Raw genomic sequence first — 86,117 nt, 5'->3', positions numbered from 1 at the left:
GAGGCTGGAAAGGCTACCGTTCACAACAACCACCGGGCATGACAACGATATGGCGAGGACTACAACGTTTCTATGATGTCTTAGACGGCTGGAACCTATTCAAAGATATAGGTACACCGTAGTCCCTAGGGAGGGCAGGGAGGGGTTTCTCAAAGCGAATCACCAGTCATGCGTGTCAAACCCCTCCCTGCTACCGCACTATCCAGCCGCACCCCTCCCCAGGGAGGGAATTATAAAAACAAAAGTTTCAATTCCCTCCTTGGGGAGGGTAGGGAGGGGTTTCTCGAAGCGTTCGAAATCATACGTGTCAAACCCCTCCCTGCCAACACACTATCCAACCGCACCCCTTCCAGGGAGGGAATTATAAAACAAAAGTATTCAGTTCTCTCCCTCGGGAGGGTAGGGAGGGGTTTAATGAAGCGTTCGAAATTCATGTCTGCCACCATATAGAGCGCAATGGACGACCTCTTGTTAACATAAATTTCACAAATATTAGGATATATCGCCGAGTAAAAATATATTTGTCTACTTAATCGGTAGACTATGTATATTATTTACTCAAAGCTTACTATAATCTCAAAGATCTCTATGCAGTTTCCTGCTGCCTGTTGTTGCTGTTGATCATTTTCGCAAGCGTAAAGTCACGCTTTAAATCTCTCTAAAATTCATTTTTACGTATACCGGCTTGGCCAGTTCATGGCTACGCTATGTTCAATTCAATCTCAACCTTAAAAATATTATGAAAAAGAAGTTCCTTATACTTTTCCTGTTCCTGCTCACAACGGGCTTAGCGTTTGCCCAGCATACCATTAAAGGGGTAATAAAGCGTACCGATGGTACCTCGGTACCCCATGCCACAGTAATTATACGCGGCACTAAAACCGGAACCAGCGCCAATGACAATGGCGAATTTAGCATCGAGACTAAACAAGAACCACTATTTTACCTGCAGGTAAGTTCTGTAGGGTTTAAACCGCAGGATTTCCAGGTATTTAAGTTTCAAAGCGAACCCCTGGAATTGGTATTGGTAGAAAATGCCATGCTCGATCAAATTGTGGTAACCTCACGCAGGCGGATAGAAAGGAATCAGGATGTACCTATCCCCATTTCAGTAATTGGCGGTGCGCAGATTGACCAGGCGGGTGCTTTTAACGTAAACCGCGTTAAAGAACTCATCCCTTCGGTACAGTTGTATACTTCCAATCCCCGCAACACGGGTATCAACATCCGTGGTATAGGTTCACCGTTTGGCCTTACTAATGATGGTTTGGATCCGGGTGTGGGCTTTTATGTGGATGGTGTTTACTATGCCCGTCCGGCGGCTGCCACGCTCGATTTTCTTGACCTGGAACGTATAGAGGTTTTACGCGGACCGCAGGGTACTTTGTTTGGTAAAAACGCAAGTGCCGGTTCTATAAGCATTACTACCCGCAAAGCCAGTTTTACACCCGAAGCCACTTTCGAAACCAGCTTTGGCAACTACGGTTATATACAGGCCAAAGCCTCGGTATCGGGTCCGTTGAGTAAAACGCTTGCAGCACGGGTATCATTTTCGGGCACGCAGCGTAATGGTTTGGTAGATAATATACGCACCGGCCGCGCCACCAACGATTTAAATAATTTGGGCGGACGCGCACAGTTTCTTTACAAACCCTCTGATAAAGTAGCCATAACCCTTGCCGGCGATATAACCGATCAAAAACCTGACGGTTATGCCCAGGTAGTTGCCGGTGTGGTGCCTACCAAGCGTGCCGCTTATCGCCAGTTTAACGCCATAACGGCCGATTTGGGTTACACCTTACCCAGCCTTAACGCGTTTGACCGGGTAATTGACCATGATACACCATGGCGATCGGGCAACCAGTTGGGTGGCGTTTCGTTAAACGGCGATATTAAGATTGGCCCGGGTACCCTAACCTCTACCGCCGCTTGGCGCTATTGGAACTGGGACCCATCAAACGACCGCGATTTTACCGGCTTGCCTGTTTTGGCTAAGTCGCAAAACCCGGCCAAGCATAAAAACTGGTCGCAGGAGGTACGTTATGCGGGTCAGTTTTTTGAGAAATTAAGTGGTGTGGTGGGCTTGTTCTACATTAACCAGGATGTTAAAATTACCGGCACCGAGGAGTCTGGCTCGGCACAGGCCAGGTTTGCTAAAAGCTCTACCGGCAACAACGCCAACACGCCGGGTGTAACCAACGATCAGTTGTGGGCTACACCAGGTTTATTAGAGGGTTACGGTATCTACACCAATGCCTCTATTAAATCGCAAAGCGCCGCCGCTTTTGCCAGCGCCGATTGGGAAGTGATTAAAAGCTTCCACCTTTTACCCGGTGTGCGTATCAATTACGATAATAAAGATGTTTATTATAACCGTGTGGCCCGCGGAGGTATAGATATTGCAGCCAGCAGCTACAGTACCGCAGTAAAAGCCGAACTGCAAAAAATTAAGAACGGTGTTTACAGCAGCCAGCAATACGCAGCCGATGCCGACGAAAAGAATTTTACCTATTCACTAACGGCAGCATATCGCCCAGGTAAACGCATTAACGCTTTTGCCACCTACTCAACCAGTTTTAAACCGGTAGGCGTTAACGTGGCCGGGCTGCCCAGTGTAGTTGGCGGTACTGCCCCCGATTTGAGCTTGGCGGTTATTAAACCCGAAAAAACCAAGCATTACGAGTTTGGTGTTAAAACCACGCCTTTAGATAATCTTATACTTAACCTTAACTACCATAACTCTGATATCAAGAATTATCAAACCAACGTGCAATCGCCCGAGTTAGGTGTTAACCGTGGTTACATAGCCAATGCCGATAAGGTAAACGTAAAAGGTTTGGAGTTTGATGGTAACTACAGGGCCAGCCAAAGCTTTACCTTTAATGCAGCTACAGCCTATACCAATGCCAAGTACGTAAAGTTTACCAATGCGCCGTTACCGCTTGAAGAAACCGGTTTAACCGTGAATGGTCAGCAGGTAGCCTTCAAAGATATTTCGGGAAGTGCGCTACCTGGCATTTCAAAATGGGCCGGCTCTTTTGGCGGCGAGTTTAGTACCGCCGCTAAATACATCAGCAACGATACCAAGTTTTTCTTCGCCGTTGATGAATATTTCCGTTCGTCATTCTCGTCAAGCCCGTCGCCATCGGCCTACCTGAACATTGACGGTTATGCGCTTACCAATGCGCGTACCGGTTTCCGTACGGCTCATGGTGTATCGGCCTATATATGGAGCCGCAACCTGTTTAACAAAAACTATTTTGAGCAACTACTGCCTGCGGGTGGCAATGCCGGCCAATATGCTGCCGTGTTAGGTGACCAGCGTACGTTTGGAATTACGCTGCGGTACGCATTGTAACGCTGATAAAATTTTGCTTTAATAATCTTTGTAGGGAAGATTTATTACTAAAGGGAAGCTGTTTGGCTTCCCTTTTTTGTCAAATAATCTCGTTGTTCCTTTGGGGCGATAGCACAAGATTTGGTGTTATTTTTAATTTGGTTCAATGCGTTTAAACTTACTTTGTCCCCTCATTGCCGGGGATGGGTTAATACGTTTGATTAGTGAGCGCTTCGTGAAACCCCTCCCTGCCCTCCCGAGGGAGGGAATTGAAAAAACCAAGTCATTTGAAAGCCAATCTATATGTTTTAAGGAGGAGATGGTAAAAGAAGCATGGGCCCGCCACGGCACCCGGCCGGGTGTTGGCCTTTAGCGAGGGTAGGGATTGCCGTGGCTTGGCCTTTTTGCTTCTTTTGTGGCTAAGACGAAAGAAGTAGCCTCTCGCGGCAATGAGCGAGACGATGTGAGTTCTCCAACACAAACCGAAGTTCAAACGCACACACTTTATATAACTGAATAGAAAGCAGAATCGCAAAACAAGTTTCTCCTAAATCAGCTTTTATCAACACATGTTTGTCAAAGAAGAATTCGTCCTCGAAGTACACCACCGCCTTTACAAAATATACGGCGCCGCTATAACCTACTTCCATGACCTCGACCCGCTGAGCGAACTGGTAACCACCCTGCTATCGCACCGCACCAAGAACCGGGATTCGGCACAGGCGTTTCAAAATCTGCGTAATAGATTCGGCTCATGGGAAAACGTTCGTGATGCTGAAGTAGATGATATTAAGGCGCAACTCGGACCCTGCACCTGGCCCGAACAAAAAGCGCCGCGGGTTAAAGAAGTATTGCGTTTGATCAGCGAAAAGCTGGGCAAGCTCGATCTGGATTTTATCGGCGGTATGGAAGTAACCGCCGCCCGCCAATGGCTGGAAGAGTTGCCCGGCGTGGGGCCTAAGTCGAGCGCTGCTGTGATCTCGTTCAGTACCCTGCGTGGTAAAGCCTTGCCGGTAGATTCGCATCATTTCAGGGTGGCTGTTCGGTTAGGCATCATCGAAAACAAAATAGGAGAGGGCAAGGCCAACCGTGTACTGGAAAATTTACTGCCGCCCGATTTCACCGCCAGAGAGGTGTTCGACCATCACCAGGTGATGATGCGGCACGGACAAAAACTATGCTTTCATTACAAGCCTAATTGCCGCGAGTGCGTGTTATTAGACCTTTGCGTCACCGGCCAAAGCCTGATTGCCGCAAAAAGTAATTAAATGTACTTTTTTAAAGTTTTTATGAAATTATATGGGGTTGCATGAACTTTTATGAATCAAAAAAGCAGGCTTTTTGCCTGCTTTAATCTCTTAAACTTATAGTCGAAATTATTACTCGGCCGACGCACGGAGCATCAAAGCACCTACTGTAACGTTGGTCCGGCTGTCGATCAGGATGGCACCGCCGTTAGCTTTATTGTCCTGGTAGAGGTCAAAAGCCAGCGGATCCGCGGTTTTGATGATGATGCGACCAATATCGTTCAGCTTAAAATCTTCCTCGTAAACTTTGTCTAAGGTGTTGATATTGAACTTGTAAAGAATTTCCTGCACACGGCAGCGGGTAACCTTGCTGTTATGCTGAATGAGGTAGGTGAGCGAGGTGTCCAGCACACGTGTATCCATCCAGCACAGATCGGCCTCAATTTGTTGCGACACCTGAGGGTGGGCGGCGCTGTTTACCAATATATCACCACGGCTCAGGTCAATATTATCTGCCAGATGTACGGTTACGGATTGGCCTGCCACCGCCTCAGTGTATTGTTTATCAAGGAGTTCTATCTTGGTAATGGTAGAGCTGAAGCCTGATGGCAACACCGTAACCTGGTCATTAACCTTAAAACTGCCGCTGGAAATACGGCCGGCATAACCGCGGTAATCGTGCAGTTCTTCGGTTTGTGGGCGTACCACCCATTGTATGGGCAGGCGGGCATGGGCGCTACTGTCATCCACCGGTATTTCTACCGTTTCCAGGTGTTCTAACAGGCTTTTGCCATTGTACCAGGTCATATTATACGACTCATGCACAATGTTATCGCCCTTCAACGCACTCACCGGAATATAGGTTACATTTTGCAGGTTAAGCTTGAGAGCCAACGCTTTATATTGGTCAACTATCTGGGTAAAAGTAGTCTCAGCATAATCCACCATGTCCATTTTATTGATACAGACCACTACCTGCGGTAAAGACAGTAACGATACCAAAAATGAATGCCTGATGGTTTGTTCAACAACCCCTTTGCGGGCATCAATGAGAATGATAGCCAAATTAGAGTTCGACGCACCGGTAACCATGTTACGGGTATACTGAATATGCCCCGGAGCATCGGCAATGATAAACTTCCGTTTATCGGTTTGAAAGTACTTGTAGGCTACATCAATGGTGATGCCCTGCTCGCGTTCGGCCTTAAGGCCATCGGTTAAAATAGCCAGGTCAATAGTGCCATCGTCGTTTTTACGGTTAGAGCGTTGCAGGGCTTCCAACTGGTCGGCCAGGATAGATTCGCTGTCGTATAACAGCCTGCCTATTAGCGTACTTTTACCGTCGTCTACACTGCCGGCGGTAATGAATTTTAATATTTCCATACTCTTTTATGAGTGATTATATTCTTTTAATTTTAGCAGGAGCCTGTGTCATGCTGAGCTTGTCGAAGCGTTAACCGCTTTGCTAAGTCTTCGACAGGCTCAGACTGACAAGGTTATTAATGAGTTTTACAACTCCCTCCCTACTGGGGAGGGCCGGGGAGGGGTTTAAAAATAGCCGCCCTTCTTGCGGTCTTCCATAGCTGCTTCCGAAACTTTGTCGTCCATACGGGCACCGCGTTCACTTATTTTGGAGGCGCTTATCTCATTGATGATGTCATCGATCAAAAAAGCATCCGACTCTACAGCTGCAGTACAGGTCATGTCGCCTACAGTGCGGAAACGTACATTTTTACGGTTAATTACGTCCTCTTCATCCATATTTAAGAACTCAGCAGCAGCCATCAACTGGCCGTTGCGGGTAATACAATCACGTTCGTGCGCAAAGTAAATGGACGGAAGGGCAATATTTTCACGACGGATGTAGTTCCAAACGTCAAGTTCTGTCCAGTTACTGATCGGGAACACGCGTACGTTTTCGCCTTTGTGTATTTTACCGTTATACAGGTTCCACAACTCGGGGCGCTGTCGTTTAGGATCCCATTGGCCAAATTCGTCACGTACCGAAAAGATGCGTTCCTTGGCGCGGGCTTTTTCCTCATCTCTACGAGCACCGCCTATACACGCATCAAATCCATGTTGGGCAATGGTATCTAACAGGGTAACGGTTTGCAGCGCGTTTCGGCTGGCGTTTTTGCCTTTTTGCTCTATGGCCTTGCCCTGGTCTATAGAATCCTGTACATGGCCAATGATCAATTTTTCGCCTAAGCGGGCTACCATGTCATCGCGGTACTGGATAGTTTCGGGGAAGTTATGGCCGGTATCGATATGCACTAGCGGGAAGGGGAACTTACCGGGACGAAATGCTTTTTCGGCCAAACGTACCAGCGTTATAGAATCTTTTCCACCCGAAAAAAGCAGGGCAGGTTTCTCAAACTGACCGGCTACTTCGCGTAATATATAAATGGCTTCTGCCTCCAGTTCGTCGAGGTAATCCAATGATTGTTTACTCATTTTGCTGTAATGATCTCTTGTGCCGAATGTAACCCGCACTCTTTTTTAGATTGGTCTTCCCACCACCAGCGCCCGGCCCTAAAATCTTCGCCCGGCTGTACGGCGCGGGTGCAGGGCTGACAGCCAATGCTTGGAAAGCCACGGTCGTGCAGGGTATTATAAGGTATGTTATTATTCTTAATATATGTCTTAACTTCTTCCAGGCTCCACTCAAATATGGGGTGGAATTTAACCAACTGGTTACCTTCGTCCCATTCAATATGGTTCATATCCTCGCGGTTGGGCGATTGCTCGGCACGGATGCCCGTGATCCAGATCTTATTGCCTTTCAACGCGCGTTTTAAGGGCTCTATTTTACGAATGCCGCAACACTCCTTACGGTTATCAACCGATTCGTAAAAACTGCTTGGACCTTTGGCGTTCACCATTTTTTCTAACGGCTCGTTGTTAGGGTAGTAAGCATGAATGGGCTTGCCGTATATTTCCATGGTACGGTTCCAAACATAGTAAGTTTCGGGGAACAGCCTGCCGGTTTCCAGCGTGAAAACTTTAATGGGCAAGTTCATACAAAAGATCATGTGGGTAATCACCTGGTCTTCCCATCCAAAACTGGTCGAAAACACGATCTCACCCTTAAATGCATCAGCCAGCCAGGCCAGTGCACTGCCAGGGGCCATGGCGGTGGTTTGTTGCTTTATATCTTCAATTATTGTACTATTCATTTTATAACACCTTCATTAAAAAACCGGCAATGCTTTTTACACTTACCAGTATTACAATTATGCCTACCGCCACCATAATTACCTTGACCGATATACGGTTGGAGATACGTGCTGCAATAGGCGCTGCCAGTGCACTGCCTATAATTAATCCGGCAATAGCACTCCAGGGGGCACCGTTAAGCATGGTCAGGAATACCAACGAGCCAATCATGGCTATAAAAAACCGGGTTAATTTAACCGTACCTAATGAAAAACGTGGGTGACGGCCGCCTGCAATTAATGACGACAACACGATTGAACCCCAACCGCCTCCGCCTACAGCGTCAATGAAACCTCCGCCTAAACCCAATAAGGAGATTCGCTTAATTTTATCGGCCGATTTCTTTTTAGCTGTTTTAAAAGCTTTGGATAGGATAACCGACCCCAATATAAGCGTATAAACCGATACCAGGGGCTTGGTATACATGGCATAATGCTCCAAAGAGGAGATAAGCGCCGCACCTACTGCCGCACCTATAATGCCCGGGATGATGAGTAACTTAAACATCTTCCAGTTCACATTACCCATGCGGTAGTGCATCCAGCCGGCAATGCCGTTGCTCATAATTTCGGACAAATGCACCGCCATACTTGCCGAAGCGGGAGAAATACCCATAGACAAAGAAAACGCTGTTGAGGTAACGCCGTACGACATGCCAATAGCACCATCAACCATGGCAAATACGAACCCTGCACCTAAGAAATAGTAGAAGGTAGGGTGAATGTTTTCCGCATACATTCTAAACCCCGGCTCGTTATACCATAGGGCGGTTAGGGCTACGGCTAATGCAAATATGATGCTGCCCCATATAAGCCATTTGAAATTTTTCTTTTTTACCGGCTTGGGGTCAACCAGGCTGGCGGTAACCTTATTTAAAGCTATTACCTTACTGGCAAAATCGCCGGTGAGGGTATTGCGCAGGGCGCTTATCTGCTGTAGGGTGGTATCTAACTCGTTGGGCAGGTTTTCGGCCAGTACCTGTTTAAGTCTTTTAGCCACCGTGGGCGATTTGCCGTTGGTGGAAATAGCAATTTTAAGATCGCCTTTCTTGACGATGGAACCTAAATAGAAATCACAAAGGGCTGGCTTATCGGCTACGTTAATTAATAGCTTGCGTGCATGGGCAGCTTGCCTGATCTGCTCATTCAATACGTTATTGGCCGTAGCTGCAATTACGATATCTGCATTGTCCAGATCATTTTCTGAAAAAGATTTTTGAGTGATCTTGATCTGCGGGTGATTGGCGGTTAGTTCATAAATTTCGGGCAATATTTGTTCGGCCACAATGCTTACGGTGGCTTGCTCACTGTTTTGGAGCAGGGCGGTAAGTTTTTCTAAACCTACGTTACCCCCGCCAATCAGCACCGTATGCAGTTGGTTCAGTTTCAAAAATACCGGGAACAACTGGTTCCCTTGTGGTATTTCTGCCTCTGCTATGGGCGTTATATGATTATTCCTGGGCAAGGATGTCATAAAATTCGCGGATGGGTTGAAACTTCGGATGCAGCGAAACCACATCGCCAAAAACCATCATGGCCGGTGCTTTTACCTTATTTTCTTCGGCCAGTTCAACAATGGTATTTACAATGCCCACTACTACTTTTTCGTTGACGGTAGAGCCACTTTGTATTAAGGCAACCGGCAGGCGGTGTTTGCCTTGGGCTTTAAATATTTCGGCAATTTCGGCCAGTTTATGCAGGCCCATTAATATCACAACGGTGGCTTTGCTTTGTGCTGCGGCATATATATCATTAGATATTTTACCGTTGGTAGTAGTACCGGTAATTACCCAAAAGCTTTCACTTAAACCCCGGTGGGTTACGGGTATTTGCTGCAGGCCCGGTACACCAATAGAGCTGGATATACCTGGAATAACCTCGGCCGGTATGCTGTAAGAGGCTGCATGATCCAATTCTTCAAAACCACGACCGAACACAAAGGGGTCACCGCCTTTCAGGCGTACCACATGGCCATAGTTAATAGCATAATCCACCATCAACTGGTTCACCGCTTCTTGCGAGTAAGAATGATCGCCGGAGCGTTTGCCTACATATACTTTATGTGCGTGTGCAGGGGCAAAGCTTAACAAGTCCTCATTAATTAAGGCATCGTACAATACCACATCGGCAGTTTGCAGGGCCTTCATCCCTTTAATGGTAATGAGTTCGGCATCGCCGGGACCTGCACCAACTAAGGTGATCTTTGGTTCCTTAACGGTTTGTTTTGTTTCTGTGGTTACGATCATTATACGTTAAGCGCCTCTCTGTTCGCTTTCATTTCGTTTAAAAATTCTTCGGCACTTTGCAAGTAAGTTGTAGCAAAAGCTTCTGAGGGTTCGTTTTGATTGATCTGCAAAACCAGATCGTTAAATGATGTAGGCAGATTGACCAGCCCGGTATTTACATAGTTTAAATCAAACTCTTTAATTACGCCGGTTTGGGTGCTGCTGTTAATGCCTTTATCGAGCAATAAAGCTTTGGCGCTGCTCACCAAGGTGTTATAGCTATGGTAAATAGCATCGGCCCATCGGCCATCTGCATAAGCCTCTTTGGCCCAGCCCAGCTTTTCTTCCGATTCAAACAATAACGTAGCTACCAGGTCAATAACCACACCGGCACATTCGCCCACACCAATGGCGGTAGCAAAAGTTTCCTGGTGGCCCCAGTCTACAAATTCATCCTCGGTAAGGGTGGTTAAATCGGCCAGTGGTTTCAGTAATTGGTAAAAATAGTCTTTGCCTTTGCTATCATAATAACTGTGGAAGGTTTCCTCGCTTACAGCATTGACTTTATAATCGTCGAGCACTGCACGTAATACATGAGTAGCACGCTTGGCCGGTACTTTAATTACCTTATCGGCTGCGCGGCCTGCGCCATCGCCAACAGTGCCACCGCCTAAAAGTACCTGTACCGATGGCAATACGCGTTTATCGGCCTTTAGGCTGCTGCCATGGAAACCAATATGCGCCAGCCCGTGCTGGCCGCAACTGTTCATACAGCCGCTTATTTTGATCTTGATATCGCGGTTGTAAATAAAATCTTCGTATTCGTTATAGATTACATCCTCCAGCACTTTTGATAAGGTCATGCTGTTGGAAATACCCAGGTTACAGGTGTCGGTACCGGGGCAGGTAGTTACATCGGCCACGCTGTCGAAACCCGGCTCGGCCAGTTGTAGTTCGTTAAGCGTATTAAATAAGGCAGGTAGCGCTTCTTTACGGGCATACTTTAATAATAATCCCTGGTTTTGGGTAATGCGAATCTCATCAGCTACTAAGCCACGGATGCCTTCAACCAGTTTTCTTGCTTCGGGAGTATGAATATCGCCTACGGGCACTTTTACATATACGCCATAAAAGCCGGTTTGCTTTTGTTCAAATACGTTGGTGGCTAACCATTGCTCGTATTTTAAAGGATTAGCAATTTCAGGAGCGGGGAAGCTGCCGGATGCTGGTGGCACAGGTTGTGGCACGGCATCGCGGTTAATTTTGTAAGTTTTAACCTTGTTGGCTGTCTTTTCAATGGCGACCAAACGCAAAACTTCTTCCAATCCAATTTTTTGTACCAGGAATTTAAGGCGCGCCTTGTTGCGGTTGTTACGCTCGCCATGGCGGTCGAACACGCGGATGATGGTTTCTATGTAGGGAATTACCTCGTCTTCGGGTAAAAATTCTTCTACCACATGCGCTATGGCAGGCTGTGCACCCAGGCCACCGGCCATCAATACTTTAAAGCCGCGCTCTTCGCCGCGCAGCTTAGGTATAAAGCCTAAATCATGGATATACGAAAATGCCGTGTCAGCCTCGCTCGATGAAAAGGAGATCTTGAACTTACGGCCCATTTCCTGGCAAATAGGATTACGTAAAAAGTACTCGAAAGTAGCATGCGCATAGGGCGACACATCGAAGGGCTCCTGCGGATCGATGCCTGAAGCAGGGGAGGAGGTTACATTACGTACGGTGTTACCGCAGGCTTCACGCAGTGTAATATCATCCTGCTCCAGTTTAGCCCAAAGCTCGGGTGTGCGGTCAAGGCTTACATAATGGATCTGTATGTCCTGGCGGGTGGTTAAGTGCAGGTTGCCGCTGCCGTACTCGTCGGCTATATCGGCAATGCGCAGTATTTGTTTAAAGGTTACCTTACCAAAGGGCAGCTTAATGCGTACCATTTGTACACCCGGCTGGCGCTGGCCATAAACGCCACGTGCCAGGCGCAGGCTCCGGAATTTTTCGTCGTGTATTTTACCCTCACGGAAAGCCCTGATCTTTTTCTCCAGGTCAATAATGTCTTTCTCCACTATCGGGTTCTCCAGTTCGGTTCTGAAACTTTGCATGTGCTGTGGTTATTCAAAAAAGCCTCTTACAGTTAGTACCGAAGAGGCGTATAAATTATGTTTGATAAATTATAATAGCCTCGTTTTGCTGTTGTTGTAGCAGCAACAAATGCACATCGTGCCGGTGGTGTGGGCTAATTGTTCGTTCATTATATTTCAAATATATATAATGTACATAGAAGTAGTAGACTTTATTTTAAATTTATGTTTTCATTTGACAAAAGCTCCCCCAAACCCTCCCCGGTAGAAGCCCACTCTAAATCTCCCCCGGGAGGGGAGACTTATAATAAATATACATTTTGAACCCCTCCCTCCCGGGGAGGGTTGGGAGGGGCTTTTATACAAAATTGTTGCACTTGTCCTTTCAATAATTAACTAAGTTTGTTATGCCTTACGAATTAGTTACAGTCCGCATTATTTAAATATACATTGATGCTTCACATTCATACCGAATCTGTTGATTCAGCCACGCATACCGAAACCTTATTCACTCACCTGGAATGCCCTGCCTGCGGGTTAACCTATAGTGCCGATGTGGTACGTACGGTTTGCGAAGATGTGAATTGCTTGTCGTCGTTATTTGCAAGGTACGATTTGAGCAGTGGGTTTTCAAAGGAAAGCCTGAAGGGCCGGGCAGCTACCATGTGGCGCTACAAAGAATTTTTGCCGGTAGTGGAAACCGAGAATATTGTAACGCTTGGCGAAGGCTTTACACCTATTATTCCGCTGCTTAACCTAAAGCACATGGCAGGTAGTAACGAGGTGCTGTGGAAAGATGAAGCAGGCAACCCAACAGGCTCGTTTAAAGCGCGTGGTATTGGCGCGGCGGTATCCAAAGCAAAAGAATTAGGCATTACTACCATAGTTACGCCAACTGCCGGCAATGCAGGTGGCGCATTGGCGGCTTTTGCGGCACGTGCAGGCATTAAAGCAGTAGTGTATATGCCAAAGCTGACCCCGCAGGTATTTAAAGATGAGTGCCGGCTGTATGGTGCTGAACTGATAGAGGTAGACGGCAACATTAGCGACTGCGGCAAACTGGCTAACGAGCAGGCCACGGCCAATGGCTGGTTCCAGGTATCTACCTTGAAAGAACCTTACCGTTTGGAAGGCAAAAAAACCATGGGTTACGAAATTGCCGAGCAACTGAACTGGCAACTGCCCGATGTGATCTTATACCCAACTGGTGGCGGCACAGGCTTAATAGGCATTTGGAAAGCCTTTGACGAAATGGAACAACTGGGTTGGATTGGCAACGAGCGCCCACGCATGGTAGCCGTGCAATCTGAAAGCTGCAACGGCATTGTGCAGGCATTTCATGGTGAGCAAGTTTCTTCGGCGTTTGTAGATGGAGGCTTTACCATAGCAAACGGACTTAGGGTACCTAAGCCTTACGCCGATAAAATTATTTTGAAGGTACTGCGCGACAGTGAGGGTACGGCACTGTCTGTCCCCGATGCACAAATGAGCGAAGCTCTTAAAGAAATAGCCCGTAACGAGGGTATGCTCATAGCCCCCGAAGGCGCCGCCCTTTGGCAGGCCTTTAAATATTTAAAAGCTACCGGCTGGATCAAAGAACAAGAGCAGGTTCTGTTATTGAACACGGGCAGCGGTTACAAGTATTTAGAAAACATTGAAATCTCTTAAATAAGTACTCAAAGCCCTCCCTTCCCGGGGAGGGTTGTGAGGGGCTACTCCGGTAACGGTGCTATATCTTCCTTGTTAAACATTTCGCGGTGATCGTCGCCATCTATCAGGTCAACAATTACCTGGTCGTCTATAATATCGTTAATGTAACCGTTGCCCCTTGGGGTACTTACGGCATCGCCTACCTGGTATTCCATAGCTCTTGTAAATTAATTATTGATGTAAATGCCGCCACATGCTTGGGTTGTCGCGGTAATGGCTTATCTGTTCAATGATCTCTTCTACCTGGTCCGAACTAAGTTCCTGTTTACCATCGGCCGTATAAGTGAATAGCTTGCCCGGGTCTTCGAAGGTAATATAGCCCATATAGTTAGGGTCAGTATGTTTTTGTAAGTGCAGCTCGCTTTCTTTGCTGCGTTCCAGCGCCGGGTTGCTTGCGCTGGTATCTCTATAAACACTATACGTATAAGTTATTACATCATGTCCGTTGGCATGAGCCTGTGTATCGGGTATTACCATAATAGGCATATCCGTATCAATAGAAAAAAATATAGCCGACATTAGTGTTTTAATTCCCTCATATTATCAACTCTATTGTTTAAAGAAAGTTTGTAGATAAACGGGGCAATTTTGCACGCACTTCTCTTCCCGGTTTAAAATAAATCCCGGCGCTCTAAAAGTGTTTTAATAACTTTAATTTCTGAATGGTTATATGAAGATCACATACAGAAATAGCAACGCATGAAGCAGTTTATTGCCCTGGTAACCCTGGTTGTTCATGATTATGATGAAGCCATTGATTTTTATACAAATAAGCTATGCTTTACGCTGGTGGAAGATACCGCGCTTACCGATACCAAACGGTGGGTACGTGTAGCCCCGCCGGGTTCGGCCCAAACCTGCTTACTGCTGGCCAAGGCGGCTACAGCTGCGCAGCGCCGGAGTGTGGGTAAACAAACCGGCGGTCGCGTGGCGTTGTTTTTATACACTGATAACTTTAAGCGCGATTATGCGCACATGCAGCAACAGGGCATTGTATTTACCGGCCCTGTACGCAAAGAGTCCTACGGCACCGTAGCCGTATTTGCAGATCTGTATGGTAACTTGTGGGATTTAATTGAACCGGCTTACGGTTAATTTAAATTAATAACCAGTTCTTTAAGTTGATTTACAGTTACAGGTTTTACCAAAAAGTCTGATACCTGTTCTATAGAGGCCGCCCGGCTATAATCACTTTCATCTATTGATGAACTTACGATGTACACCGTGATCTGTTTTTGCAATACGGGTTTCAACTCAATAAACTTATCTAAAAACTGCCATCCATCAAGCACGGGCATGTTCAGGTCGAGCAGGATAAGTTCAGGTAAAAGTGCTGCGTCGTGCTTACGCTCGTTGAAGTAATCGATGGCTGTTTTACCATTCTCAAAAAAAATGGTGTTGTGGGTAACGTCGGCAATCTTAATTATTTTCCTGATGGTGAAAGTGTATATATCGTCATCATCAATAACACATAAAGTATCAATTTTATTCATTAAATATTATTTTAAAAGTAGTGCCGTGGTTGGGTTGGCTTTCTGCAATAATTTGCCCTCCCTGAGTTTCTACCTGGTTTTTAACCAAAAATAAACCTACCCCGTTGGCGTTTTTGTTTTGATGGAATGTTTTGTAAAGGCCAAAAATCTTATCTCCGTGTAAGGCTAAATCAATTCCTACGCCGTTGTCTGCGTGTTCCAACACCGTATGCCCGTTTTCGTTTTTATATGTACGAATATTTATTTGCGGAGGTGTGTCTTCTTTGCGGTATTTGATGCTGTTAGATATTAAATTCATTAAAATACTTTCGAGGTAGATACTTGGAAAACTAACCGTTTCTACCTTAAAATCTACATTGACCACAGCACGGTTAATGTTCAAATCAGTGTCAAGTATACTGATAACTTTCTGGGTAACGGCTTTAAAGTGCAGATTTTCGGGTTTCAAAACACTTTCACGTATTTTTATCGCTGCCGAAAGGTCGTTCAGCGTGGTATTCAACCCGTCAGATACTTTTTTGATTTTGTGTATCACATCGGCATCGTCTTCATTCATCAAACTCGTATCTAGCAATTCTGTAAGCAGGGCTATATTACTGGCGTGGTTACGAATATTGTGCGAGAGAATGTGCGTAAAGTTTTTAAGCTGCTGGTTATGCTGCGACAGTAGCTCCAAAGAATTGTTAAGAGCAATTTCATGGGCCTCCAATTTGATCTCTATGGCTTTGCGTTCTTTAATTTCGTGCTCGAGGTCGGCCACGGAGCGAAGCGAAAATATCTCAGGCAGCACTTTATATAAAGCAAATACGGTAACACAAGATACTACAGCGGTTAAAAAACGTAACAAGGCACTTAGCCTGTAAGCCGGCCACCAAAAAATGGCAGCATCAATTAAGTGTGTGGTGCCGCATAAGATAATAAAGGCACCAAACAGCCAAAAAATTTTGAGAAAAGGTACATCTTTACGTTTGGTAACCATCCTGATGAGCAATACCGGGATCAAAAAGTAAGATGCCCAAATGGCTATATCAGATATGATGTAAACCCAGCCATGAAAATCTGTCCAGGTGCCACAGTGCCAGCGCGGGGGCCAGCTGCTGGTATCAAACAGGTTGGTAAAAAAGTCGGCTGCCTGGTTAGCCAGGTTGGCTTTAGGTGCACCGTTTAGGTGCTCATGGGTTTGCAGGCAGTTTGTTCCGCAAATGGGTGCGGGTTTTAAAAGTGTAAAAGGCGTTATCAAGTAAAGTTAGCGTTATGATAATCGGTATAATTAGCAACGAAATTAATCGGCAAAATTATAGGAAAAAAATTTATATTAAGCTATCAAAAATGCCTTAACTTGCAGTTAATTAAGGTTATACATAAAGATTAATTATCAAGTAAAAAATAATGAGATTTATTTCTAAGATGTATTTACTTTAGTAGCTCATTATAATGTTTTGCATTTTCCGCTAAATATCCCGCTCGGTAAGTCCGAAATCTCTATCCATTTCTTGTGCGAAACCATCGCCTATGCCGCAGGCTACAGGTACTACACATATTTGCGCAAAAACGAGAAAGATACCATTAGCGACAATCACCGCATGATCATTTTTGTGGGTGCTGCCATAGGCGCTTTCTTAGGGTCGCACTGTTTGGGTATTTTAGAGCAGCCCCAAAAGCTTAGCCAAATGGACTGGATGTACTTTATGGCCAATACCACTATTATAGGCGGTTTACTTGGCGGCTTATTAGGAGTCGAACTTACCAAAAAGCAAATAGGAGTAACCGTATCTTCCGGCGATTTGATGGTTTATCCCATCATTGTAAGTATGATTATTGGCCGTACAGGTTGTTTTTTAGCAGGATTGACCGACGGCACCTACGGCACCCCCAGCAACCTGCCCTGGGCCATTAACCTGGGCGATGGCGTGCCCCGGCACCCTACCAGTTTATACGAAATGCTGTTTTGGGTGTTGCTTTGGCTGGCACTTGCAGGCTTAGAGAAGAGATACGAACTGGCTAATGGAGCCAGGTTTAAGATCCTGATGGTAGGCTACCTCATCTTTCGCTTTTGTATAGAATTTATAAAGCCCGGCTTTGTGTTTAATTTCGGATTATCGGTATTGCAGTTAGCAAGTTTGGCGGGTTTAGCTTATTATTACAAAGTAATTCTATATCCATCTAAAAACCTGAAAGCTTATGCCTGAGCGTCCGTACGTATATTATGATTTTACTATTAGTTTATGCTCTACCTGCCTCAGGCGTGTTGATGCTAAAATAGTTTTTGAGGATGATAAGGTATACATGCACAAGAACTGCCGTTTTCACGGCTTTGAAAAAGTGCTGATAGCTACCGATATTGAATACTACAAAAACTGCCGCAATTATGCCAAGCGCAGCGAAATGCCGCTCAAGTTTAATACGGCTACCCATTACGGCTGCCCGTACGATTGCGGCCTGTGCCGCGACCATGAACAGCATTCTTGCTTAACCGTTATTGAAGTGACAGACCGCTGCAACCTGGCTTGCCCAACCTGCTATGCCATGTCGTCGCCCCATTATGGTCGCCACCGCACGCTGGGAGAGATTGAGCAAATGCTCGATGTGATTGTAGCCAACGAGGGTGAGCCCGATGTAGTGCAGATAAGCGGTGGCGAGCCCACGGTACACCCGCAATTTTTTGAAATACTGGATATTGCCAAACGCAAACCCATTAAGCACTTGATGGTAAATACAAACGGCATTCGTATAGCTAAAGACGAAGCTTTTGTTGCACGACTGGCCACTTACGCGCCCGATTTTGAGATCTACCTCCAATTTGATTCATTTAAGAAAGAAGCCTTAGAGCAATTACGTGGCGAAGATTTGCGTGAGGTGAGGAGCAAAGCTATTGAAAATCTGAATAAATACAACCTGTCTACCACGCTGGTGGTTACCCTGCAAAAGGGTTTAAACACCGATGAGATAGGTAAAATTATAGAATACGGCTTGCAGCAGCGTTGTGTAAGGGGCGTTACCCTGCAACCCACCCAACAGGCAGGCAGGTTAGAAAACTTTAACCCCGCAACAGACCGTTATACCATGACCGAAGTACGAACGGCCATATTAGAGCAAACCGATATTTTTACCGCAGCCGACTTACTGCCTGTGCCCTGTAACCCCGATGCGCTGGTGATGGGTTATGCCCTTAAACTGGGCGACTGTGTGTTCCCGCTTACGCGGATGATAGACCCGAACGACCTGCTGGATAACTCGCGCAATACTATTGTTTATGAGCAGGACGAGTTGTTGAAAAGCCATTTGCTGCACATGTTCAGTACCGGTAATTCGGTAGATGTTGCTAAAGAGCACTTAAAATCTATCATGTGCTGCCTGCCGGATATTGATGCGCCGGGGTTGAGTTATGACAATTTATTCCGGGTTATTATTATGAACTTTATTGATGCACAGAATTTTGATGTGCGCGCCATCAAAAAATCGTGCGTGCACATCGTAAATAAGGATATGAACATTATCCCCTTCGAAACCATGAACCTCTTTTACCGGGATGATAAAGCAGCTTACCTCGAAACCTTACGAAACGAAATACCGGTAATGTAATGGAGCCTATTCAACCTAAAAAGCAACTGTCAGATATTGCCATCTTAGGCATAAATCTGGGCGTTTTTATATTATATACGTTGATGTGCCTCGCAGTTGAGCCCCAGGAAGGAGGTGTAGTTGCTTTTTTTATTTCCCTGTTTCATGGCCTGGTATCTACTGTAACAGCATTGGTAACTAAGCGTTGGGCCTGGTTTTTGGGCGCTGTTTTAGTGGTAGTCATTGGCTTTGGTACCTGCGTTAACAACTTCCATATGGGGAGCATGAATTAATAACGCTTTAAATTTCAGGATGGTTTGTTTCCGTTCGCTATTTAATAACTCAGTTCTATATCAAGTACAGTTTATTCAGTTAAGATTTAGGAACTGTACTGACAATGATAGCGAGTTTCTATCATTGCCTTGTTAGTATCTTATTTAAACGTTTGATGAAACTTGGTAACCGATGGCAGTTTTGGTGATGAGTGTTAATCGGTTTTATTGCGATTCAAAAAATAGTCAGTTGTTTAGCACAAAAATGTTACTTAAACCTTTGGTTCCGGTTTCTATCTATTCATTAAAATAAACAGAAAATAACATGAAAAAGATAATGAAATCCCTCGCCCTAATTGCCTTACTGGTATCTGCTTTTGTATTTGGCGCTCATGCACAAACCCAAGCCGGCCATGCAAAAGGTAAGTTTAAAGCTATTTTAACCGCCGACCAGCAAGCTATGCTGAAACAAAACAAACAAAAGCACAGAGAAGCGGCAAAGGCTTTCAAAGCTACTTTAACAGCTGAGCAAAAAGCTATCCTGGCCGATAAAGCCGTACCCCGTAAAGAACGTAAAGCCAAACTGGCCGCTACCTTAACCTCTACCCAAAAGGAAGTAATGGCTGCAAACAGAGTACAAAACAAAGCTAACCGCAAAGCTTTTGTAGCCACATTGACCGATGCCCAAAAAGCGCAAATGAAAGAGATATTTAAAGGCCGTCATGCCAAAGGGGAATTAAAACATAATAAACCCAGTAAAGTATAAACAGTAGATTGTTTGATTTGAGGTAAGCCGCTTAGCCCTGTTGGGTTAAGCGGCTTTTTTGGTGGTAATCAAAATCGTTAACTAAGTGGCAGAATTTTACTAAGGCTTCTTTAGCTTTTTTTCGAAATCAGCAATGAAATTTTTGAAGCACAAGCAGCTTTTCTCAATTTTATCAATGTCTAATAGCTTAAATAATTCAGGACAGTGGGCTTCTTTATATTGTTTATTAGTATGAGATGTTATACGCTTAAGTAGCTCTTTAGGCTTGTCTTGAAGCATGGGGTTACTTGAAAACTTATGATTGATTTTATAGATACTATTAAAAGTATCAATATCACCCAGTATTAGCGCTTCTAACTCCCATATATTTAACAGCAATATACCCTTGTTATTGATTACGGAATCTAAGCTTTTGAACCATCTTTTTCGTTCTTGAACTTTGGCGCTTTGTGATTCAAAAGCATCCAAGTCTCTAATGTAAATAACAAAACTGCACTTATTTTCAGTAAATTCTATTGGTAAACTTTTCCTCAATTTAGCACTTTCTAATTGATCTCCTCTTATTCTTCGTGCCAATGGAAGAAATTTTACTTTGTTGGAATACTTCTTCTCTAAAAGGTGTTTTATTGAAGCTGTATCATTTGGATCTTCTCCTACAAGGCCTACTCTTATCATTCTTCTAAATCTGAAAGCATCCAGTAATCGCTAAAAAAGCCAACCTCTTTCATGTACTTTTTTGCTTTTTTAATTTCAGTAGTTGTTAAATGTCTAATTTGAGTTCCCTTTTTCAGGTCGTAACTTGCAATTAATATACTGTCTAATTCATCTTTTGAAAGATGGTCTAAGGCTTTTGGAGAATGAGTGGATATGATTATTTGTTTTGTCTCTGATTGAGTCTTTAAAAAGTCCATTAAAAGATTGAATTGATGAGGATGAACTCCTAACTCAGGTTCTTCAATTAATACCAAACCGTTGGAGTAAGTGGTTTCAGCAATGATATAAAATAATCGTTTTGTGCCATCAGATAACTGAGACCAAGGCATCCAAATATTATTTACTTTAAATTCTATTCGGATATTATCTACGATGAGATTGTTATCATTATGATATAAATTCATGTTAGGACTAAATCTTACATCTTCAACCGGAGAATATAATTGAAGATTTTCTAAGATGGAGCCTTGTACTCTAAATTTATCTAAAATATCATCCACCTTAATTGTATTGAAGTCTATATCATTTTCCTCAAGTGCTTCAAAGTATGATTCTACTTCCAATATAATAGGTGTAAAAAAGTTCATGCTTTCAGGATAATCTAAGAAGCCGACAATTTCATCAAAATCATATTTTAAAGAACCTGGAGCGTTGATGAAATCTAATTTTTCAGGGGAATTAAATTTAATGATTAGAGAATATATTGGTTGATACCCCATTTTAGAAATAAGGATATTTTTGTTGTGCGAGTAGGCAATATTTTTGCCATTAAATTCAATCTTTTTTCTGACAGAGTATTTATTTAGATCATCTATTAAAAGCGTATCATCAATTAGAAACCTTTCTTTTACTCCAATTCTATCATCAATTTCATCATTATTAATAAAGTTGTTCTTTCGCAAAAATCTCTCTAATTCGAAACTGAAAAAGTGGTTATCGGTTGATAACAGTGTTATCTTAGCAAATTCAAATGAAATTTTATCTCTACTTCTGTTAAAATTAATTGCCTTGAATAGCAATTCAATTAAGTTTGATTTTCCAGAGCCATTTTTACCAATTAGTACGTTAAAATTTCTTTTAAAATCGATAGTTACATCTTCTATTGATTTGAACCCTTTAAGATGTACTTTGGAAAGATAAACTTTAGGGCGTTCAGATATTTCTTTTGGCATATCGTATTAAATACTTAATCAAAGGTATGACTTTAGTCTTAATTTAATGCTCTAACAACCAACTGACTCAAAATTGACTTAATCCCCAAAAATACTTTTCTTCAACCACTTGATTATCAAAAATTAAGTGTGTACTTTTGCAGTCCTTAAAATAAGGTTAAAACAGTAATAATTAAAAGGAAGAAATGCCTACTATTCAACAATTAGTTAGAAAAGGTAGAGTAGCTATGGTCGACAAGAGTAAGTCGCCAGCGTTGGACAGCTGTCCACAGCGAAGAGGCGTGTGCACCCGTGTGTACACCACTACCCCTAAAAAACCAAACTCAGCAATGCGTAAAGTGGCCCGTGTGCGCCTTACTAACGGTAAAGAGGTGAATGCCTACATACCGGGTGAAGGTCACAACTTGCAGGAGCACTCTATCGTGTTAATCCGCGGCGGTCGTGTTAAAGATTTACCAGGTGTACGTTACCACATCATCCGTGGTGCACTGGATACTTCGGGCGTAGCCGGTCGTAACCAACGTCGTTCTAAATATGGTACTAAACGTCCTAAACCAGGTCAGGCTGCAGCAGCAACCAAAGGTGCACCTGCTAAAGGCAAAAAGAAATAATTAAAGGAGGATAGTAACAATGAGAAAGTCGAAACCAAAAAAGAGAATCCTTCTTCCTGATCCTCGTTTTAACGATGTGATGGTAACCCGCTTTGTAAACAACATGATGTATGATGGTAAGAAATCTACCGCATACGGCATTTTTTACAACGCTGTTGATATTGTTGAGAAAAAAATTAGCGAAAGCGGTTTAGAAACCTGGAAAAAAGCGTTGAATAACGTTATGCCTGCTGTTGAGGTTAAATCTCGCCGTGTGGGTGGTGCTAACTTCCAGGTACCTACCGAGGTTCGTCCGGAGCGTAAAATTGCTTTGGGTATGAAATGGTTAATCAGCTATGCCCGTCGTCGTGGAGAAAAAACCATGATGGAGAAATTAGCCGGAGAAATCATCTCAGCTGCTAAAGGTGAAGGTGCTGCCGTGAAGAAAAAAGAAGATACGCACAAAATGGCTGAAGCCAACAAAGCGTTCTCTCACTTCCGTTTCTAAAATAATGAGTGAATTTTGAATGAGTGAGTGAGTGAATAGAGGAGTTTAAATACTCGCTCATTCACTCATTTACTCATTCACTCAATAAAACATACATGTCAAGAGATCTTAGATATACAAGAAACATTGGTATTGCCGCTCACATTGATGCCGGTAAAACCACTACTACCGAGCGTATTCTTTACTATTCGGGCGTTAGCCATAAAATAGGCGAGGTACACGAAGGTGCTGCTACAATGGACTGGATGGCTCAGGAGCAGGAGCGTGGTATCACTATCACCTCGGCTGCTACTACCGTAAACTGGAAGTACAGAGACCAAAATTACCACATTAACATTATTGATACCCCTGGTCACGTGGATTTTACCGTTGAGGTAAACCGTTCATTACGTGTACTGGATGGTTTGGTTTTCTTGTTTTCTGCTGTTGATGGTGTTGAGCCACAATCAGAAACCAACTGGAGACTTGCCAACAACTACAACGTTGCCCGTATAGGTTTCGTTAATAAAATGGACCGCTCTGGTGCCGACTTTTTAAATGTTGTAAAACAAGTAAAGAGTATGTTAGGTAGTAACGCCGTGCCTTTGCAGTTACCTATCGGTGCTGAAGAAAGCTTTAAAGGTGTTATCGACTTAATTAACTTCCGTGGTATTGTTTGGAATGAGCATGATAAAGGTATGACCTTTACCGAAGTGCCTATCCCTGATGATATGCTGGAAGAAGCAACTGAGTGGAGAGAAAAATTACTCGAATCGGTAGCTGATTATGATGAGAGCCTGATGGAGAAATTCTTCGATGCTCCTGAAACTATTACTGAGCGTGAAGTATTAGACGCTTTACGTAAAGCAGTTTTAGATGCTAAGATCGTTCCTATGGTTTGCGGTTCATCTTTCAAAAATAAAGGTGTACAAACCATGCTTGATTACGTGATGGAATTATTGCCTTCACCTATGGATGTGGAAGGTATCATTGGTACCAACCCTGAAACCGGCGAAGAAATTCTGCGTAAGCCTGATGTTAAAGAGCCATTTGCAGCGTTAGCGTTTAAAATCGCAACCGATCCTTTCGTAGGTCGTTTATGCTTTATCCGCGTATACTCAGGTAACTTAGATGCAGGTTCGTATGTACACAACATGCGTTCAGACAATAAAGAGCGTATCTCACGTATATTCCAGATGCACGCTAACAAGCAAAACCCGATCCCTAACGTAGGTGCCGGTGATATTGCTGCGGTAGTAGGCTTTAAGGATATTAAAACAGGTGATACCCTGTGCGATGAGAAACACCCGATCATTCTGGAATCTATGAACTTCCCAGAGCCGGTTATCGGTTTAGCTATTGAGCCTAAAACACAGGCCGACGTAGATAAATTAGGTATGGCTTTAGGTAAATTGGCCGAAGAAGATCCAACCTTCCGTGTTAACTCTGATGAAGAAACCGGCCAAACCGTTATTTCGGGTATGGGTGAGCTTCACTTGGATATTATCATGGACCGCTTAAAACGTGAGTTTAAAGTAGAGGTTAACCAGGGTGCGCCACAGGTTGCTTACAAAGAGTCTATCACCGGTACTATACAGCACCGTGAAACTTATAAGAAACAAACCGGTGGTCGTGGTAAATTTGCCGATATCCAGGTTATCTTATCACCAAACGATGAAGGTAAAGAAGGTTTACAGTTTGTGAACGAAATCAGCGGTGGTTCAATCCCTCGTGAGTTTATTCCATCTGTAGAAAAAGGCTTTGCTGCTTCTATGGTGAATGGTGTATTGGCAGGTTACCCGTTAACCAGCTTAAAGGTTCGTTTAATTGATGGTTCATTCCACGCGGTCGATTCAGATGCTTTATCGTTTGAGTTAGCTGCTAAGATGGCTTACCGTGAAGCATTGCCAAGATGTAAACCGGTATTGCTGGAGCCTATCATGAAAATCGAGATCTTAACTCCTGAAGAAAACATGGGTGACGTGATCGGTGATATGAACCGTCGTCGTGGACAACTGTTAGGTATGGATAGCCGCGCAGGTGCACAGGTAATTAAAGCTACCGTGCCTCTTTCTGAAATGTTTGGTTATGTAACTCAGTTACGTACCATTACTTCGGGCCGTGCAACTTCAACCATGGAGTTTGACCACTATGCAGAAGCACCACGCAACGTTCAAGAAGAAGTAGTTGCTAAAGCTAAAGGTAAGAGAAATTCGTAAATGAATTAGTTATTGAGTTATTAGGTTATTGATTGCTCCGGTTGTCCTAACTTAATAACTCAGTAGCAAAATAACTAAATAACCAACCAACTGTAATAAATAGCTCTTACAGAGGTTACCAAACAAATCAGTGAAATCATCTTAATCGGTGAAATCACACAAAAACAAAATAATGAGCCAAAGAATCAGAATTAAACTGAAATCTTACGACTACAACCTGGTTGACAAATCAGCAGAAAAGATCGTTAAGACTGTAAAGCCAACCGGCGCTATCGTTAGCGGACCGCTTCCTTTACCAACTGAAAAGAAAATCTTTACAGTGTTGCGTTCACCGCACGTAAACAAAAAAGCACGTGAGCAATTCCAACTTTGCAGCTACAAGCGCTTATTGGATATCTACAGCTCTAACTCTAAAACTGTTGATGCGTTGATGAAACTTGAATTGCCAAGCGGTGTTGAAGTTGAAATCAAAGTGTGATAGTACCGGAAGATACAAAAACAAAAGGCCGCCTTGTAAAAGGTGGCCTTTTGTTTTTTAAAGGGTTTTGTGTCGCCATTAAGACAGTCTCAAGCGTCAGGAAGCACTTGTGTCATTTCGAGTGATAACGAGAAATTCTGTACGAGCAGCGCGTAGCCAACCTGTCTTCTGTATAGGATATCTCACTATCGTTCGATGACAGGTAAGGTGTTCATTGTCATTCAGCCTAAGGTTGGTGTTATCACCAACCTTGTAAGTGGTGCGGTGATAACACCGACCACAGGCTAAACGAGAAATCCTGTACGAGCAGCGCGTAGCCAACCTATCTACTGTATAGGATATCTCACTATCGTTCGATATGACAGGTAAGGTGTTCCTTGTCATTTCGAGTGATAACGAGAAATCTGGCAACTATTTAAAAGGCTGCAACATGCACACCCGAACAGGATATCTCACTATCGTTCGATATGACAAGTTTTCAGCCTAAGGTTGGTGTTATCACCAACCTTCAAAGCGACAGGTAAACCGTCTAAGTGGTGCGGTGATAACACCGACCACAGGAGACCTATCACCCTTCCACTTTCATTTTCTCCAGTCGTCTATAGTTATGTACGCCCAGGTAGGCAAAGCCAACCCCGCATAAGAATAGTATACCGCTCAATATCCATTTACCGCCTACCTTATACAGAATCCATTCAATGCTGGTTAATGATACCGTGCCGCCCATAACTTCGGCCATGTTAATTTCGTGCCAGCGGTACCAGGCAAAATAGCAAAGGCCTATTCCAAACAATAAGCCCACTACCATAGAAGGCCAGGTGCGCTTTGAGTGCTTTCCGTAATACTCATAATCGGCATAGGGGTTGCCAAATTGCATTTTCCGGTTCTTGTTCTCTTCTAAAGCCATGGTTAATATTTTTTATATAATTGACCGTCACGATATAAACTCCATACAATACCGTACTGTGTCGGCTGCGTATTGTACATAAACATGTCCGACGTTTGTGCCTGTTTAATTGAAAAAGCTATGGGCGTTTTTTCATAGGCATCATCTGCAACCGGAATTTCATCCCATTGCTTCATGTCTTTCATATCGGTTAAGTGAACGGTCGACGGGTACATGTAAATGCTGTCGCCACGGGTGCTGGCCACCTTAAAATAGGTGTAGTTGGTATTCGTCCCATCCGATTGATTGATTTGGAAAATATCGCCCTTACGCGGGTGAGCAATAGCTTCTTTAACCAAAGCCTGGTTACCCTGCTGCTTATTGCCCTTAACTTTAGTAACCAGTATTATAGCACCAACAATTGCAACCATGGCAAGCGGGAAAACAATTAAACCACGGTATAACCTGCGCGGGGTTTTTAATTCTCTTTTGTGAAGCTGAAACACAGTGTCCATCTCATCCGTCCATCTTACTGCGGGGACGTGGTTTTTACAATGGTCGCAAAATGCCATAGCAAATTTACCCGACGGGGCAATTGGCCCAAATACCCAGGCATACTTTTGCATAAAGTTCATTTCCATATGGCCTGCGGTATGGCAAAGCGGGCAGGTAATTTCCGGAACAGCTACCGTTTTGTGAGGATGATTGCGTATCTGGTAATAAAAAAACATATTAAAGAAGCGGTTAAGTTGAATAGCTTCTAACTATCAAAAACAAAATTTGTTTATAGCTAATGAGTAATTATTCAGCTATTGAGCGAAGTTTTAGTAGGCTTTACGTGGCCATATATTGCAATAATTTTTGAAAAATTTACTGCGCCTGATCAGCTTTATGTAGCTTTGATAGCTAAAGCTTAGTGCAATAAAGCTGAAGATATGTTTGTGAAGCAAATGTTAAAATGGGAGGATTAAACAAATGATGAGAATAATATTGACATGCTCGCTATATTTTATGCTGTTATTTGGCTACCAGCATGTTGAAGACAAATTTGTGGGCAAGTGGAAGCCTGCCAACAAGAAACTGTCTTATGAGAAAGATTGGTTTTTGATCCGTAAAAAAGGTAACCAGTATATCGTGAGTAAAGTATCAGATGCAGCCGAAAGGATTATTTTAACCTATAACAAGAAGGGTGAATTCTTGTCCGGAAATGTAAAGGGACTGGACCTTGAACTCAAGTACTTACCAGCAAAAGATCATCTTACACTTCTTGTCGTTGGAGATACCACCGTTCACATAGAACTCAAACGAGTTAATTAAATAATGTTGATTAAGCGCTCATTCAACCTAAGAATGATGTTTCCACACCTTTAAGTACAGAAAAGCATGTTTAAGTAGTGTGGCGATAATGCCGGCCACAGGTTGAAGGATGGATTGATTATTGTTTAGATCTATTATCTGCGTTCCTTTTGCAGCCAGGCTTGATAGGCAGCTTTTCCGCGTTCAAAAGCTGTGGCTGTTGCGTAAAACTTATGAGACTTGTCGTTTTTCTCTACGTTTAAGACGTAGTAAATATAGTTTGTGCTGGCCGGATGAAGAGCCGCTTTAATTGAGCTTTCAGAAATGGACGAAATTGGTCCCGGAGGAAGACCTACAACCTTTCTGGTATTGTAAGGAGAGTCTGACTCCAAATCACTTCTATTAATTACTCCATCCCAGCGGTTTTCCATTTTTGCTATGTATACGGCAGTCTGGTCTATCCCAAGCGGCATGCCTTTTTTAAGGCGGTTATATATTACAGAGGCTATAACAGGTCGTTCTGTGTCCAATCGCGATTCTGTTTCTATAAGCGATGCAATGGTTATCACCTGGTGCGGCGTCATATTGAGTTTTAACGCCCGGGCAGTATACTCCGGCTTCCAAACTTTTTTAAATTCTGCCACCATTTTATCGATTATAGCCTGGGTGGTAACAGAGCGTGGAAATTCGTAAGTGTTTGGATACATGTAGCCTTCCAGATTTTTAGCTTTCGGAGCTATATCTTTAATGAGCGAAACATCATCCATAAGGTTCAGTACCCCGTTTTCGCCCGTGGGTTGGTTTTGCGGAAATTGCTCAGTTATTCGCTTGGCGATATCAAAGCGGGTAAAACCTTCGGGAACGGTAAATTTCACAGTCCGCAGTTTTCCTTTGTTCAGCTCCCCAAGTACTTCAAGCGGTGTAATTGGTGAGTTAAATAAATATTCGCCCGCCTGCATCTTGTTGCCGGTACCGGTAATTTTCAAATATACTTTCAGCGGAATTTCACTGGAAATAATTCCTTCAGAAGTAAGCTTAATGAGTATTTGGCCTGGCGATGAGCCATGTGGAATTTGTATATACTGCTTGTTCTTATTGTGTGCGTGAGGGGAATGCAAAGATCTGTAAATCCAAAATGAAAACATGAGGATCGCAACAATTACAAATGCAACAAGAAATTTTAAAGCTTTCATCGAATGATAATGAATTTAAACGCAACATGAAATTAATATCGGCTCTAAGGTATAATAAGGGCCTTAAACTTCAGCGAAAAATTTAGTGTAGTCACTAACTTTTCAATTGAAAAGCAACCGTTTATGTGTTGATGACAGCGCCAACCACAAGTAAAGCTCACAAATGAAGAGAAAGCTTTCTATTTAATTCTTGGTGCAATGTTGGCAGCCCCATCTTGGTACAAGATCACTTTGGTAACCTTGCCTTTCTCTTTTACAAATTCCAGTTGCGCGTTTACTACCTTAATGTAGAACTTGCGGTCTGTTTCGGCAAAAATGGGGATACTGCTTTGGCCGGTTAGCTGTACCAGCAGTTGGTTAGCCTGCCGGTAAATGTTCAGGATCATGCCCGGCGCAAGCTGGTAGCGGCCAACGTAGCTCTGTAATATAGTTTGGCTTACTATCTTGTTCTTTTCTTCTACCGAGTTATACAGCCCTTTAAAGTTATACACCCGGGCAATGCTGTTCACAATTTCGGGTATAAGGCCATCACTTACCGAGTTTGTCATAATTACTACGCCGTTGCCGCCTTTTAGGCTACCGTAGTACAGGCTCCTGAAACCGTAGGTTAGCCCGTCGTGTCCAAAATAGTCCATCCCTTTTAAGCTATCTATAAAAACACCTAAACCGGCACGTTTATCAATAAAGGGCGTAAGCATTTTAGCGGCGAGGGTTTGTGGTATGATGCCGGGGTCTTTACCTTCAAAAGCCTTTTGTATCGCAAGAATAAACCGAGCCAAATTGGTAGGGGTGGTCCATAAGCCTGCGGCGGCTTGCTCGGGGTAAAAGTGATAGTTGCCGCCTTTAAATTTGCGGCCGCTTTCATCATAGCCCGAAGCTAATACTGCTGCCCTGGGTTTTACAACAGGTTGTTCAAAAGTACTGTTGCTCATCTCTAAAGGTTTCAACACTCTTTCATCCATCAGTTGCTCATAGGACTGGTGGGTAACATCCATGGCTATAAGTTGAGCTACGGTTACGCCGCCGCCTGAGTAGGCAAAGCCGGTGCCAGGCTTTTCTACCATACGCACTGGTGGCGAGTTGGCGGGCTTTTCACCATTCAGTACCTGTTGTACCGACGGTATGGGCTGCCCGGCCGTATAACCGCTAAAGCCCGATACATTGAGCCCGGCCGTGTGGCTTAATAGATTAGCTAAAGTAACTTTTGAACCTCCACTTTGAGCCAGTTTCCACGTGCTTAAGTAGTGGTTTACATCGGTATCTAAAGCAAGCTTGCCATCGCGCACCAGGGTGAGTATGCCCAGCGCATTTACCGATTTACTGATAGAACCTGCCTGGAAACGGGTTTGAAGCGTTACCGGTAAATGCTGCTCCTTATCGGCCCGGCCATAACCCTTTGCCCATGCTATTTTGTAATTACGAATAACGGCAATGCTCAGGCCGTTAATATGGTAATGGGCCATTCGTTCCTTAAGTGCCCACCCTGTAAAGCCCTTAGTATGTGTTGGGCCAATCAGGCTTTTTTCTACCCGTGCAATTTGTGGGTCAACAGCATTTTGTGCATTTGAAACGCAAGGCTGCATACACAAGGCCAGCACCGGAAGAAAAAAGGAGTGTTTCATAAATGAAGGCAAGGGTTTAAGTTTGAGACCTGAGTAAACAGCCTGTTGCTCAAAACTATCGTATTTTAAGCTTTATGTAAATTCATTTAACATCCTTTAACAAAATGCTGAGATGTTCTCTTGATACCGAACATTATGTGCTTTATTTGAATCTGAGAAAACAAGGATAACCATGTGCGGAAGCGCACGTACCTGTATCAAAAGCGGACGCTGTATGCTATGGATTTTGTTGTAAAATATTGATTGTTAGTTATATATATGAAAGGCATTATCTTGGTTACTAACAACATGGTAAAATAATCTTACAACACATGTTCAAAAACTACTTTAAAATTGCCTGGCGCAATTTGCTCAAGAATAAAGTGTATTCTTCTATTAATGTGCTGGGTTTAGCGCTGGGTATGGCCGTAGCCATCCTCATTGGCTTATGGATATGGGATGAGTTATCGTTTGATACCTATCACGATAATTACAAGACGGTAGCCCAGGTAAAAATTACGCAGGTTTTTAGCGGACATAATACTACGCACGATGCAGTTGCCGTTCCGTTGGCAGCCGAGTTGCATACCAAGTATCCTAATGATATAAAAAGGCAGGCATTAACTTCATGGAACGAAACCTTAAGCCTTAAAGCAGGCGATAAAAGCGTAAGCAGCATAGGACTATGGACACAGCCCGACCTTCCCGAAATGCTAACCATTAAGATGCTGAAAGGCAGTCGCAGCGCATTAAAAGATCCATCGTCTACGTTAATTGCGCAGTCGCTTGCGGTAGCTTTGTTTGGCAATGCCGACCCTATTAATAAAACCATACGCATTAATAACAAGGTGGATGTTAAAGTTGCCGGGGTATTTGAAGATATGCCTTACAATACCTCTTTTTATGAGGTGAAAATATTTAATGCCTGGGATAAGTTTGCCGAGATAGAACCCTGGATCAAAGATTTGGCAGGCAACTGGAATAGTCACAGTGTAAAGCTTTATGCTGAAGTGAACCATGCGGGTGATTTTGCAAGTATTAACAAAAAGATCAAAGAGATTGCTACGCCTCATGAGGTAGCGGGGGAGGATAAGGTGCAACTGCAGCCCATGACTAAGTGGCATTTGTATAACGACTTTACCGATGGTAAAGTTACCGGCGGGCGCATCAAGTTTGTATGGCTGTTCGGTATCATAGGTGTTTTTGTATTGTTGTTAGCCTGCATTAACTTTATGAATTTAAGTACCGCCCGGTCAGAGAAACGTGCTAAGGAAGTAGGCATCCGTAAATCAATAGGCTCATTGCGTTACCAGATCATAGCCCAGTTTTTAAGCGAATCGGTAGTGATGGCGCTACTGGCGTTCGTGTTATCCATCATCTTAGTACTGCTATTTTTGCCATACTTCAACCAATTATCAAACAAGCAAATACATTTGCCCTGGTTGAACCCGGTATTTTGGCTGGCGGCTTTAGCATTTACTGCATTAACCGGTTTAGTATCGGGAAGCTATCCGGCGTTATACTTATCAAGTTTTAATCCGGTTAAAGTGCTTAAAGGTACGTTTAAAGCAGGGCGTTTTGCAGCCCTGCCGCGTAAGGTATTGGTGGTTATACAATTTACGGTATCTGTTACCTTAATTATAGGAACCATTATTGTATACCAGCAAATTAACTATGCTAAAAACCGGCCGGTAGGTTACAAGCGCGAAGGTTTGATTGGTGTTGAAATTAACACACCCGAGCTGGTAGGCCATTATGACGCGCTACGTACCGACCTGCTTAAAACGGGTGCGGTGGAAAACATGGCCGAATCCTCAAGTCCGGCAACAACGATAAGCAGCAACCAGATAGGTTTTGAATGGAAAGGCAAAGACCCCGATGCCATACCCGTGTTAGGCACTATAGCCGTTACACATGATTATGGCAGCACCATTGGCTGGTCTATTAAAGAAGGCCGTGATTTTTCGCGCAGTTTTGCTACCGATTCATCGGGCGTGATCTTGAACGAAGCCGCCGTAAAATTAATGGGCTTTAAAAACCCATTGGGGCAAGTTATAAAGTATAACGATAAGCCGCTTACCGTTACGGGTGTGGTGAAAAATATGATCATGGAGTCGCCGTATATACCGGTGCTGCCATCTGTGTTTATGCTCAACTATGACTGGGCTAATGTGATCATCATCAAAATTAAACCGGGTATGCCTGTAAGAACTGCACTCACTAAAATCGAGGCGGCGTTTAAAAAGATCAGTCCCGATAATGCTTTCACCTACAAATTTACCGATACCGAATATGCACTCAAGTTTAACAGCGAAGAGCGCATTGGCAACCTGGCTACCTTTTTTGCCGTGCTGGCTATCCTCATCTCCTCGTTAGGCCTTTTTGGATTAGCGTCTTTCGTAGCCGAGCAGCGCACCAAGGAAATAGGGGTGCGCAAGGTGTTGGGTGCATCGGTGTACAACCTGTGGAGTATGCTCTCTAAAGATTTTGTATCGCTGGTATTAATTTCTTGTTTCATAGCGGGCCCGGTGTCCTGGTATTTTCTAAACCAATGGCTACAGGCCTACGAATACCGTACGGTTATCTCCTGGTGGATCTTCGCCGTGTCGGCCTTTGGAGCATTAAGTATTACCTTGCTTACCGTAAGTTTCCAAGCCATTAAAGCAGCGCTGGCCAACCCGGTTAAGAGTTTACGCACCGAGTAAAAAGCACTACTCATAAAAACAAAAAAGCTGCCCTAAAGCAGCTTTTTTGTTTTTATGAAATCACCGGCAACATCGTGCTACCTAAATAACTCTTTAAAAAGTCCATTTCTATTTAAATGAATAAATATGGAGTTTTTTGAAGTTTTGCCACACTTTAATGCGGTTATTTGCGGCCGAAAATGCTAACTTCTGCCTAAAAGTTCATCAATTTTGTTGCGTTCGGTTTGCAGTTCGCGGGCCAGTTTTTTCTCCTTGTCGTTAGCTTTCACTTTATAGGCTTTGTACTCTTCGTCCAGTTCTTCATATAGTTTAATACGGTATTTGGCTTCGCGCCTTGCACTGCCCGATTGTAGCAGAACAACGGTAGCCACTGCACCAAACACGATCACTAAACCCCACATAATAGTGTTGTATAATGTTTTGGTAACTGGTATGCCCAGTAAGCTAATAGCATCGGCTTTGGCATTAGATTCGGTAAGACTTTGTTCTTTCGCAGTAACGTCAGACTGTAATCCGGCTACGGTCTTGCCTTGAGCCGATAGCTTTTGCTGTAATTCTCTTGACTTCTTTCTTTCGGCTCGTAATGAGTCGGTTACGTTTTTATAAAATGCCGCCAAAGGTGGTTTTTGGTAATTATAAACCTTCGAGGCTACATATTGATATTGACCACTGAGGCTCTTATCTGTATTCACTGGAGCTGCCGGTTGACCGGCAAGGGGTTGTGTTCTGTAATCTGTTGCAGGCCTGGTCCAGGTAGGTTTGGCCCCCGGCTTGGCAATAGCCGGCTTTGCCTTTTTGGCCGAGTCTTGCGCCGATACCATGCCAACAGTGCCTGATAGGGTTATCGCCAATATTAAAGCCTTTAATGCTACGGATTTATTCATACAACAAGTAGTTAGTAATTACAAATAAACGCAACTGTATTTAATATGTCATATTTAGAATGAAAAAACATCGATTAAATTTAGACCTGCCAATTATGCTTAGGGTAAATAAGATTTAATGCTTCCCATTTATTGTTTGGGTATAGTGCAAGTATTACATTTACCACCTTATAATCATGATAACGGCCTTACTTACATAAAGGCGAATAGGGCGGTTATTTTCATATAAAGTTGAATATGCTGATAGGAATTATAGGTTTGGGCGATATGGGCAAGGTTTATGCTAAAGCATTTGCTAAAGCCGGTTACACGGTGCATGGCTGCGACCTGCCTCAAAACCGTGCTGCACTTGAAGAAGAGTTAGATCCATTAGGAATAAAACTTATAGATGATAGCAAGCAAGTGGCACGAATAAGCGACTTGCTCATTTACTCGGTAGAAGCCGATAGGATGGAAGAGGTAGTGGCTCAAAGCAGCGGTTCGGCTAAGTATGGTGCTATTATAGCCGGACAAACCTCCGTTAAGCATCCCGAAATAGCCATATTTGATAAATACCTGCCGGCCGATGCACAGATTGTTACCTTTCATGCCATGCATGGCGGTGGCTTTGAACCTGCGGGACAAAAACTCATCCTCATCCGTTACCGTGCAGATGATGCCGCCTATCAGCGTATGCTCGATCTGTTTACCTCCATTGGGTCAGACATTGTTGAACTGGCCGATTACCAGGAGCATGACCATATCGTAGCCGATACGCAGGCCGTAACGCACGTAGGGTTCGAGAGCATGGGTACCGCCTGGGCCGCTGCAGGTTTCTTTCCCTGGGAAAATGCTTCATACCTGGGTGGGATAGATAATGTTAAGATCTTGATTACACTGCGTATTTTTAGCTACAAGGCTCACGTTTATGCAGGGTTGGCTATACTCAATCCTTACGCCCGGCACCAGGTTAAGCGTTATGCGAAGTCGGAGTCCGAGTTGTTCAAGCTCATGATTCAAGAGGAAGAAAAAGCGTTCAGGGAGCGCCTTTACAAAGCGCGCGACTTTGTTTTTCATGAAAGCCGCAAACCCATTATGCTCAACGATGCCGTAATGGACGAATTTGCTTTTCATGGCAGTGCAGCTGAGCGTCGTCCAAACTCTCACTTAAGTATATTGAGTATGGTTGATGCCTGGTACCATTTAGGTGTTAACCCGTACGATAACCTGATAGGGCAAACTCCGCCATTCCGCTTGCGCCTGGGTATTGCCGAGTATTTATTTAAAAACGAAGATCTGCTCGAGGAATCCATCCAAACAGCATTATATGATAAGTCGATTAGGGGCGACGACCTGGAGTTCCATTCTGCCGTGCGCGAGTGGTCGTCTATCATCAACTATGGCGATATGGAAGGTTATAAAAAGCACTTTAACCAGGTACAAGCCTTTTTTAGCGACAGGTTAGCCGAAGGTCAAAAGCAAAGCGCAGACATGATCAGGCGATTAATGAAGGGATAGCAGTTATTTTGATTTATATATTACCGGATAATCTTTAAACGTTTGGCGCCAGTTTTCGATGGTTTTTGGTAGTTTATTTGCGTATTGTTTATCGTTCGTATAATAATTCACCCGCTCACTGTCCTCAATAACAGCTGCCCAAATATGTTTGGTCGAATCTATCATGATGATATTTTCCATTGATGTAAATAGGCCTCTTACTGCTCCCGAAATTACTTTGGCTTGCAGTTCGGCATCCAGGTTGTCACCGTCATAAGTGAGTTGCGTGCAGCTTACAAACGTCTGATAATCTTTGCCAACCAGTTTCCTGAAAACAGAATCTTCACTGGCGGTCAGCACCACTCTCATTGATGCCAATTCACTTTTTTTACTGGTCTTTGCAAGTGCTTTGGAGTTCGTATACTTCCCGTCAAAGGTTACCCCTATACCAGTGTAAGAATCGCAGCCATTGGCTTTAACAATAACCGAATCGGCCATTAAGGTGAAAGTTGCTTTACATGCCTTATCTTCGGTGGGCTCATAATATGCTACGTTACCTTTAATATAGGCTTTGCCCTCCATCTCGCCGGTATGTCCGCCGCTTTGTGCCCAAAGGTTAAATTCAATAGAATCTTTAATTATACGGGTAACTGTTAGTGATGCGCCGTCAAATCTATCATCTCTTTCCCATGTACCTACCCAGTGGGTATCGGCTGCTTTAACCGGTTCCTTTACAGGAGATGGTACGCTTTGTTTAGTTGTTTTTGAAGAATGGTTGCATGAAATGTATGTTATTGAAAATAATATACTTACAGGGAAATAAAAGTGTTTAATTAAAAGTTTCATGTTTGTAATAGGTTTGATGTTACTGCCAAAATATGATTTTTTAATATGTACAAATGTCAATTTATAAACTCTATAATTATCTCAGACTAATGTTTGCCCGCTTTATAAATTTTTGGTGCATTGCAGCAGTTGGGAAGACGCAGCATGATTCAACAACCCAAGCAGTAAAATCATGTTTGTATAGTGTTAATAATTAATCAGATAAACTTTGAAAAATAATTATGTAACTATTTGACGCATAATTAAAAATTCCTATCTTTGCCCTCCCTTAAACAGGGAAAATGCCTTGAACGAAGCCCTACTGCTTCGATGGGCAAAACAAACAAATTAAGAAAATGTCAGGAATTATTGGTAAAAAAGTAGGAATGACCAGCATTTTCGATGAAGCAGGGAAGAATATTCCTTGTACAGTAATCGAAGCTGGCCCTTGCGTGGTAACTCACGTTAAGTCTGTTGATACAGACGGATATGCAGCTGTTCAGCTGGCATATGATGAGAAGAAAGAGAAAAACACCTCTGCTCCCTTAAAAGGTCATTTCCAAAAAGCCGGTACTACGCCAAAACGTAAACTGGTTGAATTCAAAACTTTCGAAGACGAAAAAGCTCTTGGTGACACTGTTACCGTAGATATTTTCGCTACCGGAGATTTTGTGGATGTGGTTGGTACCTCAAAAGGTAAAGGTTTTCAGGGTGTTGTTAAGCGTCACGGCTTTAGCGGTGTGGGTATGCAAACTCACGGTCAGCATAACCGTTTACGTGCTCCGGGTTCATTAGGAGCCTCATCATGGCCATCACGCGTATTTAAAGGTATGCGCATGGCGGGTCAAACTGGTAACGTACGTGTAAAGGTTCAAAACCTTGAGGTAGTGAAGGTATTTGCAGAGCAAAACCTTATTGTTGTTAAAGGTTCCATCCCAGGAGCTAAGGGTTCATTTGTAATTGTGGATAAATAAGATGGAAATCAACGTATTAAATGTATCAGGACAAGAAACAGGTGCCAAGGTGCAACTGTCTGATACGGTTTTCGCAATCGAACCTAACGATCACGCTATCTACTTAGACGTTAAGCAATATTTAGCTAACCAACGTCAGGGTACACACAAGTCGAAACAACGTAACGAAATTGCAGGTTCAACCCGCAAATTACATAAACAAAAAGGTACTGGTGGCGCCCGTGCGGGTAGCATCAAATCACCTTTGTTTAACGGTGGTGGCCGTGTATTCGGTCCTCAACCGCGCGACTATAGCTTTAAGCTGAACAAAAAGCTTAAACAATTAGCACGTAAATCAGCCCTTAGCTACAAAGCTCAGGACAACAGTATAGTAGTATTAGAAGATTTCACTTTTGAGTCTGTAAAAACCAAAAGCTTCATTAAACTGGTTGCTGATTTAAACCTCACCAACGAGAAAACTTTATTGGTGCTGCCAGCTGCTAACAACAATATTTATTTATCAAGCAGAAACTTGAAAAAAGCCAAGGTAATTACTGCCGATCAGTTAAGCACTTATGATGTGTTGAACGCCGGTAAGTTATTATTAACTACAGGTTCTGTTAAAACTCTGGAGGAAGCATTCGCTAAGTAATCATGGAAGTACTAAGAAAACCCTTACTTACTGAAAAAATTTCTCTGCTTACTGAGAAACTGAACCGTTACGCTTTTAAAGTTGATCCAAGAGCTAATAAAATTCAGATCAAGGCAGCAGTTGAAGCAATGTATGGTGTAACTGTTACGGCAGTAAATACCATGAAATATGCCGGAAAATTGAAAAGTCGTTCTACTAAAGCTGGTGTTGTGTCTGGAAGGGCCGCCACATTTAAGAAAGCGATCATCACTTTGAAGGATGGTGAAACAATAGATTTTTATAGCACAATATAAAGAGAGATGGCAGTTAAAAGATTTAAACCGGTAACACCGGGTACCCGTTTCAGGGTAGGTGCTGATAACTCTGATATTACCACTAATGTTCCTGAAAAATCATTAGTAGTATCTCACAAAAGATCAGGTGGCCGTAACAACACTGGTAAAATGACCATGCGTTATTTAGGTGGTGGTCACAAACAATCATACCGTATAATTGACTTTAAACGCGATAAGTTTGATATACCTGCAACGGTAGCAACTATCGAGTATGATCCAAACCGTTCGGCTCGTATTGCCCTTTTACATTTTGTAGATGGCGAGAAAAGATACATGATAGCTCCAGAAGGCTTGACCGTTGGTCAAACAGTTCTTTCAGGTGCTGGCTCACCTCCAGAGGTGGGTAACACTTTACCTTTAAAGAACATCCCTTTAGGTTCTATCATCCATAACATTGAACTTAACCCAGGCCAAGGCGGTACAATTGCCCGTTCTGCCGGTACATACGCTCAGCTTTCGGCTCGTGATGGTAAATATGCCATCATCAAATTGCCTTCAAGCGAAACCCGTATGATCCTGTCAACTTGTTTAGCTACTATCGGTACCGTATCAAACGGCGAGAAAGCTAACGAAGTGTTAGGTAAAGCTGGTCGCAAGCGCTGGTTAGGTCGTCGTCCACGCGTTCGTGGTGTTGCAATGAACCCTGTCGATCACCCTATGGGTGGTGGTGAAGGCCGTTCATCAGGTGGTCACCCACGCTCACGTAAGGGCTTGTTAGCTAAAGGCTACAAAACCCGCGACAAAAAGAAAACATCTGATCGTTATATCATAGAAAGAAGGAAGAAATAATGGCACGTTCGATTAAAAAAGGACCTTACATTGATCATAACCTGGAAAGAAAAGTTCTGACCTTGAATGAATCAAGCAAGAAATCGGTTGTAAAAACATGGTCAAGACGTTCCATGATCTCTCCTGATTTCGTTGGTCATACATTTGCTGTACACAACGGTAACAAGTTTATCCCTGTGTATGTAACAGAAAACATGGTGGGTCACAAGCTGGGAGAGTTTGCCCCAACCCGTACATTCCGTGGTCACGCAGAAAAGAAAAAATAACAGGCAATGGAAGCAACAACAAAAATCAAAAAGTCTGTCTTAATCAGACAGCGCAAAGAGCAGGAGAAAGCTCAGCAAGGAGGAGCTTCGGTTGCCAAATTACAAAACTGCCCAACCTCGCCGCGTAAGATGCGCCTGGTGGTAGATTTGATTCGAGGTGAGCACGTAGTTAAAGCACTTAGCATTTTAAAGTTTACCAATAAAGAAGCCGCTATCCGCGTTGAGAAATTATTGTTATCAGCTATTAAAAACTGGGAAGCTAAAAACGAAGGTAAAAGCATTGACGATAGCGCATTATATGTAAAAGAAGTTTCAGTGGGTGGTGGCCGTCAGTTAAAAAGACTGCGTCCGGCTCCTCAGGGCCGCGGGTACCGTATCCGTAAACGCTCAAACCACGTTACTTTAATTGTGGATAGTAAAACTGAAATCAACTAATTAACAATGGGACAAAAAGCACATCCAATAGGTAACCGTTTAGGAATCATCCGTGGTTGGGATTCTAACTGGTTCGGTGGCAACAACTACTCCGATAAATTAGTTGAGGACGAAAAAATCCGCAAATATCTTTCGGTACGTATCGCTAAAGGCGGCGTATCTAAAGTAGTAATTGAGCGTACGTTAAAACGCATCACTGTAACTATTCACACTGCCCGTCCGGGTATCGTTATCGGTAAAGGCGGTCAGGAAGTAGATAAGATCAAAGAAGAGTTAAAGAAACTGACTAAGAAAGACGTACAGATCAACATTTTTGAGATCAAACGTCCTGAATTAGATGCTCAGTTAGTAGCCGAAGGTATTGCTAAGCAATTAGAAGCTCGTATCTCTTTCCGTCGTGCAATGAAAACCACGATAGCTTCAACCATGAGAATGGGTGCTGAAGGTATCAAGGTAATGACTTCAGGCCGTTTAGGTGGCGCTGAGATGGCACGTACCGAGCAATACAAAGAAGGAAGAATACCTTTGCATACTTTCCGTGCTGATATTGATTATGCACTGGCCGAAGCCTTAACTACTTATGGTAAAATAGGTGTTAAAGTATGGATTTGTAAAGGTGAGGTTTACGGTAAACGTGACCTGAGCCCTAACATTGGTTCAACCAGCAGCGCAAGCGGCAGAGGTGGACGCCCAGAAGGCGCAGCAGCGTATGGTGATAACCAACGTGGTGGCGACCGTCGCAACAGCGGTGGTGGTGATCGCAGAGGTGGTAATAACCAACGTGGTCCAGGTCAGGGTGGTGGTGCTAACCGTGGTCCAGGCCAGGGTGGTGGTAACCGCGGTGGACAAGGCGGAAGCCGTCCAGGTGGCCAGGGTGGTCAACGCCCAGGTGGAAACAGATAATTAATCAAAGTCGAGACAGACATCGTTTAGATATTAAAAGCTAATAAAATGCTACAGCCAAAAAGAACGAAGTTCAGAAAGATGCAAAAAGGCAGGATGAAAGGAGTAGCTTCTCGCGGAGCTGAGCTTTCATTCGGATCTTTCGGCGTAAAAACCCTTGAAGCGGCCTGGATTACCAGCCGTCAAATCGAGGCTGCACGTATCGCTGTAACACGTTTCATGAAACGTGAAGGCCAAGTGTGGATCAGGATATTTCCTGACAAACCCGTAACTAAGAAACCTGCAGAGGTACGTATGGGTAAAGGTAAAGGTGCTCCGGAATACTGGGTAGCGGTTGTACGCCCCGGACGGATCATTTTCGAAGCAGAAGGTGTGCCTATGGAAGTTGCTAAAGAAGCACTTCGCCTGGCCGCTCAAAAACTGCCGGTACAAACAAAATTTGTAGTACGTAGAGATTACGTAGAAGCATAGTGGATTGCAGGTTGTAAGTTGTGAGTTGCTTGTAAAAGCTTACAACCTGTAACCTCAATAATAATTAATAATAAGAAGATGAGTGACGTAAGCATCCAACTTACCTCTCACCGCTCAAAAACTCACAAACAATGAAAAGCTCAGAAATATCAGCGCTGTCAACTGAAGAGTTGAATGCACGACTTGGCGAGGAGAAAACTAATCTTACCAAACTGAAATTTGCCCATGCAGTTTCGGCCATTGAGAATCCTATCCGTATCAAAAATGTACGTAAGGAGGTTGCTCGTTTAAATACAGAAATAACCAAGCGTAAAGCGGCGTCAGCTTCTGAACAGCAATAATTTAAGCGTCGAAACAATGGAAGAAAGAAATTTAAGAAAAACACGTACCGGACTGGTAGTTAGCAACAAGATGGATAAATCTATCGTGGTTGCAGTAGAGCGGAAAGTAAAACACCCGATCTATGGTAAGTTCGTAAACAAAACTGCCAAGTTCATGGCTCATGACGAAGCTAACACTTGTGGTGTTGGTGATACCGTATTGATTATGGAAACCCGTCCGCTGAGTAAAAATAAAAACTGGAGATTAGTTCAAATTTTAGAAAGGGCTAAATAAGATGGTACAACAGGAATCGAGATTAACCGTAGCCGATAACAGCGGCGCTAAAGAAGTGTTGGTTATCCGCGTATTAGGCGGTACCGCTAAACGCTATGCCTCTGTTGGTGATAAAGTTGTAGTAACTGTGAAAAGCGCTATCCCATCGGGTAACGTAAAAAAAGGTACTGTATCTAAAGCCGTAGTAGTTAGAACTAAAAAAGAAATCCGTCGTAAAGATGGTTCTTATATCCGTTTCGACGATAACGCAGCTGTTTTGTTAAATAACCAGGATGAGCCAAGAGGTACACGTATCTTCGGCCCGGTTGCAAGAGAGCTACGTGAAAAACAATTCATGAAGATCGTTTCATTAGCACCGGAGGTATTGTAACAATGGAAAAGAAAATTAAATTAAAGATCCGTAAAGGAGATACGGTTAAGGTTATCGCCGGCGACTCTAAAGGTCAGCAAGGTAAAATTACCGAAATCATCGTAGATAAAAACCGTGCAGTGGTTGAAGGTGTCAACATGATATCTAAACACACTAAGCCAAATGCAGCTAACCCTAACGGTGGTATCGTTAAGAAAGAAGCCGCTATTCATATTTCAAACCTTGCACTGGTTGATCCTAAAACAGGTGAAACTACACGTGTAGGCCGTAAATTGAATGATGCCGGTAAATTAGTTAGAGTAGCAAAAAAATCAGGGGAGGAAATTAAATAATGTCTTACGTTCCAAGATTAAAATCCAAATACAAAGAGGAGATCCGCACCGCACTGAAAGATAAATTTCAGTACAAAAGCGTAATGCAGGTTCCAAAATTGGAGAAAATTGCTATCAACCAAGGTGTTGGTGCAGCTACTACTGATAAGAAACTGATTGATACTACCATTACTGAATTGGCCACAATTACCGGTCAAAAACCAGTAGCATCAAAATCTAAAAAAGATATCTCGAACTTTAAATTACGTAAAGGTATGCCGGTTGGTGTACGTGTAACTTTACGCGATAACAACATGTACGAGTTTCTTGACCGTTTAATTGCCGTAGCATTGCCACGTATCCGTGACTTCAAAGGCATTAACGATAAAGGTTTTGACGGAAAAGGTAACTATACTTTAGGTATTACCGAACAAATCATTTTTCCGGAGATTAATATTGACAAGATCAATAAAATACAAGGTATGGATATTACCTTTGTAACCTCGGCAACAAATGATGTTGAAGCATTAGAATTGCTTAAACAATTTGGTTTACCATTTAAAAATCAAACTCCTGTAAACAATGGCTAAAGAAGGTGTAAAAGCACGCGAAGTAAAACGTGCCAAATTAGTAGCAAGATATGCTGAAAAAAGAGCGGCCCTTAAAGCTGCCGGTGATTTTATCGGTTTAGATAAATTGCCTAAAGCATCATCACCGGTTAAATTGCACAACCGTTGCAAGCTTACCGGCCGCCCACGTGGTTACATGCGTCAGTTCGGTATTTCACGTGTTACATTCCGTGAAATGGCTTTAGCTGGCAAGATCCCCGGCGTAAAGAAAGCAAGCTGGTAATAATCAGCCTTACAGGTATATAAATTGCCGGTTGCAGGATGAGAATTTAATTCTTACCTTTGCGGCCGGCAATTTGCAACATATACGTGTAATTGCTAATACAAAAGAATTTTTAACCGATGGAAGGTCGTCGCCGGGAAGGCGAAGGAAACCGCCATCATAATTTCATATAATGAATACAGATCCAATCGCAGATTATCTTACCAGAGTAAGGAATGCTATTAAAGCCAACCAAAGGGTTGTTGAAATTCCTGCATCAAATCTGAAGAAGGAAATCACAAAAGTGCTTTTCGACAAAGGTTACATCGCTAACTACAAATTTGAAGACAATGGTCCTCAGGGAAACATTAAAGTAGCGTTGAAGTACCACCCCGTGACAAAGGTTTCTGCCATCCGCAGCATAACCCGTATCAGCAAACCAGGTTTGAGAAAGTATGCAGGCTCAGCTACTATGCCAAGAGTATTAAATGGTTTAGGTATCGCTATCCTGTCTACCTCAAAAGGAGTAATGACTGATAAAGAAGCCCGTGTACAAAACATTGGCGGCGAGGTTTTATGTTTCGTTTATTAATTGTAAGGAGAAACTAAGAAATGTCAAGAGTAGGAAAAGCCCCAATTACTATCCCATCAGGCGTTACTATTACCGTTAATGAAGGTAATATTGTAACCGTAAAAGGCCCTAAAGGTCAGCTTGAGCAGGCGATAGACAGTGATATCTCTATATCACAAGAAGATGGTGTATTAACAGTAGTACGCCCGACCGATCAAAAACGTCATAAAGCATTACACGGTTTGTATCGTGCATTAATCAACAACATGGTAACAGGTGTAACCACTGGTTATACTTTGCAACAAGAGTTGGTTGGTGTAGGTTACCGTGCAACCAATACAGGTAATACATTAGATTTAGTGTTAGGTTTCTCTCACCACTATGTATTTGAATTACCTAAAGAAATTAAAGTATCCACTACTGCTGAAAAAGGTAAAAACCCTACCATTATCCTGGAGTCTATTGACAAACAGTTAATTGGTCAGGTTGCTGCCAAAATCCGCTCACTGCGTGCTCCTGAGCCATATAAAGGTAAAGGTATCAAGTTTGTTGGCGAAGTGTTAAGAAGAAAAGCAGGTAAATCAGCATCTAAGAAATAATAGTCATGACAGGTAAATTATCAAGAAGAGACAGAATTAAAAAAGGAATCAGAAAGCGTCTTTCAGGTTCTGCAGAACGTCCGCGCTTGTCAGTGTACAGAAGCAACAAAGGCATCTACGCACAGATTATTGACGATGTTGCCGGCAAAACTTTAGTATCAGCTTCATCTTTATCAAAAGATTTTACTGCTACAGGCACTAAAGGCGAACAATCAGTAGCCGTTGGTAAACTGATTGCTGAGAAAGCAAAAGCAGCTGGTATCGAAGCCGTAGTTTTCGATAGAAATGGATACTTGTATCATGGCCGTGTTAAGCAACTGGCCGAAGGTGCACGTGAAGGTGGATTAAACTTTTAACCGTAACGAGTAATGTCAACAATAAATATAAAGAGAGTTAAAACAAGCGAGATCGAATTAAAAGACCGCTTGGTAAGCATACAACGCGTTGCCAAAGTAACAAAAGGTGGCCGTACTTTCAGCTTCTCTGCCATTGTGGTAGTAGGCGATGAGAACGGTGTAGTAGGTTACGGTTTAGGTAAAGCAAAAGAGGTTACTGAGGCAATTGCCAAAGGTATTGATGATGCTAAAAAGAACCTGGTAAAAGTGCCAATCATTAACAACACTATACCTCACGAGCAAATTGGTAAATTTTCTGGTGGTTTCGTTTTCTTGAAGCCAGCTGCAAATGGTACCGGTGTAATTGCTGGTGGAGCGATGCGTGCCGTATTAGAGAGTGCTGGTGTACATAACGTACTTGCAAAATCTAAAGGTTCATCAAACCCTCACAACGTGGTAAAAGCAACTGTATCGGCTTTAGCGCAACTGCGCGATGCTTATACCGTAGCTCAGCACCGTGGCGTTAATTTAGGTAAAGTATTTAACGGATAATCAGTCATGGCAAAAATCAAAATAACACAGATTAAGAGCGTGATCGATAGAAGTGAGCGCCAGAAAAAAACTGTTGAGGCTTTAGGTTTAAAGAAAATTAACCATAGCGTTGAAGTTGAAGCTAATCCTGCTATCATTGGCATGATTAGAAAAGTTAATCATTTGGTAGCAGTAGAAAACATTTAATGTTATGAATTTAAGTAATCTTAAGCCTGCAGAAGGTTCTACTAAAAATAGAAAAAGAATTGGCCGTGGTACAGGTTCTGGCCGTGGCGGAACGTCAACACGTGGTCACAAAGGTGCCGGTTCACGTTCAGGTACTTCAAGTAAAGTTGGTTTTGAAGGTGGTCAAATGCCTTTACAACGCCGTGTACCTAAGGTTGGTTTTAAAAACCCTAACCGTGTAGAGTACAACGGTATTAACCTGGATGCTTTACAGCAATTAGCCGATACCTACTCAGTAAGTACAATTAACTTTGATACGTTGAAAGAGCATGGTTTAGCATCAAGAAACGACCTGGTTAAAATATTAGGTCGTGGTACGTTAACAGCTAAGTTAGATATTCAGGCACATGCATTTTCTGCAACGGCTCAAAAAGCTATCGAAGCTGCCGGCGGTTCAATTGTAAAGTTGTAATTTTAAATGAAAAATTTTTTCACCACATTATCCAATATTTGGAAAATTGAGGATTTAAGAGTGCGTATTATAAACACACTCTTATTTCTTTTAATATACCGTGTAGGCTCGTACGTGGCTTTGCCAGGTGTTGATGCCAACGTTTTAAACAACCAGGCATCAAAAGAAGGTTTGCTGGGCTTACTTAATATGTTTGCCGGTGGATCTTTTTCACGTGCATCTATCTTTGCTTTAGGCGTAATGCCTTACATTTCTGCATCTATCGTGGTGCAGTTGTTGGGTATTGCAGTTCCTTACTTTGCTAAATTGCAAAAAGAAGGGGAGAGTGGCCGCAGCAAGATCAACCAGTGGACCCGTTATTTGACAATTGCCATTACCGCAGCGCAAGCCGTAGGTTATGTACGTTCGCAAATAACACCTAATGCTATTAACCCGGCTTTAAGTACAGGTATGTTTACCATTACTTCGGTGTTTGTGTTAACAGCAGGAACATTGTTTGTAATGTGGTTAGGTGAAAAAATTACAGATAAAGGTATTGGCAACGGTATCTCTTTAATTATCATGGTGGGTATAATCGCCCAGTTGCCTTCAGCTATCATTGATGAGTTTAGCTCACGTGTTAGCGGTCAAAATGCTTCGGGTGGTCCATTAGTGTTTATAGTGGAGATACTGGCATTAATAGGTGTGATCATGTTTACTATATTGGTAGTACAGGGTACCCGTAAAATTGCCGTTCAATATGCAAAACGTATAGTTGGTAACAAACAATACGGTGGTGTACGTCAATACATTCCTTTGAAAGTAAATGCAGCAGGTGTTATGCCTATCATTTTTGCCCAGGCATTAATGTTCATCCCAGCTACAATTTCTTCATTCTTCCCTAACATAGCTTCTAACAGCGTACTGATCTCTTTATCGAGCTATACTTCATGGTTACACAACCTGGTATTCGCTATCCTGATCATCCTGTTCACGTATTTCTATACGGCTATCACTGTAAATCCGAAACAAATGTCGGATGATATGAAAAAGAATGGTGGTTTTATACCGGGTGTTGCACCAGGTAATGCTACCTCCGAGTTTATTGATGCTGTGATTTCACGCATTACTTTACCCGGTTCTATTTTCTTAGCTATTATTGCCATTATACCGGCACTGGCTAATATGTTCCACATCAACAGCCAGTTTGCACGTTTCTTTGGTGGTACATCATTGATTATCCTGGTAGGTGTGGTGTTAGACACTTTACAGCAAATTGAAAGCCATTTATTAATGCGTCATTACGATGGCCTGATGAAAACCGGAAGAGTAAAGGGACGTACGGCTGTACCTACAGCTGCAGGTACCGTACCACCGGCTATCTAATTTAAGAATGTCGAAAATTATTTTTAAGTCGGCAGAAGAGATTGAGCTTATTCGCCAAAGTGCCCAACTGGTTGCTAAAACCTTGGGCGAAGTAGCAAAGCTTGTTAAAACCGGCGTTAAAACAATAGAACTTGATAGGCTGGCAGAAACCTATATCCGTGACAACGGAGGGGTGCCAGCCTTTCTTAACTTTCATGGGTTCCCAAACTCATTGTGTATCTCACTCAACGATCAGGTAGTTCATGGTTTCCCCGGAGAGCATGTACTTACTGAAGGAGATCTGATCTCGGTTGACTGTGGTGTGATCCTCAATAACTTTTACGGTGATTCGGCCTATACTTTTGGTATTGGCGAAGTAAGTGATACTGCTAAAGAGCTAATGCGTGTAACGCAGGAATGCTTGATTAAGGGCATTGAAAAAGCGGTAACTGGTATGCGCGTAGGCGATATAGGCTATGCTGTACAGGAACATGCCGAGCGTCATGGTTTTGGTGTGGTAAAAGAATTGGTAGGCCATGGTGTTGGCGTTAAGCTGCACGAAAAGCCTGAAGTGCCTAACTATGGCAAACGTGGTTCGGGTGTAAAACTTGAAGAGGGGATGGTAATTGCTATCGAACCTATGATTAATGCAGGTAAAGCCGGTGTTAAGTTTTGGAAAGACGGTTGGACCGTTTCAACCGTAGATGGCAAACCATCAGCGCATTATGAACATACGGTAGCCATTAAAAAGGGCCAGGCCGATGTTCTTTCTACATTTTCATACATAGAAGAAGTTTTAGCGAAAAATAATTAAATATTGTAAAAAATATTTTTTATTTTTGCATCCCGATTTAGAACGGGATAATTAAGTAATAATCAGTAAAATATGGCTAAACAATCTTCGATTGAGCAAGACGGTACTATAAGGGAAGCGTTATCTAACGCAATGTTTAGAGTAGAACTGGAAAACGGCCATGAGATTATTGCACACATATCGGGCAAAATGCGTATGCACTACATCAAAATTTTACCTGGCGACAGAGTGAAATTAGAGATGAGCCCATATGATTTAACCAAAGGCAGAATAACCTACAGATATAAATAATTAACATGAAAGTTAGAGCATCCATCAAAAAGCGTAGCGCTGATTGCAAAATCATCCGTCGTAAAGGAAAGCTTTTTGTAATCAACAAAAAGAACCCTAAGTACAAACAACGTCAAGGGTAATTAAAAACATTAGAACTATCCGTACAACGGTGGCCCGCCGTTCGGTTGTTCATTAAAACAAAAAACAAATATGGCAAGGATTTCAGGTATTGATTTACCAAGAAACAAAAGAGGAGAGATTGGTCTAACTTACATTTATGGTGTAGGCCGTTCAACTGCTCAAACTATCTTAGATAAGGCTGGCATTAGCTATGATGTTAAGGTTCAAGAGTGGACAGATGATCAGTTAGCTGCTATTCGTGGTATCATCAACGACGAAATTAAAGTTGAAGGTGCTTTGCGTTCAGAAGTTCAATTGAACATCAAACGTTTAATGGATATTGGTTGCTACCGTGGTACCCGTCACCGTAAAGGTTTACCTCTGCGTGGTCAGCGTACTAAGAACAACTCACGTACCCGTAAAGGTAAACGTAAGACTGTTGCTAACAAGAAAAAAGCTACTAAGTAGTAATTGATTAATGATCTTCAAAGATCATTAGGAATATAAAATTATCAAACGGTTAATGAGTCCGGAATATTCGTTACTCCAGTAATTCATTAATTCAATAATTAAAAAAATGGCTAAAGCTAAAAAAGTAACCAAAAAACGTATTGTAGTTGTAGAGGCTGTAGGTCAGGCTCATGTTAACGCTACTTTCAACAATATCATTATTACCCTAACCAACAACAGCGGCCAGGCTATTTCATGGTCTTCTGCCGGTAAAATGGGTTTCAAGGGTTCTAAAAAGAATACCCCTTACGCTGCTTCACAAGCTGCTGCCGATTGCGGCAAAGTAGCTTACGATTTAGGTTTACGTAAAGTTGAAGTATTTGTAAAAGGCCCCGGTTCTGGTCGTGAATCAGCTATCCGTACTCTGCAAACTTCAGGTATCGAGGTTACTACCATCAGAGACATCACTCCACTGCCACACAACGGCTGTCGTCCTGCAAAAAGAAGAAGAGTTTAATTAATTAATTTTTTAAAGCTAAGATTCTGTAGCTACAGGCTGCATGATACTTTAAAAACACAACAAAATGGCAAGATATACCGGACCCAAGTCCAAAATTGCACGTAAATTCAGAGAGCCGATCTTCGGTCCTGATAAAGTGTTAGAAAGAAAAAATTACCCTCCTGGCATGCACGGCGTGTCAAAACGCAGAGGTAAACAATCAGAGTACGCAGTACAGCTGATGGAGAAACAAAAAGTGAAATACACTTACGGTGTATTAGAGCGTTACTTCGAAAACCTGTTTCACCGTGCTTCTGCCCGTGAAGGTATTACCGGTACTAACTTGCTTCAATTATTAGAGGCTCGTTTAGATAACGCCGTATACCGTTTAGGTATTGCTCCAACCCGTTCTGCTGCCCGCCAGTTGGTAGGTCACAAACACATCACTGTTAATGGTGAGGTGGTAAACATATCATCATACACTTTACGTGCAGGTGATGTAGTTGCAGTACGCGAAAAATCAAAATCACTGGAAGCCATTACTACTTCAGTATCTGGCCAAAGAGTTAATAAATATAGCTGGTTTGAGTGGGATGCTGCTAACATGAGCGGTAAACTGTTAAACTACCCTAACCGCGATGAGATCCCTGAGAATATTAAGGAAAACTTAATCGTCGAGTTATATTCAAAATAATTAACGATATCGAACTGCGAAATGATTGGCATATTCTGTCAGTCATTTTCGTGGTTTCATATTACCCCCATCAGTAAACAATAAACAAAGCATATAAATGGCAATTTTAGCATTTCAAAAACCCGATAAGGTTATCATGCAGAAGTCAACCGACTTTGAAGGCACGTTTGAATTTCGTCCGTTAGAACCAGGCTTCGGTATAACCATTGGTAATGCTTTACGTCGTATCTTACTTTCATCATTAGAAGGTTATGCTATTACATCGGTACGTTTTTCAGGTGTAACGCATGAGTTTTCAACCATTAAAGGTGTTGTTGAAGACGTTACCGAAATCATCCTTAACCTGAAACAAGTAAGGTTCAAAAAAACTGGTGATTCTGGTGATTCAGAAAAGATCTTTGTCATCATCAATGGACAGGATAGCTTCAAAGCTGGAGATATTACGCAATTCTCTAACAACTTTTCGGTATTAAACCCTGAGTTGCTTATTTGCAACATGGACAATGCCGTTACGTTAGAGGTGGAATTAACCGTTGGTAAAGGCCGTGGTTATGTTCCAAGCGAAGAAAATAAAAACCCTGATGCTAACATCGGTGTGATTGCTATAGACTCGATCTATACGCCAATTAAAAACGTAAAATATACTATCGAGAACTATCGTGTTGAGCAAAAGACTGACTATGAGAAATTAGTTTTGGATATTGCTACTGACGGTTCTATTCATCCTGAAGACGCGCTTAAAGAAGCTGCCAAGATCCTGATCCAACACTTCATGTTATTCTCTGATGAGAACATGATGTTAGAAGCTCAGGCTAAAGAAGAAACCAAAGAAGTTGACGAGGAAATTTTACACATGCGTAAGATCCTGAAAACTGAATTGGTAGACCTTGACCTTTCAGTACGTGCATTAAACTGCTTAAAAGCAGCAGATATCCGCAGCCTTGCTGACTTGGTATCTTACGATGTAGCCGATATGTTAAAGTTCAGAAACTTCGGTAAAAAATCTTTAACCGAAATTCAGGACCTGGTTAAATCAAAAGGATTATCTTTTGGTATGAACCTGTCTAAATACAAATTAGACGAGGAGTAATCCTCTGATAATAGGTTTGGGAGAATTTGCTAAGCTTCCACTTTAGCAATGCATCTCAAGCCTTCATTATATTATAATAAGCGAGGGCATAATTCCGCGGGCTTGACTTCAACAGCCGCCCAACGGTATGCACGTGCGAAACAAACAAACAAATGAGACACGGAAAAAAACACAATCACTTAGGCCGTACCAAAAGCCACCGCGTGGCAATGTTGGGAAATATGGCTTCATCGCTTATCCTGCACAAGCGCATTCAAACTACATTAGCAAAAGCAAAAGCACTTCGTGTGTATTTTGAGCCTTTGGTAACCAAATCAAAAAGCGATACTACGCACTCACGTCGTACTGTATTTAGCTACCTGCAAAACAAAGAAGCGGTTACTATCCTGTTCCGCGAAATTGCTGAGAAAGTGGCTACCCGTCCGGGTGGTTATACTCGTATCATCAAGTTAGAAAACCGTTTAGGTGATAACGCCGAAATGGCGATCATTGAGTTGGTTGATTATAATACTGTTTACGGTGGTAAAGAAATTGCTGCTGCTACTACAACCCGTCGTTCACGTCGTGGTGGTAAAGGCGCTGCTAAAACTGAAGGTGCTGCACCTGCTGCTGCTGCCGAAGTTACTCCAGCTGATGATGCTGTTGTAGCCGAGCCAGAAGCTACTGCTACACCAGCTGTAGAAGAAGCTCCGGAAGCTCCTGCTAAAAACGAAGACAACGCAGAAAAAGGCGAGTAATTCTCGACTTACTTCAATAACAAAAACGGCCTGCTCATTTGAGCAGGCCGTTTTTGTTTATTCTTTAATTTAACCTTTGTTCAAGGGAAAGAGAATAGTAATACTCTCAATATGTTAATTCTAAGTTATAGAGTTTCTATTTCTCCAACTCCGGCATTAAATGCGTACTTATAGCAATCCTATTCCAGGCGTTAATAGTCACAGCGGCCATGATTACCTGTGCGGTCCTCTGATCTCCTAAAACTTTGATGGCATTTTGATAGGTTGCCGTAGATACATGCGTCTGTATATTGGTTACTTCTTCGGTTAAAGCCAATGCCGCTTGCTCTTCTTCGGTGAAAAAGTTGGTTTCGCGCCAAGCTGGAAGTACGTAAATGCGTTGCTCGGTTTCGCCTAACTTACGGGCATCTCTAGTGTGCATGTTAAGGCAATAGGCACAGCCATTTATTTGCGAAGCACGTATTTTAATAAGTTCGTATAAGTTTTTGTCTAAGCCGCTTTTTTGTATGTATCCTTCCAAGGCATACATAGCCTTGTAAGCGGCCTGGTCTATTTCGTTGATGTTGATTCTGGTTTCCATGATTTTAATTTTTTATATTTTAAATGTTAAGCTTGCCGGCACTACAAAGGTGCACAAGCTGCTACGTCAAAATCTTAATCATAATTAAGAAACGAGATCAGTGTTTCTTGCCCCGTACTTTACTTAAAAACTCTGGTGTAAAACCCAGATAGGAAGCCAGCATATATTGAGGCACACGCTGCACAAAATCGGGGAAACGGCTGGCAAAGTGATGATACTTTTCTTCTCCCGATAGGTCGGTGAAAAATGTAATGCGCATTTGTGCCGCAGCGTAAGCCCGCTGGTAAACCTTTCTGAAATAACGTTCTATCTGCGGAAGTTTATCCAGCAACTCCTCCTGCTTATCTTGCGTTAATACAAGGATCTTGCTTTGCTGTACGGCTTGTATGTAAAACTGCGAGGGTGTGTGGAGGGTTAAACTGCTATAATCGCTCAGCCACCAATTGTCAATACCAAACTGTACAATCTGTTCCACACCGTTTTCTTTAATGAAATACATGCGTAAGCAACCTTCAATTACAAAGTATTGCGCCTTGCATGTGTCGCCTTCGTTTAACAGGTAATGCTTTTTATCGATTTCTTTATAATCAAAATATTGCTGTAACACCCCTTGCTCATCTAACGTAAGCGGTACAAACTTTTGAATGTGTGTAATTAGCGGTTCAAGCATAACAACTGCAAGATACTATTCCTCACGAAAAACTTTATACCCACATTTATAAACGCTTTGGTAGCCGGTAGTATACTGTAGTTTTTACCGAATGCGTATACTTAAAACCTGCCTTTTGTAAAACCTGTTGGGATGCAAAGTTTGTAGTAAGTGTATCGGCTTGAATGGACTTCAAAATGCTGAATTGAAATGCCCATTGAGTTAATCTGATCAGTGCCTCGGTAGCGTAACCGTTGCCCTGTTGTTTTTCGTCTATAAGGTAACCTATAGTAGTTTCGCCATAATCATTAGGGTAGCCACCTAAACTAATGCCGCCTATAGCGGTGTTAATGTCTTTAAGGATAATTTGCCAGTTGGTATACCAATGATATAAGTCTGGATAATCCTTAGTATAAGGAATCCAGAAGTTACACAACGCCTCTTCACTCTCCGTTTGATAATAGGCATCTATAACCATCGCCGAGGGATTAAGCCCCATTTGTTGCTCCAGTTCATATCTGCTACGTTTTAGTAACAATAACTGGTCGTGCTGCAATGGTATTAATTTCAACCGGTCCGAGTCAATATAAAACATGGAGGTAAGTTAAGCATAAGCCGTAAGAAGATAGTCCGTCTTTTAATAAGTTAATAAATAGCCTTATCAACTTTATATACGTCATAACACAACAAGGTGTCAATCATCAAAAGACAGGCGCTTGTTTCTGCCAACCTGTCACCATGGCCGTATTTTGTCCTGACTAAATATTGTTGCGAACTTAATCTTTCACAATATTTACTGCCAACATAACGTTGGCACAACCCTTGATAAATAGTGATTGTTAATTCAAATTAATAAAAAAGGAAAAATCAATCATATGTCTAAAATCATTGGAATCGACTTAGGAACAACAAACTCCTGCGTAGCAGTAATGGAAGGTAACGAGCCGGTAGTTATTGCCAACAGCGAAGGAAAACGCACTACACCATCTGTAGTAGCTTTTGTTGATAATGGCGAACGCAAAGTGGGCGACCCTGCTAAGCGTCAATCAATCACTAACCCTACAAAAACCGTTTACTCTGTTAAGCGCTTTATGGGTAACCAGTTTAACGAGGTTACTAAAGAAGCTGAGCGTGTGCCTTACTCAGTAGTGAAAGGTGATAATAATACTCCGCGCGTTGAAATAGACGACCGCAAATATACTCCTCAAGAGATCTCTGCCATGATTCTTCAGAAAATGAAGAAAACTGCCGAAGACTTTTTAGGTGCCGAAGTAACCGAGGCGGTTATTACCGTTCCAGCTTACTTTAACGATGCTCAGCGTCAGGCTACTAAAGAAGCTGGTGAAATTGCCGGTTTAAAAGTACGCCGTATCATAAACGAGCCTACTGCTGCTGCCCTTGCTTACGGCTTGGACAAAGCACACAAGGATATGAAAATTGCCGTGTTTGACTGCGGTGGTGGTACTCATGACGTGTCAATCCTTGATCTAGGTGATGGCGTGTTCGAAGTAAAATCTACCGATGGTGATACTCACTTAGGTGGTGATGATTTTGACCAGGTTATTATTGACTGGATGGCAGATGAGTTCAAGAGTGATGAAGGTTTTGACCTGCGCCGCGACCCAATGGCTTTACAACGCTTAAAAGAAGCTGCTGAAAAAGCTAAAATTGAGTTATCGAGCTCTGCAACTACCGAAATTAACTTGCCATACATTACCGCTGTTGACGGTATGCCTAAACACTTGGTTAAGCAATTAACCCGTGCTAAATTTGAGCAACTGGCCGATAGCTTAATCAAACGTACTATTGAGCCTTGCCGTACTGCCTTGAAAAATGCAGGTTACAGCACTTCAGATATCGACGAAGTTATCCTGGTAGGTGGTTCAACCCGTATCCCTGCAATACAGGAAGCTGTTGAAAAATTCTTTGGTAAAGCGCCTTCAAAAGGTGTTAACCCTGATGAAGTAGTTGCTATTGGTGCTGCCATTCAAGGTGGTGTGTTAGATGGTTCGGTGAAAGATGTATTGTTGTTAGACGTTACTCCACTTTCATTAGGTATCGAAACTATGGGTGGTGTAATGACTCGCTTGATCGAATCTAACACAACCATTCCAAGTAAAAAATCGGAAACTTTCTCAACCGCATCTGATAACCAGCCATCGGTAGAGATCCACATTTTGCAAGGTGAGCGCCCTATGGCTGCTCAAAACCGTACTTTGGGTCGTTTCCACTTAGATAGCATTCCACCTGCGCCACGTGGTGTACCACAGGTAGAAGTTACCTTTGATATTGATGCCAACGGTATCCTACACGTATCTGCCAAAGATAAAGCAACGGGTAAAGAGCAAAAGATCCGTATCGAAGCTTCTTCAGGTTTAACTGATGCTGAGATCAAAAGGATGAAAGAAGAAGCAGAAGCTAATGCTGATGCTGACCAAAAAGCAAAAGAAGAAATTGAAAAATTGAACGGTGCTGATGCCCTGATCTTCTCAACTGAAAAACAATTGAAAGAGTACGGAGATAAGGTACCTGCTGATAAAAAAGCACCTATCGAATCGGCTTTAGAGAAATTGAAAGCTGCTTATGCTTCTAAAGATATTGCCAGCATTGACTCTGCACAAGAAGAGTTAAATACTGCCTGGGCTGCAGCTTCAGAAGATATGTACAAAGCATCTGCCGACGGCCAACCAGGAGCACAACCAGGTCCTGATGCCGGTGCTAATGCACAACAAGGTGGCGATACTGTTACCGATGTTGATTTTGAAGAAGTGAAGTAAGCTAAGCTTTTCAAATATAATATAAAAGCTCTTGGCAGTAATGTCAGGGGCTTTTATATTATAAGTAACTTATTAGTTAGTCAAGCATCAATAGGAATGGCATAATGGCAACACCGGTAAGCCAAGTCGTATTTGCAAATATGAGATATTGATTTAGTCAATCACCTACTAACAAAAAATTTCTATCTGAATCTTTAATTTCTCCTTTTAGGAGCAGCTTAATAAGATAAAATGCATGTAAGTAATTTTTAATTGGCAATTCATCCTCATACCCTGCATCCAAAATATCAGGATAATCTTCTATTTTACTTTTGCCTTTTTCTATTGAATAATTTTTGGCTTTAGTAAGAAGTTCATTGATGCGTACAGCAGTTAGTGAATTTTTATCATTTACAATTTTTTCAATAATACTTTCTGTAGATTTTATCAATCTCTGCAAAGTATTTCCGGAGATTAGCGCTTTATCAAAGTTTATGCATAGCATATCTCCTGTTATGAATCTAAGCAAAGAGTTCTCTACGATTAAGTCCTTAAATTCATTTATTTCTTGATCTGTTTCACCATACTTTGCTTGAAGGTCTTCGAACAGTAGGAGTTCAAAAGGCATTAAAAATCCATCCCTTAACCAAAGGTCATAATCTTTAAACTTGTAGAAGCTTTCAGTTGGCATAATGAGGGTCAATTAACGTGCAATATATCAAAAGTATTATAGTTGCATCTCTTACATCAACTAAACGTTTTACAGAGAATTTGGAGTAGACCTGCGTTGCCAGGTGTTAGACAAATACAGCACAACAATAATAGTGGCGGTCTTCAGCTGACCTTGTTAACCATATATGCTGTCGTTTTAAATACACTCAAGTGTTTCTTTATCGGTGTAATTTTATTTACAATAAAAGATTATTTATTTAACACTAACTTACTTTGATGGAAATTTTGAAAAATGCTCAAAATTAAAATGAGGTATTTACGGTTATTTTAAAATAAAGTTTGTTCTTTTGGTAAGATTTTTAAAGATTTGATGCGGAAAGTTTTATATTAGCCCTTAAATATTACAAAAAGCAAATTTAAACGGGAGCTTTCCCTTAATTGATAAACAACCTACAAAAATGGCAGCAAAATTAGAGTACATCTGGTTGGATGGTTACAAACCAACCCAAAGTCTACGTAGTAAAACTAAAATCGAGGCAGATTTTTCAGGTAAACTGGAAGATTGTCCAAACTGGAGCTTCGACGGTTCGTCAACTGAGCAAGCACCGGGTGGTTCTTCAGATTGTATCTTAAAACCAGTATTTATTTGCCCTGATCCGCAAAGAAAAGAAGGTTACCTGGTAATGTGCGAAGTTTTGAATTCGGCTGGTGAGCCACATGAATCAAACGGTCGTGCGTTAATTCAAGATGACGATAACGATTTTTGGTTTGGCTTTGAGCAGGAGTACTTTTTATGGGATCCTGAAACCAATAAACCATTAGGTTTCCCTGCAGGTGGTTACCCAGGTCCGCAAGGCCCTTACTACTGCTCGGTAGGTGCTAACAACGCATTTGGCCGCGACATTGTTGAAGAACACTTAGATGTATGTTTAGATGCTGGTTTAAACGTAGAAGGTATTAACGCTGAAGTTGCTGCCGGACAATGGGAATTCCAGATTTTTGCTAAAGGCGCTAAAGAAGCAGGTGACCAAATTTGGGTTGCCCGTTACTTATTAGAAAGAATAGGCGAAACTTATGGTGTCTCAATCAACTGGCATTGCAAACCATTAGGTACTTTAGACTGGAATGGTTCGGGTATGCACGCTAACTTCTCTAACACAGTTTTACGTACTGCCGCAAGCGAAGAAACTTACAAAAAGATCTTAGAAGCTTTCCGCCCCGTGGTTAAAGAGCACATTGAAGTTTACGGTGCCGATAACGAATTACGTTTAACCGGTAAACACGAAACTGCTTCTATAAACGATTACAGCTATGGTGTATCTGACCGTGGTGCATCTATCCGCATCCCGCTTTACACTGTACAAAAAGGCTGGAGCGGTTACCTGGAAGATCGTCGCCCTAACTCGGCTGCCGATCCTTACAAAGTAGCTGCCCGTATCATCAAAACTGTAAAATCAGCAGTTTTATAAGATAAGCTAACCCTATAAAGAAAGTCCCTCTGCTGTAATTGTAGAGGGACTTTTTTGTTGTAGTCGAATTTATAAAGTGAGACTTCTGTCAATCTGAGCTTGTCGAAGACTTAGTAAAGCGTATAAGTCTTCGCCAAGCTCAGACTGACATTAACGCTATTGGGGAGTGTTAAGAATTCACCCTGTACTTCACATTCTTCAGCTTATTCGGCTTTAAATAGATCACATCATTCTTAAAATCAAGGATGGTGTTAAAGCGCTTAAAAAAATCATTACCTAAAAAGTTTATCTCCGAATTAGCATTGGTGATAGTACCCGTTAAAAGTGTGGGGATGTTGGTAAATGTGCTGTTATTGAAAGTAAGTTTAGGTGCTATTACCATTTTAGTTTCATACTTGTTGCCGTTGGCATCTCTCACGGTGAACGAGTTAATGAGCGGCAGGTTAGTGGGGAAGTTTTGCCTTGCCCTCCAGGTACTGTCTAAAATAAGAGCTTGTTCCGAGCCGGTATCCATGGCAAAGTAGCCTGTGTACTTTTTGTTTTGAATATCAAAGGTGCCTTTAATGCAAGGCAGCGAACGTATGAAAACAATAGGTGCCTTAACATAGCCTTTGGGTACCTTAACCGGTTTGGAATGAACAATGAGCAGGCTGCGGTCGTAGTCTACTTCCACCTGTTTGCCTTCAAAAACAGTCCAGCCTATGCGGCCATCCATTTCATGAGCAGTTAAGTTAGAGGGAAGTATGGTGGGGTTGTTCCAAACGGTGTTGGCAAATTGCAGCTTGCTTACTTTATTCAGCTTATTATAGTTAGCCTTGGCTTTACCGGCCAAAACATCGGCTTTGTTGGCAACGAGTTGGGTTCTGTCCAGCAATGCATCGCGGGTAATGTGAAAGCCAAACGAACTTATATCGAAGTGAAAGCTCAACGTATCGGTATTGTTAATAATACCCATTAATTTAATGGCATTATAAGCCGTTAGCGTAAAGGGAATGGTGTCATGGGTGATGATACCGGAGGACTTACTTTCGGGGGGAATAGCGCTTGCTATTTGTGTAAAGCATGAATCTTTACCGTTTAGCAGTACAACAAAATTAGTCTTGCTTCCGGGTTTTACTTTTACCCTAATAGAATCAATGTCGGTGTAAAAGGTTACCCATTTTGTTTTCCGGGTTCGGTCGGCGGTGTAAACGTCGGGTTTAATTTCGGGCGAAAGTCCCCATGCGTTCTTTTCAAATATCCTGCCATCATTAATGTTTACATTTCTTGAGGTGGCTTTTATGACAGGCAATTTGGTTTGTGCCGAAGCCAACTGAATTAAGAAAGACAATAAAATAAAGAAACTATATTTCATGTGTGATAAATTGGCTTACCCGGAAAGAAATTGAATTACCGGAGATAAGGTATAAAATTATCTCCGGTAACTGATGTTTGAAATTCTTAATAGTATATCACAATTTCATCATTGCTGTTGCCGACAGGGCTTAATAGTTTGGCATCGGCAAAAGCATGTAATACCACCTGTACCTTATCATATTGCGAGGTATAGCTACCTTCTGCCGCATCTAAGATCATGACCTTCTTGGTAGGGTCGAATATAATTAAACGTTTGTGATAGGCTCCTTCAGCGTAGTCATAGGTGTCGCCGTCGTCTTCATAGTAAACGAAGCTTGTTGCCTCGGTGCCGTTCCAAATATGGATTTCCAATATGCCATCGCCCTTATCTTGGGTGCTTTGTTTTACGCTTTGTTGGGTAATAATGGCACCGGCTTTGGCAAATACCGGCAAATCATTTAAAGGAGCATCAACTACGTATTCCTGTCCGCCATCAAAGGCTTCGTCGGTACTTAAACGGTACCAGTTACCTTGAGGCAAGTATACTTTGGCAGTAATCTCGGTACTTATTACCGGCGCTACCAGTAAAGCATCGCCAAACAAAAACTGGTTTTGGTAATCTTCATGGTAAATGTTATGGTCATGCGTGTAATCAATGGCCAATGTGCGGCAAACCGGCAAACCGGTTTGGCTGGTTTGATAGAACGAAGAATACAGGTAAGGCAGTAACTTGTACCGTTCCTCTATCGATTTTTTGATCAGCTCCAGGTTGTCGGCACCATATTGCCATGGCTCCCTAAACTCCGAATCTTTAATGGAGTGGTTACGGTACATAGGCGTGTAAGTACCCAAAGAGTTCCAGCGCACCATCATTTCGGGGGTAGGATTGCCGCTAAAGCCGCCAATATCTACACCCACATTAGCCATACCGCTTACGCCTAAGCTGTTAACCAAACGTGCACCTAACAGCAGGTGTTCGTCGGTGGCTGTGTTATCGCCCGTCCATACAGCCGAATAACGCTGTGTGCCTGAATATGCCGCACGGGTCAATACAAAAGGGCGTTTGTTGCCTAAGATCTTGCGGGTGCCATCGTAGGTGGCTTTGGCCATCATCATACCGTATACATTACGTACCTCTGGCATAAATTTATCGCCAAACTTCACTATCCAGGGCATGTTTTGGTTCCAAACGGCAGGCTCGTTCATGTCGTTCCAAAAACCTTCTACACCGGGCTCGGTAAGTGCAGTAAAGGCGGCTCCCCACCACTCTCGTACATCTTCCCTAAAAAAGTCTGGAAAATGGCAGCGGCCGGGCCAAACCTCGCCAATATAATTTTCGCCGTTAGGGTAGGTGGCAAAGTAACCGCGTTCTACACCTTCGTCATACTGCTGATAGCCTTTTTCTACCTTAATGCCCGGGTCTACAATGGTTACCAGTTTAAAGTTCATGGCTTTGAGCTTATCAATAAATTGTTTAGGCTCGGCAAAGGTTTCTTTATTCCAGGTAAATATTTTGAACCCTTCCATGTAATCTATATCGCAATACATTACATCGGCAGGGATGTTGTTTTCACGGAATTTAGAAGCTACATCAAGCACCTCTTGTGCGCTCATATAGCTCCAGCGGCATTGCTGGTAACCCAGGCTCCACAGTGGCGGCATTTCCATACGGCCGGTTAGCCAGGTATAATCTTCAATAATGCCGGCTACGGTTTGTGCTCCAAAAAAGTAATAGTTCAAATCGCCGTCATCGGCACCCAGCCACATAAACTGGTCATCGCACGAGGCGCCAAAATCAAAATAACTTTTATGCGTATTATCTAAAAACAAGCCATAGGTAAGGCCGCTGTGTATGCCTATAAAAAATGGAAACGTTTCGTACAGCGGATCTGTAAGGGGCGTATGGTCTGGTGCATCGGTGTTCCAGTTCACAAATGAACTGGCCCTGCGGTTAAGGTTGCCTACCTTTTCGCCCAGGCCTATGAACTTTTCGTCTCCTTGGAGTTCGCGGTAATTAATTACCTGGCTGTTTTGCCAGGTTACGCCAAAGCGTTCATCATCGCGGCTCAGCAGTTGTCCGTCGGGTGTGTAAAAAGCGAACCTTAACGGATTTTTGCTAACAAGCAAAGTTAGTGCAGCAGTAGTTACTACCAGCTCATTATCATCATCCTGATAAGTTAATTTAGATTGTGGCTCCTGAATTACGGCAAACGAGGGTTCATTATTTTGCGGCTGCCTAGTTACATTTATACGGATTATGGAATCGCTATAAATGGTGATATGGGCTTCGGCTTCGGCAGAAGAGATAATGAGCTTATTGGCTTGCTGGGTTACATTTTGAGTGTTCCCTAATATTTTGAACTCCATTGGCGGTGTATTAGTGTGATGAGTAAATATATACTTAAAAGCTTGAACACTATTAAGAATGCTTGGTTTTAAAGATATTAACCAACGTTGCTAACTTATAACGCTATGAACATGAAGACATTAATTGCTATCTTATTTCTCACCTTTACCGTATCCGGTGCCATAGCGCAGGGGTTTTCTTACCCGGCACTTCATAAGTCGGTTAACTCGGTTAAAGACATTGTTCCTGCTAACTGGAAGATAAAATCAGTAGCTAATGGCGATTTAAATGGGGATGGTGTCGCCGATGCCGCCGTAGTTATAGAATATGCGAAAGCGATAAAAGAGCGCCGCCCGGATGGTGTGATGAATACCGGGCATCCGCGGATACTGGCTATACTATTTAAAGTGGGCAATGGCTACCGACTAACCTTGCAAAATAACACCATTATTTTGCGCGATGGCGAGGTGGGTATGGTTAATGATGCCTTTGACCAAATTTTTATAGCCAAGCGGGTGTTAAACATTAACTACGAATTTGTGCGCGAACATTCATACTACAAATACCGCTATCAGCAAGGCGACTTTTATTTAATTGGCGCTACACTCACCGGCGTTAGCGGAAATAAAATGGAAGACAATGACTATAATTTCTCTACACGAAAAGCTGTGTTTAATTCCGGGACTATTGATGGCGAGGAGACTAAAGTTGAACACAAGCGCATTAAAATTAATAAGCTCAATTCGCTGCGCGAGGCAGAAATACCTCATGATTGGCCTGTTCAATAAAAGCTTTATTTAATAGCGGTTACCCGAACAATTCGCTGCTCAGGTAACGGTCGCCGCGGTCGCAGGCTATGAAAACAATAATGCCTTCTTCCAACTCCTGGGCTAACTTAATAGCTGCCGAACAGGCTCCACCGCTGCTCATGCCGGCAAACAAGCCTTCTTCTTTGGCCAGGCGGCGTGCCATTTGCGTAGCCTCAGCTTCTGAAATATCCATAACACGGTCTACCCGGCTTGGATCGAATATTTTTGGCAGATAGGCTTCCGGCCAGCGGCGTATGCCCGGTATGGATGAACCCTCGGTGGGCTGGCAACCCACAATTTGAATATCGGCGTTTTTTTCTTTCAAAAATTTTGAGCAACCCATAATAGTACCGGTGGTACCCATTGAGCTCACAAAATGCGTGATCTTGCCTTCGGTATCGCGCCACAGCTCAGGGCCGGTAGTTTTATAGTGGGCCATGTAATTATCGCTGTTGGCAAACTGGTTGAGTAAATAATAGCCTTCTGATGCACCTTTTTCTTCGGCGTAGTCGCGGCAAATCTCAATATTATCCAGCAAAGTAACTTTAGCGCCGTAGGCTTGCATGGTAAGCGTGCGTTCGCGGGTACTGTTAGATGGCATTACCAATTCAATATCCAGGTTAAACAAGCTGGCAATCATGGCCAGGGCTATGCCAGTGTTGCCGCTGGTAGCTTCTACCAGTTTGGTGCCTGGCGTAATTTCGCCACGCTCTAAAGCGCTGCGTATCATGTTGAGCGAAGCACGGTCTTTTACACTGCCGCCGGGATTATTACCTTCAAGTTTGGCAAATATCTTCACTTTTGGGTTAGGGTTAAGTTTCTGAAGCTCGGCCATTGGCGTGTTGCCAATCAAATCAATAATGCCTGCCATAGTCTGTAAATTTTTAGATGTTTTGTGTAATATTTTGTACCGTGATGGTAGGGGTGTGGTAAACGGTTGAATGCGGTGCCACACTTTGGGTAAGCCACACGTTACCGCCAATTACGCTATGATGGCCAATTACGGTATCGCCCCCCAAAATGGTAGCGCCCGAATAAATAACCACGCCATCTTCTACCGTTGGATGACGTTTGCTGCCTGCCAGGTTTTTGTGCACGCTTAAAGCCCCTAAAGTTACGCCCTGGTATAGTTTTACATAACGGCCTATGGTGGTGGTTTCGCCCACAACAATGCCCGTGCCGTGGTCTATATGAAAATATTCGCCTATAGTTGCTGCCGGGTGAATATCTATACCGGTTTTAGAATGGGCATGCTCCGTTAAAATGCGCGGTACCAACGGCAAATCAAACGTATTTAGCAGGTGTGCAATGCGGTAAAAGCAAATGGCGTAAAAGCCAGGGTAAGTACGGATAACCTCAAACTCGCTGCGAGCAGCCGGGTCGCCATCATAAATGGCCTGTATGTCGGTATTTAAAGTTTCGTAAAGTGCGGGTAGCGCGTCAAAAAATTGGGCGGCCAAATGCTGACTGTAACTGTAAGGATAATCGCTGCTGGTGCCAATAATTTGCAGTAGTTCTTCCTGCAGTTTTAAGGCATGCTGCTTTATTTCTTTAAGGGTATGAAACAGGTTGCGCGAATGCTGCGGGTATAATAAGTTAATCACACTCAATGCCCAGTCGGCAATTACCGTGTTAGAGGGGATAGCCTTAGTGCTATCGGGTTTGTTTAAAAGATGATTGTAAAATTCATCATTCATGAGCTAAGGGATATTTTGAACCACAATGAGCAGCGTAAAACAGCCCAAGGTGTTAATGACGACAAGTACTATGTATTTAATGGGGTAAAGATATAACTTTCTTTAGGTAACAACAGCAGGTATGATACGTTGGTTTTAAAACCCGTATTCATTATTTACAGTAAACTGTCAATCGTTCTTCTTTTTCTTTTCGGCTTGCTCTTCCAGCTTTTTTTGATGTTCCTTTTCTTCTTTCTCTTTTTTCTTTCGCGCCTTTTTTAGTTCCTTTTCCTGCTTCTTTTTTTCTTTATCAGTCAACGGTTTTTTAGCATCCTTGGGCTCGGCTTTACCCAGGGCACATTTTTTAATACCGCTTAGTAGTGTGTTCCACACGGTTTGAAAAAACGGGTAGTTAGCCGGACGTACAAACACAACATTGGCGACGCGCGGCGCAGTACCGGCTTTATCGGGGTTGTTACTTTTGATGACCAAGCCGTTGGCAAATAAAGAAAGCAATGTTTTTTTCTGATAAGATTGATTGGCGCCGGGTTTAAGCATACTCACTTTAAGGTCATTATATAAAAAAGTAACCTTACCCGTTGATGTTTTCTGCGTGCTGTGAATGTCAAAGTCGAGACCTTTTACTTTGCCCGAATCTACCCTGACCATACCCAGCGGCATTACCGCCGGATTAGCCGCCTGCATATCCATTGGCCCAAGGTGGCCCTGGTAGCTATAGTTATAGGTGGCATCGTTCAAATTAAAGTGGAAAGTCAGGCTTAGTTTGCCTGTTTGCATGAAATAGGTGCTAAGCTTAGCCGTGCAAATGTTGTTTTTTTTAAGCCGGTCTTTTTTATTGGTAATGTTATAAAAACGGCCCGTGGTATTAGTGAACCAAATGGCACCGGTTTTAGCTATCTTTTTGTTGTACTCCTTGTAAGTAACCTTGATGTTTTTAACTTGTACCGTATCTGCATTGATGCCGGTTTTCACCTGCCTAATGAGCCAATGCGGAAACGTAACCAGCCTGTCGGCAGTTAAAATGGGGGGATTGGGGTTGCTGTAAACCTCGAAGCTACCTTTACTTGCAATTACCTTTTTTGCATCAATGTCTTGCTGCTTACCAAAGGTTTGAAAATCGAAACCATGTAGTTCTAAACTGTCCAGATGCAGCATAAAGCGGTCGTCTTTACTTTGGGCAAAAAAGGTTTTTGAAGCGAGCGGCTGCAGATCGATACCTGTAACGGTTAGCTTAGCGGTTTGGGTAGATAATTTAACCGATTTTACGGCGTACTTGTATAAGCCGGTTTTGCTTGTGCCGCTAAAGTTATTTAGCTGGGTGGTAATGTCTTTACAATACAAGGTCCGTGAGGTATCGGTTTGCGTAGCCGAATCTATAAGCAGGTCGGTTGCTTTCAGGCCCATGTTCCTTAGTGTGTAAACGGCGGGCTTTTTACCTGTATAGTCTTTATAAGTAAGCCGAACGTTATTCAGAGCAATAATGCCTACATTGATATACTTGAGGCTTTTTGATAGCTTTTGGTAAAGTGTGCGCTCATCTTTTTTAGTGGTGTCGGGCTTTTGGGCATACTTGCTTACTTGCACCTCGGGATTGTTGAGGGTAATCAGGCCTATTTGTAATTCTTTCTTAAAATATAATTTGAAGGGGTGCGCATCGGAGATCAGCAAACGCTTAACCCGCAATTTGAACACATAGCCCGGATTTTTCCCCTGCTGTTTCATCTGTTCGTAAACCTGGCTGTCGGGCGTCAGGGTAATATCGAAAAGTTCGGCTTTGCCGCTGATGAGATGCAGTTCGGCTTTGCTAAAGTTTATATGATACAAACTGTCGCTACCTTTTAAGACCGCGCTCTTTAACTTTTTAGAAAGAATGGGCGTAACAATAGAATTGATCAGCAAAAAGCCTAACACCAGCAGCACGGCAACTATACCCGATATAACGAGGAGTACCTTTTGCCATTGTTTTTTGCGTGTTTGAGCCATTTAACCGGTATATGCCATGAGCAACCTGTTTGGCTACTTACTTTGTAACAAATAAACGGCTGCTTTGTTAAACCCTTGAAGCGTAAAACGGTCCGTGTTATATACAATAGTGTAACTTTTACACGCACAGGTGGTGGTTAATGTTTAACTTAGCGGCTCCTGATAATTGTAATTAATACCCATTCATGGTCTTAAATTGTCGCAGTGATAATTTAGCCTGTGAAACAATTTTAGGCTTCATTTTTGGGTTAGTTTTTATACGAAGAATAATATTTCATGAATAATATTCACAACAAAGATATAGGTACAAAGCAAAAAGCGCTTGCTATAAATCTTGATCCAAAAATTTATGGTTCGTTTGCCGAAATTGGCGCCGGGCAGGACGTTGCAGCTCACTTTTTTAAAGCAGGGGCAGCGGCAGGCACGGTTGCCAAAACCATGTCGGCTTACGATATGACTTTTTCTGATGCCATTTACGGCTCACAGCAGGTTAAACGTTACGTGAGCGAACAGCGCCTGATCTCTATGCTCGATCATGAGTACGGGCTTATATTAGAGCGGCTGTCCCAGCAACGCGGAGATAAAACCACTTTTTTTGCTTTCTCGGGTACTTTCTCGGCCCTTAACTATCATAAGACCAATGAAGGTCACGGATGGATGGGCGTTCGTTTTCAACTGGAGCCCAACGGCGTATCGCACGATGTGGTAGTGCACGTAAAACTGCTCGATAACGAGAACTATCAGCAGCAGGAGGCTGTGGGTATTTTAGGGGTTAACCTTATGTATGCCTGTTTTTATTATAACCATGTGCCGCCGGTATTCCTGCTTTCCTTGATGGATAACTTGTCGCGCGACAGGATCCAGATAGATATGATCCGCTTTGAAGGGCCGGGTTTTGATAAGGTGGATAACCGCCTCATGAGCCTGCACCTCGTTAAATATGGTTTCTCAGATGCTGCTTTATTCGGGCCAGATGGTAAGAACATCCAGCCGTCAGAAATTTTATACAAAAAGCATATCGTGGTAGTGCGCGGTCGGTTCCGCCCGTTGATCAATGTGCATTTGGATATGCTTAACCGGGGTGTTGAGCAGTTTTTACAGGAACCCGACGTTGATAAAACCAAGGTTGAGGTAGTTACCGAACTTACCCTTCAAGCCTTAAAAGAAAGGAATGCCGACCTGACCGCTGAGATTGATGAAAAGGACTTTCTCGATAGGGTAGACATCTTGTGCTCGCTTGGGCAAACGGTGCTCATTTCAAATTTTCATGAGTACTATAAGCTGGTGGCCTACCTGTCTAAGATCACTAAGTTGAAAATGGGCGTAGTAGTGGGTTACCCTAACTTAGAATACATATTTACCGAAGAGCATTACACCGACCTACCGGGTGGTATCCTCGAATCGTTTGCCACTTTGTTTAGCCGTAAGGTGAAGCTTTTTATTTACCCAACCTATCACAACGGTGAAATATTAACAGGGCTAAAGTTTACCCCGCCCAAACACTTAATAGACCTGTTTGAGTATCTTATCGTAAATGACAAGGTAGCCGATATTAAAGATTACAGCGAGAAAAACCTGCATGTACAAACCGATAGAGTAATGCAATTAATTAAGGAAGGTGCACCGGGATGGGAGGAATTCGTACCTGATGAAGTGGCCACCATGATCAAAGAACGCTGCCTGTTTGGGTTTGCCTGCGAAAGTAAATTTGAGGGAACTGCTTCGCAAGACAATGCAACTAACAATGTTCAGCTTTAAACGATAAACATAAGCATAAAAAAAACCGCTCCATTTGAAGCGGTTTTTTTATGCTTATGCGGTTAGGCAACTATGACCACAAGTTGGCAGGATAAGTACCATTCTCTACCAGTTCAGAAATGCTGGCTTGTACAATGGGCTTATCTTCTTTATAAGTAACACCAAACCATTTATTACCGGTCGGGATCACTTTGAACTTGGCAGTACCCGATTTGATCAGCTCATCGGCCACTAAAGGAATAAAGAATTCGGCTTTAGGGTTGGTCTCATTAGCATCAACAAAACGTTTGAACATATCTTCGCTTTGTTTAAATACTGCCGGCGTAAAGCCCCAGAAATTCATAGATACGCGGGTATCGTTAGGTAACTGGTGTTCGCCGGTACCATCTTTATAAAATACATCGCCGTCTTTAAAGTAAACTTCGGTACGCTCGTTAATTTCAACCATGTTACCGTCTTCTACCTTACATACACCGCGCGATACCGAACCATAGTCAGAAAGCGTACGGTCTACCTGGTAACCCATTAATGAGTAATTATCATCGGCTACTTCGGTGGTTAAAAACTCGGCCATTTTTTCAAATGCTTCGTAACCGTAAAAGTCATCAGCGTTAATTACGCAAAAAGGCTCATTAATTTGGTTACGTGCAGCTAATACTGCGTGGGCAGTACCCCATGGTTTAGCACGCTCAATAGTTTTGTCGATACCAAACTGGGTAAGGTCATAGCTTTGAAACACATAATCAGTTTCAATACGGCCGGCCAGCTTAGGCTCAAAAATAGCTTTAAAAGAATCTAAAAATTCTTCGCGGATGATGAAGCTTACCTTACCGAAACCAGCTTTAATGGCATCGTAAATTGAGTAATCAATAATGGTTTCGCCATTTGGGCCAAAGCCATCAACCTGTTTCATGCTGCCATAGCGGCTGGCCATACCTGCGGCCAATATTAATAATGTAGGTTTCATAGTGGTGTAAATATAATTAAATATGCCTTTTAAGGCTTAAAATACGTATTATAAATGTGTTAATTTTATTGTTTATTTATTTGATATAGCGAAAATCCTGTCCGGCTTCAATATTCAACAAAGTTTCATAAATAAGCCTGATCACGTTATCCACATCTTCCTTATGGATAAGTTCTACCGTAGTATGCATATAACGCAGTGGCAACGATATCAGGGCCGAAGGCACGCCATCGTTTGAGTAAGCAAAGGCATCGGTATCGGTACCTGTTGAGCGCGATGAGGCCTGGCGCTGAAAAGGTATGGCTGCCTTCTGGGCCGATTCTATCAGCAACTTATTTAAATTGTTTTGCACGGCAGGCGCATAAGAAATAACAGGTCCGCGCCCACAAGCCAGGTCGCCTTGTGTAATCTTGTTAATCATCGGCGTTTGCGTATCGTGGGTAACATCGGTCACGATGGCCACGTGCGGTTTTATTTTGTGGGCTATCATTTCAGCACCGCGCAAGCCAATTTCTTCCTGTACGGCGTTCACAATGTATAAGCCAAAAGGCAGGGTAACGTTGTTCTCCTTTAACATACGTGCTACCTCGGCAATCATGAAACCTCCGGCACGGTTATCTAAGGCACGGCCCATGTAGTAGCGGTTGTTCAGTACCGAAAACTCATCTTCATAAGTAATTACGCAGCCAACATGTATGCCCATGGCTTCCACCTCTTCTTTAGATATACAGCCGCAATCCAGGAAAATGTTTTTCAGGGTAGGGGCTTCTTCTTTTTCGCCGCCCTGGCGGGTATGGATGGCCGGCCAGCCAAATACTGCCTTTACAATGCCGTTATCGGTATGAATGTTTACTTTTTTAGAGGGGGCAATCTGGTGGTCAGACCCGCCGTTGCGGATCACATAAATTAAACCATCGCTGGTAATATAATTTACGAACCATGAAATCTCATCGGCATGAGCCTCAATTACTACCTTGTACTCGGCCTCCGGGTTAATAATACCCACAGCGGTACCGTAGTTGTCTACATAGTGCGTGTCGATGTATGGCTTTAAATATTCAAGCCAAAGTTCCTGGCCTTTCCACTCAAAACCGGTAGGCGAGGGGTTGTTAATGTATTTTTCGAAGAATGAAAGCGATGTTTCGTTAACCACAGAAATGTGTTGTGGCTTATTTTCGTTATTATTTTCGGTCATTTTTTATTTCTAAACTTATAAAGTACTGGTAGCAAATATATAAAAAGCAATGCCCCTCCCAAATGCTACCCTTAAGGGAATGCACTATGAACTTATAATTAATGTCTTCACGCTCCTAAAGATTTCAGAAGGCTTAAACTTATTAATGTGTTAATATAAAGTTCATATCAACTATGTTGTTTTGTGCTGAGTAAATTTTTAGTAGTTAATAGTTTAGCAGAGCCGGTTTGTGTGGGAACTTACCGGCTCTTTTACGTTAGCAGTAATTCGAAAATCTCATAATCGAAGCCCTGTTTAGAAAAAGTTTGACCGGTGGTTACAAAGCCGGCTTTCTGGTAAAACTTTACAGCGGTAGACCGCGCATTGCACCATATACGCTGGCCGCCCTGCACTTTGGCAAAGCCAATGATGTATTGCAGCAACGCTTTCCCCACGCCTTTCCCTTGCATATTTGGCAATACCGCAAACTTCCTGAACTGAAAACTGTTACCGGTTTGAAATAATGAAACCACACTCACCAACCGCTCGTTATAAAATGCACCGAAGTGAAGCCCATGGCTGTCTTCATCCATTTTCATAGCATAAAGTGGTTCGGATGGGTACAAAACCTCCTGGCGCAATCGCCAGGTTAGCTCGGGTCTTATTTGTTCTATATGCAGGTTATCCAATATTAATTTTGCGTTAGAATTTGTTAAACCTTTGTAATTTATGGCAAAATGCGAATTTTATCTACTAAAAAAGTTTTATCATTGCAGCTAAATGAAAATCAGGGCAAATAAAATATTTGTATGTATACTGTTCATGATGATCTTTATCTCGAAGATGATCATCTCGGTAGCGCCTGTGTTTTTAGCCATGAATAATAAAACTGTTAACGCTGCAATTATGCAGTTGGAGCAGGAAACCAAGAACGAAAAAGACGATCCTGATAAGGATGCCGGTAAGGATAAAAAGTTTTTCGACGAGGATATTCAATGGACATACCACCCCGTGCAGGTACCTGTATTTGTGCAAAAAGCTAAAATACGTTGCATCAATCACGAGCTTTACCAGCCCGTTCACTACTTTTCGGTGCCTACCCCGCCTCCGGATAGCCGTATAGTTTAAAGCCACCGTATTTTCTTTAAAAAGATAGGCAGCTTTTGCTGTCGCCATTAAAGTGGGAGCTTAATGCCTTTATATGCATTAACGCGAACTATCGGATGCCTTTAAACTCTTCTTACCTGTTGTACTAAAACGCATGGTAATCAACTTTTGTGAGTTGATGCTACATCTACGCTTACAAACGAAGCATTTATTTGATTGCCGCGTATATCGTATAACTGCCCCATGGCTTAAACAATTGTTGGCCACCTAAACAGCTTTTGCCGCAGGAAGGCCAACATTAAAATTTAGGATGATATGAATTACCAGGCCGGCCATATGGTTAGTCATGGTGAAAAAGCTCCGCCTGTTTACGCAGGCCAGGCTTCACCATATCCGCAGCGCAGATCCACGAAATATTAGAAATGAAAAATCACCACCAGAAAGAAACGTTTACCCCCTGGCAAAGACTTGTTCGTATTTTGCATTACGAGCGTTCAACCATCAATTATATATTTATTTATGCAGGGCTTATCGGGCTTATAGGCCTCACACTGCCCCTTGGTACCACTGCCGTATTCAACCTGCTCTCAAACGGTGCCTTATACAGTTCTACCTATGTACTTATTGCGGTAATATTACTGGGCATTGTTATAGGCGGGTTACTGCTTATAGGCCAACTCTCTTTAGTAGAAGTTGTGGAGCAAAAGATATTTGCCAAAACTGCTTTAGAATTTGCTTTCAGGCTGCCACGCATTAAAAGGCAAGCCTTAGAAGGGGAGCACCCCCCCGAACTGGTTAACCGCTTTTTTGATATCCTTACCATTCAAAAAGGATTAACCAAACTACTGGTTGATATTGTAGCGGCGGCGGTACAAATATTCTTCAGTGCCATCTTACTATCGTTCTATCACCCGTTCTTTATCGCCTTTGGTATACTGGTTATCCTTTCTATCATCCTTATTTTATGGTTGTATTTTAAGCCGGGGGTTGATACCAGCATCGAAGAATCTGAATACAAATACGAGGTGGTAGCTTACTTAGAGCAAGTAGCTGCCGATTTGGAGCCTTACCGCCAAAGTGGCGAAAAGCGGGAAGAGATCATTCAAAAAACCGACGAACTTACTGCCAAATACCTCGATGCACGTAACGGTCACTTCTCTATACTTAAACGCTTTTTTGCCAGTGGGGTAGCCATACGCACCCTGCTTATGGGCGGCCTCTTATTGTTAGGGTCTTATTTTGTGGTGTTGCGTCAAATGTCTTTCGGTCAGTTTGTGGCTGCCGAGGTAATTATTGTGCAGATCAGTTACGCTATCGAAAAACTGATGACCAACATGAACACCGTATTTGATATGGCCACCGGTGCCGAAAAACTGGCTGTAGTAACCGATTTAGAATTAGATGATCAGGAGCACAAACATGAATAAGAAGGAACCTAAATTTTTAGAGCAGCTCGAAAATTGGGAGCAGCTCTCTGTAGAATCTGCTAAAAAGATATTACCTGCCAAAGGAGCACGCTTACTGGGCCGCATGCTGTTAGGCGTACTCATTGTATTTATTATTATACTGTTACTGCCATGGCGACAAACCATACCGGGCCGTGGCACGGTTACCGCCTTAAGGCCGCAAGACCGCCCGCAAAACGTGCAAAATCAAATTGGCGGGCGTATTGAGCATTGGGCCGTGCGCGAAGGGCAGGAAGTGAAAAAGGGTGATACCATACTGGTACTGTCAGAAACCAGCCAGTCTTACTTTGACCCCGAATTGCCCACGCGGTTGAACGAGCAGCTTAATGCCAAGCGCGGTAGCGAAACCGCCGCTGCGCAAAAAATAGTAGCCACCAATGCACAAATACAGGCGCTTGCCAATGGTTTACGCTTTCAGCTGAATGCGGCAAAAAATAAGGTGCAGCAGGCAAAAAACTACGTGGATATTGATAGCGCCGACCTGGTTGCCGTCAAAAACTTTTATGAAACCAGCAAAGCACGGTTAGCCCGTTACGAAGCCGGTTACCGTAACGGCTTATTTTCCCTAACCGATATTGAAACCCGCAGGCTTAAGTTGCAGGAAGACCGGGCCAAGGTAGTAGGGCAGCAAAATAAATTGAATAACTCGGTGCAGGGATTAATTAACGCCCGTATCGAGCTTGATAATATTCAGGCTAAATACCAGGAAACTTTAGCTAAGGCACAATCAGACCTTGGTTCGGCCGTTTCCGGGCGTGCAAGCGTACAGGGCGAAATTGCCAAACTGCGCAACGATATTGCCAACGTATCATTCAGGCGGGGTCTTTATGTAGTGCGAGCTCCGCAAAGCGGCTTCGTGGTAAAAACGCTCAAGGCCGGTATAGGCGAAACCATTAAAGAAGGTGAGGCCGTAGCCACCCTGCAACCCAAAGAACCACTGGTAGCCGCCGAAATTTACATAAGCGCCATGGATGTACCGCTGGTTTTAGATACCAGCACCGTAAGGCTGCAGTTTGAGGGTTGGCCTTCCATCCAGTTTTCGGGCTGGCCATCGGTAGCGGTGGGTACGTTTGCAGGCCGTGTGTTTGCCATTGATAAGGTAAGCAGTTCGGGCGGCAAGTACCGTTTGCTGGTTAAGCAGGAAACGCCAACGCCTAAAAAAGATGAGCCATGGCCTACGCAGCTGCGCCAGGGGTCGGGCGTTTACGGCCGCATTATTCTGCGCAGTGTGCCCGTATGGTACGAAATATGGCGTCAGTTAAACGGTTTTCCGCCAAGTTTGGAGAAAGAGCCTGATACCGATAAAGACAAGGAAAAAGATAAGAAATAGTACAAGAACAGAATTTATATATGAAGAAACAGAAATTTCGCTATCATATAGGTGCCCTGTTCTGGTTACTATATGTTTGCTTAAATACAGCAAATGCACAGAACAAGCCTATCGCCGATACGGCTAAGGTTTTTGCGCTTGAAGATTTGCAGATGATGGTGTTCAAATATCATCCCATTATAAAGCAGGCCGCTTTGCTAACCGATGCTGCCCGCGCCAATGTGCTACAATCATTAGGGTATTTTGATCCTAACTTGAAAGCTAACTTTGGGCGTAAGCTATTTGGCGGCTCCGAATATTATAACCACTGGACCAGCGAACTCAAAGTGCCCCTGTGGCTGGCTGGTGCCGATCTTAAGGTTGGTTACGACCGTAATGTAGGCTATTATACCAACCCCGAAACCCATACCAGCCTATCGGGCTTAACGGGTGTGGGCTTGAGTATACCGCTTGGTCAGGGTTTAATTATTGATGCCAGGCGCAGCACGTTGCGGCAGTCGAAAATTATGGTGCAGTATGCCGAGGCCGAAATGGTGAAGCAAATTAACAGCACATGGTATGCCATTGCCAAAGATTACTGGAGCTGGTATTATGCCTATCGCCAACTGGTTTTAACCCGCGAAGGTGTTGAGCTTGCACAGCGCCGTTTTAAGGCGGTAAGTACGCAAACCATTATTGGTGATAAGGCGTCTATCGATTCGGTTGAGGCTTATGTTACGGTACAGGAACGCCTGATACAATTCGAAAAAAATAAGGTGGAGTTGCAAAATGCGCGTCTCATTCTCTCTAACCATTTATGGAACGATCAGGGCAACCCTCTTGAGCTGCCGGAAGATGCCATTCCGCAAAGGTTAAATGGTAATGTGGAGCATGTGGGCAAATTAGCGTTGGATACATTGGTGAGCCGGGCCGCACAACAGCACCCCGAACTGGTAAAACTGCGTACCAAGGGCAGCCAGCTTGATGTTGAAAGGGCATATCGCCAGGAAATGCTCAAACCTAAGATCAACATCAGCGGCTCGTTGCTGTCCAGCCGTAGATCATTGGTGAGCAACGTGCCCGATAATTACGATTTCAACTGGAACAATCATAAAATAGGGCTGGAGTTTGCGTTCCCGCTCTTTTTACGTGCCGAACGTGGAAAGCTCCGCGAAGTGAGGATCAAGCGGCAGGAAATTGATTTCGATCTGCAGCAATCGGGCCGCGAAGTCAGTAACAACATCCGCACCTCCTATAACGACTTACAGGCTTACGAGTCGCAGCTAACCGTACAGTTGCAGAGCGTTAAAAATCAAAACTTGCTGTTACAGGGCGAGAACCAGAAATTTGAATTGGGCGAAAGTACGCTGTTCCTGATCAACAGCCGGGAAACCAAGTTAATTGATATGCGTATAAAGCTCGAAAGCATGATTTCGGGCTACCAGAAAACACTGGCAGAGCTATATTATAAAGCCGGAACAATCCAGGCTTTTTAGTGTTTAGTTCTTGCTGCTGAATAAATATTCTATATTTAATTTTTAGTAACCAAAACAGTCACTTATGGACAATAAGCCAAGTAATTTAGAACTTCACGATACCAGCCACATTAGCTACGAAAGCCTGTTGGAGGGTAACCAGAAATTTGTTGAAGAAGCACTTCAGGAAGATCCTCAGTTTTTTACAAAGCTGGCTAACGGCCAAACGCCTCCCGTATTATGGATTGGCTGTGCCGATAGCCGTGTACCTGCCGATAGAATTACCCGCACCAACCCCGGCGAAATATTTGTACACCGTAACATTGCCAACGTAGTTGTGCATACCGATCTTAACCTGCTATCGGTACTCGATTATGCAGTAAACGTGCTTAAAGTAAAACACGTAATTGTTGTTGGCCACTATGGCTGTGGTGGGGTGCAGGCTGCCATGGGTAACAAACAGTTTGGCTTAATTGACAACTGGTTGCGCGCCATTAAAGATGTTTACCAAAAACATGCGCCCGAGTTGGATGCCATAACCGACGAAAAAACAAAATTTGACCGCATGGTTGAGTTCAACGTGATAGAAGGTGTTAACAATCTATGCAAAACCACCATCGTGCAAGGTGCCTGGGCACGTAGCCAGGAACTGCACGTGCATGGTTGGGTATATGCACTTGATACCGGGCTTATTACCGATTTAAAGGTAAACGCAAGCGACAGCACGGGGATGGATTCCATCTATCAGTTCGAGAAAAAGAATTAGCAAAAAAGCAGGCCTAAAACGCCTGCTTTTTTTGTATCTAAATAAAACGTATCTTTGTGCTACCAATCCGCATAATTAATCGCGGGTTGCTAAACTCATCATAATACTGTGCAGTCCGTACAGCTTTACATATACGTTAGTTACATTACATGTTATTTCAAGATTTAAATTTAATTGAGCCTATCCTTAAAGCGCTAAAAACCGAGGGATATACTCAACCCACCCCTATACAGGAACAATCAATCCCTATCATATTAGATCGTAAAGATCTGTTAGGATGCGCGCAAACCGGTACTGGTAAAACTGCGGCATTTTCTATCCCCTTATTACAGATCCTTTACAATGAGCGTGCTCAGCATAAAGAGCAAAAAACTATTAAGGCACTTATTTTAACCCCAACCCGCGAACTGGCCATCCAGATCGATGAAAGTTTGGCAGCTTACGGCCGTCATACCGGTTTAAAGCATCTGGTAATTTTCGGTGGTGTATCGCAAAACCCTCAAACTGAAGCACTGCGCCGTGGTGTTGATATTTTGGTAGCTACCCCCGGTCGTTTGCTCGATTTGATGAACCAAAAATATGTTCACCTTGACCAGGTTAAGTTTTTGGTATTAGACGAGGCCGACCGTATGCTGGATATGGGCTTTGTGCACGATGTTAAAAAAGTAATTGCCAAAGTACCGCAAAAACGTCAAACGCTGTTCTTTTCGGCTACCATGCCTAAAGAAATCCAGCAACTGGCCGATACCATTTTGAACAAGCCCGAAAAGGTAGAAGTTACCCCGGTATCATCAACCGCCGAAACTATACAGCAGGAAATGTATTTTGTGGATAAAGGCGAAAAGAGAAATCTGCTGACCCACATTCTGAAAGATAAAAACATTAAAACTGCCCTGGTATTTACCCGTACCAAGCATGGTGCCGATAAGGTGGTTAAAGACCTCATCCGCGAAGGCATCACTGCCGAAGCTATACACGGTAATAAATCGCAAAATGCACGTCAGCGTGCTTTAAGCAACTTTAAGAACCGTACTACCCGTATATTGGTAGCTACCGATATTGCCGCCCGTGGTATTGATGTGGATGATTTGACTCACGTAATTAACTACGAGTTACCTAACGTGCCCGAAACCTACGTACACCGTATTGGCCGTACAGGCCGCGCTGGTGCCAGCGGCATTGCGTTTTCGTTTTGCGACCATGAGGAAAGAGAGTTTTTGAAGGATATTCAGAAATTGATCGCTGTTTCCATTCCGGTAAACGATGCGCATCCTTACCCCATGAAGCAGATGAACAGCGTTGACCGTATTAAGGAAGAAATGAAAAACCAAGGTAGCGGTGGTAGTCGTAATGGCCGTTCGAGTGATGGCAGTCGCAATAGCGGCGGCGGCAACAGGCGCAGCTTTGGCGGTGGTAGTGGTGGCGGCGGTAACCGCAGGTCATCAGGCTCGGGCAAACCGGCCCCAAAAAGTTAATTTGAGACTTTGTCAAATTCAATAATTCCGCATACATTTATGATGAATTTCAAATCAGTTCCGAATATGAAACGCGCCGTAGACTTGCTTAAGAATAAGTTTTTCCTGGTAACCGTAGTATTTATTGTCTGGATGTTGTTTTTCGACAAAAATGATCTGTACAGCCAGTATGAGCAGCGCCAGCAATTGAACAAGCTGGAGCAGGAACGCGACTTTTACACCAAAGAAACTGCCCAGGTAAGCAAAGAACTTGACGAATTGACTTCCAATCCGGCCAAACTCGAAAAATTTGCCCGTGAAAGATACCTCATGAAAAAAGCAAACGAGGATGTGTTCGTGATTGTTAAAGAAAAGAAAAAAGAAGAATAAAATACAGAAAGCCGGTTCACATGAATCGGCTTTCTGTATTTTTAAGCTTCTATACGTCATTGCGAGGTACGAAGCAATCCCTGCGTAGAAAAGTCGACGGCTTACCTATCTTGAAGAGATTGCTTCGTACCTCGCAATGACGTTTTTGGTTTAAAAGTTATCAATTTTCAATTCAAATCGCCCATTCAGGCGTCCACGCCTGAATGCTTTTTGGGCAAGCGTCTACGCTTGCGAAACTGATTGCGGTAACGTAAGCGTGGACGCTTACACCAGAATACGTACAGGCGTGGACGCCTGTACGGGCGGTATAAAGTTATTCTAAGACAAAGAGCACTACCCAAATTCTTTTTTCCGCGGCATCAGTGTTTTGCGGTTAGCACAAGCCCTAATAGAACCACAGCATCAAGTAGCAAATAAACGTAGCCGCAAGTTTATTCACAATTATTTGTTTTTGGTGTTCATGAGATCGCTTCGCTAAGTTTCTTTTGGTTACTTTTCTTTTGTATAAAAGAAAAGTAGCATCCACTGCCGTGAGGCAAAGCACGTCCCAATCCTAAAAGGGCACAGACTAATTTGAAAGTACAAACTTGGCATTTGCCGCTTTGCTAAGTCTTCGACTAGCTCAGACTGACACGGTTAGCTACTTTTACTTTCGCATGTGTCATGCTGAACTTGTCGAAGCATTCGCCGCTTAACCAGTTCTTCCAAATACTGACAACGGAGTTTTATATCACCCCATACAAACTACCACCCTTTTCACCCATTTTATCCACAAACTTCTCCACCGCCGGGTCTTTAACCAATTCAGGCGCATGGTGCGGTTTTTTACGGGCGTTAATAATGAGCGGACCATGGCAGCCCCAGTGCTTGTGCTCGGTAAAGCTGCGGATGCCGTAAATATCATGCGATGGATTGCTGCGGGTAAAGGTTACCCAAACCAGGTTATTGATGGTTTGCGCAGTAAAACCTGCATCATCGCACAACACCATTAGCGGTAGCCCGGTAAGGTCGGTATCTTTTACATAATCATCCAGCATAATCAGAGCATCGGCAATGTCATCTTCATGAATAAACTGCGGAATCTCAACAGCCAATACACCCGGCATTGCCATTTTAAAGATGTTGAATGGGCGTGGTAAGCTAAAATTGGCCGGTAACTCGGTCCATAATTCGCGTTTATTTTCGCCTGCCACAGCTATGGCTACTTTGCTGCCGCTGTTTAAGCTGCTGCCGCTGTAATCTAAAGTATCAATGGTAGTGCGGGTGTAGAAGTGCAGGTCGCGGGTTAAGTCAACACGTTCCAGCACGTGCTTTAAAAATGCTTCAATATTATTAATGTTTAAGGCAGGGTCGTCTTCTTTGGCTGCAATAAACAAGTACTTAGCTAAGCTAAGCTGGTTTTTGCCTAAAATATGATTGGCAATGGTGAGTATCTCTTGCGGGCGGCGTTCTTTTAAATACGGGGTATAACGTTCGCTGCCTATGGCAAACAATAACGGGTGCACACCGGCCGCATCAACGGCATTAACGGCATGTAAGCCCGGTATTTCTGAGGGCAGGGCGGAGCCTGTAATGTCGTGGATCAATGCGCCAAAGCTGGTATCCTCTTGCGGCGGGCGGCCCACCACCGTGAACGACCATACGGCATCTTTACGGTGATACACGTTATGCACCTTCATGAGCGGGAAAGGGTGCTGCAAACTGTAATAACCCAAATGGTCGCCAAAGGGGCCTTCGGGCTTATTTTCGTGCGGCATTACGGTGCCGGTAATTACAAAATCTGCATCGGCCGATATGCAAAAGCCTTCGGCATCATAAAAATAACGGAACCGGCGGTTGCCCAAAGCCCCGGCAAAGGTCATTTCTGAAAGACCTTCGGGCAGCGGCATTACGGCTGCTACCGGGTGCGATGGCGGGCCACCAACAAATATGCTCACTTTAAGGGGCTGCCCTTTGGCATTAGCTTTAGTTTGATGCACGCCAATGCCTCTATGGAGCTGGTAGTGCAATCCAATTTCCTGGTCCATTACATACTCATTGCCACCCAGTTGAATGCGGTACATGCCCAGGTTGGCGTTCATGATGCCCGGCTTGTCGGCGTCTTCGGTATACACTTGCGGCATGGTCACAAAGGGGCCGCCATCCATAGGCCAGTTTACCACCTGGGGCAGGGCGCTTATTTGCGTGCGGCCAAAATTGATTGGGGCGCTTTTGCCGGTTTTCATGGGCAGGGCCGAGAGGGCCGTAAGGGCTACATTAGCATAACTAAAAGGCCGTTTAAGCGCTTTCATGGGGTCGGTTTTTAAATCAACCAGGGTCTTGATCTTGTCAAGTGTATCCCTGAAAATAAAACGTGACCTATCCAGTGTACCAAACAGGTTACTCACCGCCGGGAACTGGCTTCCTTTTACATTCTCAAATAAAATAGCCGGACCTTCATTTTCATACACGCGGAGGTGTATGGCGGCCATTTGCAAATAAGGGTCTACTTCCTCTTTAATGCGTATGAGGCGGCCATGTTTTTCAAGATCGGCAATGCAAGATTGTAAGCTACGGTAACCCATGAATGGTAGATGCTAATTAGACTTCAAAAGTACTCAAATTTAAGTTTATGGAATGCTCATTTCATTATTGGCATGTAATATGTATTGCTAAAAGAAAATAATTTTACGCTATGGAAAATACAGCAACGAGGTTAAGTGCAGAGAAAGATTTTTCTGTACCCGTAATAGAATTATATAAGGCGTGGATAACGCCTGATGATTTGAAGCAATGGTGGCATCCGTCGGAGCATAAGCTTACTAACGTAGAGCTTGATGTAAAAGAAGGCGGTAAATTTAAATATGAGTTTGAAGCCGGCGATGGTAAGACCGCGCTGGTAATAACCGGCGAATACCACGAGGTTAAAGATAACGAACGCCTGGCCTATAGCTGGAACTGGACCGTACCCGAGGGTGTGGTTAAACCAAGCGAGCATGAACTCACCATTATGTTTGTTGCCGATGGCGAGGGCAGTAAGCTAAAAGTAGTACAGGAAAACTTTTTAGATGACGAGTCGATAAACCCTCACCAGGAAGGCTGGGAAAAGGCTTTGAACGATTTGCATGAATATTTGAGCAAATAATAGATACAGGTACAAACAGTGCCTGATATTGTAAACGCCGTAAGGGGTAACTATTTCGTTAACATAATTAGTTACCCCTTACGGCGTTTACATTAACACCTTTTCCACGACTTCATTTTTTATAAAACTACCGCATCCAAAAGATATTTGAATAATTTAGCGCCTTAAACAAAAGAGGGCCTATGTCGGTAGCTGTACTTACACTAATTGTTTTGGCGGGTTCGTACGTAGCAGGGCTGGTAGGCTCGTTAACCGGCCTGGGCGGTGGAGTGGTAATTATACCGCTGCTTACCTTGCTGCTCAACGTTAACATTCATTATGCCATTGGCGCATCCCTGATCTCAGTTATTGCTACTTCCTCAGGTTCGGCAGCAGCTTATGTTAAAGAAGGTATTACCAATATTCGTTTAGGCATGTTCCTCGAAATTGCCACCACCATTGGCGCCATGGCCGGTGCCATGCTGGCTTTGCATATTCAAACCAGTGTAATAGCAGTTATCTTCGGTGTCATTCTTATCTTTTCGGCCTTCATGTCGTTAAAACCTAAAAAGGAACAGATTCATCCACCCAAAAGCCAATGGGCCGAAAAACTGAAGCTTAACAGTAGCTACCCGGTAAACGATCAAACCGTAAGTTATGGTGTGCAAAACGTAGGCGGCGGCTTTTTCATGATGCTGTTTGCCGGCGTTATATCGGGCTTGCTGGGCATAGGCTCGGGCGCGTTAAAAGTGGTAGCTATGGATGGTATTATGCGCATCCCTTTCAAGGTATCTACCACCACGAGTAACTTCATGATAGGCGTAACGGCCGCGGCCAGCGCTGTGGTTTACCTGCAACGCGGCTATATAGACCCGGGTTTATCTATGCCGGTGGTGATAGGGGTGTTGCTGGGTGCACTCACCGGTTCAAAAATTTTGGTAAAAGCTTCCTCGTCAAAAGGCTTGCGTTGGGTGTTTGCAGTTATCGTCACTTTTTTGGCAGGGCAAATGATCTATAACGGGTTAAATCATAGGATATAGCCCCACCCAACCCTCCCCGGGAGGGAGGGCTTTTGAACAGCAGCGGGGTTAATTCAAAGTTGTATTATTATAAATTATAAAAATAAAAATAAGCCCTCCCTTCCCGGGGAGGGTTGGGGAGGGGCTTTATGAAAAAGATCAGCGACTTAGACATACAGCAAATCATAGGCTGGGTACTGCGCTTAGGGGTCATCATCTCTATGTCGGTTGTTTTTATTGGCGGATGCTTTTACTGGTACCGCCATAGCGGCGAAACCGCCAGTTACAGCAAGTTTGTAGGCGTACCCGATTTTGTGCACAGTCCCTCGGGTATATGGAACGGCATACTCACCCTGCGCGGCCGCGCCATTATACAAGCTGGCATTATATTACTCATTGCCACCCCTGTAATCAGGGTACTATTCTCATTAATTGGTTTTTTATTAGAAAAAGACTGGCTTTATACGGCAATTAGTCTGTTGGTATTAGGCATTATCATAGCAAGTGCTTTAACAGGGCATGCAGGATAAGCCCCTCCCAAACCCTCCCCGGGTGGGAGGGCTTTCCCGGTCATGTGTCAATTGCGAGCGATGGCGTGGCAATCTATTTAAGCTTAGTCGCCTGTCGTTGGAGATTGCAACGTCGCTATCGCTCCTATGACATGTAGTTAAGTTTTTTTAAAGCCCTCCCTTCCGGGGAGGGTTGGGAGGGGCTTCTATATTTCGTTATATTTGCAACCGAAATAATTTAGAATGAAACGAATACTCGCTATATTAACCTTGCTCATAAGTTTTAGTAGTGCTTTTGCACAGGCGTCAGAACCTGCGGCTTACCACCAGGCGCTAAACAAATTTATGTTTTACTACAACCGTAACCAAGCCGATAGTGTGTTTGGTATGTTTGCCCCCGAAGTGAAAACACAAATGCCGCTGCAAAAGAACCGCGAAATGCTGGGGCAGTTGCAAACCCAGCTGGGTGGTTTGCAAAAGGCAACTTATCAAAGCATGGAAAGCAGTGTGGCCACTTATAAGGCCGATTTTCAAAAGTCGAGCCTGGCCATGAAGATCAGCTTAAACGCGGGCGGCAAGATCAGTGGTTTGCTTTTCGATAACTTGAAAGCTGATGCGCAACCTGCTACGGCCACGGCCGACGCTTCTACCAACGAAACCCCTTTTGAGTTAAAAACCCTATCCGGCGTTATTCGGGGTACCTTGGCATTGCCCGCACAAGCCGGCGGTAAAGTGCCCATCGTGCTCATTATTGCATCGTCTGGCCCAACCGACAGGGACGGTAATAAGCCCAAATTAAATCAGCGCCCCGATACATACAAGCTACTGGCGGCAGCCCTGGCTAAAAATGGCATTGCCTCCTTACGTTACGATAAACGCCTGGTAGGCGAAACGGTAAATGCCGCCCGAGAATCAAAACTGCGCTTTGATGATTACGTGGATGATGCCGTAGCACTGACTACCCAGTTGCACGATGATGAGCGTTTTTCTAAAGTGATTATTTTAGGCCACAGCGAAGGATCGCTGGTGGGTATGTTGGCCTCGGCCGGTCAGCCGGTTAACGGCTTTATTTCGGTGGAAGGCGAAAGCCAGACCGGCGATAAGATCATGACCGAGCAACTGAAATCTCAGCCCGAATACATTACCAAAGGCTTTAAAACCATTACCGATAGCATGCGCCGCGGAAAAACTTACGACAAGGTAGACCCTGCCTTGTACAGCGTGGCCCGGGTAAGCGTGCAGCCTTACCTCATGAGTTGGATGCGTTTTGACCCCATGAAGGAGATCAAGAAACTGAAAATACCCGTACTCATTATCCAGGGCACTAACGACGTGCAAGTGAGCATAGCTGATGCAGAGAAGTTGAAGAAAGTGAAATCGGACGCCAGGTTGGTAACCATCACTGGTATGAACTATGTGCTCAAAGAAGCACCGGCAGCCACGGCGGCCAACATGGCTACCTACAACCAGCCCAACCTTCCCATTAAACCCGAACTTACTACCGCCGTGGTAGACTTCATCAAGAGTTTAAAATAGCAAAAAACTTAATCAAAAAAAGGACACTCAATAGGTGTCCTTTTTTACTTTCAAGATTTTGGTTCGCTATAAATTTTTACCGCCGGAACTGACAAATTAACTCCAAAAATTTGACGTAAAGTTCATTTCTAATTTTTTGAGGTTTTTTGTGCTTTTTTATAATTTACAGGAACTTTCCTGAAATTTCAGGAATTTTTCCAACTGCCCAGTAATCGCCTTAATACAATGATCTCGGCCACATGATAAGCCGTATGATCGGCCGCCTGCAGGGCTTCGCGTAGCAGGGTTTGGCCTTCGCCATGTGGTATGGGCGTATACAAATCACCGGTTTTTACCAGCCCGATCAGTTCATTTAAATCATTTTTAATTTGTTGAATGGCTGCGTTCCAGGCCGCTTCGTTAGGTGGTGTCGGTTCTTTAGGCCAGTATTCATCCGGCCATTTAGGCGATTGGTGGCTGGCATCCTTGCTAAACTCCAGCATATCCCATTGTGCAATGCGGATGTGCTCCACCAGTTGCCATATGCTGTACGGCAGGTCGTAGGGGCGTTCGCCCCGTTGGTTGGCAGGCAGGCCATTCAGGGCATCGTCAAGTTTTGCATGAGCATTACCACCGTTCAGGAGGTGGGTTATTTCGTCGGTTAGTATCTGATTATTGTTGGGCATAATTATCTTTTATTGAGTAACAGTTCAAGTGTCGCTTGGTTCCATATATTGCAGATAATTACTATTTATGAGGGTAATTTTGTAGGTTTATAGCATCTACATCAAGCATCTTAACACGTGATCAATAAAATATTATCAGCTATAGTTGTACTGGCCCTCTTCCTTATTGCCTGTAAAAAGGATGGCGGCGGCATGGCCGAAATGAATAAGGACGAGGCAGCATTTACCGGCTATACCAACCATTTCCTGGAAGCGCTTTGGAAACTTGAACCCGACCGTGCCACGCAAACCGGTTATCATCAGTATGATAGCTTGCTGCTGGTGCCTTCCGAATCGCAGCGTCAAAAGATGATCAGCTTTACGAAGGTTGAAACAGATTCGCTGCTTCATTACGATCCTAATATTCTTTCAGATAGTAAAAAGATTGATTACCAGCTTATCCAGAATGAGTTGCAGGAAATGCAGTGGAACCTGCAAACCCTCAAGGCCTGGGAGTGGAACCCTAATACTTACAACGTAATAGGCACTTTTGCCTACATTTTGAATGAACATTACGCCCCCTTAGATAAGCGCCTGCGGAACTTCTACGAAAAGATGAATAACATACCTGCCTACTATAAAGAAGCGCAGAAGCAGGTCAAAAATCCGGTCCCCGAACTCACGAGCCTTACTATCGATCAGTTGAATGGCGGTTTGGGCGTATTTGATAAAGATTTTGAAGACTCACTCAAGAAAAGCAAGATACCGGCAGCCACACAGAAACTTATGCTTGTACGTGCCAAATTATCGGTTGATGCGATCAAGGGTTTCACTGCTTTTTTAACCAACATTAAAAGTACTAAACCAAGGAGTTTCCGCTTAGGACAGGAATTGTACCAGGATAAATTTAAGTATCAGATACAGCCGGCATTTACGGCACAACAAGTGTTTAATGCAGCAACCGAACGTAAAAAGTTTTTGCACCAGGAGATGGGAAAGCTTAGCAAGCAGCTATGGCCCAAGTACTTTGGTAAGCAACCTATGCCTAAAGATTCGTT

General features: G+C 43.3%; 92 protein-coding genes (1 of these 92 cut by a window edge). 60 read left to right on the top strand and 32 right to left on the bottom strand.

Annotated elements, in window-relative coordinates; all coding sequences use genetic code 11:
* Positions 1-739 precede the first annotated feature (739 nt).
* Together IEV61_RS12935 and IEV61_RS12930 are read left to right on the top strand one after the other, a co-directional pair.
* The gene (locus IEV61_RS12935; RefSeq protein ID WP_188417311.1) at positions 740-3,358 is read left to right on the top strand and encodes a TonB-dependent receptor; all 2,619 of its coding nucleotides are present in this window, start codon (positions 740-742) and stop codon (positions 3,356-3,358) included.
* A 548-nt stretch (positions 3,359-3,906) separates the two neighbouring features.
* Entirely contained in the window at positions 3,907-4,605 is a 699-nt protein-coding gene (locus IEV61_RS12930) for an endonuclease III domain-containing protein (protein WP_188417310.1), read from the top strand.
* A 111-nt stretch (positions 4,606-4,716) separates the two neighbouring features.
* On the opposite strand, the gene IEV61_RS12925 is transcribed toward IEV61_RS12930, so the two are convergent.
* From IEV61_RS12925 to IEV61_RS12900, 6 genes are all read right to left on the bottom strand, one after another.
* A complete protein-coding gene (locus tag IEV61_RS12925) occupies positions 4,717-5,967 on the bottom strand; it encodes a sulfate adenylyltransferase subunit 1 (protein ID WP_188417309.1) in 1,251 nt (416 codons plus the stop codon).
* A gap of 165 nt (positions 5,968-6,132) precedes the next feature.
* On the bottom strand, positions 6,133-7,038 hold the full coding sequence (gene cysD, locus IEV61_RS12920) for a sulfate adenylyltransferase subunit CysD (RefSeq protein ID WP_188417307.1): 906 nt from the start codon (positions 7,036-7,038) through the stop codon (positions 6,133-6,135).
* Positions 7,035-7,715 carry a phosphoadenylyl-sulfate reductase gene (locus tag IEV61_RS12915; RefSeq protein ID WP_373867840.1) on the bottom strand — a complete coding sequence of 227 codons (681 nt, stop codon included), beginning with the start codon at positions 7,713-7,715 and terminating at the stop codon, positions 7,035-7,037. Before IEV61_RS12915 ends, cysD begins: the two co-directional genes overlap by 4 nt.
* Positions 7,716-7,761: 46 nt before the next feature.
* A complete protein-coding gene (locus IEV61_RS12910) occupies positions 7,762-9,273 on the bottom strand; it encodes a TSUP family transporter (RefSeq protein WP_188417303.1) in 1,512 nt (503 codons plus the stop codon).
* Complete coding sequence (cobA, locus tag IEV61_RS12905) at positions 9,251-10,045, bottom strand: uroporphyrinogen-III C-methyltransferase (protein WP_188417301.1); 795 nt, start codon at positions 10,043-10,045, stop codon at positions 9,251-9,253. Before cobA ends, IEV61_RS12910 begins: the two co-directional genes overlap by 23 nt.
* A complete protein-coding gene (locus IEV61_RS12900; protein ID WP_188417299.1) occupies positions 10,045-12,132 on the bottom strand; it encodes a ferredoxin-like domain-containing protein in 2,088 nt (695 codons plus the stop codon). The genes cobA and IEV61_RS12900 overlap by 1 nt, the downstream gene beginning before the upstream one ends.
* 432 nt (positions 12,133-12,564) lie before the next feature.
* Between IEV61_RS12900 and IEV61_RS12895 the strand changes: the two genes are divergently transcribed.
* Entirely contained in the window at positions 12,565-13,779 is a 1,215-nt protein-coding gene (locus tag IEV61_RS12895) for a threonine synthase (protein WP_188417297.1), read from the top strand.
* Between the two features lie 44 nt (positions 13,780-13,823).
* Here the strand turns inward: IEV61_RS12895 and IEV61_RS12890 are convergent, their stop codons facing one another.
* Complete coding sequence (locus tag IEV61_RS12890; RefSeq protein WP_188417295.1) at positions 13,824-13,976, bottom strand: hypothetical protein; 153 nt, start codon at positions 13,974-13,976, stop codon at positions 13,824-13,826.
* Positions 13,977-13,992: 16 nt separating this feature from the next.
* Positions 13,993-14,340: a hypothetical protein gene (locus tag IEV61_RS12885; RefSeq protein WP_188417293.1), complete on the bottom strand. Its 348-nt coding sequence runs from the start codon at positions 14,338-14,340 to the stop codon at positions 13,993-13,995.
* Positions 14,341-14,520: 180 nt separating this feature from the next.
* Between IEV61_RS12885 and IEV61_RS12880 the strand changes: the two genes are divergently transcribed.
* On the top strand, positions 14,521-14,916 hold the full coding sequence (locus IEV61_RS12880) for a VOC family protein (protein ID WP_188417291.1): 396 nt from the start codon (positions 14,521-14,523) through the stop codon (positions 14,914-14,916).
* On the opposite strand, the gene IEV61_RS12875 is transcribed toward IEV61_RS12880, so the two are convergent.
* Complete coding sequence (locus IEV61_RS12875; RefSeq protein ID WP_188417289.1) at positions 14,913-15,314, bottom strand: response regulator; 402 nt, start codon at positions 15,312-15,314, stop codon at positions 14,913-14,915. The two genes, IEV61_RS12880 and IEV61_RS12875, sit on opposite strands and share 4 nt — an antisense overlap.
* Complete coding sequence (locus IEV61_RS12870) at positions 15,307-16,554, bottom strand: sensor histidine kinase (RefSeq protein ID WP_188417287.1); 1,248 nt, start codon at positions 16,552-16,554, stop codon at positions 15,307-15,309. Before IEV61_RS12870 ends, IEV61_RS12875 begins: the two co-directional genes overlap by 8 nt.
* A 199-nt stretch (positions 16,555-16,753) precedes the next feature.
* Between IEV61_RS12870 and IEV61_RS12865 the strand changes: the two genes are divergently transcribed.
* From IEV61_RS12865 to IEV61_RS12850, 4 genes are all read left to right on the top strand, one after another.
* A complete protein-coding gene (locus IEV61_RS12865; protein ID WP_262890603.1) occupies positions 16,754-17,503 on the top strand; it encodes a prolipoprotein diacylglyceryl transferase in 750 nt (249 codons plus the stop codon).
* On the top strand, positions 17,496-18,896 hold the full coding sequence (locus IEV61_RS12860; protein ID WP_188417283.1) for a radical SAM protein: 1,401 nt from the start codon (positions 17,496-17,498) through the stop codon (positions 18,894-18,896). The genes IEV61_RS12865 and IEV61_RS12860 overlap by 8 nt, the downstream gene beginning before the upstream one ends.
* Complete coding sequence (locus IEV61_RS12855) at positions 18,896-19,168, top strand: hypothetical protein (RefSeq protein WP_188417281.1); 273 nt, start codon at positions 18,896-18,898, stop codon at positions 19,166-19,168. Before IEV61_RS12860 ends, IEV61_RS12855 begins: the two co-directional genes overlap by 1 nt.
* Before the next feature lie 304 nt (positions 19,169-19,472).
* A complete protein-coding gene (locus IEV61_RS12850) occupies positions 19,473-19,913 on the top strand; it encodes a hypothetical protein (RefSeq protein ID WP_188417279.1) in 441 nt (146 codons plus the stop codon).
* Between the two features lie 99 nt (positions 19,914-20,012).
* On the opposite strand, the gene IEV61_RS12845 is transcribed toward IEV61_RS12850, so the two are convergent.
* Positions 20,013-20,588 (bottom strand): DUF4276 family protein, encoded by a 576-nt coding sequence (locus tag IEV61_RS12845; RefSeq protein WP_188417277.1) that lies wholly within the window; start codon positions 20,586-20,588, stop codon positions 20,013-20,015.
* Positions 20,585-21,799: an AAA family ATPase gene (locus IEV61_RS12840; protein ID WP_188417274.1), complete on the bottom strand. Its 1,215-nt coding sequence runs from the start codon at positions 21,797-21,799 to the stop codon at positions 20,585-20,587. Before IEV61_RS12840 ends, IEV61_RS12845 begins: the two co-directional genes overlap by 4 nt.
* A gap of 185 nt (positions 21,800-21,984) precedes the next feature.
* On the opposite strand from IEV61_RS12840, the gene rpsL reads away from it, so the two are divergent.
* From rpsL to rpsJ, 4 genes are all read left to right on the top strand, one after another.
* A complete protein-coding gene (rpsL, locus tag IEV61_RS12835) occupies positions 21,985-22,410 on the top strand; it encodes a 30S ribosomal protein S12 (RefSeq protein ID WP_188417272.1) in 426 nt (141 codons plus the stop codon).
* A gap of 19 nt (positions 22,411-22,429) precedes the next feature.
* Positions 22,430-22,897, top strand: a complete 468-nt coding sequence (gene rpsG / locus IEV61_RS12830) for a 30S ribosomal protein S7 (RefSeq protein ID WP_188417271.1) — start codon at positions 22,430-22,432, stop codon at positions 22,895-22,897.
* A gap of 95 nt (positions 22,898-22,992) precedes the next feature.
* Positions 22,993-25,095, top strand: a complete 2,103-nt coding sequence (gene fusA, locus IEV61_RS12825; RefSeq protein WP_188417269.1) for an elongation factor G — start codon at positions 22,993-22,995, stop codon at positions 25,093-25,095.
* 172 nt (positions 25,096-25,267) lie between these two features.
* Positions 25,268-25,573 (top strand): 30S ribosomal protein S10, encoded by a 306-nt coding sequence (rpsJ, locus tag IEV61_RS12820; RefSeq protein WP_188417267.1) that lies wholly within the window; start codon positions 25,268-25,270, stop codon positions 25,571-25,573.
* Positions 25,574-26,141: 568 nt separating this feature from the next.
* Here the strand turns inward: rpsJ and IEV61_RS12815 are convergent.
* Both IEV61_RS12815 and IEV61_RS12810 read right to left on the bottom strand, forming a co-directional pair.
* The gene (locus IEV61_RS12815) at positions 26,142-26,480 is read right to left on the bottom strand and encodes a hypothetical protein (protein ID WP_188417265.1); all 339 of its coding nucleotides are present in this window, start codon (positions 26,478-26,480) and stop codon (positions 26,142-26,144) included.
* Positions 26,481-26,482: 2 nt separating this feature from the next.
* Positions 26,483-27,190 (bottom strand): hypothetical protein, encoded by a 708-nt coding sequence (locus IEV61_RS12810; protein WP_188417263.1) that lies wholly within the window; start codon positions 27,188-27,190, stop codon positions 26,483-26,485.
* Between the two features lie 244 nt (positions 27,191-27,434).
* On the opposite strand from IEV61_RS12810, the gene IEV61_RS12805 reads away from it, so the two are divergent.
* The gene (locus IEV61_RS12805) at positions 27,435-27,776 is read left to right on the top strand and encodes a hypothetical protein (RefSeq protein ID WP_188417261.1); all 342 of its coding nucleotides are present in this window, start codon (positions 27,435-27,437) and stop codon (positions 27,774-27,776) included.
* Positions 27,777-27,910: 134 nt separating this feature from the next.
* On the opposite strand, the gene mltG is transcribed toward IEV61_RS12805, so the two are convergent.
* Positions 27,911-28,948, bottom strand: a complete 1,038-nt coding sequence (gene mltG, locus IEV61_RS12800; protein WP_188417259.1) for an endolytic transglycosylase MltG — start codon at positions 28,946-28,948, stop codon at positions 27,911-27,913.
* Between the two features lie 179 nt (positions 28,949-29,127).
* The gene (locus IEV61_RS12795; protein ID WP_188417257.1) at positions 29,128-30,570 is read right to left on the bottom strand and encodes a serine hydrolase; all 1,443 of its coding nucleotides are present in this window, start codon (positions 30,568-30,570) and stop codon (positions 29,128-29,130) included.
* A gap of 311 nt (positions 30,571-30,881) precedes the next feature.
* Here IEV61_RS12795 and IEV61_RS12790 point away from each other — a divergent pair, with 311 nt between their 5' ends.
* Complete coding sequence (locus IEV61_RS12790; RefSeq protein ID WP_188417255.1) at positions 30,882-33,254, top strand: ABC transporter permease; 2,373 nt, start codon at positions 30,882-30,884, stop codon at positions 33,252-33,254.
* A 182-nt stretch (positions 33,255-33,436) separates the two neighbouring features.
* Here IEV61_RS12790 and IEV61_RS12785 read toward each other — a convergent pair whose 3' ends face one another.
* The gene (locus IEV61_RS12785) at positions 33,437-34,138 is read right to left on the bottom strand and encodes a hypothetical protein (protein ID WP_188417253.1); all 702 of its coding nucleotides are present in this window, start codon (positions 34,136-34,138) and stop codon (positions 33,437-33,439) included.
* A gap of 237 nt (positions 34,139-34,375) precedes the next feature.
* Here IEV61_RS12785 and IEV61_RS12780 point away from each other — a divergent pair, with 237 nt between their 5' ends.
* Entirely contained in the window at positions 34,376-35,635 is a 1,260-nt protein-coding gene (locus IEV61_RS12780) for a prephenate dehydrogenase (RefSeq protein ID WP_188417251.1), read from the top strand.
* 3 nt (positions 35,636-35,638) lie between these two features.
* Here IEV61_RS12780 and IEV61_RS12775 read toward each other — a convergent pair whose 3' ends face one another.
* Positions 35,639-36,460, bottom strand: coding sequence for a hypothetical protein (locus IEV61_RS12775; protein ID WP_188417249.1), 822 nt, complete (start codon positions 36,458-36,460; stop codon positions 35,639-35,641).
* A 335-nt stretch (positions 36,461-36,795) separates the two neighbouring features.
* Between IEV61_RS12775 and rplC the strand changes: the two genes are divergently transcribed.
* The 29 genes from rplC to rplQ all read left to right on the top strand — a co-directional run bounded on the left by rplC (position 36,796) and on the right by rplQ (position 52,085).
* On the top strand, positions 36,796-37,413 hold the full coding sequence (gene rplC / locus IEV61_RS12770; protein WP_188417247.1) for a 50S ribosomal protein L3: 618 nt from the start codon (positions 36,796-36,798) through the stop codon (positions 37,411-37,413).
* A 1-nt stretch (position 37,414) separates the two neighbouring features.
* Positions 37,415-38,044: a 50S ribosomal protein L4 gene (gene rplD, locus IEV61_RS12765; RefSeq protein ID WP_188417245.1), complete on the top strand. Its 630-nt coding sequence runs from the start codon at positions 37,415-37,417 to the stop codon at positions 38,042-38,044.
* 2 nt (positions 38,045-38,046) lie between these two features.
* Positions 38,047-38,337, top strand: coding sequence for a 50S ribosomal protein L23 (gene rplW, locus IEV61_RS12760; RefSeq protein WP_188417243.1), 291 nt, complete (start codon positions 38,047-38,049; stop codon positions 38,335-38,337).
* A gap of 6 nt (positions 38,338-38,343) precedes the next feature.
* Positions 38,344-39,168, top strand: a complete 825-nt coding sequence (gene rplB, locus IEV61_RS12755) for a 50S ribosomal protein L2 (RefSeq protein WP_188417241.1) — start codon at positions 38,344-38,346, stop codon at positions 39,166-39,168.
* Positions 39,168-39,434, top strand: a complete 267-nt coding sequence (gene rpsS, locus IEV61_RS12750; protein WP_076377419.1) for a 30S ribosomal protein S19 — start codon at positions 39,168-39,170, stop codon at positions 39,432-39,434. Before rplB ends, rpsS begins: the two co-directional genes overlap by 1 nt.
* Before the next feature lie 6 nt (positions 39,435-39,440).
* Positions 39,441-39,869, top strand: coding sequence for a 50S ribosomal protein L22 (gene rplV, locus IEV61_RS12745; protein WP_188417239.1), 429 nt, complete (start codon positions 39,441-39,443; stop codon positions 39,867-39,869).
* Between the two features lie 6 nt (positions 39,870-39,875).
* Positions 39,876-40,772 (top strand): 30S ribosomal protein S3, encoded by an 897-nt coding sequence (gene rpsC / locus IEV61_RS12740; RefSeq protein WP_188417237.1) that lies wholly within the window; start codon positions 39,876-39,878, stop codon positions 40,770-40,772.
* Positions 40,773-40,820: 48 nt separating this feature from the next.
* Positions 40,821-41,243 carry a 50S ribosomal protein L16 gene (gene rplP / locus IEV61_RS12735; RefSeq protein ID WP_188417235.1) on the top strand — a complete coding sequence of 141 codons (423 nt, stop codon included), beginning with the start codon at positions 40,821-40,823 and terminating at the stop codon, positions 41,241-41,243.
* 131 nt (positions 41,244-41,374) lie between these two features.
* Positions 41,375-41,584 (top strand): 50S ribosomal protein L29, encoded by a 210-nt coding sequence (gene rpmC / locus IEV61_RS12730; protein ID WP_188417233.1) that lies wholly within the window; start codon positions 41,375-41,377, stop codon positions 41,582-41,584.
* A gap of 16 nt (positions 41,585-41,600) precedes the next feature.
* Positions 41,601-41,858 carry a 30S ribosomal protein S17 gene (rpsQ, locus tag IEV61_RS12725; protein ID WP_188417231.1) on the top strand — a complete coding sequence of 86 codons (258 nt, stop codon included), beginning with the start codon at positions 41,601-41,603 and terminating at the stop codon, positions 41,856-41,858.
* 1 nt (position 41,859) lies between these two features.
* Positions 41,860-42,228 (top strand): 50S ribosomal protein L14, encoded by a 369-nt coding sequence (gene rplN / locus IEV61_RS12720; protein ID WP_188417229.1) that lies wholly within the window; start codon positions 41,860-41,862, stop codon positions 42,226-42,228.
* A 2-nt stretch (positions 42,229-42,230) separates the two neighbouring features.
* The gene (gene rplX, locus IEV61_RS12715) at positions 42,231-42,560 is read left to right on the top strand and encodes a 50S ribosomal protein L24 (protein ID WP_188417227.1); all 330 of its coding nucleotides are present in this window, start codon (positions 42,231-42,233) and stop codon (positions 42,558-42,560) included.
* Positions 42,560-43,129 carry a 50S ribosomal protein L5 gene (gene rplE / locus IEV61_RS12710; protein WP_188417225.1) on the top strand — a complete coding sequence of 190 codons (570 nt, stop codon included), beginning with the start codon at positions 42,560-42,562 and terminating at the stop codon, positions 43,127-43,129. Before rplX ends, rplE begins: the two co-directional genes overlap by 1 nt.
* The gene (gene rpsN, locus IEV61_RS12705) at positions 43,122-43,391 is read left to right on the top strand and encodes a 30S ribosomal protein S14 (protein WP_188417223.1); all 270 of its coding nucleotides are present in this window, start codon (positions 43,122-43,124) and stop codon (positions 43,389-43,391) included. The genes rplE and rpsN overlap by 8 nt, the downstream gene beginning before the upstream one ends.
* 172 nt (positions 43,392-43,563) lie before the next feature.
* A complete protein-coding gene (rpsH, locus tag IEV61_RS12700; RefSeq protein ID WP_188417221.1) occupies positions 43,564-43,962 on the top strand; it encodes a 30S ribosomal protein S8 in 399 nt (132 codons plus the stop codon).
* A 20-nt stretch (positions 43,963-43,982) separates the two neighbouring features.
* Complete coding sequence (gene rplF, locus IEV61_RS12695; protein ID WP_188417219.1) at positions 43,983-44,540, top strand: 50S ribosomal protein L6; 558 nt, start codon at positions 43,983-43,985, stop codon at positions 44,538-44,540.
* 5 nt (positions 44,541-44,545) lie between these two features.
* Positions 44,546-44,896 carry a 50S ribosomal protein L18 gene (gene rplR / locus IEV61_RS12690; RefSeq protein WP_188417217.1) on the top strand — a complete coding sequence of 117 codons (351 nt, stop codon included), beginning with the start codon at positions 44,546-44,548 and terminating at the stop codon, positions 44,894-44,896.
* A 12-nt stretch (positions 44,897-44,908) separates the two neighbouring features.
* On the top strand, positions 44,909-45,427 hold the full coding sequence (gene rpsE, locus IEV61_RS12685) for a 30S ribosomal protein S5 (protein ID WP_188417215.1): 519 nt from the start codon (positions 44,909-44,911) through the stop codon (positions 45,425-45,427).
* 6 nt (positions 45,428-45,433) lie between these two features.
* Positions 45,434-45,613, top strand: coding sequence for a 50S ribosomal protein L30 (gene rpmD / locus IEV61_RS12680; protein ID WP_157539784.1), 180 nt, complete (start codon positions 45,434-45,436; stop codon positions 45,611-45,613).
* Between the two features lie 4 nt (positions 45,614-45,617).
* Positions 45,618-46,064, top strand: a complete 447-nt coding sequence (rplO, locus tag IEV61_RS12675) for a 50S ribosomal protein L15 (protein ID WP_188417213.1) — start codon at positions 45,618-45,620, stop codon at positions 46,062-46,064.
* Between the two features lie 6 nt (positions 46,065-46,070).
* Complete coding sequence (gene secY / locus IEV61_RS12670) at positions 46,071-47,429, top strand: preprotein translocase subunit SecY (protein ID WP_188417211.1); 1,359 nt, start codon at positions 46,071-46,073, stop codon at positions 47,427-47,429.
* A gap of 7 nt (positions 47,430-47,436) precedes the next feature.
* Entirely contained in the window at positions 47,437-48,222 is a 786-nt protein-coding gene (gene map / locus IEV61_RS12665) for a type I methionyl aminopeptidase (protein ID WP_188417209.1), read from the top strand.
* Between the two features lie 72 nt (positions 48,223-48,294).
* A complete protein-coding gene (gene infA, locus IEV61_RS12660) occupies positions 48,295-48,513 on the top strand; it encodes a translation initiation factor IF-1 (protein ID WP_022833270.1) in 219 nt (72 codons plus the stop codon).
* 5 nt (positions 48,514-48,518) lie between these two features.
* On the top strand, positions 48,519-48,635 hold the full coding sequence (gene rpmJ / locus IEV61_RS12655; protein WP_157539780.1) for a 50S ribosomal protein L36: 117 nt from the start codon (positions 48,519-48,521) through the stop codon (positions 48,633-48,635).
* Positions 48,636-48,705: 70 nt separating this feature from the next.
* Positions 48,706-49,083 (top strand): 30S ribosomal protein S13, encoded by a 378-nt coding sequence (gene rpsM, locus IEV61_RS12650; RefSeq protein ID WP_188417207.1) that lies wholly within the window; start codon positions 48,706-48,708, stop codon positions 49,081-49,083.
* 109 nt (positions 49,084-49,192) lie between these two features.
* Positions 49,193-49,582 (top strand): 30S ribosomal protein S11, encoded by a 390-nt coding sequence (gene rpsK, locus IEV61_RS12645; protein ID WP_188417205.1) that lies wholly within the window; start codon positions 49,193-49,195, stop codon positions 49,580-49,582.
* Positions 49,583-49,649: 67 nt separating this feature from the next.
* Positions 49,650-50,258, top strand: a complete 609-nt coding sequence (gene rpsD, locus IEV61_RS12640) for a 30S ribosomal protein S4 (protein WP_188417203.1) — start codon at positions 49,650-49,652, stop codon at positions 50,256-50,258.
* Positions 50,259-50,355: 97 nt separating this feature from the next.
* The gene (locus tag IEV61_RS12635; protein ID WP_188417199.1) at positions 50,356-51,348 is read left to right on the top strand and encodes a DNA-directed RNA polymerase subunit alpha; all 993 of its coding nucleotides are present in this window, start codon (positions 50,356-50,358) and stop codon (positions 51,346-51,348) included.
* Between the two features lie 152 nt (positions 51,349-51,500).
* Entirely contained in the window at positions 51,501-52,085 is a 585-nt protein-coding gene (gene rplQ / locus IEV61_RS12630; protein ID WP_188417198.1) for a 50S ribosomal protein L17, read from the top strand.
* Between the two features lie 136 nt (positions 52,086-52,221).
* Here the strand turns inward: rplQ and IEV61_RS12625 are convergent, their stop codons facing one another.
* The 3 genes from IEV61_RS12625 to IEV61_RS12615 form a co-directional block, all read right to left on the bottom strand.
* Positions 52,222-52,665, bottom strand: coding sequence for a carboxymuconolactone decarboxylase family protein (locus IEV61_RS12625; RefSeq protein ID WP_188417197.1), 444 nt, complete (start codon positions 52,663-52,665; stop codon positions 52,222-52,224).
* Positions 52,666-52,762: 97 nt separating this feature from the next.
* Positions 52,763-53,335: a Crp/Fnr family transcriptional regulator gene (locus IEV61_RS12620; RefSeq protein WP_188417196.1), complete on the bottom strand. Its 573-nt coding sequence runs from the start codon at positions 53,333-53,335 to the stop codon at positions 52,763-52,765.
* 46 nt (positions 53,336-53,381) lie between these two features.
* Positions 53,382-53,909 carry a GNAT family N-acetyltransferase gene (locus IEV61_RS12615; protein ID WP_188417195.1) on the bottom strand — a complete coding sequence of 176 codons (528 nt, stop codon included), beginning with the start codon at positions 53,907-53,909 and terminating at the stop codon, positions 53,382-53,384.
* 253 nt (positions 53,910-54,162) lie between these two features.
* Between IEV61_RS12615 and dnaK the strand changes: the two genes are divergently transcribed.
* Entirely contained in the window at positions 54,163-56,091 is a 1,929-nt protein-coding gene (dnaK, locus tag IEV61_RS12610; protein WP_262890604.1) for a molecular chaperone DnaK, read from the top strand.
* A 157-nt stretch (positions 56,092-56,248) separates the two neighbouring features.
* Here dnaK and IEV61_RS12605 read toward each other — a convergent pair whose 3' ends face one another.
* Complete coding sequence (locus IEV61_RS12605; RefSeq protein WP_188417187.1) at positions 56,249-56,761, bottom strand: hypothetical protein; 513 nt, start codon at positions 56,759-56,761, stop codon at positions 56,249-56,251.
* A 439-nt stretch (positions 56,762-57,200) separates the two neighbouring features.
* Here IEV61_RS12605 and IEV61_RS12600 point away from each other — a divergent pair, with 439 nt between their 5' ends.
* Positions 57,201-58,211: a glutamine synthetase beta-grasp domain-containing protein gene (locus IEV61_RS12600; protein ID WP_188417185.1), complete on the top strand. Its 1,011-nt coding sequence runs from the start codon at positions 57,201-57,203 to the stop codon at positions 58,209-58,211.
* Positions 58,212-58,380: 169 nt separating this feature from the next.
* Here IEV61_RS12600 and IEV61_RS12595 read toward each other — a convergent pair whose 3' ends face one another.
* Entirely contained in the window at positions 58,381-59,565 is a 1,185-nt protein-coding gene (locus tag IEV61_RS12595) for a hypothetical protein (protein WP_188417184.1), read from the bottom strand.
* Between the two features lie 86 nt (positions 59,566-59,651).
* Complete coding sequence (locus tag IEV61_RS12590; protein WP_188417182.1) at positions 59,652-61,913, bottom strand: glycoside hydrolase family 31 protein; 2,262 nt, start codon at positions 61,911-61,913, stop codon at positions 59,652-59,654.
* Positions 61,914-62,024: 111 nt separating this feature from the next.
* Here IEV61_RS12590 and IEV61_RS12585 point away from each other — a divergent pair, with 111 nt between their 5' ends.
* Positions 62,025-62,681: a hypothetical protein gene (locus IEV61_RS12585; RefSeq protein WP_188417180.1), complete on the top strand. Its 657-nt coding sequence runs from the start codon at positions 62,025-62,027 to the stop codon at positions 62,679-62,681.
* A gap of 19 nt (positions 62,682-62,700) precedes the next feature.
* Here the strand turns inward: IEV61_RS12585 and cysM are convergent, their stop codons facing one another.
* From cysM to IEV61_RS12570, 3 genes are all read right to left on the bottom strand, one after another.
* Complete coding sequence (gene cysM, locus IEV61_RS12580) at positions 62,701-63,573, bottom strand: cysteine synthase CysM (RefSeq protein ID WP_188417178.1); 873 nt, start codon at positions 63,571-63,573, stop codon at positions 62,701-62,703.
* Positions 63,574-63,586: 13 nt separating this feature from the next.
* Complete coding sequence (locus IEV61_RS12575) at positions 63,587-64,399, bottom strand: serine O-acetyltransferase (protein WP_188417176.1); 813 nt, start codon at positions 64,397-64,399, stop codon at positions 63,587-63,589.
* Between the two features lie 168 nt (positions 64,400-64,567).
* Complete coding sequence (locus IEV61_RS12570) at positions 64,568-66,382, bottom strand: hypothetical protein (RefSeq protein WP_188417173.1); 1,815 nt, start codon at positions 66,380-66,382, stop codon at positions 64,568-64,570.
* A 276-nt stretch (positions 66,383-66,658) separates the two neighbouring features.
* Between IEV61_RS12570 and IEV61_RS12565 the strand changes: the two genes are divergently transcribed.
* Positions 66,659-68,140, top strand: a complete 1,482-nt coding sequence (locus IEV61_RS12565) for a TonB-dependent receptor (protein WP_188417171.1) — start codon at positions 66,659-66,661, stop codon at positions 68,138-68,140.
* Between the two features lie 70 nt (positions 68,141-68,210).
* Here the strand turns inward: IEV61_RS12565 and IEV61_RS12560 are convergent, their stop codons facing one another.
* From IEV61_RS12560 to IEV61_RS12550, 3 genes are all read right to left on the bottom strand, one after another.
* Positions 68,211-69,107 (bottom strand): nucleotidyltransferase family protein, encoded by an 897-nt coding sequence (locus tag IEV61_RS12560; RefSeq protein WP_188417169.1) that lies wholly within the window; start codon positions 69,105-69,107, stop codon positions 68,211-68,213.
* Positions 69,108-69,183: 76 nt separating this feature from the next.
* Positions 69,184-70,302, bottom strand: a complete 1,119-nt coding sequence (locus IEV61_RS12555; protein ID WP_188417167.1) for a M42 family metallopeptidase — start codon at positions 70,300-70,302, stop codon at positions 69,184-69,186.
* A gap of 251 nt (positions 70,303-70,553) precedes the next feature.
* A complete protein-coding gene (locus IEV61_RS12550; RefSeq protein WP_229747127.1) occupies positions 70,554-70,970 on the bottom strand; it encodes a GNAT family N-acetyltransferase in 417 nt (138 codons plus the stop codon).
* Between the two features lie 133 nt (positions 70,971-71,103).
* On the opposite strand from IEV61_RS12550, the gene IEV61_RS12545 reads away from it, so the two are divergent.
* From IEV61_RS12545 to IEV61_RS12515, 7 genes are all read left to right on the top strand, one after another.
* Positions 71,104-71,409 (top strand): hypothetical protein, encoded by a 306-nt coding sequence (locus IEV61_RS12545; protein WP_188417164.1) that lies wholly within the window; start codon positions 71,104-71,106, stop codon positions 71,407-71,409.
* Between the two features lie 401 nt (positions 71,410-71,810).
* Complete coding sequence (locus IEV61_RS12540; RefSeq protein ID WP_188417162.1) at positions 71,811-72,815, top strand: ATP-binding cassette domain-containing protein; 1,005 nt, start codon at positions 71,811-71,813, stop codon at positions 72,813-72,815.
* Positions 72,808-74,184, top strand: coding sequence for an HlyD family secretion protein (locus IEV61_RS12535; RefSeq protein ID WP_188417160.1), 1,377 nt, complete (start codon positions 72,808-72,810; stop codon positions 74,182-74,184). The genes IEV61_RS12540 and IEV61_RS12535 overlap by 8 nt, the downstream gene beginning before the upstream one ends.
* Positions 74,185-74,204: 20 nt before the next feature.
* Positions 74,205-75,659: a TolC family protein gene (locus IEV61_RS12530; RefSeq protein ID WP_188417158.1), complete on the top strand. Its 1,455-nt coding sequence runs from the start codon at positions 74,205-74,207 to the stop codon at positions 75,657-75,659.
* Between the two features lie 64 nt (positions 75,660-75,723).
* Positions 75,724-76,404: a carbonate dehydratase gene (gene can, locus IEV61_RS12525; RefSeq protein ID WP_188417156.1), complete on the top strand. Its 681-nt coding sequence runs from the start codon at positions 75,724-75,726 to the stop codon at positions 76,402-76,404.
* Positions 76,405-76,553: 149 nt separating this feature from the next.
* Complete coding sequence (locus IEV61_RS12520; protein WP_188417154.1) at positions 76,554-77,879, top strand: DEAD/DEAH box helicase; 1,326 nt, start codon at positions 76,554-76,556, stop codon at positions 77,877-77,879.
* 39 nt (positions 77,880-77,918) lie between these two features.
* The gene (locus IEV61_RS12515; RefSeq protein ID WP_229747126.1) at positions 77,919-78,248 is read left to right on the top strand and encodes an FtsB family cell division protein; all 330 of its coding nucleotides are present in this window, start codon (positions 77,919-77,921) and stop codon (positions 78,246-78,248) included.
* A 725-nt stretch (positions 78,249-78,973) separates the two neighbouring features.
* On the opposite strand, the gene IEV61_RS12510 is transcribed toward IEV61_RS12515, so the two are convergent.
* A complete protein-coding gene (locus IEV61_RS12510) occupies positions 78,974-80,812 on the bottom strand; it encodes a UbiD family decarboxylase (protein ID WP_188417152.1) in 1,839 nt (612 codons plus the stop codon).
* Between the two features lie 110 nt (positions 80,813-80,922).
* Here IEV61_RS12510 and IEV61_RS12505 point away from each other — a divergent pair, with 110 nt between their 5' ends.
* From IEV61_RS12505 to IEV61_RS12490, 4 genes are all read left to right on the top strand, one after another.
* Complete coding sequence (locus IEV61_RS12505; protein WP_188417150.1) at positions 80,923-81,372, top strand: SRPBCC family protein; 450 nt, start codon at positions 80,923-80,925, stop codon at positions 81,370-81,372.
* Between the two features lie 182 nt (positions 81,373-81,554).
* Entirely contained in the window at positions 81,555-82,391 is an 837-nt protein-coding gene (locus tag IEV61_RS12500; protein ID WP_188417148.1) for a sulfite exporter TauE/SafE family protein, read from the top strand.
* A 128-nt stretch (positions 82,392-82,519) separates the two neighbouring features.
* Entirely contained in the window at positions 82,520-82,900 is a 381-nt protein-coding gene (locus tag IEV61_RS12495; protein WP_188417146.1) for a DUF1634 domain-containing protein, read from the top strand.
* Between the two features lie 222 nt (positions 82,901-83,122).
* Complete coding sequence (locus tag IEV61_RS12490) at positions 83,123-84,415, top strand: alpha/beta fold hydrolase (protein WP_188417144.1); 1,293 nt, start codon at positions 83,123-83,125, stop codon at positions 84,413-84,415.
* A gap of 185 nt (positions 84,416-84,600) precedes the next feature.
* Here the strand turns inward: IEV61_RS12490 and IEV61_RS12485 are convergent, their stop codons facing one another.
* Positions 84,601-85,080, bottom strand: coding sequence for a DinB family protein (locus IEV61_RS12485; RefSeq protein ID WP_188417142.1), 480 nt, complete (start codon positions 85,078-85,080; stop codon positions 84,601-84,603).
* A gap of 117 nt (positions 85,081-85,197) precedes the next feature.
* On the opposite strand from IEV61_RS12485, the gene IEV61_RS12480 reads away from it, so the two are divergent.
* Positions 85,198-86,117, top strand: partial view of a DUF885 domain-containing protein gene (locus tag IEV61_RS12480; protein ID WP_229747125.1) — the 5' portion only. The gene runs 844 nt beyond the window's last position; the window shows 920 of its 1,764 coding nt (coding positions 1-920); the start codon lies at positions 85,198-85,200; its stop codon lies off the right edge, out of view.

Origin of the sequence: Mucilaginibacter galii (assembly GCF_014635825.1) — a bacterium.
GTDB lineage: Bacteria > Bacteroidota > Bacteroidia > Sphingobacteriales > Sphingobacteriaceae > Mucilaginibacter > Mucilaginibacter galii.
The sequence above is the reverse complement of the archived record's forward strand: the minus strand, read 5'-3'. Positions and strand labels throughout refer to the sequence as shown.

Bases quoted from the DNA above. Each gene is read 5' to 3' on its own strand.
- rpmJ (WP_157539780.1), top strand. From the start codon at position 48,519: ATGAAAGTTAGAGCATCCATCAAAAAGCGTAGCGCTGATTGCAAAATC.
- IEV61_RS12790 (WP_188417255.1), top strand. From the start codon at position 30,882: ATGTTCAAAAACTACTTTAAAATTGCCTGGCGCAATTTGCTCAAGAAT.
- rplR (WP_188417217.1), top strand. From the start codon at position 44,546: ATGACAGGTAAATTATCAAGAAGAGACAGAATTAAAAAAGGAATCAGA.
- IEV61_RS12535 (WP_188417160.1), top strand. From the start codon at position 72,808: ATGAATAAGAAGGAACCTAAATTTTTAGAGCAGCTCGAAAATTGGGAG.
- mltG (WP_188417259.1), bottom strand. From the start codon at position 28,948: ATGAAAGCTTTAAAATTTCTTGTTGCATTTGTAATTGTTGCGATCCTC.
- IEV61_RS12930 (WP_188417310.1), top strand. From the start codon at position 3,907: ATGTTTGTCAAAGAAGAATTCGTCCTCGAAGTACACCACCGCCTTTAC.
- IEV61_RS12500 (WP_188417148.1), top strand. From the start codon at position 81,555: ATGTCGGTAGCTGTACTTACACTAATTGTTTTGGCGGGTTCGTACGTA.
- IEV61_RS12840 (WP_188417274.1), bottom strand. From the start codon at position 21,799: ATGCCAAAAGAAATATCTGAACGCCCTAAAGTTTATCTTTCCAAAGTA.
- rpsJ (WP_188417267.1), top strand. From the start codon at position 25,268: ATGAGCCAAAGAATCAGAATTAAACTGAAATCTTACGACTACAACCTG.
- rpsG (WP_188417271.1), top strand. From the start codon at position 22,430: ATGAGAAAGTCGAAACCAAAAAAGAGAATCCTTCTTCCTGATCCTCGT.
- rpsE (WP_188417215.1), top strand. From the start codon at position 44,909: ATGTCAACAATAAATATAAAGAGAGTTAAAACAAGCGAGATCGAATTA.
- rpsS (WP_076377419.1), top strand. From the start codon at position 39,168: ATGGCACGTTCGATTAAAAAAGGACCTTACATTGATCATAACCTGGAA.
- IEV61_RS12555 (WP_188417167.1), bottom strand. From the start codon at position 70,302: ATGACCGAAAATAATAACGAAAATAAGCCACAACACATTTCTGTGGTT.
- IEV61_RS12880 (WP_188417291.1), top strand. From the start codon at position 14,521: ATGAAGCAGTTTATTGCCCTGGTAACCCTGGTTGTTCATGATTATGAT.
- IEV61_RS12635 (WP_188417199.1), top strand. From the start codon at position 50,356: ATGGCAATTTTAGCATTTCAAAAACCCGATAAGGTTATCATGCAGAAG.
- rplO (WP_188417213.1), top strand. From the start codon at position 45,618: ATGAATTTAAGTAATCTTAAGCCTGCAGAAGGTTCTACTAAAAATAGA.
- IEV61_RS12615 (WP_188417195.1), bottom strand. From the start codon at position 53,909: ATGTTTTATATTGACTCGGACCGGTTGAAATTAATACCATTGCAGCAC.
- rplF (WP_188417219.1), top strand. From the start codon at position 43,983: ATGTCAAGAGTAGGAAAAGCCCCAATTACTATCCCATCAGGCGTTACT.
- can (WP_188417156.1), top strand. From the start codon at position 75,724: ATGGACAATAAGCCAAGTAATTTAGAACTTCACGATACCAGCCACATT.
- IEV61_RS12935 (WP_188417311.1), top strand. From the start codon at position 740: ATGAAAAAGAAGTTCCTTATACTTTTCCTGTTCCTGCTCACAACGGGC.
- rpmD (WP_157539784.1), top strand. From the start codon at position 45,434: ATGGCAAAAATCAAAATAACACAGATTAAGAGCGTGATCGATAGAAGT.
- rplC (WP_188417247.1), top strand. From the start codon at position 36,796: ATGTCAGGAATTATTGGTAAAAAAGTAGGAATGACCAGCATTTTCGAT.
- IEV61_RS12585 (WP_188417180.1), top strand. From the start codon at position 62,025: ATGAAGACATTAATTGCTATCTTATTTCTCACCTTTACCGTATCCGGT.
- IEV61_RS12600 (WP_188417185.1), top strand. From the start codon at position 57,201: ATGGCAGCAAAATTAGAGTACATCTGGTTGGATGGTTACAAACCAACC.
- IEV61_RS12490 (WP_188417144.1), top strand. From the start codon at position 83,123: ATGAAACGAATACTCGCTATATTAACCTTGCTCATAAGTTTTAGTAGT.
- IEV61_RS12845 (WP_188417277.1), bottom strand. From the start codon at position 20,588: ATGATAAGAGTAGGCCTTGTAGGAGAAGATCCAAATGATACAGCTTCA.
- IEV61_RS12855 (WP_188417281.1), top strand. From the start codon at position 18,896: ATGGAGCCTATTCAACCTAAAAAGCAACTGTCAGATATTGCCATCTTA.
- fusA (WP_188417269.1), top strand. From the start codon at position 22,993: ATGTCAAGAGATCTTAGATATACAAGAAACATTGGTATTGCCGCTCAC.
- IEV61_RS12545 (WP_188417164.1), top strand. From the start codon at position 71,104: ATGATGATCTTTATCTCGAAGATGATCATCTCGGTAGCGCCTGTGTTT.
- IEV61_RS12810 (WP_188417263.1), bottom strand. From the start codon at position 27,190: ATGTTTTTTTATTACCAGATACGCAATCATCCTCACAAAACGGTAGCT.
- IEV61_RS12590 (WP_188417182.1), bottom strand. From the start codon at position 61,913: ATGGAGTTCAAAATATTAGGGAACACTCAAAATGTAACCCAGCAAGCC.
- rplB (WP_188417241.1), top strand. From the start codon at position 38,344: ATGGCAGTTAAAAGATTTAAACCGGTAACACCGGGTACCCGTTTCAGG.
- rpsC (WP_188417237.1), top strand. From the start codon at position 39,876: ATGGGACAAAAAGCACATCCAATAGGTAACCGTTTAGGAATCATCCGT.
- rplE (WP_188417225.1), top strand. From the start codon at position 42,560: ATGTCTTACGTTCCAAGATTAAAATCCAAATACAAAGAGGAGATCCGC.
- IEV61_RS12540 (WP_188417162.1), top strand. From the start codon at position 71,811: ATGAAAAATCACCACCAGAAAGAAACGTTTACCCCCTGGCAAAGACTT.
- rpsD (WP_188417203.1), top strand. From the start codon at position 49,650: ATGGCAAGATATACCGGACCCAAGTCCAAAATTGCACGTAAATTCAGA.
- IEV61_RS12885 (WP_188417293.1), bottom strand. From the start codon at position 14,340: ATGTCGGCTATATTTTTTTCTATTGATACGGATATGCCTATTATGGTA.
- IEV61_RS12625 (WP_188417197.1), bottom strand. From the start codon at position 52,665: ATGGAAACCAGAATCAACATCAACGAAATAGACCAGGCCGCTTACAAG.
- IEV61_RS12815 (WP_188417265.1), bottom strand. From the start codon at position 26,480: ATGGCTTTAGAAGAGAACAAGAACCGGAAAATGCAATTTGGCAACCCC.
- IEV61_RS12560 (WP_188417169.1), bottom strand. From the start codon at position 69,107: ATGAAACCTACATTATTAATATTGGCCGCAGGTATGGCCAGCCGCTAT.
- IEV61_RS12575 (WP_188417176.1), bottom strand. From the start codon at position 64,399: ATGAATGATGAATTTTACAATCATCTTTTAAACAAACCCGATAGCACT.
- IEV61_RS12515 (WP_229747126.1), top strand. From the start codon at position 77,919: ATGATGAATTTCAAATCAGTTCCGAATATGAAACGCGCCGTAGACTTG.
- rpsH (WP_188417221.1), top strand. From the start codon at position 43,564: ATGAATACAGATCCAATCGCAGATTATCTTACCAGAGTAAGGAATGCT.
- IEV61_RS12520 (WP_188417154.1), top strand. From the start codon at position 76,554: ATGTTATTTCAAGATTTAAATTTAATTGAGCCTATCCTTAAAGCGCTA.
- rplX (WP_188417227.1), top strand. From the start codon at position 42,231: ATGGAAAAGAAAATTAAATTAAAGATCCGTAAAGGAGATACGGTTAAG.
- rpsK (WP_188417205.1), top strand. From the start codon at position 49,193: ATGGCTAAAGCTAAAAAAGTAACCAAAAAACGTATTGTAGTTGTAGAG.
- IEV61_RS12505 (WP_188417150.1), top strand. From the start codon at position 80,923: ATGGAAAATACAGCAACGAGGTTAAGTGCAGAGAAAGATTTTTCTGTA.
- IEV61_RS12915 (WP_373867840.1), bottom strand. From the start codon at position 7,715: ATGGCCCCTGGCAGTGCACTGGCCTGGCTGGCTGATGCATTTAAGGGT.
- IEV61_RS12510 (WP_188417152.1), bottom strand. From the start codon at position 80,812: ATGGGTTACCGTAGCTTACAATCTTGCATTGCCGATCTTGAAAAACAT.
- cobA (WP_188417301.1), bottom strand. From the start codon at position 10,045: ATGATCGTAACCACAGAAACAAAACAAACCGTTAAGGAACCAAAGATC.
- IEV61_RS12485 (WP_188417142.1), bottom strand. From the start codon at position 85,080: ATGCCCAACAATAATCAGATACTAACCGACGAAATAACCCACCTCCTG.
- IEV61_RS12910 (WP_188417303.1), bottom strand. From the start codon at position 9,273: ATGACATCCTTGCCCAGGAATAATCATATAACGCCCATAGCAGAGGCA.
- IEV61_RS12805 (WP_188417261.1), top strand. From the start codon at position 27,435: ATGATGAGAATAATATTGACATGCTCGCTATATTTTATGCTGTTATTT.
- map (WP_188417209.1), top strand. From the start codon at position 47,437: ATGTCGAAAATTATTTTTAAGTCGGCAGAAGAGATTGAGCTTATTCGC.
- rplW (WP_188417243.1), top strand. From the start codon at position 38,047: ATGGAAGTACTAAGAAAACCCTTACTTACTGAAAAAATTTCTCTGCTT.
- IEV61_RS12495 (WP_188417146.1), top strand. From the start codon at position 82,520: ATGAAAAAGATCAGCGACTTAGACATACAGCAAATCATAGGCTGGGTA.
- IEV61_RS12890 (WP_188417295.1), bottom strand. From the start codon at position 13,976: ATGGAATACCAGGTAGGCGATGCCGTAAGTACCCCAAGGGGCAACGGT.
- IEV61_RS12565 (WP_188417171.1), top strand. From the start codon at position 66,659: ATGAATAATATTCACAACAAAGATATAGGTACAAAGCAAAAAGCGCTT.
- cysM (WP_188417178.1), bottom strand. From the start codon at position 63,573: ATGGCAGGCATTATTGATTTGATTGGCAACACGCCAATGGCCGAGCTT.
- IEV61_RS12895 (WP_188417297.1), top strand. From the start codon at position 12,565: ATGCTTCACATTCATACCGAATCTGTTGATTCAGCCACGCATACCGAA.
- IEV61_RS12530 (WP_188417158.1), top strand. From the start codon at position 74,205: ATGAAGAAACAGAAATTTCGCTATCATATAGGTGCCCTGTTCTGGTTA.
- rplQ (WP_188417198.1), top strand. From the start codon at position 51,501: ATGAGACACGGAAAAAAACACAATCACTTAGGCCGTACCAAAAGCCAC.
- rplP (WP_188417235.1), top strand. From the start codon at position 40,821: ATGCTACAGCCAAAAAGAACGAAGTTCAGAAAGATGCAAAAAGGCAGG.
- IEV61_RS12570 (WP_188417173.1), bottom strand. From the start codon at position 66,382: ATGGCTCAAACACGCAAAAAACAATGGCAAAAGGTACTCCTCGTTATA.
- IEV61_RS12850 (WP_188417279.1), top strand. From the start codon at position 19,473: ATGAAAAAGATAATGAAATCCCTCGCCCTAATTGCCTTACTGGTATCT.
- rplN (WP_188417229.1), top strand. From the start codon at position 41,860: ATGGTACAACAGGAATCGAGATTAACCGTAGCCGATAACAGCGGCGCT.
- IEV61_RS12900 (WP_188417299.1), bottom strand. From the start codon at position 12,132: ATGCAAAGTTTCAGAACCGAACTGGAGAACCCGATAGTGGAGAAAGAC.
- secY (WP_188417211.1), top strand. From the start codon at position 46,071: ATGAAAAATTTTTTCACCACATTATCCAATATTTGGAAAATTGAGGAT.
- rpsQ (WP_188417231.1), top strand. From the start codon at position 41,601: ATGGAAGAAAGAAATTTAAGAAAAACACGTACCGGACTGGTAGTTAGC.
- IEV61_RS12860 (WP_188417283.1), top strand. From the start codon at position 17,496: ATGCCTGAGCGTCCGTACGTATATTATGATTTTACTATTAGTTTATGC.
- IEV61_RS12620 (WP_188417196.1), bottom strand. From the start codon at position 53,335: ATGCTTGAACCGCTAATTACACACATTCAAAAGTTTGTACCGCTTACG.
- IEV61_RS12775 (WP_188417249.1), bottom strand. From the start codon at position 36,460: ATGAAACTTTTAATTAAACACTTTTATTTCCCTGTAAGTATATTATTT.
- IEV61_RS12780 (WP_188417251.1), top strand. From the start codon at position 34,376: ATGCTGATAGGAATTATAGGTTTGGGCGATATGGGCAAGGTTTATGCT.
- rplD (WP_188417245.1), top strand. From the start codon at position 37,415: ATGGAAATCAACGTATTAAATGTATCAGGACAAGAAACAGGTGCCAAG.
- IEV61_RS12595 (WP_188417184.1), bottom strand. From the start codon at position 59,565: ATGAAATATAGTTTCTTTATTTTATTGTCTTTCTTAATTCAGTTGGCT.
- rplV (WP_188417239.1), top strand. From the start codon at position 39,441: ATGGAAGCAACAACAAAAATCAAAAAGTCTGTCTTAATCAGACAGCGC.
- infA (WP_022833270.1), top strand. From the start codon at position 48,295: ATGGCTAAACAATCTTCGATTGAGCAAGACGGTACTATAAGGGAAGCG.
- IEV61_RS12605 (WP_188417187.1), bottom strand. From the start codon at position 56,761: ATGCCAACTGAAAGCTTCTACAAGTTTAAAGATTATGACCTTTGGTTA.
- rpsN (WP_188417223.1), top strand. From the start codon at position 43,122: ATGGCTAAAGAAGGTGTAAAAGCACGCGAAGTAAAACGTGCCAAATTA.
- IEV61_RS12785 (WP_188417253.1), bottom strand. From the start codon at position 34,138: ATGAATAAATCCGTAGCATTAAAGGCTTTAATATTGGCGATAACCCTA.
- IEV61_RS12795 (WP_188417257.1), bottom strand. From the start codon at position 30,570: ATGAAACACTCCTTTTTTCTTCCGGTGCTGGCCTTGTGTATGCAGCCT.
- rpmC (WP_188417233.1), top strand. From the start codon at position 41,375: ATGAAAAGCTCAGAAATATCAGCGCTGTCAACTGAAGAGTTGAATGCA.
- cysD (WP_188417307.1), bottom strand. From the start codon at position 7,038: ATGAGTAAACAATCATTGGATTACCTCGACGAACTGGAGGCAGAAGCC.
- IEV61_RS12875 (WP_188417289.1), bottom strand. From the start codon at position 15,314: ATGAATAAAATTGATACTTTATGTGTTATTGATGATGACGATATATAC.
- rpsL (WP_188417272.1), top strand. From the start codon at position 21,985: ATGCCTACTATTCAACAATTAGTTAGAAAAGGTAGAGTAGCTATGGTC.
- rpsM (WP_188417207.1), top strand. From the start codon at position 48,706: ATGGCAAGGATTTCAGGTATTGATTTACCAAGAAACAAAAGAGGAGAG.
- IEV61_RS12925 (WP_188417309.1), bottom strand. From the start codon at position 5,967: ATGGAAATATTAAAATTCATTACCGCCGGCAGTGTAGACGACGGTAAA.